The organism is Sphingopyxis sp. L1A2A (assembly GCF_005502465.1).
Taxonomy (GTDB): Bacteria; Pseudomonadota; Alphaproteobacteria; order Sphingomonadales; family Sphingomonadaceae; genus Sphingopyxis.
On record NZ_SCOT01000007.1, the window covers coordinates 1 to 111179 of the forward strand.

The following is a 111179-nucleotide window of genomic DNA, read 5'->3' on the forward strand; positions in this document are numbered from 1 at the left end:
GATCAACGCACGCATGGCGAAGCTCGCCAAGCGACGGGCACAGGGAAGAGCCGCCTACACCGACGCTAAATCCCGCGACAGCTAAGCGATGGCGGTTTCCTGACCACGCTTACTTTTTAGCCAAATTTCGAGAGTGCGATGCGCACCCTCGGGAGCGAGGCTATTTGGCTTTTGGGCGTCCGCGTGCGGCGGGCTTCCGTCCGCCGCCGCGACCCTTTGTTCCGAGCCCGATTTCCTTCGCAAGCACGCGCCGGCGTTCCGAATAATTCGGCGCGACCATCGGATAATCCTTCGGCAAGTTCCACTTGGCGCGATACTCGTCCGGCGTCATTTCGAAGTTGGTCATCAGATAGCGACGCATCATCGTGAGCTTCTTGCCGTCCTCAAGACAGACGATGTAATCCGGCCTAACCGACGCACGGATTGAAACTGCCGGTTCCTGTTTGACCTCGGGAGCAACGGTGGTGCCAAGGCCTGCCAGCGCATCGTGTACCGATCGAATGATCAGCGGGATATCCGATATGGCGACGCTGTTGTTACTGACATGGGAGGCGACGATGTCGGCGGTCAGCGTGACCAAGGTTTCAGAGTCTTCCATCGTCATGATCCTTCGGTGCCTAACCTATTTCATCTGCGCTCCTAGCAGGACAACGCGCTCTGAACAAACGGCATACCTGGCGCGACCGAGTTTCGACGGAGCAAGGCTCACCTCACGGCCCCGACAAGGCCAAAAAAGAGCGGCTGATCCGCCGCTCAGTTTTTCGGGTTCCCGCTGAACGAGCTGCCAATGCGCTGCCTCCAATTAGGGCAGAAAACCGCCATTTTTGGGGAGCGCAATCAAGGAGCTGCCGAATCGCTGCCTCGAAAAGTGGCGGAAAACCGCCATGCACCCGTGCGTGAGGTGTGTATTCAAATTATGGGTCCGATGCGGAGCATCGCGGCCCGGAAACGTGGCGGTCCGCGCAGGGGTTCAGGATGGGGCAACGTAGGGGGGCAGCCTCGCTCGCGCGTCGAGTTCGGCGATGCGTTCGGAGCAGATGGCGTGAACGGCGCGGCCTAGTTCCTCGACGCAACCACCCAGCCACAGAAGCTCTTCCTCGGTGATTCGGTAATGCTTCGAATAGCGAGCCTTCACATAAGCCTCTTTCAGCTTCTCGAACCGCGCCCGATCTTCGCGACGCTCACGCGGCCAAGCGTCAACTAGGCGCATGTCGATCCGCTCGGCCTGGGTGCGTAAGAAGGTGAGGTTATGGACGTGCGGCGTGTAGAAGGTGCAGACCAGCAGAACGCAATGGTACAGCCTTTCGGTCGCCTGATGCAGCTGAAACGCAGCGTTATTGTTTCGGCCCTGCTCACGATTGAACTTATAATTGTCGAAGAACTCTGCGCCACTCGGGTACCATTCGTCGAAATATTCCCGCGCCATTGCCAGTGCCTGTTCGGGCGTCTTCGGCTTCGGCGTGTGCAGAGGCTTCTCGTCAAACTCGTGGAGCGCAATCCCGTCCTTGGCTACGTCCATGAAGAAATAGCGCCCATGCGCCAGCCCGTCGTTTACCTCCTGCAATGTGTGGACGATGAAGTTGACCGGCGTGTGCAGCGTCTTGTCGATCGCCAGCTCACGAATGAGCCGGTCGTCCAGCTTGAGCCAGAAATCGACCTTCTCGGTCAGTCGCTTGTCGTTGACGATGATGAGCAAATCGAAGTCAGACCGATAGCCCTTGGCGGTGTGCGGCTCGTCCACCCAGCCGCCGCGCGCATAGCTGCCATAGAGGATCAGCTTGTCGATCCGGCCCTTCTTTTTCCAGCTCATCGTGCCGAGCGCGAGCGCATCCTCAAACTCTTCGAAGATGATCTGCTTCACGCGTTCAAGTTCGCGCTGCTTGTTCGCCGGAAGATGATCGAGGTCGGTTTTCATGGTAGCGGCACCCTGTCGAGACGGCGGCGGATTGGCAAGGTCGAAGCGCCGTCAGCGGCGCCAGAATTGCCACCACGGGCGGGTCTTTTTCGTGGAGTAATCGTCAACCTGCGCAAGCGCCCGCCACATATGGCATTCAACTTCAATGATGCTGATATCGTGTTTGTCGGCAAGTTCGGGGTATGTCAGATCCTCGACGACATGGCCGAGGAAGATCGCGCGCTGCATCGGCATCATGCGGTCAACCGCGCGTTCGTAACGACGCAGCCTGCGCCGCTCGTCGGCGCTCAACGTGCTTGTGCCGGACACCTTAGCCTCGCATCAAATCGAGCTGCACGACGTCGGCGCCGTCGCGAAGCTTGTCGAGATAGTCCGACCACCATTGCGCCATGCGAACGCGCTCGTCCCAGAAAGTGCCGCGATTATAAGCCGAGCGAACGCGGTCAGGATCGTGATGGGCGAGCGATTTCTCAATAGCGTCGGGATGCCAGCGACCGGACTCGTTGAGCAACGTGCTGGCGACCGCGCGGAACCCGTGCGCGGTCATTTCCTCATTGGTGTAGCCGATCCGGCGCAGCGCTTGGTTCAGCGTGTTCTCGCTCATCGTTTTCTTCGGCGTATGGAAGGCCGGGAAGAGGTAGGTGGAGGGATGCTGGAGCGATTGCAGTTCGCGTAGCAGTTCGACGCTCTGACGCGACAGGGGAGCGGTGTGGGGCCGCTTCATTTTCATCTTGGCGGCGGGAACGTGCCAAACCGCCTCGGCCAGATCGATGTCGTCCCATTCGGCGGTTCGGATTTCACCGGGACGCAGAAAGACGTGGGCAGCCAATTGCAGGCCGATCCGCGTTTCGACGCGACCGGAGTAATCGCCGATGGCGCGCAGCAGTTCGCCGACCTTCTTGGGTTCGAGGATCGCGGAGCGATGTTTGACCTTGGGAATGACCAGCGCGCCGCGCAGCACGTCGGCGTGATTATACTGGGCGCGAAGCGTCGCAATGGCATAGCGAAAGACGCGGCCAGCGAACGAGCGGGTCCGCAGCGCCGTTTCGTGATGTCCGCGCCGCTCGATCCGCTTAAGCGCCGCCAGCAACTCGTGCGGAGACACTTCTGCGACCGGGACGTGTCCGATGTAGGGATTGAGTAGATCGCTGAACCAGCGCAGCTTGCTGATCGTGGCGGGCGACTTCCCTTCCACCTTCATCTTTTCGATATATTCGTCGGCGACCAAGCGGAACGTATTGCGCGCCTCCGTCATCGCCTTGATCTTCGCCTCGCGCCGCTGCTTGCCCGGATCGACGCCCTCGGCGATCTTCTTCCGGGCCTCGTCGCGCTTCTCCCGCGCGGCTTTCAGACTGACCTGGGGGTATTTCCCAAGCGCCAGCTTCTTCTCCCGGCCATCTATCCGGTATTTAAGCCGCCACAGGAGCGAACCGTTGGGTTGAACGAGGATAAAAAGCCCGTCGGCATCGGACACCTTGAAAGGCTTTGCCTTGGGCTTGAGATTCTGGATTTGAATGACCGTGAGCATGGCAACTCCAATTCAGGACTCGAACTGGTCAATCGCCGAAAAAATGGCCCCCAAAGAGGGTCAGACAGCCACGGATTTGCGTGGACGCGCACAGACGATCAACGCCTTGCGTATAGCAGATGAGAGCTAATTTTTCAAGGTTTTCCGCCACTTATCGGGACGGGGACTGGTGCCGCTTACAGGACTCGAACCTGTGACCCCATCATTACGAATGATGTGCTCTACCAACTGAGCTAAAGCGGCAACGAGGCGCGCCTCTAACAGCGTGGCCCGGCGAAGACAAGCGCCGTGGCGATTCAATTTTCGTTGCCGGGCGGCGGCGGCCTAGCGGCGGTCGCGCAGCATGTCGAGCGCGACATCGGTGATCATATCTTCCTGGCCGCCGACCATTTTGCGGCGACCGAGTTCGACCAGGATCGCGCGGGTGTCGAGGCCGTGGTCGGCCGCGGCCTTTTCGGCATGGCGCAGGAAGCTGGAGTACACCCCGGCATAGCCGAGGGTGAGCGTTTCGCGATCGACGCGCACCGGGCGGTCCTGCAGCGGGCGCACCAGATCCTCGGCGGCGTCCATCAGTGCGAACAGGTCGCAGCCATGGTTCCAGCCAAGGACGTCGGCGGCGGCGATGAACACCTCGAGCGGCGCATTGCCCGCCCCTGCCCCCATGCCGGCCAGGCTGGCATCGACGCGGATCGCGCCATTCTGCGCCGCAACGATGCTGTTCGCGACCCCAAGGCTGAGGTTGTGATGCGCGTGGACGCCGCGCTGGGTCTCGGGCTTGAGGACGCGGTCGTAAGCCTGCAATCGCGCCGCATATTGGTCCATCGTCATCGCCCCGCCGCTGTCGGTGACATAGACGCAATGTGCGCCATAGCTTTCCATCAGCTTGGCCTGCTGCGCCAGCGGTTCGGGCGCCGACATATGGCTCATCATCAAAAAGCCCGACACGTCCATGCCGATGCCGCGCGCAACCTCGATATGTTGCTTCGCGACATCGGCCTCGGTGCAGTGGGTCGCAATCCGCACCGAGCGCACGCCCAGATCATAGGCGCGTTTGAGATCGTGGATCGTGCCGATGCCGGGCAGCAGCAATGTCGTGAGCACGCTATGTTCGAGCACCTCGGCGACAGCGCCGATCCACTCCCAGTCGGTGTGGGCGCCAAAGCCATAGTTGAAGCTGGACCCTTGCAGGCCATCGCCATGCGCGACCTCGATCGCATCGACCTTGGCGCGGTCGAGCGCCTTCGCGATCGCGCGCACATGATCGAGCCCGTACTGATGCCGGATCGCGTGCATCCCATCGCGCAGCGTCACGTCCTGGATGTAGAGCTTGGTGGTCGTGGGATCCAAGGTCATGCCGCCAGCCTTTGCGCGATCTTCTCGGCGGTCTTCAGCGCCGCCGAGGTCATGATGTCGAGATTGCCCGCATAAGCCGGCAGATAATGCGCCGCGCCCTCGACCTCGAGGAAGACGCTGACCTTCAGGCCCGTGAAGCTGCCACCCATTTCGGGGATATGCAGCGGCGCGTTGCTGCCGATACTTTCAAACTGCACCGCCTGTTTGAGGCGGTAGCCGGGGACATAGGTCTGGACCTCGGCCACCATCGCCTCGACGCTGGCGCGGATCGCCTCGCGGTCGCCGTCGTCGCACAGGCAATAAACGGTATCGCGCATGATCAGCGGCGGTTCGGCAGGGTTGAGGACGATGATCGCCTTGCCGCGCGTCGCGCCGCCGACGTCTACGATTGCCTGGCTCGTGGTCCCGGTGAATTCGTCGATGTTGGCGCGCGTGCCCGGCCCCGCACTTTTCGAGGCGATCGAGGCGACGATTTCGCCATAATACACCTTCGATACCCGATTCACCGCCGCAACGATCGGGATCGTCGCCTGCCCGCCGCACGTCACCATATTGACGTTGGCGCTATCGAGGTGCGCGTCGCCGTTCACCGGCGGGATCGTATAGGGACCGATCGCAGCGGGGGTTAGATCGACGACGCGCTTGCCATGGGCGATCAGCACCGCGCTGTGCCGCTGGTGCGCCCCCGCCGAGGTCGCATCGAAAACGATCGCGATGTCGGCAAAGCCGGGCAGCGCGACCAGCCCGTCGAGGCCGTCGGCGGTGATCGGCACGCCGAGCCGCGCGGCGCGTTTCAGCCCATCGGACTCGGGATCGATGCCGACAAACGCCGCCATCTCCAGCGTGCCGGACAGGCGCATGATCTTGATCATAAGGTCGGTGCCGATGTTGCCCGACCCGATGATCGCGACTTTGGTCTTCGCCATCGGGTCAGCCCTCGCCATAGGTGAAGCTGGCGCTGCCGATGCCCGCGATGCTGGCGACGACATGGTCGCCGGGCGTCAGCGCGACCATTGGGCCGAGCGCGCCCGCCAGCAGGATGTCGCCCGCCTTCAGCGGCTCGCCGCGCGCCGCCAGTGTCTGCGCCAGCCAAGCGGCGGCGTTGAGAGGATTGCCGAGCGCCGCGGCGCCGAACCCGGCCGAGGCCACGCTGCCGTTCACTATCATCTCCATCGCCGCGCCCTCCAAGTCGAGGCCGGTCAGCGCCAGTCCCGCATCGGCCAGCACAAAGAAAGCCGACGAGCCATTGTCCGCCACCGTATCGGCAAAGGTGATTTTCCATTCGGCGATGCGGCTGTCGACGATCTCGATCGCGGCATGGACGCGCGCGACTGCTGCCGCCACCTGCTCGACCGTCGTTGCCGGATCGGGCAGATCGGCGCCGAGCACAAACGCAATCTCCGCTTCGGCCTTCGGCTGGATCGTGCGCGCCGGATCGAGCGTGCCGCCATCGGCAATCTGCATATCGGCGAACAAGACGCCGAAATCGGGCTGATCGACGCCCAGCTGGACCTGCACCGCCTTTGCCGTCAGCCCCGCCTTGCGCCCGACGATCCGCCGCCCCTGCGCTTCCCAGAAGCGCGTGTTGATCGTCTGCACCGCATAGGCGCCGTCGGCGTCGGTCGGCGCCAGCACGTCGCGCAGCGGTTCGATGACCCCGCCCGAATAGGCATCGCGCAGCCGCCGTGCGGCATGGTTGTGCATATTGCTCATGCGGCGGCCTGCGGCCCATGTTTGCCGGGGTGCACCGCGCCGCAATGGCCGCAGGTGCGCAGCTCTTCGCTGGCATAAAAAGCGGCGAACAGCGGCGGCAGATCGCGGACGATGCTTTTCAGCTGCACTTCGACCCGGTGGACGATGTGACCGCAATCGTCGCAATACCATTGGAAGGCGTCGATCATCCCGTCGGGGCGCTTGCGTTCGATCACCAGCCCGACGCTGCCCGGCACCGGGCGCTGCGGCGAATGCGGCACGCCCGGCGGCAACAGAAAGATGTCGCCCTCGCGGATCGGCATGTCCTGGGGGCCGTCATCGGTCCACAGCCGCAGATTCATGTCGCCTTCCAGCTGAAAGAAAAATTCTTCCAGCGGGTCGACATGATAATCGGTGCGCTGGTTCGGGCCGCCGACGACGGTGACGATGAAATCGGCATCCTCCCAGATTTGCGCGTTGCCGACCGGCGGCTTCAGCACATCGCGGTGATCCTCGATCCACTGGCGGAAATTGAAGGGCAATCCATAGGTCAGCATGGGCGCTATCCTTTCGTGGGCGCGCGCGGGATGAAGGCAGTGGCCTTGATCTCGATCAGCAGGTGCGGGTGGGGAAGCTGGTGGACGGCGACCGTCGTGCGCGCCGGACCAGCTTCGTCGAAATATTCGGCGTAAACCGCGTTATAGCCGCCGAAATCATTCATGTTGACCAGAAAGCTGGTGACATCGACGACATCGGCGAGCGATCCGCCGGCATCGGCCAGGATCTCCGCGATATTGTCGATCACCGCGCGCGTCTGCTCGCGAATGTCGAGGCTGACCGTGCCATATTCGTCGGCCGATGCGCCCGCGAAACTATTGTCGGGGCGGCGCGAACTGGTGCCCGACACAAAGACGAAATCGCCCGCGCAGCGATAATGCGGAAAGCGGCCGCGCGGACGCGCCTTGCCGGGGATGACCCGGCCTTTGCCTTCGCCGCTCATGCGACGCCGCCTGTGATCGTGAAGCCGACGCGGCCCAGATGCGCGGCGTCGAGCGAGACCGCGCGCGCCGATCCGATCGCCGCCGCCGCGGTCGCGCCGCCCAGCATGATCGTCCAGCCGGGCTGCAACGTCAGCCCCGCTGCCCCCGCCAGCCGCGCCGCGGCGACGAGCGAGCGGATCGGGTCGCCCAGGATCGCCGCGCTCGACCCGGTCTCGACGACGACATCGTCGACCCGCATAGCCATCGCGACATCGGCGACGTCGGTGGTGGCGGGCAGCCACGGCCCCACGACAAAGGCCGATGACGAGGCATTGTCGGCGACCACATCGCCCAGCGCGAAGCGGAAATTTTCGTAGCGGCTGTCGATAATCTCCAGCGCCGCCGCGACCGCATCGACCGCCGCCAGCGCTTCCTCGCGCGTCACCTCGCCCGCCAGCGGCGCTTTCAGCCGCACCGCGACCTCGGGCTCGACACGCGGATGGATGAAGCGGTCGCGGTCGATCGACGCGCCATTCGCGACCACCATGTCCGACGTCAGCCGCCCCCAGATCTGGTCGGTCAGACCCATTTGTACCATCTTGGCCTCGCTGGTGAAGCCCATCTTCACCCCGACCAGCGTCGCGCCGCGCGCCAGCCGGTGGTCGATCGCGGCGCGCTGGATCGCATAGGCGTCGGCGAGCGATAATTCGCCCTCCTGCCCGGTGATTTGCGCGATCGCCCGCGCCCCGCGCGCCGCGTCGTCGAGCCTTGCGGCGATTGCAGCTATATCGGCCATGTCGTCCGGCTCCTTTCCCTACAGCTTCACACAGATATTGGTCGGCTCGGAATAAAAGCCCAGCGAATGTTCGCCGCCCTCGCGCCCGATGCCCGACAGCTTCATGCCGCCGAACGGGGTGCGCAGGTCGCGCAGGAACCATTCATTGACCCAGACGATGCCCGTTTCCATCTGGGCGGCGACGCGGTGCGCGCGCCCGACATCGCGGGTCCAGATCGCCGCCGCCAGACCATAAGCGCTGTCGTTCGCCAGCTCGATCGCCTCGTCCTCGCGGTCAAAGGGCGCGATATGGCAGACCGGGCCGAAAATCTCCTCGCGCACACAGCGCGCGTCGGGGCCGAGTCCGGTCAGGATCGTCGGCTGGACGAACGCCCCCTGATCGAGCGCGCTGCCGAACGCGGGCACCCCGCCGCCGGTCACCACCGTCGCCCCCTCGTCGCGCGCGAGCTGGTAATAGCCGAGCACCTTGTCGCGATGGCCGTGCGAGATCAGCGGCCCCATGTCGGCGCCCGACCAGGGATCGCCGATGGTCAGCTCCGCGGCGCGCTCGGCCAGCGCCTTGACGAAGCGGTCGAAAATCGGCCGCTCGACATAGACGCGCTCGGTGCACAGGCACACCTGCCCGCAGTTGGAAAACACCGACCGCACCGTCCCCGCCACCGCCTCGTCGAAATCGCAGTCGGCAAAGACCAGCGCGGCGTTCTTGCCGCCCAGTTCGAACGACACCGGCTTCACCCCAGCCGCCGCGACGCGCATGATCGCGCCGCCGGTCGCCGATTCACCGGTAAAGGTGATTGCGTCGATGTCGGGATGCGCGGTCAGCCATTCGCCGGTGGACGCGCCGCCAAAGCCATGGACCAGGTTGAACACCCCTGGCGGCACCCCGGCTTCGTCCATCACCTCGGCCAGCAGCGCCGCGGTCGATGGCGTTTCCTCGCTCGGCTTCACCACGACGACATTGCCGCAAGCGAGCGCCGGCGCGACCTTCCACGTCATCAGCAGCAGCGGCAGGTTCCACGGCGAAATGATCGCCACAACGCCCAATGGCCGCGCGATCGCATAGTTGATCGCGCTGCGCCCATCGGGCAGGTCGGTGCGGAAACTGGGCATCGCGCGCGCTTCAGCCAGCCCGGCAAAGGCACGGAAATTGGCAGCGCCGCGCGGAATGTCGATCGTGCGCGCCTGATGCAGCGACTTGCCGGTGTCGGCGATCTCGGCCGCGGCGAATTCGTCGAAGCGCGCCTCGATGCCTTCGGCGACGCGGACGAGCAACTTGCACCGCTCGCCCTGCGACATCTTGCCCCACGGCCCCTTGAGTGCCCCCCGCGCGGCGGCCACAGCGCGATCGACGAGCGGCTGGTCGGCCAGCGACACCCGCGCCGCGACCTCGCCCGTCACCGGGTTCACATTGTCGAAATGCTCGCCGGTCGCGACGAAAGCGCCGTCGACATAATTTTGAATTTCGCGCGCCGCGAAAGGATAGGCAGTCTTCGTCATGCCTCGTCCCCGACCCGCGCATATCCCGCGGTGTTGCTGTGCACCGCACCACCCTTGCCAACATGCCCCGCCATCTGGAGCAGCGAAAGCAGCGTATCGTTGAACTGAACCGGCGCCTCGATGAAGGCCGAATGGCCAACCTCATTCACCTCGACGAGGAAGGAGCCCGCGACCTCAGCCTGAACCAGCCGCACCGCCTCGATCGGGAAAATGACGTCCCCGACCCCGCAGAGGAAGAGGATCGGAAAGCCCTTGCCGCCAAGGTCGGCGGCAGGCCGTGCGTCGAAACGGCCCGTCAGGCTGCGGCGATCGACCGCATTGAAGCTCGCAATCTGGCGATAAAGCATCGCAAGTTCGCGCGGGGCACCGATGCCGAGCACACGGTCGATCTGTCCCATCGTTGCGGTTTTCGCCCTCGCCGCATCCATGATCGCCTTCACCGCGTCCGTCTCGGCAATGCCGTGCAGGCTGTCGCAGATCGCCAGCGCCGCGACCCGTTCGGGCGCGCGGTGCGCAAAACCGATACAGCTGCCCGCCCCCATCGACTGCCCGACCAGCGCCACCTTCGCCTCGCCCAGATGGTCGAGCAGTGCCGTCAGATCGTCGATAAAAGCGTCACGCCCGCGCCCGTCCAGATCGCGCGACAGGCCGAAACCGCGATGATCGAACAGGATGACGCGGTTCGACCGCGCCAGCGCATCGACCTGCGCATACCAGATCGCATGATTGCCGCCGATGCCATGCGCCAGCACGACCGCCGGTCCCTGACCATGCGCCTGCCAATAGATTTCGGCGCCCGCGGTCGCCAAGATCCCGCTCTCCATCACAAAACCCCCATCAATTTGCTCAGCCGCACGACATAGTCGCCGAAGGCCGGATCCTCGCGCGTGACGCTGGGGTCGCGCGGGCGCGGCAGGTCGATGCGGACATCCTCGATAATCGTCCCCGGCCGCTCCGACATCACCAGCACCCGGTCGGACAGCAATACCGCTTCGGAAATGCTGTGGGTGACCAGCACCACCGTCTTGCGATCGCGTTGCCAGATGCGGAGCAATTCCATGTTCAGCCGGTCGCGGGTCAGCGCGTCGAGCGCGCCGAAGGGTTCGTCCATCAGCAGCACCTGCGGATTACGCGCCAGCGCCTGCCCGATCGCGACGCGATGCCGCATCCCGCCCGACAGCTGGTGCGGATGGCTCGCCTCGAACCCGGTCAGGCCGAGGGTTTCGACCAGATCGGCGAACACCGCGTCGCTTGGCCGCTGCACCGCGGCGTCGAGATCGACGCCGAGCAACAGATTGTCGCGCACATTGAGCCAGGGCAGCAGGTTCGATGTCTGGAACACAAACCCCATCTCGGGTGCGGGCGCTGTTACCGCGGCGCCATTGAAGCTGATGCTGCCGTCCTCGAACGGGGTCAGCCCGGCGATCAGGCGCAGCAGCGTGCTCTTGCCGCAGCCCGACGGGCCGAGCACCGACACAAACTCTGCCGCGCCAATATCGGCGCTGACATCACCGAGCACCCGGAGGTCGCCGAACGCCTTGCCGACGCCCGAAATCGAAATCACCGCGCTCATGCCGCCCGCCACCAGATGAAGCGTTCCCAATAGGCCACGCCATAGAAAAGAATGAGCGACATCAAAGTCACCGCGATCAACGCCGCAAAGGTCAGCGTCGTATGTCCCGAACCCGACGCGGTCAGGATCAGATTGCCCAGCCCGTCGTTCGATCCGACAAATTCGCCGACCACCGCGCCGATCACCGCCAGCGGCATCGCAACCTTGCACCCGTCGAGAAAGCTCGGCAGCGCCGCGGGCACGCGCAGCCGCCAGAAGCTCTGCATCGGCGTTGCGCGCAGGGCGCGGAAATGTTCCTCCAGATGCGCCGGGGTGCTCGCCAGCCCACCGAGCGTCGAGATGATGATCGGGAAAAAGGCGAACAGGAACGCCATGATCAGTTTCGAGGTCAGCCCATAACCGAACCAGACGACGATCAGCGGTGCGAGCCCGATCTTGGGAATACTCTGCAGCGCAACGAACAGCGGATAGACGGTGCGTTTCGCGGTGCGCGAGAAAAAGATCAGCGCCGCGATCGGCACGCCGAGCGCCACCGCGATGATAAAGCCCCAGAACACCTCGGTCAGCGTGACCAAGCTTTGCGCCAAGATCGGCCCGCGCGACTGCCACAGTTCGGCGAGGATCGCGCTCGGCGGCGGCAACAGATAAGATTGCACCCCCGACCAGCGCACGCCAAATTCCCAAGCGAGGCCGAGGAACAGGAAAAAGCCCAGGCTGATCGCATGGTCGCGGGTGACGGCGGACGCGCTCATTGCCCGTCCTCCTTGTCGATCAGCGCGCTGATGCGTGCCGGTGGCGGCACCAGAAAATGCTCGAGGTGCCAGCGGTCGAATGTGTCGAGCTGTTGGCCGTCCCACACCGACGCGGTGTAGGGATGGTCGGCGTCGATCTGCGTCATGTCGGTGTAGAATTCGACATTGTTGCCGTCGGGATCGCGGAAAACGAGGAAGCTGTTGGCGCCTGGGCCATGTTTGCCGATGCCGCGGTCGATGGTGATGCCGCGTGCGATCAGCATCGCCGCCACCTTTTCCATCTCGTCCAGGCTTTCGAGGCGATAGGAGAAATGTTCGACCGCCGGATAATGCCCCGCGGGCGCCGCGCCATGGCCGGGCGGCAGCTGCAACAGCGCCAGATCATGATGATCCGCGCCCGCGCGCAGGAACACCATATGATGGTCGATCCAGTCGGACACCTCAAGGCCGACGACCTCGTTGTAAAAGGCGAGCGAACGGTCGATGTCGCGCACTTTCAGGACCAGATGGCCCAGCCGGGTCGGGCGCGGGCGATAGGCGGCGGGATCGGTCATCACGGCTTCCCCATCGGTACGAAGGCGTTGGTGAACAGCGCCGCGGTGGCATCGAAACCCTGCAGCTGGCCGCTCGCCTGCAGATAGGTGACGGTGCGCGCGACCTTTTCGGGCTTCAGGCGGTGCGACCCGCCCTCGGCCGCCATCAGGTCGGCGGTCTCGCGGATCTGCCGCTCGGTCACCGCTTCGTCGAGCAACGGATAATGTTTGCGCGTGATCGCCAGCGCCGCCTTGGGATCACGCGCCGCATCGGCATAGCCGCGATAGGCGGCCTTCAGGAACGCGCGCACCAGCTCGGGGTCTTTGTCGATCAGCGCGTCGCGCGTCGCAAAGCCGCTGCCGTACACGTCGAGCCCGAAATCGGCATAAGCGATGCGCCCGATCGTCACGCCCTTCGCCTTCGCCGCCTTGTCGAACAGCGCCATCGAATTGCCCAGCCAGCATTCGGCGGCGTCGATCCGCCCCTCGACCAGCGACGACACGACGATCGCGGGGTCGAGTTGAATCTGTTCGACGCGCGCCGGGTCGACGCCATTGCCCTTCAGCCACGCCGGCAGCAGCGCCTGAATCGCCGAGCTTTGCCCGGCGCCAAAGCGCAGACCGGCCAGGTCGGCGGGCTTGGTGATGGCGTGGCGTTCCTTGACGAAACAGGCGCCCGCGGGCAGCCGCATGTTGATGCCGCCGATCATGCGCGCCGCGCCGCCCTTCGACCGGTTCAGCGCGACCGACAGCGGGTCGATATAGGCAAATTCAAACATGCCCTGATCAAGTTCATTGGCGGTGCGGATGCCGCCAAAGCCGCGCACCGCTTCGACATTCAACCCGGCTTCGGCGAAATAGTCCTTGTCCATCGCGACAAAGATGCCGGCCATGCTGCCCTGCGGGAGCCACGCCATGTTAAAGCGCACGGTGCGCGCGTCGGCTTGCTGCACCATCTTGGGCGCGCTGCTGCCAAAGGCACTCCACAGGGTCAGCGCCGCGATGACGGCGACGACCAAGATCGGCGCGAACAGCGAACGGCGGGAAATAGTGGCCATGGTCATGCTCCTTTAGGCAGGTGCGGCGCCGACACGGGGTTGCGCAGTGAGCCGATGCCATCGACCCACGCGGTCATCACATCGCCGTCCTTTAGAAAGACGCCGCGCCCCATGCCGACCCCGGCTGGGGTGCCCGACGCGATCAGGTCGCCCGCGCGCAGTTCCAGGATCGTCGAAAGATAGGCGATCTGTTCATAGATGTTGAAGATCATCTCCGACGTGTTGCCGTCCTGCATGACGACGTCGTTGACCTTCAGCCCCAGGCGGATGTCGTGCGGATCACCCAGGCAATCGCGCGGCACAAACACGGGACCGAGCGGGGTAAAGCTGTCGAAGCTCTTGCCGCGGAACCAGTCGTGCGAGAAGGGAAAGTCGCTGCGCCGGGTCCGGTCGCGCGCCGACACATCGTTGACGATCGTATAGCCGGCGATCATCTCGTGCGCGTCGGCAACTGCGACACTCTTTCCCGCACGGCCGAGCACGACGCCCAGCTCGACCTCCCAATCGGGGCGCGAGACCTGCGGCGGGACGACGACCATGTCGTCCGGTCCGACGACACTTTCGATCGTCTTGAGGAAGATATAGGGTTCGCTGTCGGCCTTGGCCGCGAGCTTGGTCTGCATTTCCTCGGCATGTTCGATGAAGTTCGACGCGGCGGCAAAGATGCGGCGCGGCTCGAACGGGGCGGCAAGACGCGGCGCCTCCATCTCGCCCGATACACCTTCCAGCGCGCGGGCGAGCGCGAACAGCGGCTCGCGGCGGGCGTCCCAATCGCGAATGATGGCGGACACGTCGCCAGCGACGGCGGCAAAGCCATGCGCGGCGGCGGCATCGTGGAGGTCGTGAAAGGCGTCGCCGACCTGAATCACGGGGCGCGGGCCATCAGCGCCGCTGCGGGTGGCAAGGGCAAACCAGGTCATGGGTCGATCATCCTTTCGAAAATCATGGGCAAAGCCCGGAGCGGTGCAGCCGACCGCCAGTCCGGCGCCGAGCGCTGCCAACGCGGTACGGCGGTCGAGCGTCGCCGGTCGGCGGCTATCGGGCGAGGAGGACGCGGCGCTTGGCACGGCATCTCAACCAAAGGCCCGCAGCAACATGCGCACCGCCACCACGGTCAGGAACAGCCCGAACATCAGGCTCAGCTGGCGCTTCGACAGCGCGTGCGCGATGCGGGCGCCCCACGGAGCGGTCAGATAGGACACCGGGGCGATGATCGCGAAGCCGATCAGATTGACATAGCCAAGGCTCCCCGGCGGCAGGTCTTCGACATTCCACCCGGTGGCGATGAACGCCGCCGTCGCGGGGCCACTGATCAGCAGCCCGAACAGCGCCGCTGTGCCGACCGCGCGGTGGATCGGAACATTGAACAGCGTCATCACCGGCACGCTGAGCGTGCCGCCGCCGATCCCCATCATGCTGGAGATGCCGCCGATGCCAAAGGGGATGATCTGACCAACCGCCCCGCCGGGGACGGCATCGGCGATATGTTTGCCCTCCAGCGGCAACAGCATCTTGATCGCCACGATCAGCGCGACAATCCCGAACACCGCCGACAGCATGTCGCCGGTCACCCGCGACGCGAGCAGGACGCCGGCGATGGCGCCCAGAAAGATGGCGGCGCCCCAACGCTTCAGCTGATCGCGATCGACCGCGCCCTTGGCATGGTGGGCGCGCGATGACGAGATCGCGGTCGGGATGATCGTCGCGAGCGAGGTCGCGACCGCGACATGCATCCGCACCGAGCTGTCGACGTCGAGCGCCGCCAGCACCAGATCGAGCACCGGCACGATCACAATCCCGCCACCGACGCCCAGCATCCCGGCGATCACGCCGCCGACCGCTCCGGTCAGCAGCATCATCGCCGCCAGCGTCAGCAGATCAGGATTCAAAAGCGAATGCATCGGTTCCCCCGTAAGTTGGATCCTGCTTGTGCGGGTTGGTCGATATGCAGTCAAAGATAGAAACCGGGACTATCTATAACCAAAAATGCATATCGCCGATGGTCGCGCCTTCTATATCCTTTCCGAGATAGCGCGGCGGACAATGGATATTATCCTATATAGCAAAGACCTCGTAGCGCGGGGCCATGATCAAGATTGGCATTGCCGGGTTCGGCACCATCGGCCGCGTCGTCGCGCGCCATATCGAAGCAAGCGCGCTGCCGCTGGAACTCGCCGCGGTGTCGGCGGGTGACCGCACCCGCGCCGCCGCCGCGATGGCGCAGCTGCGTTCGCCGGTTCCCATCGTCGATACCGCCGAACTCGTCGCCCTGTCCGACGTCATCGTCGACAGCGCCCCGACCGCAGCCTTCCGCGACATCGCCGAAGCCACGCTGCGCGCCGGCAAGACGCTGGTGACGGTCAGCGGTGCGGCGCTGATGCAATGGCCCGAGGCGGCCGATCTGGCGCGCGCGCAGGGCGGGCGCATCATCCTGGCGACCGGCGCGCTGCTCGGTCTCGATGCTGTGCGCGCCGCAGCGATCGGCACCATCCACTCGGTGACGATGGTGACACGCAAGCCGGTGAAGTCGCTGGTCAAGGCCGAGCATGTCGTGCGCCACAACATCGACCTGTCGAACCTGACCGAGCCATTGAAGATCTTTGAGGGCAGCGCGCGCGAAGGCGCCCTCGCCTTTCCCGCCAACGTCAATGTCGCCGCTGCGCTGGGCATGGCCGGCGTCGGCCCCGACCGGACCCGGCTCGAAATCTGGGCCGACCCGGCGCTCGAGCGCAACACGCATCACATCGTCGTTGATTCCGACAGCGCGCGACTGGAACTCGCGATCCAGAATATTCCCACCGACGAGAACCCCGGCACCGGCCGGATCACCGCGCAAAGCATCGTCGCGGCGCTCAACGATCTCGTCAGCCCCATCCGTATCGGAACCTAGAAAGGCCCATTTATGACCACCCGCCTGCGCCATGTGGCGATCGCATCCGCCGACCCCGACAATTCGGTCGGCTTTTTCACCGACGTGCTCGGCTGGACGCTGGCCGGCAAGATCGATAGCCGCAACGCGCGGGGCTATTATGTCACCGACGGCCACATCAACATCGCGCTGCTATGCTTCAAGAACCGCCCTGCCGCGGGAATGGAATTTCCCGAAGGCTATACCGGGTTGCACCATATCGGGTTCCAGTGCGACGACATCGCCGCGGTCGTCGAGCGGTTTGAAAATTCGGGCTACGCGCCGCGCCACGACGTCAATCTGGCGCAGGGGCTGGGCAAGAACCCGGCCAAGGACAACGCCGAATACAAGATGACCGGCCCCGAAAATGTCATGGTCGATGTGTCTGAACGCGGCTGGGCCGGGACCGAAAGTTTTCAGGGCGCCCCCAAGGCACCCTGACCACGACGCGCTCCCCCACCAAAGAAAGGCGGCCGGAGGATCGCTCCGGCCGCCTTTTTATGTCCCTCATCGGCGGATGGGTTCGCGCTACAGACCCAGGAACGCTTTCGCATTGCCGCTCAGGATCTTCGCCTTCTGCGCGGCGCTCAGCCCGTCATGCCCCTGCACCAGCGAACCGATATCCTGTTCGCCGAGCGGGAACGGATGGTCCGACCCGAGCAGCACCCGGTCCTCGCCCATCACATCGACCAACAGGCTGAGCGCGCGCGGGTCGAACACCGCGGAATCGACGAAGAAGCGATCGACATAGCTCGACGGCGGATTGGGACAGTCGATGCGCACGATGTCGCGATGCTTCCACGCATTTTCGACGCGGCCGAGCAGAAACGCGAAACTGCCGCCGCCATGGCCGAAACAGATACGCAGGGTCCTGGGCAGGCGCTCGAACGCGCCCGACAGGATCAGTGACAGGATCGAAAGCTGTGTTTCGGCCGGCATCGCGACCAGCCACGGCAGCATATATTTTGGCATCCGCTCGCGCGCCATCATGTCCCAGGGATGGATCAGCACCGCGGCACCGACGTCGGCACAATGCGCCAGAAAGGTCAAAATGCCCGCGTCATCAAGGTTCCGCAGCCCCATATGGTTGCCGATCTGCACCCCCAGATGCCCCGCATCCATCGCGCGGCTGACTTCGGCGCACGACAGGTCGATGTCCTGCAACGGCACCTGCGCCAAGGCCTTCATCCGGCCAGGTGCATGGTCACAGAATGTCAGCGCCGCGTCGTTGAAACGCTGCGCGCACGCGAGCGCCTTGGCCGCCGGGCGGCTATAGCCGAACATGATCGGGGTGGCGCAGATGATCTGCAAGTCGATGCCCTGCGCATCGAGCGCCTCGACCCGCCGCGCCGGATCCCACAATATGTCGTCGACGGGACGAAATTCACTTGCGCCCTGCATGATGAACCCCGCCCCACCGCCGGCGTCGTGCAGCCATGGCAGGCCTTCGGTTTCGGCCCAGGTGCGGTACGCGGCGTCCATCAACGGAAAGAAATGGCTGTGCATGTCGATGACCGCCATTTTTTGTGAAGCCTCTATGGTCATGACTGTCGCCGCATCCCCGTTCGCCGTCGTGCCTGCTCGCCGATTTGGGCGCAGGCCATGACCGTGGGTAACGAGGCTTAGCTATCAACAATAATCCCGAGACTTGCCCTCGCTATTATAAAATGGCTATAACTAAGCCAAATCGGCGCCAGGGGGGCAAGATGCCAAAGTTCCACGAAAATTTTCTGCTGAGTCGGCTGAAATTGCGCCAGCTCCGCCTCCTGACCGCGATCGCTGACGAAGGCACGGTGCTGAAAGGATCGCAGGCGCTGAACATCGCCCAGCCCGCCGCGACCAAGAGCATCAAGGAGCTGGAGGACGCGCTGGGCGTCCAGCTGTTCGACCGGTCGTCGCGCGGGGTGACGCCGACCGATTTCGGCCGGGTGATGATCAAACATGCCAAGCTGATCCTGACCCAGCTGCGTCATGCGGGTGAAGAATTGCAATCGCTGGAGGAAGGCCTGTCGGGCCGCGTCCATGTCGGCACCTTGCTTGCCGCGTCGACCTCGCTGCTGCCGCGCGCCTTGGCGCGGCTGCGCGAACGGCGTCCCGGGATCGCGGTGACGGTCGACGAAGGCACGATCGATCGTCTGATGCCCGGGCTGCGCACCGGCGACATCGATGTCGTGCTGGGCCGCCTGCCCGAATATCGCGAGCGCGAGGGACTGCAACAGCAAGTGCTGTATCTCGATACCGTGTCGATCATGGTGCGCGAGGGACATCCGCTGACCCAGCGTAGCGGCCTGACGCTCGCCGACCTGATCGATCAGGCGTGGGTGATGCCGCCGCCGCAAACGTCGCTGCGCCGACAGGTCGATCATGCCTTTCGCCACGAGGGACTGGAACCGCCGAACGACGTCATCGAATCGGTGTCGATCCTGACCAACCATGCGCTGTTGATGAACACCGACATGCTGGCCACCATGCCGCATCAGGTCGGCATCGGTCAGGCGGGGCTGACCGCGCTGCCCGTCATCCTGGAGGGCGCGAATTCGCGCATCGGCGCGACCACCCATGCGCATGGCGAGCTATCGGCGGCGGCGAGTTATTTCATGGCCATCGTCCAGGAAATCGCCGCCGAAATCCGCGCCGAACTGGGGCAGGATCAGGATTTGGCCGACGATCCCGCGGCCACGCGCCGCCAGACGAAATAGGCCGCAGTTACCACGACCAGCCACGGCACCCCGGCGATCACCGCGGTCTGCCAAAAGTCCGCATCGAGCGCCATCGTCACCGCGATCGCGGCGAGCAGCGCCAGCCCCAATATCTGGGCATAGGGGAAGAACGGCATCTGTACCGGCAGGTCGGCGGCGCGATGCTGACGGCGGAAACGCAGGTGGCTGACCAGAATCGTGCTCCACACGAGCAGCCCACCGAACAACGTGATCCCGAACAGATAATTATACGCCAGCGGGGTCAGGATCGACACCGACGCCGCGGCGAGGATACAGACGCCGGTCAGCAATGTGGCGCGCATCGGCACCTTTTGCGCGTTCAACTGACCCAGCGCGCGCGGGGCATAGCCGCCGCGCGCCAGCGAAAACAGCATCCGCGACCCCATATAGATGCTGGTGTTCATCGCCGACAACGCCGCCGAGGCGACGACGAAGTTCATCACCCCCGCCGCATAGGGAATCCCGGCGCTCGCGAACATCTTCACGAACGGGCTCTCGGTGACAACTTTGGCGCCCGATTCAGTCCACGGCAGGAAGGCGACGATGATGAACAGCGCGAGGATGTAGAACAGGAACAATCGCGCCGCCATCGTGCGCAGCGCCGCGGGGATCGCGGTTTTCGGATCCTTCGCCTCGCTGGCGGTGCCGACGACAAACTCCAGCCCCATGAAGGAAAACAGCGCCATCAGCACCGCCATCCACACGCCTGAAAAGCCGTTGGGGAAAAAGCCGCCCGCGAGCCCGGTGACATTGTGCAGCCCGACCGGATCGCCGACGATGCCAAAGATGCGCGACAGGCCGACCATGATGAAACCGACGATCGCCGACACCTTGATCACGGTCAGCCAATATTCGACCGACCCGAAATTATGCACCGCGCGGGTGTTGACCCATACGACGACCGCGGCGCTGCCGATCGCCCACATCCACACCGGCGTATCGGGGTACCACCAGCTCATATAGATGCCGACCGCGACCGCCTCGCTGCCGATCAGCAGCACCTGCTGGATCCAGTAAGTATAGCGGACGATGAACCCCATCATCGGGCCAAGATAGATTTCGGCATAGGTACCGAACGACCCGGCGGTCGGGTGGACGACCGCCATTTCGGACAGGCTGAACACCATGATCACCGCGATCAACGCCGCGATCGCATAACTGACCAGCACCGCGGGACCGGCATAGCCGATCGCGATGCCCGACCCCATGAACAGCCCGGTGCCGATCGCGCCGCCCAGCCCGATCATGATGATCTGCGCCTTGGTCAAGCCGCGCTCAAGTCCGCCCTCGCGGTCCACAAAGGCCTGTTCGTCCATCGCCATTCCCCCTCGCCCTTCGGTCATGTGACGGCGTCGCGTGCCTGATGTTCGAGCTGTTTCCAGACGCCCCGATCCATGATCGTTACCAGCCGGTCGACGGCATCCCAGACGTCGGCATAGCCGACGTAGAGCGGGGTAAAGCCGAAGCGCACCGTGTCGGGGGCGCGGAAATCGCCGATCACCCCGGCGGCGATCAGCGCGCGCATGATCGGATAACCCTCGGCATGTGCAAACGACACCTGACTGCCGCGCGCCGCGGCCGCGCGCGGCGAAGCCAGGGTAAAGCCATGGGCGGAACACCGCTGTTCGACCAATCGAATGAACAGGTCGGTCAGCGCCATCGATTTGGCGCGGATCGCCGCCATGTCGGCCTGCAGATGAATATCGAGCCCGGTTTCGACGAGCGCCATCGACAGGATCGGCTGGGTGCCGATCAGAAACTGGCGCAGCCCCGGCTGCGGCCGATAGCCCGGTTCAAACGCAAAGGGTGCGGCATGGCCCCACCACCCGGTGACGGGTTGCAACGCCTGCCCCTGATGCCGCTTGGCCGCGAACAGGAAGGCGGGCGAACCGGGGCCGCCGTTCAGATATTTATAGGTGCAGCCGACCGCAAAATCGGCGCCCGCGCCATTCAGATCGACCGGCATCGCCCCGGCGCTGTGGCACAGATCCCAGACCGCGAGCGCCCCCGCGCCGTGAGCGCGCGCGGTGATCGCCGCCATGTCGTGGATATGGCCGCTCTTGTAATGGACATGGGTGATCGCGACGGCGACGGTGTTTTCGTCGATGGCGTCCGCAATCTCGTCCTTCTCGCACAATCGTACCGACACGCGCCCGCCGGTCGCCGCTGCGACGCCTTCGGCGATATAATTGTTGGTCGGGAAATTGCTGCCCTCGAGGATCAGCACGCCACGATCGGGCCGCATCGCGACCGCCGCCGACAAGACCTTGAACAGATTCTGGCTGGTCGAATCGCAAACGATAACCTCGCCCGCCGCGGCGCCAATCAACGGCGCCAGCTTGTCGCCCAGCCGCACCGGCAGATCGAACCAGCCGGCACTGTTCCAGCTTTTGATCAGGTCGGTGCCCCATTCGTGCGTCACGACACCTTGCGCCCGCGCGCTCGCCGCCTTCGGCATCGCGCCCAGCGAATTGCCGTCGAGATAGATCATCCCGTCGGGCAGCACGAACTGGTCGCGCATCGGCGCCAGCGCGTCGGCGCGATCCATCGCCTCGCACCAAGCGCGGTCGGGCGTTTCAGGAATTTTGATCGTGGCGGCTTGAAGCGTCATGGAAACATATCACCTTTGTCTGGGACATTTCGCGCATCGCAAAGCGCACGCCTTCACGCCCCATATTGCCCCGCCCCGCGCCGCCGAACGGCATGGCGTCGAGCCGGTAGTCGGTCGAATCGTTGATCATCACCCCGGCGACCCGCAAGCGCAGCGCCGCGTGGCGCGCGTGGCGGATCGATTCGGTAAAGATCGCTGCGTGGATGGCATAATCGGCGCGGTTGGCGGCGTCGATGGCCGCGTCGAGGTCGGTGAAACGAAACAGGCTGGCGACCGGGCCAAAGGCTTCGTGACAGGCAACGCGCGCATCGTCGGCGACGTTCGCCAGCAAGGTCGGCCGCACCAGCGTTCCCGCCCGCTCGCCGCCGGTCAGCAAGGTCGCGCCCTCGGCCACCGCCTCGGCCGTCCATGCGACGATCCGTTCGGCCTGATCGACCGAGATCATCGGCCCGATGTCGGTGGCGGGGTCGGTCGGATCGCCGACGCGCAAGTCTTTAACGCGCGCCACGAGCGCATCGCGAAAGGCGTCATGGACGGCTGCGTGAACATAGATGCGCTGCACCCCGATGCAATTCTGCCCCGCCGCGCCAAAGGCACCCGCCACGCAGGCATCGGCCGCCCTGGCGATGTCGGCATCGTCCATGATGATCACCGGACCATTGCCGCCAAGCTCCATCGCCAGCCGCTTGATCCCCGCCGCGCGGGCGATCGCCTGACCGACGCTGGCGCCGCCGGTAAAGCTGACCATCGCGACATCGGGGTGCCCGGTCAGCGCATCGCCGAAATCGCGCCCGCGCCCGGTCAGCAGCTGCAACGCCCCGTCGGGCAGCCCCGCCGCGAGCAACAGCCGCGCGAGCATGACTGCCACCAGCGGCGCCTGCTCGGCGGGTTTCAGCACCACCGCATTGCCAGCGCCCAGCGCCGGGCCAAGTTTGTGGCAAATCAGATTGAGCGGATCATTGAACGGTGTGATCGCAGCAATGACGCCCAGCGGTTCGTGGATATAATAGCCCGATCGCGCCTCGCCGCCCGGAACGCTGTCGAAGGCGATGGTTTCGCCCGCGAGCCGCGTCGCTTCTTCGGCCGACAGGCGCAGCGTGTTGACCGCCCGCGCGACTTCGCGCGCCGCGCTGCGGATCGGCTTGCCCGTCTCGGCGGTGATCGCGGCGGCGAAGCGGTCGGCATCGCTCGCCAGCACCGTCGCCGCATTGTGCAAGATACGCGCCCGCGCGCCGGTCGACAGCGCGCGCATCGCTTCCGCGCCCGCGACCGCGCTCGCCACCGCGCGATCGACATGACCCGCATCGGCGCAGGCCACGTCGCCCAGTGCTTCGCCCGACCAGGGGCTGATCACCGCCATCGTATCGCTCGCCGCTTCCCAGCGGCCGCCGATCAACAGCGATCGCCCGCCGTCGAACGCGACATGCATCATGGCTTGTCCTTGCGCAGGACCAGCCCGTCATATTCGCGGCTGTCGAGCAGGGCTTCGACGATCACCGGGCCGTTCGCGGCAAAACCCGCCTCCAGCGCGGCGCGGAATTCTGCCGGATCGCGCGCGACGGTCACCGGAACCCCGAACAGCGACGGCCCGCCGATCGTCCCCTCGGCGCGCACCGGTGTGCCGTAAATGGGGTTCTGCTTCTTTTCCTGCTTGATGCGGATCAACGCGAGGTCGTTGTCGGTAAAGATGACGATGACGAGCGGCAGCTTTTCGCGCACCGCGGTCGCCAGTTCGCCCGCCGTCATCAAAAATCCACCATCGCCCAGAACGCAGCAGACCGGCGTGTCGGGGCGGCAGAGCTTTGCGGCGATCGCCGACGGCAGGCCAAAGCCCATCGCCGACCAGCCGTTCGACATGATCTGGGTTCCCGGCGCCGGGGTGCGCCAATGCTGGCCGATCAGATGGGTATGCGCCCCAACGTCGCAGGTCATAATACCATCGTCGGGCAGCACGTCGCGCAGCACATCGAGCGCGGCGCATGGACTAAAGGCGCCTTCGCGCCCGACAAGCCGCGCAAACATTGCGTCCTTGCGCGCGCCAAGCGCCGCCAGATCCCAGTCCTTGGCGGCGGCAGGCAGTGCCAGCAGCGCATCGAGCGTCGGCGCAATCGTCCCCACTGCATCGGCGGCCAGCGGATGCACCGCGGTATCGATGTCGGCGGGCGCGATGTCGATGCTGGCGAGCGCCAGCCCGTCGCGCATCCAGTTTTCATAATTGAATTCGATCGGATCATAACCGACCGCGACGACCAGATCGGCCTCGGCATGGGTCACGCCCACCATGTCGGACAAGGCGTGGAACAGCACCCCGGCGTAATTCGGATGCGTTTCAGCCACCATGCCCTTGGCCATCGGCGTCAATAGTATCGGCAGGCCGAACCGTTCGGCCAGCGCCACGATGCGGTCCTGCACCCCCGCGTGAACTGCACCCAGCCCGATCGCCAGCACCGGCTTGCGGGCAGCGGTGAAAGCCGCGACGAGCGCGGCGACATCATCGGCGGCGGCGGCAGGCACCGGATCGGCGGCGACCGGCGGCATCTGCGCCTCATCGACCGCGACCGCGCTCATCCCCTGGGGCAGTCCGACATGCACCGCGCCGGGGCGGCCCGACAGCGCGATCCGCGCCGCTTCGGCCAGCGTCTCGACGGCGGTGTCGGGTTCAATACGCATCGTCGCCTTGGTCAGCGGCGCGAACAGCGCCTGATGGTCGATCCCCATCTGGATCGTGCGATTACGCCAGGGCGCGGGCATTTCGTCGGTCAGCGCGATCATCGGTGACCGGTCGAGCGTCGCGCCGCCGACGCCGGTGGCAAGGTTGGTCGCGCCGGGTCCAAAGGTGCCGAAACAGACGCCCGGCACCCCGGTCAGCCGGCCGCAAATATCGGCCATGAAGCCCGCGCCGCCTTCATGGCTGGCCAGCACGAAGTCGATGCCGTCAGTGGTACGGATCGCCTCCATATAATCGACCCAGCCGCCGCTCGGCACACCAAAGATATGGCGCACCCCCAGATCGCGGAGCGCCACAACGACATTGCGGGCCACATTGGTCGATTTCATGCGCGATCCTTCAAACAGAGCCAGTCTCGGCGACCGGCCTAGGCGCGTCGGTCATAAACAAATAATACCGAATGACCGCGTCGATATATTCCAGAGGTTATAGAGTGCCGGTCAGACGAAGCGGTTGGCGATCGCACCGATGCCGTCGATGCCGCCCGTCACCCGGTCGCCAGCGACGATCCGGCCGACCCCCGCCGGGGTACCGGTGTAGATCAGATCGCCTGCCTGCAGTTCGACATAGGTCGACAGTTCGGCGATGATGTCAGTCACCGGCCAGATCAGGTCGGCAATGTCGCCGTCCTGGCGCAGCTCGTCATTCACCGACAGCCAGATGCGCGCCGACGCGGGATGGCCGACCTCGGCCACCCGCCGGATCGGTGACAAGACTGCACTATGGTCGAAACCCTTGGCCATGTCCCACGGGCGCCCGCCCGCCTTGGCATCGGCTTGCAGGTCGCGGCGGGTCAGGTCGTTGCCGACCGCATAACCAAACACCGCCGCCCGCGCGTCATCCTCGCCGATATTCGCGCCGCCGCTGCCCAGTGCCACGACCAGCTCGATTTCGTGATGCAAGTTGGCGGTGCGCGGCGGCATCGCAATATCGGCGCTCCCCGTGATGACTGCATCGGCGGGTTTGGAAAAGAAAAAGGGCGGTTCGCGGTCGGGATCGCCGCCCATTTCGCGCGCATGATCGGCGTAATTCTTGCCGACGCAAAATATGCGCCGGATCGGAAACCGTTGATCGCTGCCGTCGATTTCGGCGGACGGGGTTGCGACCGGAAAAACGAGATTCATGATGCGCCCTCTTCTATTCAAGCCGGCGGATAAAGCACCGCACGGCACTGGCCCAGATCGGCGCCACCCAGGCCGCTTTGCTTGTCGGCGTTCCATGGGCTGCCCATCTTGTCCTCGGGCCGATACCAAAAGCCGTAGAGCTTGTCGTTCGCCGCCACCAGCGTCGCCGAACCGATGCTACCTTCCTCGTTCGAAAACCAGGCAAGCCGCATGATCCGGCCGAACATCGTGCCGCGCAAGGTGCCAAGGCCATCGTTGTAGCACCCCAATATCTCGTTGCCGCGCTGGCGCAGCATGATCGGGCCATATTCGTGCGAATAGACGCCGCTGATGTCGGCAACCGCCGCGGCGCCGCGTTGTTCGAGGTCGCCGATCACCGCGACGTCCGACAAGCGCGTTGCCCCGCGGCCCGCCCAATTGCTGTCGACGCGCAGCCGCAGCCAGCGCGCCAGGCTTTCCCTGGGCAGTTTGACGACGGTCTGCGCGTCAGCCTTCGCTTCGCCGTCAACCAGCACCGCGAACGGCCCCTCGGGTCCGGCGGTCGATCCGAGCAGCGCAAAGCGCCGCACCGGCGACCCTTCGGCGGTCTGCGACATCGACCCGTCCTCGCGGACCACGGGCTCGAACCGGCTGTCGATTGCGACCGCATCGATCTTGCCATGGCCCGCGAGTTCGAAATTCAGCGTGTGCGGAAAGCGGATCGTCTTTTCGGACAGCCAGCCATAGGCCGGTCCGCCATCGACCAGATTGATCGTGTAGGTCGACCAATGCCGCTTCGTTTCGCCCTGATCGGCTTCGGCGATGCCGCCCCAGCTGATGTGCAGGATGTTGTTTCCTTCCGGTTCGGCAGCCTTCTCTGCCGCCTTTTCTGCAGGCGCGCCCGAGCATCCGGCGAGGAGCAGCGCTCCCGCCAACCCAATCTTCCATTCGTGCATGATTTCGGTCCTTCAAGATCGACCTAGTGACGTTCGGGCCAGATTCGTTTCGGGGCGGCGAGACGCGGCTTGCCAAGCAGCGGACTCGACAGCGCATAAACGCCGTTGACCGAAAAGGCCCAGATGATGTTGCGATCATATTCGGTGAACACCGCGAAGGTCGAATTGCCGAACGTATAGTCGGGCACCTCCTCCTTGGTCGGGAAACGCGGGACGAAATAGCCCGCAATGCTCGGCTTCGCGGGGTCTTTCACATCGAAAATCTGGATCCCGGCGTTGTAGAAGGCATAGATGGCAAGACCCTGGCGTCCGCCCTCGGGCTGCCCCAATCCGCCCGACCGTTTCGGCCCGAAGCTGCCGCGCCGCTGACAGAAATCGGTGAAGGACGCACCCGGCGGCGGCACCGGCCGCGGGAATTTCGCCGCGACCTTCGGGTTGGCCGGATCTCGAACGTCGATTGAGAAAATGTCCTTGAACGGCTCGTAACAATTCTCGTTCATTGGATAGCCGTTCGAGAAGACAAAGCCGGTGCGGTCATATTGGCTGACATCGACATTGTCGAACTCGGTGCCGGCATAGCTTGGCGGCACGCTGAGGTGGCCGAGCGTCTTCGGCGCCGCCGGGTTAGCAAGGTCGAAGGTGTAGAAGCCCAGCCCGCCCATGCCGCCGAAACCGATCCGGCCGCCCGCCTCGATCGGCTTGGCCAGCACGATCGGGTTGCGCGATCCCATCCAGCTCGTCCGGTTGCCCGCGCGCGGGTTGGCGAGATAGGCGGCCTCGCTGTCCTTGTCGCCCAGCCGCTGCCCCGGCACGCTGATCTGCGACACGAATTTGGGGTTGGCGGGGTCCGCCATGTCCCAGACCTGATAACCGGGCGAATAGAGATAGTCGGGATATTCGGTCAGCGAATAGCTGTCGTCGGGCGCCGCCGACAACAGCATATATTTGCCGCCCCACCAGGTCGCCGCATCGAGCGCCCCCGATCCCTGCTGCTTGCCGATCGGCGCGTCGGGGTGCTGATAGTCGGTGGTGCGCGTCGCGATCATATCCCACGTATCGGGGGTCGGGCCGTTCATCACGAACACCTTGAAACCCTTGAGCGAATTGTAATTGCGCTGCGCCGCGACCTTGTCGGGCTGGCGCAGCTTGTCGTCCATCAGGCCAAAGCGCCCGATCTCGTAGGACGCGACCAGCACATTGCGCTGCAGTTTCTGGTTCCACGCGATGGTGACGCCGCCGAAATAGTCGGTGACGGCCGATGCATCCCAATCTTCGCTCGAACCCTTGGCATCCCAGACGCCGCCGCGCGACCACACGATTTTTGCCTTGGCCGGATCGGTGACGTCCATGATCCGCAGATAGTCGCGGTCGTGGGTGTAGAGGTATCTTTTGCCGCCGAAATCGACGACACTGGCCCACGCATGCCAGGGCGAGGTCACGCCGGGATAAAAACCGATCACCTCGACATTTTTGGCGTAACTGTTCTGGTCCCAATGATCGAGTTGGCCCGCAAAATTGGGCGCATTGGTGGTCAGCGGGGTCGCGACCGGGTGACGAAATGCGCCGGTCGCCGGGTTCATGCCATAATCGACATCGGGCACCGGCGGGCGCGGCGGGTTTTCGGGCGCCGCCTCGTGCCACGCCTTCAGATAGGGATCGACGATGTTGACCGGACCGGTGGCATGACCGCCTTCGCCGCTCGCCGCGGTCAGCACGGTGGCATAGAGCAGCCCGGCGATGACCGCCGCGCCGCTGCCGATGATCCTCACTCTGCGTTTCATCGGCATGTCCCCATTGTGTTGATCCAAGATAGCATGGCCCCGGCCCGCCCTAAAAGCGGAACCGCGCCGTCACGCCATAGGTGCGCGGCGGGATGTAGGTGCCATAGATGGTACCGAACAGTTCGAGCTTGCTGGTATAGTTCAGCTCGTTGGTCAGATTCTTGACCCAGGCGGTGACCTCCCACTTGCTGTCGGCATCGCGCACCCCGATCCGCGCGTTGAGCAAAATCTCGCTGTCGAATTTGAGGATGGGGGTGTTCGGATTGTCGAAGAAATTGGCACCGGTATATTGGAAATCGCTACCCGCGAGCAGGACGATCGTGTCGCTGATCGGCTGGTCGAGATTGGCCGAGATACCGAACGCATGTTTGGGGGTGCGGCGACAGCTGTTGCCGTCCAGGTCGGTGCCATCATCGTCGATGATCAGCTCGCCGGTAAAATTGCACCGCGAATAGGCATAGTTGCCCGACACGCTGAAACTGTCGGTCAACCGCGCCTGGACATCGAGCTCAAGGCCATAAGCGCGGGTGCCGTTGGCGGCGTTGAACACGAAATTGTCGGGCGGCAGCCCCGGACCGGGCGACAGGAACTGGTTGGTCTGGAGATTGTCGTAGAGCGTGTAGTAACCCGCCGCGTTGATGAACACGCGCCGGTCGGCGAGCGCCAGCTTGGCCCCCAGTTCAAAACTATCGGCGGTTTCGGGCTCGAATGACACCAAAGCCTCGGCGGGGGTGTTCGCATCTTCACCGGTCCAGCCGCCGGGCTTATAACCTTTGGCATAGCGCGCATAGAGCGTCACATCCCGGCTGGGTTCAAAGCGCAGCGTCGCGCTGGGCAGCCACGCGTCCCAGCTGCGCTTGTCGGTAACGGTGAAATTCACCGGTGCGCCTTCAAACGAGTCGCCCGACCGGTTGTTCGAATAGCTTTTGCGGTCATAGGCATAGCGCAGCCCGGCATCGAAGGTGAGCTGGTCGGACAGGCTGTAGCTGACTTCGCCAAACACCCCGATATTGTCGTTCTTCGACGTCGTGACCGTGTGGTTCGAGCCGGGAAAGGGCGACGCCGGAGTGCCGCCAAAGGCCATGGCGAAAGCGAATTCGGTGATCGCCTGGAAATCGGGGAACAGGAAGTTCACGTCCTCGCCGCGGCGGATATTTTCGCGCAGATAATAGACCCCGCCCTCCAGCCGCAGCGGGCCGCCATCATCCCATCGCAGCCGCAGTTCCTGCGAAAACTGCTTCACATCCTCGGCCTTGCCGCTGTCGAAATAGCTGTCGGGGACCGTCGCCAGATAGGTGCCCAGCCCCGCCACCATCGCCGGCGTGATGTCGGGCGCGTCGGTCGCCGGATCGACCGCAAAGTCAAAGAACAGCCCCGACCCATCCTCGCGCGCCGCGAGCGAGGAATCGCGATAGGCGGTCTGCGACGCGATGCTTAGATTGTCGCTCGCTTCCCAGTCGATCGATCCGCTGACCCCATACATGTCCGAATTTTGATAGCCGGTGAAATTATGCGCGCCCTTGCGGCGGTCGGCGCTCTGGAAGGGCGCGTTGCGGTTCGGCAGCACAAATCCGGGCAGGCTGGCGATCGGCGGGGCAAAGAAGCTGTTAAAAGTGACTTCGTTGCTGTCGCCGGGCACGATAACATCGACCCAGCGCGCGCCGTCGCGGTGGCGGGTGTAATCGGCCGACAGGTTGATATCGAGCGTCGCGCTCGGCTGCCAGCGCAGCTGGGCGCGAACCGATTGGACATTCTGGTCCTCTTCGTCGCCGCCGCGCGTGTTGATCGCATAGCCGTCATGTTTGCGCGAACTGACGACCAGCCCCAGCCCCAGCGTGTCCGACACCGGCCCGCGGACCGAGGCCGCGACGTCGAGCTTGTCGTAATTGCCATAGGTCGCCTCGAAACGGCCCTCGAAAGTGTCACCGGGTTTTTTGGTCACATAGTTGATTAGCCCGCCGACGACGCTCTTGCCAAAGCGCAGCGCCTGCGGCCCCTTGAGCACCTCGACGCGCTCAAGATCATAGAGGTCGAGCAACGATCCGGTGCCGCGCGACAGATAGGCGCCGTCGACGAAAATGCCGACCGCGCCGTCGGCACCGGCGCCCTGAATGTCCGACCCGATGCCGCGAATGAACAATTCGGTGTCGACCGCGCGCTCGGCGCTCAGCTTGAGGCCAGGAATGCGATAGGCGATTTCCGAAAAATCTTTGATCCCTGCTTGCTCCAGCGCGGCGCCGCTGAACGCCTGGACCGAAATCGGCACGTCCTGAAGGCTTTCTTCGCGCTTGCGGGCGGTCACGACAATCTCGTCGTTCGCCGATGCTGCGACGGCCGCGTCAGGCGCGGATTGCGCCAACGCCGCTCTCGGCGCGGCACAGGTGGCCACCGTTGCAAGCAGCGCCCAGCGCATCGTCCGACTTGATCCCATTATCCGTCTCCTCAGCGGCCGGTCGCGCTTTGCCTCCGATGGGCAAGCGTCTGTGTCGGCCTGTTGAAATTGCCGTCTGGACGTTACTGGCGTTTATATATCGATATAATAGATTTTATATTAGCTGATATTCATGTTTGGCCATATCTGTCGATCGCCATTTGGCCCGGTTGCGCGCTGTCGATATCCCCAACCCATTATAGCGGCCCGGCCATTCACGATTGGATCAATCGCGCCCCGCGGCCGACAAGCCTGTCTTAATCGCAATATGGGAGGCTGATATGCGGCGTATCGAACGTGGGTTTCCGGGCGTCGGCTGCGCTCTGGCGCTTTTGATGGCCAGCGTAGCCGCCCCCGCTCTGGCCAAGGACGACCCTGCGGAAGGCGCCCTGCCCCAGCCGCCGCTGACCGCGGCGCAAAGCGACATCCCTGATCCCGATATCCGCGCCTGGTGGAACCTCACCTATGACCGCAAGCCCCCGGCCCCGTTGCCGGGCCAAGACTATGGCATGGACGCCGCGACGGGGACGTTCCGGCATCCCAAAGCGACGCCGCTGGTCCGCACCGCGCCCAACTTCCCCGGCCAGCTCGATCATTGGGACCAGAAATCCTACCGGAAAAATGTCGAGGTGCTGGCCTTTTACGACTTCATTCCGTCGACCGGCCACACCTGGCAGACGATCGTCGATTTCGGCAAAAAACGGTACATGTATGTCTATTACCGCTCGGGCCTCGGCATCTTCGACATCACCGACCCGCGCCATGCCAAGCTGGTCTTTCGGCGCGGCCAGCGCGTCGTCGCGCATGGCAAGCGCGACATTGTGAACCCCTATGCCAAGACTGACGGGTTCGGCGCCGCGAATGTCCAGTGGCACCAGGGGCTGGGCAAATATGTGATGGTGCAGGCCTTTGAAGTGCCGCGCTATGGCGTCATGGACGAGAAGTACCGCGAGCCCAAAGGCGTCGATACGCTCAAACATTGGCAAGGGCTGAAGGGTTTTCGCGTCTATGCGATGGACGGGCCGCTGCCCGACCAGTGGCAATTGATCGCCGAACGCACCACCGACTATCGCCACCCCGATGCGCCCTATGGCGAGCAGCAGGGATCGGGGGCGCTCGACATTCCGGCGTGGACCGGCGGCAAATATATGTTCCTGTCGACTGCCCCCGACGACCGGTTCGTGCTGACCGAGTTCGCCGACTATATCTATACCCCCGGCTATCAGGTGTGGGACATGAGCGATCCCGCCAACCCCGCCTTTGTCAGCCAGTTTGCCGCGCCTGGGCAGATCCTCGGCGATCCCGACCATGAGGCGGCCTATCTGATGAACCCGCGCGCCGGCAACCGCACCTCGTGGTTCGGATCGCGGATGCCGCCGTTCATGACCAAGGCGCCCGATGCGGGCGGCAAGATCGCTTTCGGAGCGATGGCCGGGCTCGGGCTCTATGCGCTCGATGTCAGCAACCCCACCGAGATCAAGATCGTCGGCCATGTGAACCAGGTGCCGAAATTCGCCGGGACCGAGTTCGATAATGTCGACCTCAGCCAATATGAGCGGACCGGCTATATTTTCAGCAACGGCTATCCGATGAACGACGAATGTTATGAACCCTATAAGGACATCTTCGTCGTCGATGCGCGCGATCCGGCGCATCTGAAGATCGCGGCGAAATTCCCGCGGCCGACCCCGCCCGCCGACGCCGGCTTCACCGATTATTGCCAGCGCCGCGGCAGCTTTGGCCCCAAAAGGTCAGGCTATCTGACCCAGCCGGGCCGTTTCCGCGACGGCCTCGTCTCATATGCCTTCTACAACGCCGGGGTGCAGATCTTTGACGTCAAGGATCCGACCAAGCCGGTGATCGCCGGATATTTCGTACCGCGTTTTCCCACCGACGCGGAAACCGGCGGCGAATCGCAGGGCAATCTGACCTATGGCGTCTATGCCGAATATGACCGCAACATCCTGTGGGCGTTCACCAACCATGGCTTTTACGCGCTGTCGTCGCCGTTGCTCGGCAAGCCGGTGTTCAAGGCGCCCGAAAGGCCTTGGCCGCCGCGGCCCTAGCGCCGCGCAGGCATGTGCCGGTCGATCAGCATCGCTCCCGCCGCCAGCAATATCAGCGCGCCCGCGAGCATTGCGAAGAACAGCAGCATTCCGCCCGGCTGCGCCAGCAACATCCCGGCGCCGAACGCGCTGAGGATCGCGCCAACGCGGCCGAAGGTGATCGAATAGCCGATCCCCGCCGCGCGGCACTCGACCGGAAAGACATGCGCCGACAGGGTCAGCAGCAGCACTTGCAGCGACAAGACGGTCGCCCCCGTTGCCGCCAGACCGAGCAGGATGAGCCCCGGCGCGACGCCAGGCGTGTGCAACAGCGTTGCCCACAGCGCGAGCGCCGCCATCGCGGCGCAGGCGGTGCCGATCAGCGTCGCGCGCGACCCGATCCGCAGCATCAGCCAGGTCAGTGCGAAGGACGCCGCGACGCCCGAGAGATTGAGGATCATCGCACCGCGGATCGCACGCTCCATCGGAAAACCGGCGTTCGACAGCAGCACGGGCACCCAGCTGAGCAGCGCATAGACCCCCATCAACGCGGCAAAGAAAGCGATCGCCATGCCAAAGGTCGCGCGGCGTAGCGCCGGTCCGAAAACCTGACCGCTGGCCGCTACCACCGGCGGCGGTGCGAACGGCCCCCGTGCCGCGCCACCCGCCGCGGCGATCATCTGCGCGATCCGGTCATCCGCTCCCCCGCGGCGGGCGAGCAGGATCGGCGATTCGGGCAAGCCATGCAGCATGACGAGGCACAGCAGCAGCGGCAACGCGCCGCCGAGCAGAAACGCCGCGGGCCAGCCATAGGCCGGGATCAGCCATGATGCGATGCCCGCGCCGATGATCCCGCCGCACGGCACCCCGACCGAGATCACCGTGACCGCATAGTGGCGCGCGCGCGTCGGCATCCATTCGGCGACCAGCGCGGTGGCGTTGGGCACCGCGGCGCCCAGCCCCAGCCCGGTAACAAAGCGCAGGATCGAAAAACTCGTTACGCCCGTGCACAGCGCGGTCAGCATCGCGGTGGCCCCGAACCACAGCACCGCGCCGATCAGCGCCGGCCGCCGTCCGAACCGGTCGCCGATGCGTCCGCCGATGCTGGTGCCGAACGCCATGCCGACCAGCGACGCCGCCATCACCGGCGCCAGCGCCGCCGAGCCGATCTGCCAGTCGGCGAGGATTGCCGGGGCGGCGAACGCCGCGAGCTGGATGTCGAAGCCGTCGAGCAGGATGATCGCGGCGACCAGCGCCAGCACCCGGGCATGGAACGGCCCGAACGCCAGCTCGTCGATCGTCGTCTGAATTGGCACAGTCGTCATGGTCGCGCTGCCCCCTGCATCCATTGGCAAACGGCCCACCGCCCGCACCGCGTCAGGGTCGCCGGTCATAGGAATTCGACCGGACCGCTTATGCCGCCCGTGCGCAGGATCGATCGATAGGCGGCGGCCGCCATTTCGCTGCCCGATACCCCCATCGCTGGCTGGCGGCGCTGAATCGACAGCTGCGAACCGTCGCGGCCGCGCGCTTCGACCGTCAGTTCAAGATGATCGATCGCGGGGTCGGCAATCAGCCGCGCGCGGCAGCGGTCGAGCCCGGTGGTCGCCAGCGCGCAGGCAACCATCGCGTTGACATTGTGCGGATAGCGCGCTGCCGCGTCGCGGACACTGCCGTCAAACAACAGGCTCTCGCGATCCGGCCGCGCCTCGCCAGCGCCCAAACTCGCGGGCGGCTTGCGAAAGGTGATCGTGACACCCTCCCACATCTCGCGCCATTCGATCAGACTGTCGAGCCCGACGAGCGCACCATGCGCGATCAGCAGCGATTGCCCCGATTGCGCCGCCGCATCGCAAAGCCGCTCGCGCAGCGCATCATCGGCAAGCGCGGTGAGCGACAGCGGCAGATAGTCGGCAAAGGCCAGAAACGTGGCGCCATGATCACGGGTCACATCAGGACCAGCCGCTTCGACGATCAGATCGGGGGCGAAGTCCGCCGCCCCGGCCAGGTCGTGCAAAATCAGCTCGGGCGGGATCGCGGTCAGGCGAGACGGCGTTCGATTGTGGACGAACACCACCTCCCCCGACCCCGGGTCCGCGGCGATGCGCTGATAGAGTTCGGCCCCGATAAAACCAAAACCGATCAAACCGATGCGCATCGCCGCGGCCTTGCTAGCGGATCAATATTTCCACCGCAGCGTCGCGCCATAGGTGCGCGGCGGATTGTAGGACACGAGCACCGATCCGATCACGTCGGATTTGCCCGATTCATACAGTTCGTTGGTCAGGTTCTTGGCCCAGAGGCGCAGTTCCCATTTATCGTCTTCGGTCGCGACCCCGATCGAGCCGTTGAGGACGCCGACCGAATCCTGCGCCGTACGCAAACCATTTTCATTGTCGAAGAAGAAATCGTCGGTCCAATTATAGTCGGCGCGCACAAAGCCGTTGAGGCGGCTGCTGAGCGGCACCGTCACATCGCCGCCGACGCTGAACGAATTTTCGGGCGAGCGGCGCAGAACATTGCCCTTGAGGTTGGTCGGCACGGCAACGTTGCAGAAACAGCTGAAGTCGAAGCGCAGTTCGGTGCTGATCAGGTCGCCGGTAATCTTGGCGTCCATATAGGTGTAGTTGGCGAACAGCGTCAGCCCCTCAACCGGCACCAAAGCGGTTTCCAGCTCGATCCCCTTCACCCGCGCCTTGCCCGCATTGGCGATGACATTGTCGGCGGGCAGATTGGGGTCAAAGATCACGAACTGCTGCGTCTGGAGATTCTTATACTCGGTCCAGAAACCGGTGACGTTGAAACGCAGCCGGTTGTCGAGCCAGGTCGTCTTCGCCCCGATTTCGTAATTCCAGGCATATTCGGGGTTATAGGACACGCGCGCTTCGCCGGGGTTGGTGGCATTTTCGCCGTTCCAGCCGCCCGATTTATAGCCCTTGGACACCAGCGCATAAAGATAGGCATCTTCGCCCGCCTGCCAGTGCAGGTTGATGCTGGGCGTCCAGGCGTCCCAGCTCTGTTTGTCCGACGCCGAGAAGCTGCGCGTGAAATTGCCGTTCTCATCCTCGAAATCGGCGCCCAGAAAATCGCCGATCGTCTCGCGATAGACCGTGAAACGCTTGCTGTCCTTGGTGTAGCGGATGCCCGCGGTCACCCCCAGCCTGTCGGTGAAATCATAGGTGCCTTCGAGGAACGCGGCATAGGTGTCCGACTTCAGGCCAGTTTCGGCAATCTCGCGGCCCTGCGCGAAAAAGCGGACGAAGATGTAATCGGCATCCTCGACGCGGTCGACCTGCTCATGCTGGTAATAAACCCCGGCAAGCAGGTTGAACGCCCCGTCCCAGTCCGAGCGGAACCGCAATTCCTGCGAGAAGCTCTTTACCTTTTCATCTTTGTTGTTGATGAAATAATCGTCGTTGAACCGGGTACGGTCGAACCCGAAGAAATCGATGCGGCCATCGGGACCATAAGCGAGCCGGGTAAAATCGATAAAGCTGCCGGCGTCATTATTGACGACCTTGAAGCTGCCCTCGCGATAGGCGCTGATCGCGGTCAGCGTGCCGGCGCCGCTGTCCCAATTGACGCTGAGATGCACGCCGCCCAGATCGGCGTCCTGCTTGCCGTCGATGTTGTTCGGACCGCGGCGCCGATCGGGATTCACGAACGGGATATTGTGGGTCGACGGGGTCTGGATATCGACCCATTTTCCGCGCGCCCGCCGCCGCGTCAGATCGCCGGTCAGCAGGATGTCGAGGCTGTCGTTGGGCTGATAACGCAGCTGAGCCAGCGCGCCGAACGCCGTCAGATCCTCGACGTCGTTGCCCGTGAAGCTGTTGAAGGCATAACCGTCGTGCCGCCGCGCCGTGGCGGCGATGCTGCCCGACAATCCCTCGGCCAGCCCGCCCGCCACATTCGCCTTGACGTCAAAGCCGCCATAATTGCCGATCCCCGCTTCGGCGCCGGCGCGAAATTCGTCGGTCGGTTTGCGGGTGATGTAGTTGATCGCGCCGCCCACGACATTCTTGCCATAAAGCGTGCCCTGCGGCCCGCGGACGATTTCGACGCGCTCCAGATCGAACAGTTCGATCGCCGTGCCCTGCGCGCGCGGCAGATAGACGTCGTTCAGAAAAAAACCGATCGCCGCGCTCGACGCGGCGCTCTCGATGTCGGTGCCAATCCCGCGCAGAAAGATATTGGGTTCGGACACATTGTCCGGGTTAAAGGTAAAGCCGGGGACACGATTGGCGATCTCGGAAAATTCGTCGATGCCGGCCTTGGCCAGCGCATCGCCGCTGAGCGCCGCCACCGACACCGGCGCCGACTGCAGATTTTCCTCGCGCTTGCGCGCGGTGACGACGATTTCTTCCAGCCCGACGCTGCTCGCGCCCGCCGCATCCTGCGCGATCGCGACCTGCGGGCTGGTCATCGCGGTCGCCATTCCCAGCATCAACGCCGCGCGGCCCTTGGTCATTTTCTTGTTCATTGCGTCCCCCTTTTGCCCAAGACAAACCGCCGACCAGCCTGTGCGCCGCGTCTTCCCGGCACGTGACAGAGGGGTGAATGTCTCAGTTCAGACACAAGAAGGTTATCGGGCCGGGTCTATATGAATAATAATAATGCAGCCCATTACTATAGGATTTGATTATATCACGACCGAGTGCTCCCAGCCGCCCAAACACGCCGCCGCACGACCTCAAGGCCTTTTCAAGCGCTTGGGCTTCACCCATCCCGGCAAAGGCTGATCGCCGGTCCCGGCCAAAAGCGACCGTGATGATTTTGGGTGCTGATGATTTCATGCTGTTGGTAGCGGAGGAGGGACTCGAACCCCCGACACGCGGATTATGATTCCGCTGCTCTAACCAGCTGAGCTACTCCGCCCCGAAAGGCCGCCGCATCGGGCGAGCAGCGCCTATAGGCAGGGCTTTGCCCGCGGTCAATATCATGTGCGCGGGCCGCGAAAATTCCGTGCGAACGCCGCTTCCCATGGGCCGCCGCGATAATGATGCGCGGCCAGGCCGGTGATCGCCAGCGGCCGCGGCACGAAATCGGCGGCGAGTTCGGCCAGCAGCGCGCGGGCTTCGCTGGCAGTCACCTTGTTCTGGACGGTGATGTGGAGCCGCGGTGTCCCCTGGTCCTGCGCGGTCAGCATGCCGGTGAAATGCTCGGCGATCCGCTCGCGGATCGCCAGCAGCCCGGGGCTGTCGATGCGATAGGCCACCCCTTTGCCGAGCGAATAGAGCTCGCGCAGCCGCGCGGTCGGCGGCGGCGTGTCGGCGGCGATACGGCGGATCAGCCCGTCGAGTTCGCCCAGCGCCGACGGCGGCAGCTGGTGAAACAGCGTGATATGCGCCGTCAGATGATTGCGCTCGGGCGGGAAATGCGCCGCGCGCAGATTGTCGAAAAAGCGCTGGTCCGCCGCACCCATCGTCGCGGTCACGATGATGGGTGCGGCGCCAGCGGCCCGATCGGGAGGGGGGATGGCCGGGCCGCCTGAGGTCATATCAGCGTCAGTTTACGCCGCCTGCGACAGCTTGCCGCGATACGGGTTCGCCTTCACCCAATCGAGCGCCTTTTCGGGGGTCGATTCGACATAGGGGTCGGCGTCGGTGCCGACGTCGTTGATGCCGGGTTCGACGAACATCTGGACCACGACGCCGTCGTCGACGATCGCGGTGTAGCGCCAGCTGCGCATGCCGAAACCGACATGATCCTTGTTGATCAGCATGCCCATGCGGCGCGTGAAGGCGCCCGAGCCGTCGGGGACCATCTTGACGTTCTGGATGCCCAGGCTCTTGCCCCAATTATACATCACGAACGCGTCGTTGACGCTGATGCAATGGATGTCGGCGACGCCTTCGGCGGCGAAATCGGCATAGAGACGCTCGAAGCCGGGGCACTGCTCGTTCGAGCAGGTCGGGGTGTAGGCGCCCGGCAGGCCGAACAGGATGTGACGGCCGGTGCCAAAGGCTTCGCCGGTGTCGACGTCCTGCCAGCGGAATGGGTTCGGGCCGTCGACAGCCTCGTCGCGGACGCGCGTCTTGAGGGTCACGGCGGGAACGGGTTGATTGATCATGGGAGAGAATCCTTTCTGTGGGATTTTTGTGCAGCGCACCAAAAGCAGACCGGCGGACGCGGGTCAAATCGAGTGGGCCGCTTATATTGATTGGGTCAGACGATCAGAGCGCGGACCAAAAGCGATGCAGTGCCGCCGCGACCTCTGCGGGTCGCTCGGCGATCGCCCAATGCCCTGCCCCGTCGATGACGGTGAGCGGGATGCCGGTGTTCGCGCTGAAGCGCTGCGCGACCGACAGTTGCACATATGGGTCGTCGGCGCCCCAGATCAACGCCCCCCGCGCGGGCAATTTGTCGATATCGCGCGCCCAGTCATGCTCGAAACTGAGCCCCTTCGCCGATCGATAGAGTTTCAGGATCGCGCGGCGCTTGTCCTTGTTCTGCCACTGCTCGGCCTCTTCGGCGGCGATGTCGGCGGGCATGCCCTGCGCCGCCAATCCCTCCGCCAGTTTTGCGGGTTTGCTGAGCGCCATGAAGATTTCGCCCAGGATCGGGGTGTTCCAGATCCGCGCGACGCGGTGGCCGCGATAGTCGGGATCGATCACCGCGTTCGAGATGGCCCAACTGCGCAGCAGATCGGGGCGCAACATCGCGACGCGCTGCGCGATCAGCGCGCCCCAGTCATGGCCGATAACGTCGATCGGGCCGTGCGCGACGAACAACGCTTCGGCTTGTCCGATTGCCCAGTCGGCATAGGCTTCCTTGGTGGCCGGGAATCCCCCGGGCAGCGGCGCGGTGAAGCCGGGGAGCGCGGGAACCGCGACGGGCGTGTCGCCCAAATCAAGCGCGGCGAGCAGCGGGCGCCAGATCGCCGGGCTGTCGGGGACGCCGTGGAGGAAGAGTTTGGCGGTGGTCATATCAACCCTTCGGCAAATGGATGATCCAGCTTTGGTCGGTCGGTTCGATCCGCCCTTCGCGGTAACCTCCCGCGAGCAGCGCGGTACGCGCGTCCGCGCGAACGAGCGTCATGTAATTCCACTGACCGCCGAGGTCGTAATCGAGTCGCGCGCCGGTGCCGCTGGCGACGTCGAAGATTTCTGGCGCAGTGTCACCTGCTGCCACCAGCACCTTGTTTCCCGGCAGCAACAGCAACCCGTCGGCGATCTTGAACCTGGGATCGGCGAGATTGCCGGCCGGGACAAAGCGGCCCGCCGCGACGTCGAAGCGCTCGACCGAGCGCAGCTTGCCGTCATAGTCGCGCGCGTCGGATCCGCCGACAATCAACACGTCGCCGTTTGCCAGACGCAGCGCGCCATGTTTGTAACGGCCCTGCGCCAATTGCCCGGCGGGACTGAAGCGCCCGGTAGTTGGATCGAAAATTTCTGCGCTCGCCAGAGCGCGAGTCGGCGCACGATCGGGCCGTCCGCCCCCGACCATCAACACGCGCCCGTCGGTCAGCAAGGTCGCAGTCGCGCCGCTACGGGCGGTGGCTAGCTGACCAGTGGCCGTCAGGCGGCCCGTGGTCGGATCAAAGATTTCAGCGTCAGAGCGCACATCGCTGCCGTCATAGCCACCGGCGATCAGGATGCGGTCATCGGCAAGGCGAACGACCGCGGGTGCATTTCGCGGCGCTGCCATCACCGGTCCCGCCAGCGACTTTCCCGTCGCAGGGTCGAAGATTTCAGTCGTCGTCGATACGCGCCCGTCGACCCAGCCACCAAAAATGAGGACGCGCCCATCGGGCAGCGCGGCCGCCGAGGGCTGGATACGCTGTACGAGGAGGCTGCCGCCGCCGACCATTTCCATGCTTTGCGCATCGATGACGTCGACCGTTGCGCTCGCGGGACCGGCCTCGCAGCCCGAACGAACACATCCGCCGATCGCGAGCAAGCGCCCTTCCCCTGCGGCAATCAGCTGGTGCGTGGCGCGCGGGGCGCTGAGACGCGGCCCGATCTCGATCCGGATGTCGCTACCGGTTTGTTCCGCCGCGCTGCCGCCGCCCGCCATGCAGGCGGTGAGCAACAGCGAAAAGACAATCAGGCCCGAAACATGTCGCATCACCATTCTCCTTGCATCGCGAATTGACGCTACTCCATCTCCCCGCGATCCCGCCGCAGCTGATACCATTTCTGCACATTGGCATTATGTTCGGACAGCGTCCGCGCGAAGATGTGGCCGCCGTCGCCTTTCGCGACGAAGAACAGATAATCGGTCGGCTCGGGATCGAGCACCGCGGCGATCGAGGCTTTGCCGGGGTTGGCGATCGGTCCCTTGGGCAGGCCAATCATGCTGTAGGTGTTGTAATCATTCACCGCCTGGATTTCGGAGCGCAGGATGCGGCGGCCGAGCGGTTTGCCCTTGGTGAGCGGGTAGATGATCGTCGGGTCAGCTTGCAGTTTCATCCCGACCGCGAGCCGGTTGGTATAGACCCCGGCGACGGTACGGCGTTCGGCGGGAACGCCAGTTTCTTTCTCGACGATCGAGGCGAGCGTGATCGCTTCGTTGCGATCCTTGGCGGCGGTGCGCGGGGTGCGTTTGGCCCAGAGTTCGTTGAACGCCTTGTCCATCGCCGCCTGCATGCGTTTGACGACCGCGGCACGGCTTTCGCCGGTGGTGAAGGCGTAGCTGTCGGGCAGGATGCTGCCTTCGGCCGGCACAGGGATTGTACCGGTCAGGCGCTTTTCGGCCATCAGCCGCTCCCACACCATGATCGACGGCATGCCTTCGGGAATCATGACGAGGCGCTGGATCGTTTTGCCCGACTGGAACAGTTCGAGGATGTCGCCCGCGTCCATCCCCTTTTCGATCTTGTACTCGCCGGGTTTGATCGGATCGTCGGAGGCAAAGAAGCGCGCTTCGTTGCGGAAGCTGGAGGCGGAAACCACACCGACGTCCTCCAGTATCTGGCCTGCTTTCGCGATACTCGCGCCCTGCGGAATCACGATTTCCGCATCCTGCGGCGCACCGGGCGAACAGGCGGCAAGCAGGAGGGCAAGGAAAGACGCCAGCAGCAGCCGTGTCATTGTCATCGGATTTCAATCCCAAACCGTTCGTGCTGAGCTTCTCGAAGCACTGTTCTTCTCTCTGGCCCAGCCTGAAGGAAAAGCAGCCCTTCGACAAGCTCAGGGCGAACGGATTTGGGAGCGCGAGGCTTAATCGATCGCCTTCACGATCACACTTGCATTGGTGCCGCCAAAGCCGAAGCTGTTGTTCAGAGCCGCCTTCACCGGGCGCTTTTTCGCGACGTGCGGAACCAGGTCGACACCGTCCGTCCCCTCGTCGGGATTGTCGAGGTTGAGCGTCGGCGGGACGATCTGGTCGCGGATCGCGAGGATGCAGAAGATCGTCTCGACCGCCCCGGCGCCGCCGAGCAGATGGCCGATCGCCGATTTGGTCGAGCTCATCGACACATCGCCGATCGCATTGCCGAACAGGCGCTTGACCGCGCCGAGCTCGATCGTGTCGGCCATCGTCGAGGTGCCATGGGCATTGATATAATCGATGTCCGACGGGGTCATCCCGGCCTTTTTCAGCGCCATTTCCATCGAGCGATAGGCGCCCGAACCTTCGGGATGCGGCGCGGTGACATGATAGGCGTCGCCCGACAGCCCGTAACCGACGACCTCGGCATAGATTTTGGCGCCGCGCGCCTTGGCATGTTCATATTCTTCGAGCACGACGACGCCCGCGCCCTCGCCCATCACAAAACCGTCGCGGTCCTTGTCATAGGGGCGGCTGGCCGCTTCGGGGCGGTCGTTGTAGGTCATGTTGAGCGCCCGCGCCTGCGCGAAGCCGGCGATACCGATCGGGCAGATCGTCGCCTCGGCGCCGCCCGCCAGCATGATGTCGGCGTCGTCGTCGCGGATCATCCGCGCCGCGTCGCCGATCGAATGGGCGCCGGTCGAGCAAGCCGTGACGACGGCATGATTGGGGCCTTGCAGGCCATATTTGATGCTGACCTGCCCCGAAATCAGGTTGATCAGGCGGCCGTGGACGAAGTGCGGCGACACCCGGCCCGGACCTTTTTCGGCGAGCAGCAGGCTTTCACTTTCGATCCCCGGCAGGCCGCCGATGCCCGACCCGATCGAGCAACCGGCGCGCAGTTTCTGCGCTTCGGTCATGTCCTCGAGGCCCGCGTCCTCGATCGCCTGCCCCGCGGCGTCGATGCCAAAGATGATGAACGGATCGACCTGGCGCTGCACCTTGTGATCGACGCGCTTGCCGGGGTCGAAACCATATTCATGGTCCGGCCCCTTGACCTCGCACGCGATCGTGCATTTCTGGTCCGAGGCGTCGAAATGGGTGATCGTCCCGGCGCCCGATTTACCGGCGAGCAGATTGGCCCAAACGGTTTCCACGTCGGCGCCCAGCGGCGTCACCAAACCCAATCCCGTCACCACAACCCGGCGCATAGTCATTCCTTTCGTCGGCCCCGTCTCTGCAGGTGCCCGCTTTATCTAGACCGGCGCGCGCCCAATAAAAAGGCTTCCCGGTCACAGCGCGCGGGGCGACAGGACCGGGAAGCCGGAAACGCTGGGCAGCGCAGCCGCCGCGTCCGGCCAGGCCGGACCGGGCCGCTTTAGCCCTTGTTCGCTTCGATATAGTCGATCGCATCCTTGACGGTGGCGATCTTTTCCGCCGCGTCGTCAGGGATTTCGACGCCGAATTCTTCTTCAAACGCCATCACCAGCTCGACGATGTCGAGGCTGTCGGCGCCCAGATCATCGATGAAGCTCGCTTCCTCGGTAACCTTGTCGGCTTCGACGCCCAGATGTTCGACGACGATCTTCTTAACCTTTTCGGCCGAATCGCTCATGCGCTATTCCTTTTCTGACTAAGCCGTGAATGTTGGAAATTGCCCTAGTGTCCGTGGGCGGGGCTGGCAAGAGGGCTGACAGCGGTCGGCGCGGCAACCGCCGCATCGACCAGTTCTTCCTCCGCCGCGCTATAGGCTGACCGCTTCCCCTTCTGCCCGTCTGGCACCTGCGTCACGAAATAGGCAGTGCCCTCCCCGGCTTCAAGGTCGAACCACAACCCCGACCGCAATCCATAAGCGTCACCCGAGTGGCCGACCCGGCGGCGCCCGTCGCCGAACAGGTCGTCGCGGCACCCCGGCCCGGAGGACGCCCCGCTACCCGAACTATGCATCGCCAGGCCATATTCGCAGAAAAATCCTTCGGTCCCCTCGCCCGTGGTGGGGCGCACCGGCGCCATGGCGTCCAGTCGCGCCAGGCTGTCGGGCCGCAGGAAGCCGTCGCCGCGGCGCAGCAGCATGACGCCGATCCGCGCCAGCCCGTTGGCCGAGATACGCAGCCCGCCCTGCGGGCTGAACCCGGCGCCGTGGCGCGCGAGGCGATAGGTGCCAAGGTCGCAGCCGCCGTCAGCGGCGGGCACCACCGGGCATTCGGGGCGAATGCCCTTCATGTCGTCGCGAACGACCGAGCCGTCGGCGTCATAAAGCACCACCGCCCGCGCGACCGCCGCGTCGCTACAGGTCGGCCAGTTGAAGCAGGCGTCGACCCCCAGCGGGCGAAAGACCAGCCGGGCCATCGCCTGATCGAACCGCTCGTCGGTCGCGCCCTCGATCGTCGCCGCGACGATGGGGTAATTCAGATTGGCGTAGGTAAAATCGCCCCCCGGCGGGCGCGCCTTGTCCCATGCGGCCGGATTCTGGAGCGCCGTCTCCAGATCGGCGCCGAGCGGCAGCGCATAGTCGATATCGTCGGTCAGCCCCGCTCGGTGGCCCAGCAGCTGCGCCAGCGTTACGGCGCGGTCAGGATAGGCCGGATGGCGCAACCGCCAGCCGAGATAGTCGGATACGTCGCGGTCGAGATCGAGCCGCCCCGCCTCGACCAGCCGCATCACGCCAAGCGCGACGACCAGCTTTGATACCGACGCGATGCGCACCGGATCGTCGGGGCTGAGCGGGCGCCCGCTCTGCCGATCCGCCATTCCCACCACGACCCGTGTTTCCACACCGCCATCGCGATCGAAATGCACCGCGACCGCGGCCGGCGGCGACGACGCCGCAACAGTCAGCAGGGCAAGCGCAGATAACATGGCATCGTTCTGCGCAGACTGGGACCGACCGTCAAGCCGCGGGCTTCGCCGGCACGACCCCCGAATCGCGCAGCGCCGCCGACGCCCGCTGGATCACCACCGGGGTGATCATGAACCGGCCGAGTACCGTTTCGGGGGCGGCGTTCGGTGGCTGGCGCGTATATTCGAGCAGGCGGCGCCATTGCGCCTGCCCCGCCGCGACATTGCCCTGCCGCGCCAGGACAATCGCGCGCACCATCATATATTGCGGCTCCATATTGCTGGGCGACGGCATTTTATCGAGGATCAAGCCCGCTTCGGCTTGGTCGCCGCGCTGCGACAGGATGAACGCCAGGGTGACCGCCGGTACCCCGGGATAGCTGTCGTCGAGCACCAACGAGCGGCGCAGCAGCGCCTCCCCCTCGACCGCCTGGCCGCAGGTGATCTTGAACAGCCCCAGAAAGCCCGACATGTCGGCGTCATAGGGATTGAGGCGCAGCGCCGCATCGCCCATCGTGTTGCCGCCCGAACAATTGGCGACATAGAAATTCGCGCGCGCCATCGCGAACAGACCCGCGGCAGAATTGGGGCTGCTTTCATAGGCTTGCAGCGCCACCGCGCGGGCTTCGCCAAAGGCTTCATGGCCCGCCGGGGTCATCCGCTGCGGCTGCCAGTCGCCAAAACGCAGCAACGACAGCGCGGCGAGCGCCACCGGATCGCGGCGGTCGCGCTTCAGCGTCGCGCGCAGGCAGGCGGCGACCTGCGTGGCGATCGGCGTGCTGCGCATCTGGCGCATCCGGTTGAACTGTGCGAGGCAGGGAAAGCCGGGCGAAAAATTATCGGGCTGGCGCTGGATCTGATCGCGCACGATGACCCCATAGTCGCCCGCGACCTGGGCAATGGCCGGCTCGATTGCGGAAAATTCTGGCGTTTCCTGATCGGTCACCCTGATCTGCTGCGACCAGATCGCACGCTGATCGGCGACGCGGTTGAGCACCAGTGTGACCTCGGCATCGCCCGCCAGATTGCGGACCAGCGATGCGTCGAGCCGATAGTCGGCGATGCGCGGCGTCGCCGCACCGGGCGTCTTGGCACTGAGCAGATCGACCAGGTCGAACCGGCGCAGCCCGTCGCGCAACTTGCCGTCGAGCGCCCGCGCGAGCGCCCGCGACGGCGGCGTGCTGCCCGCGACCGGGGCGCTCACCTCGAGCAACGGCACCGGCACCGGATCGCTGACGAACAAGCGGTCCGGACCACTGCGCAGCGTCCACAGCGTAAACAGTGCGAGCACCAGCAGGACGAGGGCAACGACCCAGCGGCCATAGCGCGGCCCCGTCGCCGCGCGGCGACCCGCGGCCCCCGGAACGCGCGGCGCCCCGGCGCCGTCCGCGCCCGCTGCTGCCTTGACGTCATCCTGCGTTTCGGCCTCGTCCGCCGATCGCGCCGGCGGTGCAACGCGGTGCTGGACGACCACCTCGTAGCTGCCCTGCGGCACCCGCAACCGGTGGATCCAGGGGGTATCGGCATAGTAACGATCGAGCAACGTCCGCAGCCGTCCGACCATCACCCGCGGATAACTGTCGACCGCCGGATCGAAATCTTCGCTGCGCCCCAGCGCCTCGGTCGCGATCGCATAGGCCTTGGGCGAGCTGCGCCCGCCCCGCAACCGATGCTCGACCAGAAATTGCAGCAAGCGCGACAAAACCGGCGACCGAACGAACAGCGGAGATTCGAGCAGGCGCTCCTGCTCCTCCGCGATAATCCGGTCGGTCTCGCCGGGATTTTGAGTTTCGTTCGCTTTCGCGTGGTCCATGCTACCCTCAAATGCCCCTGACAGGCGGTGCGGGTGATACGCCAATCAATCAACGCGACCAGCCATTGTTACTTCCACGTAACGGTAACAGGAACGCGCTTCGCCATATCAGAAGAACCGCGACCCGCCAATCTGCAACGACAAAGCCCGAAACCAAGTTAAGAATTGGTTATCAATCGGCGACATCATCGCATGTGACCCCTTGTAACTGCCCCATTTTTGGAAACGTGCCATTCTGGAGAGGTCGCGACAGTCCTACGATGCCGCGGCATTGAGGCCGACAGGAGAAGGGTGCGAGCTGGTCCCTGGCATTCTTCAGACCCCCTCCGGCCTCATTCCAAGACTTCGCCGGGCGGACTGACAGCCCCACCTGTCACCCGCCCGGCAAGTCGATCCGCCTGACCGCGATGCCGGATTCAAGCCGGACCAATCCGAAACGCGCACAGCTTGTTGCCGTCGAGGTCGCGAAAATAGGCGCCGTAAAACGCCTGCTCGCCCTCGTCGCCGCGCACGCCCGGCGGCCCTTCGCAGGCACCGCCCAGTTCGAGCGCCCTGGCGTGCAGCGCATCGACCTTGGCCCGCTCGTCGACGACGATCGCCGCCATATGCCCGTTGCCGGCGTGCATCGGCTGACCATCATAGGGCCGCGTCACCGCGATGCCGGGCTGACCCCAGCTGGTCGCGTACAGGGTAAAGCCATTATCCTCATCCGACATCCGCATCAATTCGCTGGCGCCGATCGTGGCGAGCAGCGCGGCATAGAAGTCGCGCGCGCGGCCCAGATCGTCGGTTCCCATCGTCACATACCCAAGCATCGTCTCTCTCCTTCGCTGCGGTCACGAAAAGGGCGCCAGTTTTTGGCTGGCGCCCCGGTCGATTGCCGTGGAACCGCGACCGCGGCTCAGGTCGTGGCCGGCGCCTTGCACGGTCCGGTGTGGCTGCTGGTCATCTGCATGACCATTTCCATCTCGCCGCCGGTCGGCACCTTGCCCTTGGTGGTGATAGTCACGTCGGTTTTCTTGGCCGCCATCGTGCCGTTCATCGCCATATCGACCGTCTGGCCGTTGGCGGTGCAGGTGCCGGCGATGTCGATCTTGCCGCCCGCGATGTCCTTCTTCGACCATTTGCACTCGCCGCCATTGCCCGGGCCCTTGGCGAGTTCGGCCGCGATGTCTTCCTTGTCGACCTGCTCCTGGGTGAAGCACTGGTCCATGCCGCTGGCGCCTTCCATCATCTTTGCCATGCCGTCCTTCATTTCGGGCGGCATTCCGGGGACTTCAAACTTCACCAGCTTGACGTCGGTTTTCCAGTTGCCGGCCTCACGCTTCACCGGGCCGCTCGCATTTTCGGCCTTGCCGCAGCCCGCGACCGCCAAGAGCGTGCCGACGGCTGCAATCGTCAAAATCTTTTTCATACCCTGTCTCCTGTGACTTGCCGCTGCCTGCTCTGTGGCGGACTCATTGCGATTGTGGACCCGCCTCATCGATACCATATTGGCAGCGATGGCAATCCAGATTCGCACCTCGCTCGACGAAATCGACACCGCCGAAGGCTATGTCCCGCACCGTCCCACCCGCCCCGACAAAGTCGAAGGCGGCAAGCGATTTGAACTGGTTAGCGACTATGAACCGGCGGGCGACCAGCCGACGGCGATCCGCGAGCTGGTCGATACCGCACTCGATGGCGAACGCGATCAGGTGCTGCTGGGGGTCACCGGTTCGGGCAAGACCTTCACGATGGCGAAGGTGATCGACGAATTGCAGCGCCCGGCGCTGATCCTCGCTCCCAATAAGATCCTCGCGGCGCAGCTTTACGGCGAGTTCAAGAGCTTCTTCCCGAACAATGCGGTCGAATATTTCGTCAGCTACTACGACTATTACCAGCCCGAGGCCTATGTGCCGCGGTCCGACACCTACATCGAGAAGGAAAGCTCGGTAAACGAGGCGATCGACCGCATGCGCCACTCGGCGACGCGCGCGCTGCTCGAACGCGACGACGTCATCATCGTCGCGTCGGTGTCGTGCCTCTACGGTATCGGATCGGTCGAAACCTATTCGGCGATGATCTTCGACCTCAAAAAAGGCCAGGTTGCAGACAATCGCGAGATCATCCGCAAGCTCGTCGCGCTGCAATACAAGCGCAACGACCAGGCGTTCGCGCGCGGCAATTTCCGTGTCCGCGGCGACAATCTCGAAATCTTCCCGTCGCACTATGAAGATATGGCGTGGCGGATCAGCTTCTTCGGCGACGAGATCGAAGAGATCACCGAATTCGACCCGCTGACCGGTAAAAAGATCGCGACGCTCGACCATGTCCGCATCTATGCCAACTCGCACTATGTGACGCCGGGTCCGACGCTCAAGCAGGCGTCGGAGGCGATCAAGCACGAGCTGACCGAGCGGCTGAAGGAACTCGAAGCCGAAGGCCGCCTGCTCGAAGCCCAGCGGCTAGAGCAGCGCACCAATTTCGATCTCGAAATGATCGCCGCGACGGGCAGCTGCGCGGGGATCGAGAATTACAGCCGCTTCCTGACCGGCCGCCTGCCCGGCGAGCCCCCGCCGACCCTGTTCGAATATCTGCCCGACAATGCGCTGCTCTTCGTCGACGAAAGCCACCAGACGATCCCGCAGATCGGCGCGATGTCAAAGGGCGATCACCGCCGCAAGATCACGCTGGCCGAATATGGCTTTCGCTTGCCCAGCTGCATCGACAACCGGCCGCTGCGCTTTGCCGAATGGGACATGATGCGCCCGCAGACGGTCAGCGTGTCGGCGACCCCCGGCACCTGGGAGATGGACCGCACCCAGGGCGTATTCGCCGAACAGGTGATCCGCCCCACCGGGCTGATCGATCCGCCGGTCGAGATCAAGCCGGTCGAGGAGCAGGTCGACGACCTGATCGTCGAGGCGAAAAAGACCGCCGCGGCGGGGTATCGCACGCTGGTGACGACGCTGACCAAGCGGATGGCCGAGGATCTCACCGAATTCCTGCACGAAGCGGGGATGAAGGTCCGCTATATGCACAGCGACATCGAGACGCTGGAGCGTATCGAGATCATCCGCGACCTGCGGCTCGGGGTGTTCGACGTGCTGATCGGCATCAACCTGCTCCGCGAAGGGCTCGACATTCCCGAATGCGGGCTGGTCGCGATCCTCGACGCCGACAAGGAGGGTTTTCTGCGCAGCGAAACGTCGCTGGTGCAAACGATCGGCCGCGCCGCGCGCAACGTCGACGGCCGCGTCATCCTCTACGCCGACCGCATCACCGGCAGCATGGAACGCGCAATGCGCGAAACCGACCGCCGCCGCGAAAAGCAGCACGCCTTCAATCTGGAACATGGCATCACCCCGACGACGATCAAGCGCAACATCGGCGACATCATCGCGCATGTCGCGTCGAAGGACGGCGTCGTCATCGACATCGGCGAAGACAAGCCCGCGCACATGGTGGGGCATAATCTGCGGGCGTACATCCAGGATCTGGAAAAGCGGATGCGCGACGCGGCGGCGGACCTGGAGTTCGAGGAAGCCGGCCGACTGCGCGACGAAATCCGCAAGCTGGAGGCCGACGAGCTGGGGTTGCCTGCGGGCGAGCAGGTGGCGCCGCGGGTCGGGCGGAGCAACGAGGGCAAGCCGGGGACGCGCAAGGGGCGGTTCGGGAAGCAGAGCAAGACAAAGTGGGGGCGGTAGGATCCGATTGACATACTATTTTTTCTCCCATAGATTTTGGAGAAAGGATAGGCAATGCAGATCGAGATCGACTTCGACGTTTTCAAAGCGCTTACTCTTTTGCGTCAAAGCGAAGACGACACCTATAACGACGTCCTCCGACGGCTGCTTTCGATCGCTGACAGCTTTCCAGCGACTGAAGACCTGCAAGACCTCTTGAAACCCGCTGCCCAAAGCGTTGTCTCTGCCTTGTTGGGCGAACCTTTCCATTCGGGTGTTTGGATGGGCAATGTGTTCTTCCCCAATGGAACCAAGTTTCGGGCGACTTACAAAGGAAAGACTTATCGCGCTGAGATAAGAGATGACACTTGGATCGACGAGCACGGCTTCCTCCGGCAGAGTCCTTCCGACGCCGCCGGCGCAGTTTCGGGCACAAAGGTGAATGGGTGGAAGTTTTGGTACGCAAAACGCCCCGCCGATGATGATTGGCATCGACTGGACGAACTTCGTAAATGACCCGCTCACTCGCCAATAGGAAGACCTCCTGCATGTCACTTAGCCATGGCCGATTTGTGTCGCGGAAGGTCGACTGATATATGGTCAAACCGGCAAAACTTTACGCCCTGCTGCTCCAGTCGTCGCATCGCACAGTAAGTTTCCGCGATTTCGAGCGACTTCTGCGCGCCTTCGGCTTCGAGTGGGCGCGCACGACAGGCAGCCATCGGCAATATGTTCACCCGAAAGTGCCGCGCTCATTTCCGGTCCAGCCGGAAGCAAAAGATGCCAAGCGCTACCAAGTTCGCGAACTGCTTGAACTCATCGAGACCTATGGCCTATATATCGACGAGTGAACGAGCCCCATTATCACATCAACCTGTTCTGGTCCGGCGAGGATAAATGCTGGATCGCCGATGTTCCCGACCTGCGCCCTTGTTCGGCGCACGGCGATACGCGCGAGCAAGCCGTCTCCAATATACGGGATGCTATCGAAGGCTGGCTCGAAGTTGCCCGAGAGAAGGGTTTTTCTATCCCCGAACCGCGCTATCGCCCTGCCATATACGCAGCGCGATAAAAAGTGCGACGCCTGAAACCCGCTTCGACCAAAGCCCCGTTGTAACCGACAAGTAGCCTTGCCGCCTCCCCGCGCGCTGCATAGGGTCCGCCCCTAACCGGGGAGAAATCAATATGAAATCGGGTCTGTCGCTTATCGCTTTGGCGCTTGCTTTCACCGCGCCTGCCGCGCTCCATGCACAGGACAAACCTGTCGATAAGCCCAAGGCTGAAAAACCCGCCGATTACGAACCGCAGGTTCGCACGACCAAGCTGTCGGGCACCTTTGGCGGCCAGCGGATCAACTATGCCGCGACGATTGGCGAGACGATCATCAAGAACAAGGACGGCATTGCCGAGGTTGCGGTCGTCACGACGTCGTACGTCAAGGAACCGCGCGACCCGGGCCGGCCGATCACCTTCCTGTTCAACGGCGGCCCCGGGTCGGGCACCGTGTGGCTGATGATGGGGGCGTTCGGGCCGAAGCGCGTCGCGATCCCCGGCACCGGCATCGACGACGGCGCCCCGCCCTATCCGATCGTCGACAATCCCGACGCGTTGATGGACGTCACCGATGTCGTGTTCATCGACCCGCCGGGCACCGGGTTTTCGCACCTGATCGGCAAAGCCGACCCCAAGGATTATTACGGGGTGACGCAGGACGCCAAGCTGGTCGCCGAGGTGATCCGCCGCTGGCTGGGCGACAATGGCCGCTGGAACAGCCCCAAATATCTGGGCGGCGAAAGCTATGGCACGACGCGATCGGCCGCGGTCGCGAACCAGTTGATGAACGCGACGTACAACGACGTTGCGCTGAACGGCATCATTCTGATTTCGACCGTGCTCGATTTTGCGGCGGGGTCGGACACCGCGGGCAATGAATTGTCCTTCATCACCAACCTGCCCTCGATGGCGGTCACCGCGCTCTATCATGGCAAGGCCACCGGCGCCTCGCCCGAGGCCTTTGCCGAAGAAGCACGGCAATGGGCGATCGGCCCCTATGCGTCAGCGCTGCTGAAAGGGCAGAAATTGCAGGGCGAGGAGCGCGCCGCGATCCGCCGCGATCTGGCGCGCTTTACCGGCCTGTCCGAAACCTATCTCGACAGCGCCGACCTCCGCGTCACCCCCAGCCGCTTCTACAAGGAGCTGCTCCGCGATCGCGGGCTGACCGTCGGCCGCCTCGACAGCCGTTATACGGGCAAGGATTATGACAGCGCCGGCGAGGAGCCCGACAACGACCCCAGCTTTTACGGCATCGACGCCAGCTATACCGCCGCGATCAACAGCTGGAGCCGCGACGGGCTCGGCTTCAAGACCGACCGCGAATATCAGTCGATCGGCGGCATCGGCGGCCAATGGGACTGGCGCATCGGCGGCCGCGACACCAACGCCTATCTGAACGTCGCGCCCTATATCGGGCAGGCGCTGCGCGAAAATTCGGGGCTGAAGGTGCTGGTCGCACAGGGCTATTATGATTTCGCGACGCCGTTCTTTGCTGCCGAATATGCGCTGTCGCGCACCGGCATGCCGCAGGACCGGATCAGCTACACCTATTATGGCGCGGGCCATATGATGTATATCCGCGACGAGGACCGCAGCAAATTGTCGGCCGATATTCGCGCCTTCATTCGGGCGCGGTGACGATCAGGGGCGCCATCGCGGCGCCCCTTTTCCGGATCAGCGCAGCACGCCCGCGGCGGCTTGTCGGCGCGCATAGAAGAACAGCGCGATCAGGATGACCCAGATGACGATGTTGAAATACATCGGCCCGGCCCCGAACAGGCTGATAAACTCGTCCTTCTTCATGACGAATTGATAAACGGTCATCGCCGCCAGTCCCGCTGCCGAAATGATGAAAGCCGTCACCGCGTGGCGGCTGCGCGCGAGCAGCAGCAGCGACCCGGCAAAGCTGCCCCACACCCCGAGCGCCCAGCCGATATTGGCCCAGAGCGGAAAGCTGTACAGCCATTCGATCTGTTCCGGTTTGAAGCCGCTGACTTCGCTCATATACCAATCGCTCTTCATCTTCGCGAAGGTGTAGTCGGTCACCGCGATGAGATTCCACAGCACCGCCAGGATTCCCACCAGCCAAAGATGCCACGGCGTTTTTCCAGCTTCGGTCATAATCATCTCCCTCCCCAGAAAGACTGCAATCGACGAACCGCCATTGCCCCTCTGCAATCACGGTGCGCTAACGACATAACACACTGGGGCCCCAACCGAAACAAAGATGTCGCCGCAGCATGCCATGGGCTTGGCAAGCCGCTCGCAGATCGCGATAGGCCCAATATGTGCGTCGTCGCCCTTGCCTGGCAGGTTCATGCCGACTGGCCGCTGATCCTGGTCGGCAACCGCGACGAACTTCACGCGCGCCCCGCCGCGGCGCTGGCCGCGTGGGACGATGGCAGCGGCATCGTTGCCGGCCGCGATTTGCAGGCCGGCGGCACCTGGCTCGGCGCGCATCCGGCCAGCGGACGCATCGTGGTGGTGACCAATGTCCGCGGCGCCATGCCCGATCCGGCCAAGGAATCGCGCGGCGCGCTGGTCGTCGACATGCTGCGCGGCGTCGGGCGTTTCGCCGATCCAGGCGCGGCCGATTTGGACCGCTTCAATGCCTTCAACCTGTTCGCGGTCGGCGGTGGCACAGCGCGGCTGTTAACCAATCGGCCGCGGCTCGGGATCGCGGCGCTGGGCACCGGGGTCCACGCGCTCGCCAACGAACCGATCGATCAGCCCTGCCCGCGCGCCGAGCGCCTGCGCGCGGCGCTGGCGGCGGTGGTCGATGCGCGCACCGATCCCGAAGGCCTGCTCGACACGCTGACCGCCGAGGGTGACCCGGCGTTGTTCCTGCGCGGCGATATTTATGGCACGCGCGCCTCGACGCTGGTCGCGGTCGCCGCCGACGGACGCGCGCGGATGATCGAGCGCCGATACGAAGCGGGCGGCCGTCCCATTGGAACGACCGCCCTGCAATTTTCGATCGGCTAAGCCGGACGCGCCTTATTTCGGCGCGATGACCATCAGCATCTGACGACCTTCGGTGCGCGGATGCGCTTCGACCTTTGCGATTTCGGACGTCAGTTCGGCGACGCGCTGCAGCACGTTCAGGCCGAGCTGGGTGTGGCTCATTTCGCGGCCGCGGAAACGCATGGTCATCTTGACCTTGTCGCCTTCCTCGAGGAAGTCGAACACCTTGCGCATTTTCACATCGAAATCATGATCGTCGATGTTCGGACGCATCTTGATCTCTTTGATTTCCTGCGTTTTCTGGCTCTTGCGCGCCAGGTTCGCCTTTTTCTGGGCTTCGTATTTGAACTTGCCCACATCGAGGAATTTGCACACCGGCGGATCGGCGTTGGGGGACACTTCAACCAGGTCCAGCCCGACGGAGGCTGCCTGCTCGATCGCTTCGGCGGTCAGCATCACGCCCAGATTTTCGCCTTCCTCGTCGATCACGCGGACCTTGGGCGAGGCGATGAATTCATTGTATCGCGGGCCGTTTTTCGGCGGCATCGGCGCCATCGGGCGGCGAGTCATGGGCGGTGGTATAGCTGTATCTCCTGGTCGTTGACGGATGGCGCGCGGAATCGGCACGATACGCGCGCACCCTGCTCATATAGTGAACGCGAGCGCGCCGTAAAGGCCGTGCGTGGTATAGCGGTGACGCTTTTCGACCGACTGTGGCGGCTAAGCCACGACTTTCGGCGTCACCATTTGGTCGGCGCGGCATCGACAACGCGGAAACCGCCGGCGCCGATCTCGCTGACTTCGAGCGCGCGCTGGGCGATGCCGCGGTTGTTGAAGCGGAAAATGCCGTCGATCCCGCCGAAACCGTCCGCCGCCAGCAGCTTGTTCACCGGAAAGCTGGTGCCGGGTTTCCAGTCGCGGGCGATGCGCACCGTCAGCAATACCGAGTCATAGCCCAGGCTGGCAAGGCGGTATGGCGCTTTGCCGAAACGGGTGCGATATTTGCCCGCAAGCTGGCCGTACAGGCCGTCGGACACGCTGGCGAACCACGACCCGCGCATCACCGCGCTGCTGCCCAGCGAGGCGTCGGTGTTCCACAGTTCGGTGCCCAGGATCTGGCGCTGCCCGGCGCCCTTGATGACGGGCACGGCGCGGATCGCATTGCCGCCGCTGTCGGCGATCAGCACCGCATCGATCGCGCCCGCATTGGCGATCCGCCGCGCCGCGCCGGTCAGCGCGGTCGCGCTGCGGTCATAGCTTTCGACCGCGACCAGCGTCCCGCCCGCCGCGGCCACCGCGCTGCGGAACGCCGCGACCGACCGGTCGCCATAGACATTTTTCGGGACCAGCGCGCCAAAGCGCTGATGCCCCTTGCCGCGCGCAAAGGCGACGACACGCTCGACCGACTGGCCGGGGACAAAGCCCATGATGAAGACGCCGTTGCCCGCGACGCTGCTGTCGTTCGAGAAACTGAGCACCGGCACCTTTGCGTCGCGCGCGATCGGCGCCACCGCGGCGACATCTTCGCTGAGCAGCGGGCCGAGGATCAGCCGGTTGCCATCGGCGACCGCCTGCCGCGCCGCCGCCGCCGCGCCGAGCGCGGTGTCATAGGTGGTGATGCGGACGCGCTCGGTGCGCGAATCGAGCAGCGCCAGCGTCGTCGCGTTGGCGATCGCCATGCCGACATCGGCGTTGGCGCCGGTCTGCGGCACCAGCAGCGCGACGCGGTGACGATCGGTGTCGGTGGGCAGGCCGGGGCCGACATTGTCGGTCGGTGCCTCGGGCGGCGGCGGCGCAACGGGACCATTGCCTTTCGGGACGACCTGACACGCTGCGAGCAGCCCCGCCATCGCCACCGCGCCGAGACCGCGCAGCAGGTGCCGCCGCGGCGATACATATCCCTGGCCCGCGCCTGTCTGGCAGTTAGCAGCAGTTTCTGCCATTTTCAGCATCATGCCAGATTCGACCATCTCAAATTCTCCCTTGCCCGGTCTCTATATCGTCGCGACCCCCATCGGCAACCTCGGCGACATCACCGCCCGCGCCGGGGCGACGCTGGCGCGCGCCGACGTGATCGCGGCGGAGGATACCCGCGTCACGGCGAAGCTGCTTTCACATCTTGGATTGCGTGTGCCGATGACCCCCTATCACGATCATAGCGACGAACGCACCCGCGCCGCGCTGGTTGCGCGGATGGCGGACGACGTGGTGGTTTTGGTGTCGGACGCGGGAACGCCGCTGATTTCCGACCCCGGGTACAAGCTGGTCCGCGATGCGCGCGCCGCCGGGCGGCATGTCACCACCCTGCCCGGCCCGTGCGCCGCCATCGCCGCGATCACCCTGTCGGGGCTGCCCAGCGACCGCTTCCTGTTTGCCGGATTCCTGCCGTCAAAGGCCAAGGCGCGCGCCGACACGCTCGCCGAATTTGCAGGGCTGCGCGCCACGCTGGTGTTTTACGAAAGCGGGCCGCGCCTCGCCTCCGCGCTGACCGCGCTCGCCGCCGGGCTGGGCGACCGCGACGCCGCGGTCGCGCGCGAGATCAGCAAGCTGTTCGAGGAATGTGTCACCGGCACCCTGACCGAGCTCGCCGCACGCTACACCGACGCGCCACCAAAAGGCGAGATCGTCATCGTCGTCGGCCCGCCCGGCGAAGCGGTGCCCGAGCAAGCCGACGACGCGGCGCTCGACGCCGCGCTGCGCGCGGCGATGGCCGACAAGCCGGTCGCGCAGGCGGCGAAGGCGGTCGCCAAACGCTTCGGGCTCGATCGCCACGACATTTATGCCCGCGCCCTGACGCTGAAAGACGCCGGTTGAAGCGCGCCGCGGCCGAAGCGCGCGGTCGCAAGGCCGAGCGCCGCGCCGCATGGTGGCTGCGCCTCCACGGCTGGCGCATCTTGGGCGAGCGGCTGCGCGTTGCGGCGGGCGAGGTCGACCTGGTCGCGCGGCGTGGCCGCATCATTGCCTTCATCGAGGTGAAATGGCGCGAACGCCCCGAGGATCTCGACCTCGCCATCGACCAATATCGCCTGCGCCGGGTCGCTGCGGCGGCGGAAATGCTCAGCCCCCGCTTCGCCCGGCCGCAGGACGACATCCGCATCGACGTGATGCTCCTTGCGCCCGGGCGCCTGCCACGCCATCTGGTCCATGTCTGGCAACCCTGAGGAATATGGAATGACCCTGCGCGCCGCGGTGCAAATGGACCCGATGGACGGCATCAACATCGGGGGCGACAGCAGCTTTGCCCTGATGCTCAAGGCGCTCGAACGCGGTTACACCCTCTATCATTACGACGTCCGCGGGCTGACGTGGGAGGCCGGGCGGCTGACGACAAAGGCGCATCGTGTACTCGACGTGCAGCGCGAGGCCGGGGCGCATTATCGCTTCGGCGATCAGCTCACCCTCGACCTCGGCCGCGACATCGATGTCGTGCTGATGCGGCAGGATCCGCCTTTCGACCTCGGTTACCTCACCGGCACCTGGCTGCTCGAACGGATCGCGGGCGAGACATTGGTGGTCAACGACCCCGTCTCGGTGCGCAACGCGCCCGAAAAGGTGTTTGTGCTCGACTTCCCCGAATATATGCCGCCGACGATGGTCACCCGCGATCTCGACGCGGTGAAGGATTTTCAGGCGCGTTATGGCGCGGTTGTCATCAAGCCGCTGCACGGCAATGGCGGCAAGGCGGTGTTCCGCATCGACGCCGACGGCAGCAATTTGGGCGCGCTGGTCGAACTGTTCGGACAGGTGTGGCCCGAACCCTTCATGGTCCAGCAATTCCTGCCCAGCGTGTCGCAGGGCGACAAACGCATCGTACTGATCGACGGCGAAGTCGCGGGCGCGATCAACCGCAAGCCCGGCGAAGGCGAATTCCGCTCGAACCTCGCGGTCGGGGGTTTCGCCGAAGCCACTGTGCTGACGCCGCGCGAACAGGAAATCTGCGCCGTGCTCGGCCCACAGCTGCGCGAGCGCGGCTTGGTCTTTGTCGGCATCGACGTGATCGGCGGCGAATGGCTGACCGAAATCAACGTCACCTCGCCCACCGGGATCGTCGCGATCGACCGGTTCAACAACAGCGATACGGCGGGGATGATCTGGGACGCGATCGTCCGGCGGATCGGCTGATAGCGATGTTTTCGTCATTGCGAGCGAAGCGAAGCAATCTCCAGCCATCGACCCCAAGTAACCTCGATAGCTGGAGATTGCTTCGTCGCTCCGCTCCTCGCAATGACGGGTTTGGATCGGTTTGCCGACCCAGCGCGTTACGCACCGCATGACCGATTTCATCCTGAATCTGATCCAGAGTTGGGGCTATATGGGGATATTCATCCTCATGGTCCTGGAAAATGTCTTTCCGCCGATCCCGTCCGAAGTCATCATGGGCCTCGGCGGCATCGCGGTGGCCAAAGGCCATTTCGATTTCTGGACCCTCGTCGCGGTCGCGGTCGCCGGAACGACCGTGGGCAATTGGGTGTGGTACGGCATCGGCCGCTGGATCGGCTATGAACGGCTCAAGCCCTTTATCGATCGCCGCGGCCGCTGGCTGACGCTGGATTGGGCGGAGGTCGAGCGGCTGCACATATTCTTCCTGAAACACGGCCCCGGCATCGTGTTTGTCGCGCGCTTCCTGCCCGTCGCGCGCACGATGGTGTCGCTGCCCGCGGGCATGGTGAAGATGAACCAGGCGAAATTCCTGGCTTGGACCGCGGCGGGATCGACGATCTGGATCACCGCGCTGGCGGGGGCGGGCAATTGGTTCGGCGGCAAATTCGCCAATATGGATGCGTTCGTCGGCCCGGTGGCGCTCGTCGCAATCGGGTCGCTGGTGCTGCTGTATTTCTATCGGGTGATTACGTGGACGCCGAAGCCGCGCGAACACTGACCATCTCACCGTAGCCCTGAGCTTGTCGAAGGGCGCCTCACTGAGAAGCGCCCTTCGACAAGCTCAGGGCTACGGTTTGCGACTAACCCGCCCGCGGATGCGCGCTGCGATAAATATCGAGCAGATGCGCGGCGTCGACCGCGGTATAGACCTGTGTCGATGCCAGGCTGGCATGACCGAGCAATTCCTGCAAACTGCGTAAATCGGCCCCGCCCGCCAGCAAATGCGTCGCGAAACTGTGGCGCAGCGCGTGCGGCGTCGTGCGTTCGGACAGCCCCAGCGCGCGCCGCGCCGTCCGCACGCTGGCGCGCACCACCCCGGGCGCCAGCGGCCCGCCGCGCGCGCCAAGGAACAGCGGCGCGTCCTTCGCGATCGGATAGGGGCAGGCCTCGACATAGCGCGTCACGGCGTTGGCGACGGCGGGCAGGATCGGCACGACCCGTGTCTTGGCCCGCTTGCCGGTAACGCGCAGCGTCTCACCCAGCGGTAGCGCGGCGCCGGTCAGCCCCAGCGCCTCGCCGATCCGCAGCCCGGCGCCGTAAAGCAGCAGCAGCAACGCGAAATCGCGCGCGCCAGTCCAGCCCTGCCGCGCATTGTCCTCGACATCCTGCGCCAGCGCGAGCGCCTCGGTGGGCGAAACCGGGCGCGGCAGCCCCTTCTTGACCCGCGGCCCGCGCAGCGGCGGCACGCTGGCCCCCGAACCGCCGACAAAGCGCAAGAAACCGCGCAGCGCCGAAAGCTCGCGCGCCGCCGATGCATTGCCCAGCCCTTCGGCGCGGCGATCGGCGAGATAGGCGCGCAGGTCATTGGGGGTCAGTTTGGTAAGCATCGGGCCATCGACGGCGCCGCCGCGATGTTCGGACAGAAAGGCGCAGAAGCGTTCGGCCGTCGCCATATAGGCGCGGCGCGTATGCTCCGACCGGCGCTTTTCGTGCGCCAGATGGGCATCCCAGTCGCGGATAATATCTGAAGCCAAAAGCCGCCCTTCAAATCCGTTCGTGTCGAGCGAAGTCGAGACACGTTGGCGCCGCGTTGCGCGTCCCTCGACTTCGCTCGGGACGAACGGTGCGGGGAGACTAGTGCGTTTTGACCACCTCGGAAAGGATGCTGTCGAGCAGGAGAATACCGCTGTCGGTGACCGCCAGCCGGTCACCCTCCCCTTCCATCAGTCCCTGATCGACCAACCGCACCACCGCATCGGCATCGACAAACGCCTCGCGCCCCAGCCCGCTTCGCATCTCGATCCGCGCCAGGTCGATGCCCTCGGTCAACCGCAACCCCATCAGCATCGCCTCGGTCGCGCGTTCGTGCGCGGGCAGATCGTTCTCGACCTTTAACCCATGCCCGTTGCGCTCGACCGCCGCGATGAAATTTTCGGGCTTCTTGTGCCGTTCGGTCGCCTGTCCCAACCGCCGCCCATGCGCGCCGGGACCGACGCCGGCATAATCGGCGTAGCGCCAGTAGGCGAGGTTGTGGCGGCTCTCCTGGCCGACCCGGGCATGGTTCGACACCTCGTAGCGCGGCAGGCCCGCGGCGCTTGTCGTCGCCTGCGTGGCGTCGAACAGATCGGCGGCGGCATCGCCGTCCGGGATGGTGAGGTCACCCTTCGCCGCCAGCGTGGCAAAGCGCGTGCCGGGCTCGATCGTCAGCTGGTAGAGCGAGAGATGATCGGTGCCGAGCGCCAGCGCGCCCGCCAGCTCGTTTTCCCATGCCGCCATCGTCTGGCCGGGGCGCGCATAGATCAGGTCGAAGCTGACGCGCGCGAAATGCTCCTGCGCCGTCGCAATCGCGCGCCGCGCCTCGCCTTCGCTGTGCGCGCGACCCAAAAATTCAAGCACTTCGGTATCGAAGCTCTGAACCCCGATCGACACACGGTTGACCCCGGCGGCGGCCAGATCGGCAAAATTGGCAACCTCGACCGAGTTCGGGTTTGCTTCCAGCGTGATCTCGACGTCATCGGTCAAACCCCACTCCGCCTCAGCCGCTGCAATCACCGCCGCAACGGTCGCGGGCGGCATCAGGCTGGGCGTCCCCCCACCGAAAAAGATCGACCCGACACGGCGATCGGGCAGCAACGCCGCCTCATGCCGCAGATCGGCGAGCAGCGCATCGCGCCACACAGCCTGATCGACACGATCGCGGACATGGCTGTTGAAGTCGCAATAGGGGCATTTCGACACGCAAAATGGCCAATGGACATAAAGGGCGAGCGGTTCGGGCATGGGCGAGGGTATAAGCTCAACTCGATAAGATATCACGTCGCCCCCGCGCAGGCGGGGGCCGCTATCGGTTTAAACGGCTACGAAGGGCAAAACCTCCAGCGGCCCCCGCCTGCGCGGGGGCGACTGATTCAAAACATCCCCGCCACCAGCTTCGCAAACGCGTCGGCGCGGTGACTTATCGCATGTTTTTCCGCCGGATCGATTTCGGCGTAAGTCAGTAACTTGCTAGCCGGAACGAACACCGGATCGTAACCGAACCCCAGCAGCCCGCGCGGCGGCCACGTCAGGCTGCCTTGCGCTCGCCCCTCGAACACCTCGGCATGGCCGTCGGGCCAGGCGAGCGCGAGGGTACAGACGAAACAGGCGCTGCGGTCGACGTCCGGCCCCTGCTCGGCGAGCAGGCCTTCTACCTTGCCCATCGCCATATACCAGTCGCGGCCCGGCGGACCTTCAAACGCCTGCCGTTCGGCCCAGTCGGCGGTGTAAACGCCCGGGCGCCCGCCCAGCGCCGCGACTTCGAGTCCGCTGTCGTCGGCCAGCGCGGGCAGCCCCGCCGCCGACGCACTCGCATGCGCTTTGAGCAGCGCATTGTCGCGGAACGTCGTGCCCGTCTCATCAGGCTCGGGCAGGCCTAGGTCGCCCGCCGACACCGGGTCGATGCCGAAGGGTTCGAGCAGCGCGCGAATTTCGCGCACCTTGCCCGCATTGTGGCTGGCGATGACAAGACGGCCGGGGGTGAGTTTGCGGGTCATAAAGCCCTCTCCCCTTGGGAGAGGGTTGGGTGAGGGGTTCCGCCGTCGGCGATCGTGGCCAAATGTCCGCGCAAATCCTCCAACACGCCCTCCAGATTGCCCATGATGTCGTTGTTCCAGTATCGAATGACGTGATAGCCGGCTGCTTGCAAACTAGCTGTGCGGCTCGCATCCGCAGCGCTGTCTGCATGCTGCCCACCGTCAGCTTCGACGATGATCCGCAACTCTTCGCAGAGGAAATCGGCAATGAACCCGGCAACCGGTGACTGTCGGCGAAATTTGAGGCCGAGAAACTGACGCGCGCGCAATACTTGCCAGAGCTTCTTCTCGGCATCGGTTTCGTGGCGCCGCAATTTGCGGGCAATACCCGTTGACGGCTTGTGCTGCTTTGGCGTCACATCCCCTCACCTGCTGCGACTAGCCAGCAAGCTGCCAAGTCTCGCTTCCTCTCCCGCCGGGAGAGGAAATTATTACCGCCCCGTCGCCTTGTCCTGCGCCGCGAAAATTTCGGTGCAGCCGATGCGCGCCAGGCGCAGCAGGCGAAGCAGGCCTTCTTCGTCATAGGTCGCGCCCTCGGCGCTCGCTTGCACTTCGACGATCTGGCCGCGGCCGGTCAGCACGAAATTGCCGTCGGCCTCGGCCACCGAATCCTCGTCATAATCCAGGTCGAGCACCGGCGTGCCGTTGTAGATGCCGCACGAAATCGCACCGACCTTGTCCTCGATCGGATCCTCGGCAATCGCCTGGGTTTCGAGCAGCTTGTCGACCGCGATCCGCAGCGCGACCCACGCGCCCGAAATCGACGCGGTGCGGGTGCCGCCATCGGCCTGAATCACGTCGCAATCGATGATGATCTGCCGCTCGCCCAGCTTCTTCATATCGACCACGGCGCGCAAGCTGCGTCCGATAAGCCGCTGAATTTCCTGGGTCCGTCCCGACTGCTTGCCCTTCGCCGCTTCGCGGCTGCCGCGGGTGTGCGTCGCGCGGGGCAGCATGCCATATTCGGCGGTGACCCACCCCTGCCCCTTGCCGCGCAGGAACGGCGGCACCTTTTCATCGACGCTGGCGGTCACCAGCACCTTGGTATTGCCAAAGCTGACCAGCACGCTGCCCTCGGCATGGATGGTAAAGGCGGTTTCGATGGCGATGGGGCGCATCTGATCGGGGGCGCGGCCGGATGGGCGCATGGGGGATTCTCCTGTGATGGTGTGCGGCGCGCTTAGCGGGGTTGGCCCGTCTCCGCCACCCGTCATTGCGAGGAGCGCAGCGACGAAGCAATCTCCAGCCATCGATGTCATCTTACGCCGATGGCTGGAGATTGCTTCGCTTCGCTCGCAACGACGGCAAAGGCGAATGCTTGCCCCCACGCCCGCGCGTCCCTAAATCCTCCCCATGACCACCGCGCCGATCACCGAACTCACCACGCGCGCCCGCGACGTGTTCCGGCTGGTCGTCGACGCCTATCTCGAGACCGGCCAGCCCGTCGGGTCGCGGACCTTGTCGAAGCTCGCCGCGCTCAACCTCTCTCCCGCGTCGATCCGCAACGTCATGCAGGATCTGGAAGAATTCGGCCTCCTCGCCAGCCCGCACACCAGCGCGGGGCGCCTGCCGACCGAACAGGGGCTGCGCCTGTTCGTCGATGGCATGATGCAGGTTGCGGAACCCAGCGCCGAGGATCGCGCCCAGATTGAGGCCTCCCTCTCCGACGCCGGTCCGATCGAAAGCGCGCTGGCGCAGGCGACCTCCGCGCTCTCCGGCCTGTCGGCGTGCGCCGGCCTGGTACTCGTCCCCAAGCATGAGCGTATCCTGAAACAGGTCGCGTTCGTGCCGCTGTCCGACGCGCAGGCGCTTGTCGTGCTCGTCGCGGGCGACGGCGCGGTCGAGAACCGCGTCATCGACACCCCGCCCGGGCTCGACCCGTCGGCGCTGGTCGAGGCGGGCAATTATATCAGCGCAATGCTCGCGGGCCTGACGCTGACCGAAGCGATGGCGCGGGTGCGCCATGAAATCGAGGCCGAGCGCATCGCGATCGACCGCGCCGCGCAGGATCTGGTCAGCCGCGGGCTCGCCATCTGGTCGTCCGACGGCGCCGACCGCCCGGTGCTGATCGTGCGCGGTCAGGCGAACCTGCTCGACGACAGCGCGGTCGGCGACCTCGACCGCGTCCGCCAATTGCTCGACGAACTCGAAACCAAGCAGGACATTGCGCAATTGCTCGACAGCGCCCGCGACGGCAGCGCGACCCGCATTTTCATCGGGTCGGAAAATAAATTATTCTCGCTTTCGGGCTCTTCCGTGATAGCGGCGCCCTATCGCGGATCGGACGGGCGCGTGGTTGGCGTGGTCGGGGTTATCGGCCCCACCCGCTTGAACTATGCCCGCATCGTTCCCATGGTGGATTTCACCGCACAATCGCTCTCCAGACTGATACGATAAGGCTTATGACGAACATCGAAAATGACACCCCGGTCGACGACAGCGCGACCCCAGAAACCGCAACCTCAATCGACGCCCCCGAAGCGGCAGCGCCCGAGAATGACGAAATCGCCCAGTTGCACGAACAGCTGGCTGCGGTGCAGCAAGACCTGCTCTATGCGCGCGCCGAGACGCAAAATCTGGGCCGCCGCAAGGAAAAGGAAATTGCCGACGCGCATGCCTATGCCGCGACCAAATTTGCGCGCGACATATTGTCGGTCGCCGACAATCTGGGCCGCGCGCTTGCCGCGCTCAGCGACGAACAGCGCGCGTCGGACGCGATCAAGCCGCTGATCACCGGGCTTGAGGCGACCGAGCGCGAATTGCTCAGCGTCTTTGAACGCAACGGCATCACCCGCATCGCCGCGATCGGCCTGCCGCTCGACCCCAACCAGCATCAGGCGATGCTGGAGATTCCGAGCGAGCAGACGCCGGGCACGATCGTGCAGGAAATGCAGGCGGGCTATATGATGAAAGACCGGCTGCTGCGTCCCGCGATGGTGGCGGTGGCAAAGGCGGGGTGATAAATCGTCATTGCGAGGAGCCGGAGGCGACGCGGCAATCTCCAGCTATCGGAACGCGCGACCGATAGCTGGAGATTGCCGCGTCGCTACGCTCCTCGCAATGACGGGCTAACCTCGCAATGACGGGCTAAGCCGCTTTCCGCATCTTCATCAGCTTCTTCAACACCATCTCGCGCTTCAGCCGCGACAGATGGTCGATGAACAAAATGCCTTCCAGATGGTCATGCTCGTGCTGGATGCACGTCGCCATCAGCCCGGTCATGCGTTCCTGATGATGCTTGCCGTCTTCGTCCTGCCAGTCGACGGTGACCTCGGCGGGGCGCGTCACATCGGCATATTGTTCGGGGACCGACAGGCACCCTTCCGAATAGACGCTATGCTCCTCGCTCTCGTCGGAAAAGACGGGGTTGATGAACACGCGCGGCTCGCGGATCACCTTCTTGCCCTCTTCATCCTCGGGATCGGGTTCCTGCAGGTCGATCACCAGAATGCGCTTCGCCACCCCGACCTGAATCGCCGCCAGCCCGATGCCGGGGGCGTCGTACATCGTCTCGAACATGTCGGCGACGAGCTGCTTCAGCTCGGCATCGAAGGTCTCGACGGGCTTGGAAATGACGCGCAGCCGGGGATCCGGGGTCTCTATGATGGGGAGTAAGGCCATGGGGTGCAGGTATGAACTCGAACGCCCGCCGTCAACCCACCGGCCGCCTTGCCCGAAGCGCCTGCGCCAGTGTCCCCTCGTCGAGGTAATCGAGTTCGCCCCCCACCGGCAAACCGTGCGCCAGCTGCGTCAACCGCACCGGATAGCCCTCCAGCCGCTCGGCGAGATAATGCGCCGTCGTCTGGCCCTCCAGCGTCGCGTTCATCGCCAGCACGACCTCGTCGATGCCGCCCGCCGCGACGCGCGCGACCAGGGCGTCGATCGCCAGATCCTGCGGGCGGATACCCTCCAGCGCCGACAATCGCCCGCCCAGCACATGATATTTGCCGGGGAACAGCCGCGACTTGTCGAGCGCCCACAGGTCCGACACCTCCTCGACCACGCACAGCGACCGCGCATCGCGGCGCGGATCGGCGCAGATCGCGCAGGGATCGTGGGTATCGACATTGCCGCAGATCGTGCAGGTGACGAGCCGTTCGGACACGGTCTGAAGCGCCGCAAGCAGCGGCACGAACGCGGACTCGCGTTTCTTCATCAAATGCAGCACCGCGCGCCGCGCCGACCGCGGGCCGAGGCCGGGGAGACGGGCGAGTTGCTGGACGAGGGCTTCGATTTCGGTGGAGGCCATGGTGGGTGTTTGGCGTAGCGCGCAAGGTCACGCAAGGGCGATAGCTGGCGATTGCCGCGTCGCCTGCGGCTCCTCGCAATGACGTTCTCAACTTCGTCATTGCGAGGAGCGAAGCGACGAAGCAATCTCCAGCCATGCGTCAAGAGAAACAGCCCGCAGTCTACATCATGACCAATCGGAAAGATGGGGTGCTTTACACCGGCGTCACGTCCGATCTGATCGCGCGGGCGTGGCAGCACCGGCAAAAACAGAGCGGGTTTTCGGCTCGCTATCGCTGCGACAAATTGGTGTGGTTTGAACTGCACGGCGACATGTATGCGGCGATCACGCGCGAGAAGCAGATCAAGGCGGGGTCGCGCGCGAAAAAAGTGGCGCTGATCGAGGTGGAAAATCCCGAATGGCGTGACCTGTTTCCGGAGTTAACGGGCGGATAGGCTGATAGCCGGAGATTGCTTCGCTTCGCTCGCAATGACGAGTTTTGGCGTCATTGCGAGGAGCGTAGCGACGCGGCAATCTCCAGCTATCGATCTTGCACAACCCCTCAACCTCCGCCAAAGCCCGCACCCATGCGTATCGCTTTCATGGGAACGCCGCCCTTTGCGGTGCCGACGCTCGCTGCGCTGCATGCGGCGGGGCATGACATTGCGGCGGTCTATACCCAGCCGCCGCGCCCGGCGCAGCGCGGCAAGAAATTTCAGAAAAGCCCGGTGCAGGTCTGGGCCGAAGAACACGCCCTGCCCGCCCGCACCCCGAAAAGCCTGAAGGGTGCCGACGAACAGGCCGCGTTCGCCGCGCTGAACCTCGATATTGCGGTCGTCGCGGCTTACGGCCTGATCCTGCCGCCCGCGATCCTCGATGCCCCGCGCCAAGGGTCCCTCAACGTCCATGGCTCGATCCTGCCGCGTTGGCGCGGCGCGGCGCCGGTGCAGCGCGCCATATTGGCGGGCGATGCCGAAACCGGTGTGACGATCATGCAGATGGACGTCGGGCTCGACACCGGCGCGATGCGGCTGGTCGAACCGACCCCGATCGGCCGCAAGACCGCGGGGGTGCTGACCCACGAACTCGCCGAAATGGGCGCACTGATGATGCGGCTGGTGCTGAGCGAGCTTCACGCCTTTCCGCCGGTGCCGCAGCCCGACGACGGCGTCACCTACGCCGCCAAGATCGACAAGAGCGAAGCGCGGCTCGATTTTCTGGTGAGCGCGGTGCAGGTCGAACGCCAAGTGCGCGCATTTAACCCGGTGCCGGGGGCGTTTTTTGAGCTGGACGGTGAGCGGTACAAGCTGCTCGCCGCCGAGGTGATCCATCCGGGCGAGACGGTCGCGGGCGCGGCCCCCGGCGTCACGCTCGACGACGCGCTGACCATAGCCTGCAACCCCGGCGCGATCCGCGCGACGCGGGTGCAGCGGGCGGGCAAGCCCGCGATGGCGGCGGGCGAATTGCTGCGCGGGCGGGCGATTCCGGCGGGGACGCGGCTGACATGAACCAGCCATTTCTTCCTCGTCACCCCGGACTTGATCCGGGGTCCAAGCCTTCGGCGCCGGAATGGACCCCGGATCAAGTCCGGGGTGACGAAAATGGGGAATATCTCCGCCCATGACCCGCTTTGCCCTCACCATCGAATATGACGGCCGCCCTTACATGGGCTGGCAGCGGCAGGCGCATGGTCCCAGCGTCCAGCAGGCGATCGAGGAGGCGATCCACCGCTTCACCGGTGAGACGGTGCAGGTGTTCAGCGCCGGCCGCACCGACGCCGGGGTCCATGCGATCGCGATGCGCGCGCATGTCGACATCGCCAAGCCGCTGACCCCGTTCAAGCTGACCGAGGCGCTCAACGCCCAGTTGCGCCCCGCCCCGATCGCGATGCTCGCGGCGGAGGTCGTCCCCGACGACTGGCACGCACGCTTTGCCTGCACGGGGCGCAGTTACGAATATCGCATCGTCAACCGCCGAGCGCCGCTGACGTGGGACAAGGGGCTGTCGTGGCAAGTCGCGCGGCCGCTCGATGCCGACGCGATGCACGCCGCGGCGCAGGCGCTGGTCGGCCTCCACGATTTCACCACCTTCCGATCGGCGCATTGCCAGTCGCAAAGCCCGGTCAAGACACTCGATAAACTGACCGTCAGCCGCCACGGCGACGAGCTGATCATCGAGGCCGCGGCGCGCAGTTTCCTGCACCATCAGGTCCGATCGATGGTCGGGTGCCTGTCGCTGATCGGGCATGGGCGGTGGACGGCGGGGGATTTGAAGGATGCGCTGGCGGCGGCGGATCGCAACGCACTGGGGCTGAATGCGCCGCCCGACGGGCTGTATTTTGTGAGCGCCACTTACCCGTAGTTCGTCATTGCGAGGAGCGTAGCGACGCGGCAATCTCCAGCTGGCGTCCGAGCAAAACGATAGCTGGAGATTGCTTCGCGACGCTCGCAATCACGGCAACGAAAAAGGGCGGCCCTCGCAGACCGCCCCTTCCCTAAATCACCACCCCGCGCGCTTACACCTTTTCGGCGTAATACAGCGGCGCGTGTTCATTCAAAATCTGCAGGATCTTCGCCTGCGCTGTCTTTTCGTCACTTTCTTCCATCGCGCCCAATTCGCGCGCGAGGCGGCTCGACGCCGCTTCAAAGATCTGGCGTTCCGAATAGCTCTGCTCGGGCTGGTCGTCGGCGCGGAACAGGTCGCGGGTCACTTCGGCGATCGACACCAGGTCGCCCGAATTGATCTTCGCTTCATATTCCTGCGCGCGGCGCGACCACATGGTGCGCTTGACCTTCGGCTTGGTGGTCAGCACCTGCAACGCTTCCTTCAGCGTCTTGTCCGACGACAGCTTGCGCATCCCGACGCCTTCGGCCTTGTTCGTCGGCACGCGAAGGGTCATTTTTTCCTTTTCGAAGCGCAGGACATAGAGTTCGAGCTGCATCCCGGCGATCTCCGACCGCTGCAACTCGATGACGCGCCCCACGCCATGTTTGGGATAAACAACATAATCACCGACTTCGAACAAGAGCGTGCTTACGGACATGCAAATTCCTTTTGTTGTGCCTTGACCCTGATCTGAAAGTGCGACAACAGCGGCGCATCCCACCCTCTAGCCAAGGGGGATCTACAATCGCTCGGCGCTAGCCAGTCAGAGTGACAAGGGATATGGCTCCATCGGAACGCCGTGACATACCCCAGCCCGCGACGGGCAGAGGCAGAATGTCGGCGCGTTGATATTTATTATAACAGATTCGCAACAAAATTGCCACCCCTGCGCGGCGGGGCGCCTTGACGCCATCCGGTCGTCGTTTCACCTTGGCACGAAATCACAAACGGGAATGCCGATATGGATGGTCAATGCTGGTGGGTGACAGGCGCTTCGTCGGGGATCGGTGCGGCGCTGGCGCGGGGGCTGGCGGCGCGCGGCGCAAAGCTGATCCTGTCGGGGCGCAACGTCGCGGCACTCGACGCCGTCGCCGCCGATTGCAGGGCCGAGACGCTGGTGCTGCCGTTCGAGGCGACCGACTATGCCGCCCTTCCCGCGATCGCCGAACAGGCGTGGGGCTGGCAGGGCCGCGTCGACGGGCTGGTCAACAACGCCGGCATTTCACAGCGCAGCCTGGCGATCGACACCGATTTTGCCGTCTATCAACAGATTGTCGCGGTCGACCTGCTCGCCCCGATCGCGCTGACGCAGCAACTGCTGCCGCACATGGTCGGCGCGGGCGGCGGCCAGATCGTCGCGATCTCCAGCGTCGCGGGGATCGCCGGGGTGCCGCTGCGCAGCGCCTATTGCGCGGCGAAGCACGGCCTGATCGGCTATCACGACAGCGTGCGGGCCGAAAATGAGCATCTGGGGTTGCGGGTGCTGGTCGTCGCGCCCGGATCGGTCCAGACCAACGTCAGCCGCAACGCGCTCAACGCCGACGGCAGCGTCCGCGGGGAAAGCGACGCCGCGATCGACAACGGCCTGTCGCCCGATTTCGCCGCCGCGCAGATATTGGCGGCGGTCGACGCCGGGACGCGCGAGCTGGTGGTCGCCGAGGGCGCCGAGGCGGCGATCGCGGCGCTGCGCCGCAGCGACCCCGACGCGCTGTTCGACCGCATGAGCGCGATGGTCCAGGCAGGTTATGCGGCGCAGATGAAAGCGACAACGGCAACCTGAATGGCGGCTAACGACCGGAAGCCGCCATCCACAACCTCGTCATCAAGGCGAAGGCCGGGATCTCGTCGGTGCGTTAATCCGAGAGGTTGAGATCCCGGCTCTCGCCGGGATGACGAAATGGGAAATGGCTGCTACCCACCCCAAAGCGACGTACCGCAAGACTAAAGCCGCGCCTCTAGCTGCGCCAGCAGCCTTTGCACCGGGGTCATCGCCTGCGGCGCATTCCACCCCGCCTCCAGCGCCGCGATGCGTTCAAACAATCGCTCGCTTGCGGCGATGATGCGGCAGATCGACGCCTCAAACCCCGCGCAAATATCCCAGTCGGCGGCAACCGGTTCGCCGATCCTGGCCGCGCTGTCGTGCGGCCCGGCCCCCGGATCGCCGGCGATCATCGCGCGGCGATGGAGCAGCCAGGCGATGACGTGCATCAGCCGCGTCGTGGTCTTGAGCGATTCGCACGCGAGGCTGATCTGCATCAGCCCGTCGCGCCGGACGTCGCCCAGGTCGCGCTGCGCGGCAAAGGCGGCGTGCGCTTCGTCGGCGAGCACCATCGCCTCGACATAAAGATTCTCGATCTGCGCGCGCTGCACCGGCGCTGCGATTGCCATCATGTCTGGATGCCGGGCGACCATGTGCCAAGGGATGCCACGCCCGCGCCGCAATGCAATGCCGGTAACCATGAAAATGCGGCGCCGCGGCGTCCCGTTTTGATTCAGGCGGTCGTCCTGCGGGGCGGGAGCGGGCCGGTGCCGCACTTTAAAAGGCAATCAGGCAATAATGTCGGGAACCAGCTGATCCTCGCACCAGGCGATCTCGTCGCGCAGCCGCAGCTTGCGTTTCTTCAGCCGGGCCAGTTGCAACTGGTCGGGAATCGCCGCGGTGCCAAGCGCAATGATCGCGGCATCGAGGTCGCGATGCTCGATCCGTAACAATTCCAGGCGCTGGGTAATTTCGTCGGGGCTCACCATCGCTTCCCTGCCACGTTCACCACTGGGCCGCAACGGGGACCGGCTGGCCGAATCGCGACGACAATCGCTCCGATTCGTGATTTACTCGGTCCTGCCAATCGAGTCGAAAAGGAGAATGGCCCATGAGCACGTCGCATCTTTCCGCCCTGAAGTCGCGCCACGCGAACCTCGACGAGAAAATTGCGAATGAAGAGCGGCGTCCGGCGCCCGACATGGCGGCGCTGGCGCAACTGAAGAAACAGAAACTGAAACTCAAGGAAGAGATGCTCGCGATCGCCTGACGATCGCCTGCCGCTACCGCCCCCGCTGGTGCCGCCCTATGGCAGGACGCATCAGCGTCGGCGGTACAGCGGCCCCCGCTCCAGCCCCGAGCGCCGCAGATGCGGTGGCAAATCGGACTGCGATACCACCTGACGACGCACCGCCTGCGGATCGATCGGATGATCGAACGCGATGCCGAACTTGCCCTCGCCCGCCCACACGACGCGGCCCGGGATCGGGCCGACATTTTTCAGGTCGACCTCGATCGTCGCGCCCTGTTCGACGCGCACCTGGCCCTCGACCAGCATGCCGCCCGGCGACAGGTTGCGCACCCGGACGACCACCGGATCGGGACGCCCCGGCAGGACCAGGCTGGCCTGCAGGAACAAGCTGTCCCGATCGGCACCGCGCGACAGCGCCGCCACTTCTTCATCCGTCGTTATTGGTCCGCGCGATTCCATTGCGACCTGTTCCCCGCGTTAGGTGTCAGGGTCGCGAATCTAGAGCGCAGCCATTGCCGAAATGTAAACTGCCGATGGGGAAATCGGACATTAGCCCCAAAGTGGGTCAATCTTCGCGCGAAATCCGCTCGTTGCGCTCGTGGCGCTCCTGCGCCTCCAGCGTCATCGTGGCGATCGGGCGTGCTTGCAACCGCGCCAGCGAGATCGGTTCGCCGGTCACCGCGCAATAGCCATATTCGCCCTCGTCGATGCGGCGGATGGCCGAATCGATCTTGGCGATCAGCTTGCGCTGACGGTCGCGGGTGCGCAGTTCGATCGCCCAGTCGGTTTCGCTCGACGCGCGGTCGGCCAGGTCGGGTTCGCGCAGCGGGCCGTCCTGCAAATGGGCCAGGGTCGATTCGGATTCGGACAGGATCGACTTTTTCCAGGCGAGCAGCAGGCCGCGGAAATATTCCTGCTGCCGCTCGTTCATGAACGCTTCGTCGTCGCCAGGAACATAGTCCGTATCGAGATTGGATTTCGCTGCGCGAAGCGCGTCAGCGCCAACGTCGGCAATCTTGGTCGGCATGAGGGGCTCTCGCGTCCTTTCCTGTCACCCCGTTGGCCGTCTCATGCGGTTCGGGGAGTGGCGCGCCTATAACCAGCCGCCGGTTGCGATACAAGCGCCTAAGCAGCTGATAGCGACGGGGCGTGAAGCGCGGCTGAACGGAGAGCGGGCTCCGGGTGATTCCCATCGGTTGCGCGCGACCCGCGACGCGCCCTTGACGAAGCCGATTTAGGGCCGAAGATTAACCAATTGCATAGAATCATTGCAGTTTCCGTGCTATTTTGGGACAATAACCGCCATTGGGGTTGATTCCGGCGCCCTTTTCCCGCTGTCGGACAGGCAAACGCGGTTAACGCAATTGCCGCGTTCGCAAACCTTTGACCTTTTGGGGTATAGCGAAGGTGAGATTGGGTGTTGGTCGGTGATGCTTCGCACCTGCAACGGGAAAGAAAGAGAAACCTATGTCTGTCCGAATGGCCCTCGCCAAGCTCTGCGCCTGCACCTGCGGCGGCGCGATCATCGGTAGCGGCGCGATGCAGATTGCGGATGTGCCGAAGGCGCGCGCCCAGACGGTCAAATCCTGCTCGCCCTGCGTCGGCAAAAAGGTGGTGCGCAAGCGCCACGCCGCGCGCAAGCCGGTGAAGCGGATCCGCCGCGTCGTCACGACCAAACGCATCATCCGCACCGCGACCCCGCAGATGCAGGTGGTGACGCAGACGATCCCGCTGCCTCCCATCCCCTACGCCCCCTTCCCGCAGCGCGGCGGTTTTGAAGGCGGCGGCAGCGGCGGCGGTGTCACCGTGATCGGTGGCGGCTTTGGCGGCGGTTTCGGCGGCGGCTTTTTCGGAGGCTTCTTTGGCGGCAGCAGCGGCGGCGGCAGCAGCGGCAGCATCGTCGTCACCTCGACGACGACCGGCGGCCTCAGCACGACGTCCAGCAGCACCTCGGGCGGTGTTTCGACGTCGACCGGCGGGGTCAGCACCTCGACGTCGACCGGCGGCGTGTCGACCTCGACCGGCAGCGTCAGCACCTCGAGCGGCGTGTCGACCTCCACCGGCGGCGTGTCGACGTCGACGGGGGGCGTTTCGACCTCGACCGGTGGGGTCAGCACTTCGACCGGCGGCGTTTCGACCTCGTCGGGTAACGTCAGCACTTCGTCGGGCAACGTCTCGACGTCATCGGGCAATGTCTCAACCTCATCGGGCAACGTCAGCACGTCGTCGTCGAGCAGCAGCTCGTCGTCTAGCTCGTCCTCGTCTTCCTCCTCGTCCAGCTCGTCGTCGTCGGGCGGCAGCTCGTCAAAGGGCGGTTCGTCGCACGGCAGCTCGGGTTGGGGCAGCTCGTCGCACGGCAGTTCGGGCGGCTCGAACGGGTCCAGCGGCAGCTCGGGCGGCTCCAGCAGCAGCTCGGGCGGGTCGAGCAGCTCGTCGTCGAGCTCCTCGTCATCGAGCAGCAGCAGTACGTCCAGCGGCGCGACCTCGTCGGGCGCGACCGGCGGCAGCAGCAGCTGGGGCTCGACCGGCAGCACCAGCACGGGCAGCACCGGTTCGTCCTCGTCGTCGAGCAGCAGCTCGTCATCCTCTTCGTCGTCTTCCAGCTCGGGCGGCAGCACCAGCAGCTCGTCGGGCAACCCGCCGACCCCGGTTCCGGCACCGCCGATGATGCTATTGTTCGGCGCCGCCGCTGCCGCGCTCGTCGCGCGCCGCCGCGCCGCCAACCGCAACGACAAAAACGCCGACGCGGCGTAAGCGATCCACTGGAGGTCGGGGGGGCTAACCCGGACCACCATACTGAAGGGCCGCCTTGCGAGGCGGCCCTTTTTTCATGGGCGCGTCGGGTTTGCGCAGCGCCGTTAGCTAACAATCCTCCCTGTCGCGCAGCGATGGGGAGGTGGCAGCGCGAAGCGCTGACGGAGGGGCAATGGCGCACCGTCGCTGCCCCTCCACCACCGCCTGCGGCGGCGGTCCCCCTCCCCATGGCTGCGCCACAGGGAGGATCGAGCAAGGACAGGCTTGCACCCCTCGCCCGGCAACGCCATAGCGCGCCCATGCACGATATCCGCCTGATCCGGGATGACCCGCAAGCCTTCGACGCCGGCCTCGCGCGCCGCGGTCTCGAACCCCTGTCCGCTGCGATCCTGACCGCCGACGCGTCGGTGCGCGCGCTGCAGACCGAAGTTCAGGCGGCGCTGGCACGCCGCAACGAAGCGTCGAAGCTGATCGGCCAGGCAATGGCGCAGGGCGACAAGGACAAGGCCGAAGCGTTGAAGGCCGAGGTCGCGACGCTCAAAACCTCGCTGCCCGAAAAGGAAAATGCCGAACGCGAACGGCTTGCCGCGCTGCAAGACACCCTCGCCGCGCTCCCCAACCTGCCCGCCGCCGACGTCCCCGAAGGCGAAGACGAGGACAGCAATGTCGAAATCGCGCGCTGGGGCACTCCGCGGACGTTCGACTTTGCGCCGCAGGAGCACGCCGACTTTGCCCCCGCGCTCGGGCTCGATTTCGAAACCGCCGCGAAGATGTCGGGCGCGCGCTTTGCGTTTCTTCGCGGCCAGATGGCGCGTCTCGAACGCGCGCTTGGCCAGTATATGATCGATCGGCAGACGATCGACGCGGGCTACACCGAATGCGCCACCCCGCTCATGGTCCGCGACGAAGCCGCGTTCGGCACCACCCAGCTGCCCAAATTCCGCGAGGATCTGTTCCAGACGACTGACGGCCGCTGGCTGATCTCGACGTCGGAGATGAGCCTGACCAACGCGGTGCGCGAGGATATCCTGCCCGAGGCCGACCTGCCGATCCGCATGACCGCGCTGACCCCCTGCTTCCGCTCCGAAGCCGGATCGGCGGGGCGCGACACGCGCGGCTATATCCGCCAGCATCAATTCTGGAAGGTCGAGCTGGTGTCGATCACCCGCCCCGAGGACAGCGACGCCGAGCTGGAGCGCAAGACCCGCGCCGCCGAGGCGATCCTCGAGGCGCTCGAACTGCCCTATCGCAAGATGCTGCTATGCGCCGGCGACATGGGTTTTGCGGCGCGCCAGACCTATGATCTTGAGGTGTGGCTGCCCGGCCAGAACGCCTATCGCGAGATTTCGAGCTGCTCAAACTGCGGCGATTTCCAGGCGCGGCGCATGAACACCCGCTTCCGGCGCGAGGGCGGCAAGAGCAATGAATTCGTCCACACGCTGAACGGTTCGGGGCTGGCAGTCGGGCGGACGCTGGTCGCGATTCTTGAGAACTACCAGCAGGCCGACGGCAGTGTTGATATTCCGCAGGCGTTGCTTCCCTACATGGGCGGGATCACGAAAATGACGCCCGCCGCCTAATGCTCGTCACCCCGGACTTGATCCGGGGTCCACGACGCCATCGCCGAATGGATGCCGGATCAAGTCCGGCATGACGAAGAGAGAAAGACCAAAACCTTGCGCATCCTCCTCACCAACGACGACGGCTATCACGCCCCCGGGCTCGCCGTACTCGAAGCGATCGCGCGCCAGCTGTCCGACGACATCTGGGTCTGTGCGCCCGCCGAGGAACAGTCGGGCGCCGGCCATTCGCTCACCCTGTCGCGCCCGGTGCGGATTCGCGATCATGGGCCGCAACGCTGGTCGTGCAGCGGCACCCCGACCGATTCGGTGATGATGGCGATCAGCAAGCTGATGCCCGAAAAACCCGACCTGATCCTCTCCGGCGTCAACCGCGGTGCCAATCTGGGCGACGATGTCACTTATTCGGGCACCGTCTCGGCGGCGATCGAGGGCGCGCTGGCGGGCATCCGCTCGATCGCACTCAGCCAGGTGTATGCGCGCGAAGGCATGGGCGACACCGTGCCGTTCGAGGCCGCCGAGGTGTGGGGCGCGAAAGTGCTGCGGCCGCTGCTTGCGATGGACATGGCGCCGCGCACGCTGATCAACGTCAACTTCCCCGCGATCCCCGCCGCCGACGTGCGGGGCATCCGCGTCACCCGCCAGGGCTTCCACGATTATGGCCGCGGCTCGATCGTCGAGGGCACCGACCCGCGCGGCTATCGCTATTACTGGTTCGGGCTGCACGGGATCGAACATTCGCCGGGGCACGACAGCGATCTGGAGGCGATCGACGATCGCTATATCTCGGTCACCCCGCTCCAGCTCGACCTGACCCACGAAGCGTCGCTGGCGGCGCTGCGCGGGGCCTACGCAACCTGACAAGATCCTCCCTGTGGCGAAGCCATGGGGAGGATCGACCCAATGAAATCGGCTAGCCACCGCCCACTTCCTTTGGCAAAAGCGGGCGCGTGGGGGTAATAAGACATCATGGTTGGGTGTTGCTGGGTGCCGTGCTGCTTGCCGGTTGCATCCCCGCGGCCCCTGCCCCGCCGCCACGGCCCATCGCGTCGATGCCGGTACCGTCGTCCACCCCCGACAGCTTCGACTTCGAACGCCAATCGGCCAGCGATGTCGTCGGCGGCGATGCCCGGCCGACCTGGACGCTGAAACCCGTCGCCACCAACGCCGTGCGCGTGACTGCGGGCGCTTACACCGTCCGCCCCGGCGACACGCTGCGCGCGATCGGCGAGATGAGCGGTGCCGGGTCCGAAGCGCTCGCGCTGGAAAACGACCTCACGCCGCCCTTCACCCTGCGCGCCGGACAGATGCTGCATATCCCCGCCGGTCTCTATCACCGCGTCGGCACCGGCGAGACCGGGATCGGCATCGCGGCCGCCTATCGCGCCGACTGGGGTGAGATCATCACGATCAACGCGCTCGCCGAACCCTATATCCTGCGCGTCGGCCAGCGGCTGCGCCTGCCCTCCGACGCGCGCCCTGCCCCTCCCGGCCCGGTCAATGTCGGCGCCCGCGCTGCTGCCTTCACCCTCGACATCGACGACATCGTCACCGGCAGCCAGCCCGCGCTCACCGAAAGCAGCCGTCCGACCGCAGGCAACGCCGCGCCGCGCCAGCCGGTGACCACCGCCATCGCCGCCCCGGCGCGGTTTGCGGGCCGCTTTGAATGGCCGCTCTACGGTCCGATCCTCGCCCGCTTCGGCCCGCTCGCGCCGGGCAAGGTCAGCGACGGGATCAACATCGCGGCCGCCACCGGCACCCCGATCCGCGCCACCGCCGATGGCGTCGTCGCTTATGCCGGCGACCAGATCGGCGTTTATGGCGGGCTGATCCTGATCAACCATGGCGGCGGCTGGGTCAGCGCCTATGGTCATGCCGCCCGCATCGACGTCCAGCGCGGTCAGGCGGTGCGGATCGGCGACGTTATCGGCCGCGCCGGGGCAACCGGCCAGGTCCAGACGTCGCAACTCCATTTCCAGCTGCGCAAAAATCGCATACCCGTTGATCCGATGAAACAATTGCCGCCCCGATGAGCAAACGCCCCGCGCAAAAGCTCAAGCTCCAGCACCGCTTTCAACCGCTGCGCCGCGCCAGCAAATGGCCGGTTTGGGCGGACGTTAGCGCCCGGCTCAGCCTCGCCTTTTTCCTGATCGGCATCGTCGTGCTGGTCCACTGGATCGATCGCGAAGGATTGATCGACCATCACGACGGCCACATCAGCTTTCTTGACGTCGTCTATTTCACGATGATCTCGGTGACGACCACGGGGTTCGGCGACATTGCGCCGATATCCGACCGCTCGCGCCTGATCGAAGCGGTGATCGTCACCCCGATCCGCATCGCGGTGTTGTTTATCTTTGTCGGCACCGCCTATAATTTCGTCCTCAAACGCACATGGGAAAAATGGCGCATGGCCCGCATCCAGGCACAGCTCACTGACCATATCGTCGTCCTCGGCTTCGGCATCAGCGGCAGCGAAGCGGTCCGCGAACTGATCGCGCGCGGCACCGATCCGACGTGCATCGTCGTCATCGACCAGTCGGCGTCGCGCATCGAAGAGGCCGAGGCGATGGGCTGCAACGTGCTCCAGGCCGACGCATCGAACGATGACACGTTGATCGACGTCCATATCGCGCGGGCACAGGCGGTGCTGGTATCGGCGGGGCGCGACGACAGCTCGATCCTGATGGTGCTGACCGTCCGCCACCTGTCGCCCAAGGTCCCGATCAGCGTGGTGATCCGCGCGCACGACAACGAGCTGCTGGCGCGGCAGGCGGGCGCCAACAATGTCATCAACCCGGTCAGCTTCACTGGCCTGCTGCTCGCGGGGTCGGCGCAGGGTGCGCATGTCGCCGACTATATGGCCGACCTCGCCAGCATCGGCGGCCGCGTCCAGCTGCGCGAACGCCCGGTCGCCGCCGCAGAGGTCGGGCGCAGCATCGATCAGCTCGCCAGCGAAGGCCGCGGACTGCGTATCTATCGCGGCGGCAAGCCCTTCGGCTTTTGGGAGGCCGAAGCCCAAAGCCTCGCCCCCGGCGACATGATCGTCGAGGTCATCCGCTGCGAAGAGTGCGAAGCGAGCGTGCCCGGCGGCTAGCCGAGAAACACAAACACCGCACCCATCGCGGCATAGAACGCAATCCAATATCCGGCGTCGATCCCGAACAATTTCAAACTCGCGCGGCTGAACAGATAATTGGTGCCGATCGCCGGAACGATAAAGCCCAGCGCAATCCCGACCGAAATCATCATCGTCGACCGCGCGCTCATGTCGCCAAAATGCGCGAGCAAATGGCCCAGGAAAATCGCCGACACGATGCTGAGCAGCAAGGTGGTGCCATAGATCAGCACCATATTGCCCTGTTGCAATTCGGCTTCGGTCAGCCCGCGTTCCTTCATCCACGCCTTGCCCAGCAGCGGCCCGTACCACAGCCCGCCGACGACAAAGCCCGCGAGCGCCGCGACCAGAATCGCGATCCAGTTCATATTCGCCATCGTCCCCTCCCCTTATCGGCTTGCAATGCCGTGCCGAGGCGACAAACTATAGCGATGTGAAAGGGAGAAGGCGATGCCCCGCGACGTTCCGCTGCCCACCGGATTAAAGCCCCCGACCCGGCTCGCGCAGCTCGGCGAGCTTGCGCTGCCGCTCGACCTGCTGCGCTACGGGCTTGGCGGCTATCACCTGATCGGCGCCCCGCGCGGCGACGGTCGCCCGGTCGCGCTGCTTCCCGGCTATGGCGCCAGCGAGCTGTCGATGCGGCCGCTCGAAGCCTGGCTGCGTCATCTCGGCTATCATGTCCGCGACTGGGGGATGGGCCGCAACCAGGGCCGCGTCGCCGCCGACGTCGATCGCTTTGCGGCGCAGGCAGCCTTGTGGGTCAAGGCCGACGGCGCCCCGCTCACCCTCATCGGCTGGAGCCTCGGCGGCGTCATCGCCCGCGAAACCGCGCGCGCCCACCCGCACCTCGTCCGCGAGATCATTACGATGGGCACCCCAATCATCGGCGGCCCCAAATATACCGCACTTGCACAGCGCTTTGCCGACCGCGATTTCGATACGATCGAGCGCGAAATCCACGCCCGCAACCTGAAAGGTCTCACCCAGCCGCTGACCGTCATCTACTCCGATCGCGACGGCATCGTCGGCCCCGACATCGCGGTCGACATCTACAACGACCAGGCACGCAACATCAAAGTCGACAGCACGCATCTGGGGCTGGGGATCAATCCGAAGGTGTGGCGGATTGTGGCGGATACGCTGGCGGGCAAATAGCCGACGTCATTGCGAGGAGCCGAAGGCGACGAAGCAATCCCCAGCCATCGTCCGGTCATTTCGACGGCTGGGGATTGCCGCGTCGCTTCGCTCCTCGCAATGACCTGAGAAGCACCCTCGTGACAAACCCAAAAAAATCGCCTATGCGCGCGGCCAATCATGACAGTCAAAACCCTCCCCACCCAGCCGAAGGTCGGCATGGTTTCGCTCGGCTGCCCCAAGGCACTGGTCGATAGCGAACGGATTCTCACCAAGCTGCGCGCCGACGGCTACGGCCTGTCGCCCGATTATGCCGGCGCCGACGTCGTGCTCGTCAACACCTGCGGCTTTCTCGACTCGGCGAAGGAAGAAAGCCTTGAGGCGATCGGCGAAGCGATGGCCGAAAATGGCCGCGTCATCGTCACCGGCTGCATGGGCAATGAGGCCGACGTCATCCGCGCGCGCTTCCCCAACGTCCTCGCGGTCACCGGCGCGCATCAATATGAACAGGTCGTCGATGCCGTCCATGACGCCGCGCCGCCGACCCAAGGGCCGTTCGTCGACCTCGTCCCCGAAGGCGGGCTGAAACTGACGCCGCGCCACTATAGCTATCTCAAGATTTCCGAAGGCTGCAACCACAGCTGCTCCTTCTGCATCATCCCTGACCTGCGCGGCAAACTCGTCAGCCGCCGCATCGACGCGGTGCTGCGCGAGGCCGAAAAGCTCGTCGCCGCGGGGACCAGGGAACTGCTGGTGATCAGCCAGGACACCTCGGCTTACGGCGTCGATACCCGCCACGACCCGCGCCAGTGGAAGGGCCGCGAAGTCCGCGCCCATATGACCGACCTCGCGCGCGAACTCGGCCAGCTGCAGACCAGCGAAGGCCGCGCCCCATGGGTGCGCCTCCACTATGTCTACCCCTACCCCCACGTCGACGCGGTCATCCCGCTGATGGCCGAAGGGCTGCTCACGCCCTATCTGGACATCCCCTTCCAGCATGCGAGCCCCAGCGTCCTCAAGCGCATGAAGCGCCCCGCGAATGAGGCCAAGGTGCTCGAACGCTTGAAAAACTGGCGCGCCATCGCCCCCGACATCGCGATCCGCTCCAGCTTCGTCGTCGGCTTCCCCGGCGAGACCGAGGCCGATTTCCAATATCTGCTCGATTGGCTCGACGAAGCGCAGCTCGACCGCGTCGGCGCCTTTCGCTTTGAACCCGTCGCGGGGGCGCAAGCCAACGCGCTCGACGATCAGGTGCCCGAAGCGGTCAAGGAAGAACGCTACCAGCGGATCATGGAAAAAACCGCCGCGATCAGCGCCGCGAAACTCGAAGCCAAGATCGGCCGCACGCTGCCGGTGATCATCGACGAAGTTGGCGAAGCCGATGAGGACGGCAGCATCGGCGCCACCGGCCGCTCACAGGCCGACGCGCCCGAAATCGACGGTCATGTCTATCTGCGCGACGTCGCGGCGACGCTGAAGGCCGGCGATATTGTCGATGTCGCGATCGAGGACGCTGACGAGCATGATCTGTTCGGGGTGGTCGTCTAAAACCCTCTCCGAAAAATCGCTGTCCTACATTCTGCGAGCCGCATAGCCTTGCGGGATGACGCCTGCCTACCCCTGCAAACCGCGAATCCCGAGTGAAGTTGCGCAGTTTTCCGTCGTTTCGACGCTCGCCTCTTTCGTCACCCCGGACCTGATCCGGGGTCCCGCTTTGCGACGCTGCTTAGCGGGACCCCGGATCGCGTTCGGGGTGACAAGGAATGGCGCCTACGAAACGCGAATCCCGAGTGAAGTTGCGCAGTTTTCCGTGCTTTTTTGTACCGCACCGCGCGGCAAGGAACGCCTTCACGCCTGCGCTGTTATAAACAGCAAATTCCGCATCAGGGGCACCACATGCGACTAACCCGACTGGCCACCACGACCTTTCTGGTCGCTGCCACGCTCACCGCCTGCGACCGCAAGGTCGACATCGAACCGCCGCCGCGCGCCACCGACAAGGCGCCTTCGCCGACGCAGACATCGCTGATCGCGGTGCCGATCAATGCCGATACGACAGCGCTCAAGCAGGCGCTCGAACGTGCGGTGCCAAAGACATTGTGGACGATCAACCGGCGCGAGCGCGCGTGCGTCAAACCGCAGCAGGTCAAGGTCTTTGGCAAGAAGGTCGAAGTCACGCCGCCCATCCCCTGCACCATCGTCGGGCGCGTGACACGCGGGCCGCTGCGGCTGCGCGGCGAAGGCGACGAGATCATCGTCGATATGCCGCTGAGCGCGACGATCGCCGCGCGCGACGTCGGCGGGGTGCTGAAGGGCGAGACCGCGACCGGCGCCGCAATGGCGCATGCACGGGTCAAGATCGACATCACCCCCGACTGGCGCACCCGCGGCACGGCGCGGATCAGCTATGGTTGGACCAAGGCGCCGGGGATCGATTTCCTGGGCAAACGCATCACCTTTACCGACGAGGCCGATGCCAAGCTGAAACCCGTCGTGCGCGACGTCGAGCGCGAAGTGAACCAAGAGATCGCCCGGATCGACATCCGCAAACAGGCATCCGACATCTGGCGGCAGAGCTTCACCGCGCTCGAACTCAATCGCGACAAACCGCCGGTATGGATGCGCGTGACGCCGCAGCGTATCCTCTATGGCGGGTACCGGATGGAGGGACAGCAGATGCGGTTGAACCTGGGGCTCGAGGCGATCACCGAAACCTTTGTTTCGGGCCGCCCGGCCGATCCGTCGCCGACCCCGCTGCCAAACATGGTCCGCGCCGCGCCCAAGCCGCACCTCGACGTGCGGGTGCCGGTGCTGGCCGACTATGCCCAGCTCGAACCCGTCGTCGATCGCGCGCTGCTGAAGCGGTCGGTACGGCCGTTCGACCTGCCAAAGGTCGGCGCGATGACGGTCAAATTCGGCAAATCGACGATCTATGGCGCGCCCGATGGGCGCATCGCGGTCGGCGTCGATGTCGATATGCGGCTCGCCAATCGCACCGGCGAGCCCACCCACGGCCGCATCTGGATGACCGCGGTGCCGGTCAATAAACCGGGTTCGGCCGAGGTGCATTTCAGCGACCTGGTGATCAACGGCGACACCAACGGGGTCGGCGGCGACTTGCTGCTGGTGCTCGGCCGCAGCGATGGTTTTGCCCCGTTGATCGCCAGCGCCCTGACCCAGAATTTCGCGCGCGACCTTGCCGAGCTGCAAGGCAAGATCAAGCGCGCGGTCGACCAGCGCCGCGAGGGGGCGTTCGTCATCCGCACCCACGTGGATGGCTTTGCGATCGGTCAGATCAAGGCCTATGGCAACGGCCTGTATCTGCCGGTGCGGATGGTCGGCGGGGCCAGCGTCGATTATCGCCCGGCAAAATGATCAGAACAGGCGGGTCAGTCCGTAAAACGCCGCCGCGACGATCGCGCTTGCGGGAATGGTGATGAACCACGCCGCAACGACATTGCTCGCCACGCCCCAGCGCACCGCGCTGGCGCGGCGCGCGACGCCGGCGCCGATGATGCTGCCGGTGATCGTGTGCGTCGTCGACACCGGGATGCCGAGCAGGCTGGCAGTGAACACCATGATCGACCCGCCGGTCGAGGCGGCAAAACCCTGATGATGCGACAGCTTGGTGATCCGCCCGCCCATCGTCTCGATGATCTTCCACCCGCCCGACAGCGTGCCGAGCGCGATGGCGACATAGCAGCTGAAGGCCACCCAATGCGGGACGTGAAACTCGCCCTCCAGATAGCCCGTGGAGTAGAGCAGCACCGCGATGATCCCCATCGTCTTTTGCGCATCGTTCAGTCCGTGGCTGATCGAATAGGCGGCCGACGAAAACAGATGGAGGTGGCGAAAGGTCTTTTCGGCGAAATTCGCGGTTGCCCGGCGCAGCGCCCAGCTGCTGAGCAGCATCACCAGCATCGCCAGCAACATGCCGAGCATGGGCGACAGGAAAATCGCGATCACCGTTTTGTTCAGCCCGGTCCACTCGATCCCCTCGAACCCGGCATGGGCGACCCCGGCGCCGACGATGCCGCCGACCAGCGCATGGCTCGACGACGACGGAATGCCCTTCAGCCAGGTGACGACGTTCCAGAACATCGCGCCGACCAGCGCCCCGAACACCACCGCCGGGGTCACCAGATCCTTGTCGATGATCCCCTTGCCGATCGTCTCCGCGACCTTGTGCAGCTCGGGAAAGATCACCGACAGGAAGTAAGCCGCGAAGTTGAAGAAGGCGGCAAAGATCACAGCCTGTACCGGGCGCAGCAACCGCGTCGCGACAACCGTCGCGATGCTGTTCGCGGCGTCGTGCAGACCGTTCAGAAAATCGAACGCCAGCGCCAGGATGACCAGGCCGACGAGGAGGGGGAAAGCGAGTTCGTGCATCGTGAGCGCCCCCGCTTAAGCGTGGTCGATGACCAGGCCGTCGATCTCGTTCGCGACATCCTCGAAGCGGTCGACGACACGTTCGAGGTGGCTGTACAGCTCGCGCCGGATGATGAACTGCGTGGTGTGCGCCTCGCCCATTTCGCGGAACAAGCGCTTCAGCCCGGCGGCGTGGATTTCGTCGGCATGGCCCTCCATCCGGACCAGCCGTTCGGTGAGCTCGTGCAGCCGCGGACCGTTGGCGCCGATGTTGCGGAGCAACGGCAGCGCCTCGGCGGTGAGCCGCGCCGCATCGACGATGATCCCGGCGATATCGCGCATTTCGGGCTCGAAATCGGTGACGTCATACAGATCGACCGCGCCCGCCGTCTTCTGCATCTCGTCGATCGCATCATCCATCGACGCGATCAGGTCGGTAATTGCGCTGCGATCAAAGGGGGTCAGGAACGTGCGGCGGACCGTTTGCAACACTTCGCGGGTGATCGCATCGGCATCATGTTCGCGCTCGACAATTTCCTGGATATGGTCGGCCATGCCCTCACCGCCCTGCAGCATCCGCGACAGCGCATTGGCGCCGGCGACAAGGGTCGCGGCGTGGCTTTCAAACAATTCAAAGAAATTTCCCTGTCGCGGCAGCAAACGCTGAAACCATGCGAACATTCGGCTTACCCCTGTTTTTTCAGCAACATTCTGGACAACTCCCGTCGGACGCGCGGCGGCACGAAAGCCGCTGTCGCCGAACGAGCGGATCAGCGCCTGCAGGTCGGGTTCCTCGACCACCGCTGCGGCGGCGTCGAACGGAAACCAGCGGCGGTCGCGTTCGTCCATTTCCTTCCAGTCGGCGAGTTCGTTGGTGACCGCCAGCGGAAAGACTTCGACGTCGAGCAGCACCGCGGCGCCATTGGCGCGGCGCTTGCGATATTGATAGCTGCCGATCGGGGTCGGACAGACCGCGCCGATGACGCCGGCCTCTTCCTCGGCCTCAATCGCCGCCGCGGCGTGGCGGGTCATACCGGTCAGCGGATTGCCTTTGGGGATGACCCAGCGTTTCGTCTCGCGCGACGTGATCAGCAGGACTTCGGTGGCTCCGTCCTGACCCGGTCCGCCGAATCGATAGGGAAGGACGGCGATCTGACGCATAGACTTCATCCTTTCCTGAAATGGCGGCCAGACTGGCCAAGGTGACAAAAGCGTTACGCCTCTATGACAATATTGTGACAGCGACAAGCAGGCTTCATCCCGGCGCGGCTTTCCGTAAACGTCAATTCGATTGCAAAATGCAACGTGGTGCGTAAGCTGCGGCCAAACATAGTCGGGAGACAGGATGATGGCAGGCACCACGACGATGGAACGCCCCGCAAACGCAAACGCTGCGCCGGTGGATCAGGATGTGCTGATCGTCGGCGCCGGCATTTCGGGCATCGGCATGGCCGTGCACCTGCAACAATATAGCCCCGACCGCAGCTTCGCCCTTGTCGAGCGCCGCGCCAACCTGGGCGGCACCTGGGACTTGTTCCGTTATCCGGGCATCCGGTCGGACAGCGACATGCACACGTTGGGGTTCGTCTTTGAGCCGTGGAAGCATGAAAAGACGATCGCCGACGGCCCCGCGATCCTCGAATATCTCAATCGCATCGTCGACGAACGCCATATCCGCGAGCGCATCCGCTTTGACCGCAAGGTGGTCGGGGCCGACTGGGACAGCGCCGCGGCGCGCTGGACTGTCACGCTGGAGGACGCCGCGGGCGCCACGTCGACGACGACGGCGCGCTGGCTTTATCTTGGCGCCGGCTATTATGACTATGACGCACCGTTCGACGCCAATTTTACCGGGCGCGAGGATTTTCAGGGCCAGATCGTCCATCCGCAATTCTGGCCCAAGGATCTCGACTATACGGACAAGAAGGTCGTGGTGATCGGATCGGGCGCGACCGCGGTGACGATCGTTCCGGCGATGGCGGACAAGGCGGCGCATGTCACGATGCTGCAACGCACCCCGACCTGGTTCGCGATCCGCCCGGCAAAAGACGCGATCGCCAATTTCCTGCGAAAGATCCTGCCCGAGGAACTGGCGTACAGGATTACCCGCTACAAGAATGTGAAGATGCAGGACGTCGTTTTCCGCAAGGCGCGTGACAAGCCGGAAAAGGTGAAGGAATATCTGTCCAAACAGATCCAGAAGAGCCTAGGCGACAAATATGACGCGGCGACCTTTACCCCGCCCTACAATCCCTGGGAGCAGCGGCTGTGCCTGATCCCCGATGCCGATTTTTTCGAGGCGATGAAGGCCGACAAGGCATCGGTCGTCACCGACCATATCGAAAGGTTCGACGCGACCGGCATCCAGCTCAAGTCAGGCAACCATCTGGATGCCGACATTATCATCACCGCGACCGGCCTCAGCCTGGCCGTCGCGGGCAAAATCCCGGTGCGCGTCGACGGCGACCTCGTCGATTGGAGCGAGCATTATTACTATAAGGCGTGCATGTTCTCGAACGTCCCGAATTTTTCGGCGGTATTCGGATATCTCAACGCCAGCTGGACGCTGCGCGCCGACATCGTCGCCGAATATGTCTGCCGCGTGCTCAACCATATGCAAGCAACGGGCACCCAGGTCGCGACCCCTGCCCTCGCCGACCCGGCGACGCTGACGGAAGAGAATATCTTCGATTTTTCGTCGGGCTATATCCAGCGTTCGCTGCACATCATGCCGAAAAATGCCGACAAGCTGCCGTGGCGGCTCAACCAGAATTATATCCAGGACCGCGTCGACATGAAGACCGGCGCGATCGACGATGGCGTGCTCATGTTCGGCCATGTCCGCGCGGTGGCTTCGGCTCCCGCCCAACTGGAAGCTGCCGAATAGTCAGCCGACGCGTTCGGGTTTGCCGTTGGTCGAGCCTGACGCGAGCTCTTCCAGCTCGGCCTCGCTCATGCTGGCGGCCATCTCTTTCGATGCGCCCTTGAGTTTCGATTTCGGCGTATCGCCGCGTTTGGCGCTGAGCGCGGCGCCGGCGGCCTTTTGCTGCGCCTTGGATTTGGCTGGCATGGGTTTTTCTCCTTTGCCGCCCCGCTACCCATTAACGACCGTTCCGCCGTTGGGATGCAACACTTGGCCCGACATATAGCTGCTGTCGTCGCAGGCGAGGAACAGGAAACAGGGCGCGACTTCGTTCGGTTCGCCGGGACGCTTCATCGGCGTACCCTCACCGAAGGTCGCGACCTTCTCCGCGGGCGCGCCGCCGCGCGGATTGAGCGGGGTCCAGATCGGCCCCGGCGCGACGGCGTTCACGCGGATGCCCTTTTCAACCAGATTCTCGCTAAGCGACCGGGTAAAAGCGGTGATCGCGCCCTTGGTGGCGCTGTAATCGAGCAAGCCGCCCGACCCCTGATACATGGTAATGCTGGTGCAATTGACGATCGCCGCGCCCTTTTCAAGATGGGACAGCGCCGCCTGCACCAGATAGAACATCCCGAAAATATTGGTAGCGAAACTCTGTTGTAACTGCTCGGGACTGATTTCTCGAATATCGTCGGCGGGGTGCTGCTCACCGGCATTGTTGACGAGGATGTCGAGGCGGCCGAGCTTCTCGATCGTCTGCGCGACAATCTTTTCGCCCGACCTGAGCTTGCCGACGTCAGCCTTGATGGCAATCGCGCGGCGGCCCTCGCCTTCGACAATCGCCGCTGTTTCGACCGCATCGGAGCGGTTGTCGAGATACACGATCGCAACATCGGCGCCTTCTCGCGCGAACAACGCGCAGACCGCACGACCAATGCCGCTGTCCCCGCCGGTGACGATGGCGACCTTGCCCTTCAGCCGTTCCGATCCCGGATAGCGCGGTTGCCATTTGGGCGCGCGATCGAGATCGGCTTCGCGATCCGACGGCGGCTTCGCGATCGTTTTGCCGCTGCCGACCTCGCGCCGCAGTTTGGTGGCGGCTTTCTTTTTGCCCTTCTGTTCTTGCGGGCTTTCACCGACCTTGCCGGCCTTGGGCTGCTTCGCCATGTCCTTGTCCTTCGATCTCAATTGATGGGGAGGAAGTCGCGCTTGAACTCGTCTTTCACCGCGCCGACCAGCGCGCCGGTCACCGGCACATTGATCCGGTAACTGCCCTCGGCAAAAGGGCCGATCTCATAGGGCGCGATCGCGATGGTCATGCGGTCGAGATAGCGCCCGTCCGACGAACCGAGCCACACCGTCTGCGCCGACGCGGGCGGGCATCGAGCGAACGGACTGTCGGGCGCTTCTTCGCGCAGGATGCCCTTCGCCGCCTTGGCGCGCCTGATGCCAGCGCAGAACCGGTCGCGGATCGCCGCGTCGAATGCCTCGCCGCTGGTGAACAGGTCGAGCGGTTTCAGCCGCTTCGCGCGGTTGCGGTCCCACAGCAGCGTTTCAAATCCGGTCATGCCGTGCGCGCCGCCGGTGTAGGTTTGGATTTCGGCCGACAGGCTGAGGAACCGCGGCGTGCTCGTCACCCGCTGCCATGTCTGCAAATGGCTGTGCGCATGATACGGGAAACCCGCCTTTTCCGCCGCCGCCTTGTCGCGCCGCGCCGCGGCAATCAGCGCGTCCCGCTTGGTCGCACGGTCGCTGGCAAGCCATGCCGCAAGGTCGGGAATCGCTGCCGCTTCGCGCGGATAGGCATAGCCGAATTCGATCAGGTCATTGCTTTCCTTGACGTTCGATGCCGTGGCATTGCTGGCTGTAACGTCGGCCGCGCCGCCGGGCGGGGCCCCGGGAACCGCGGCAGCAGCAGTCTTTTCGGCCTGGGTTGGCGGATCGTCGGAACAGCCGACAAGAAGCACGGGGCCGGTCAGGATCAGCAGGGTCGAGCGAAGCGATGTTGCAGTCGTCATGCCAGCATAACGCCGGGAATCGACAAAATATCCACGGCGGCCTAGCACCAGCCGCATGACCGACTATTCCAACCTGATCCAGCCCGACAAGGGGCAGGACGCCCGCACGATCCATCTTGTCGACAAAAAGAGCTATGCCGAATGGCTCAAGGGCCGCAGCGTGCGCGAACGCGCGCACCTCGCCGCGGTGGGTTTCAAGCCCGATGCTTATGTTCACGCGATCCTGCCCGGTGACGACCCCGACAAATGGGCGGTCGTGACGACCGTCGCCAGCACCGATAGCCTGTCTGCCTGGTGCCTCGCCAAGCTCGGGCAGATCCTGCCCGAGGGGCGTTATCGGGTGGAGGGCCGACAACCGGGCAAGGCGTTGTTCGGCTGGATGAGCGCGCAATATCGGTTCGACACCTATCGGGCGAAGGTCGAGTCCAAAGGACCGCGCGTACTGCTGACCACCGATGTCGGCGCGATCGCGCCGCTCGTCGCCGAAATGCGCGCGACCGCATTGGTCCGCGACATGGTCAACACCCCCGCCGCCGACATGGGACCGGCGGCGATCGAAAAGGCGGCCGAGCGCATCGCCAAGGCGCATGGCGGCAAGCTGACCGTGACCAAGGGCGAGGCGCTGGAACAGGGTTACCCGATGATCCACGCGGTCGGCCGCGCCGCGGCCAAGCATCACGCGCCGCGCCTGATCGAGATCGAGTGGGGCAAGGACGGCGATCCGCGTATCGCGCTGGTCGGCAAGGGGGTCAGTTTCGACAGCGGCGGGCTGGATATCAAGCCAGCATCGGGCATGCGGTTGATGAAAAAGGACATGGGCGGCGCCGCGCATGTGCTGGCGCTCGCCGAACTGGTGATGGCGAGCGGGCTGCCGGTGCGGCTGCACTGCCTGGTCGCGGCGGCCGAGAATGCGATCTCGGCCGATGCATTTCGCCCCGGCGACGTGCTGAAAAGTCGGCTTGGACTGACCGTCGAGATCGGCAACACCGACGCCGAGGGACGGCTGGTGCTGGGCGATGCGCTGGCCAGAGCGGGCGAAGACAAGCCCGAACTGATCGTCGATTTCGCGACGCTGACCGGCGCCGCGCGCGTCGCGCTTGGCCCCGACCTCCCGCCGCTGTTCGCCAATGACGACGCGCTGGCTGATGCGATACTGGCCGCCGGGATCGACCGCGACGACCCGCTGTGGCGGATGCCGCTGTGGGACGGCTATGCCGATCTGCTCGAAACCGACATCGCCGACCTGGGCAACGCGGGCAGCTCGGCCTTTGCCGGGACGATCACCGCGGCGCTGTTTCTCAAGCGCTTCGTGCCCGACGGCGCCCTATGGGCGCATCTCGACACCTTTGCCTGGCGCCCGTCGGCGAAGCCCGGTCGCCCCAAGGGCGGCGCCGCGCTGGGGTTGCGCGCCGCGTGGGCGATGCTGCAGGCGCGCTACGACCGGCGCGGCAAAGCCTGAACATTCTTGATAAAGCGGGTCCGGCTGGTCTAATGGCGCGCGATTGTCCGCCGGGGGCGCGGAACAGCTATTTACGGGACGGCACGTGACAGGTCAAAGCGGCGATAATTCAGCGGCACATCGCGTTCGCATGGGGCGCCCCGGCGCCGCGGGCGCGGGCCGCGATCGCTTTGGCCTGACCGGTACGTCGCAGGCCTATGACCCGCGCATCGTCGCCATCCGTCCCGACCTGGCCGACATCGCCGTCGCCGGACAGCATTTCGCCCCGCATTATGCCGCGCCGATGATGCGCAGCGGCGTGTTGCCCGCCGCGGTGCTGCGCGGATCGCCGTCGCTGGACGCCGACCAGACGAGCGAATTGCTGTTCGGCGAAGGCTTTGCCCTGCTCGACCTCACCGGCGGCTGGGCCTGGGGATATTGCCTCGCCGACCATTATGTCGGCTATCTGTCCGCCGACGCGCTGGCCGCGCCGATTGCACCGACCCATCGCGTCGAGATGATCGAAGCCATCCTGCACAGCGCCCCCGACGCGGCGAGCGGCGGGCCCGCCGTCCTGCCGCGCGGCGCGCTGGTGATGGGCGAGGTCGAGGGCGAGTGGCTGGTCACGGCGCACGGCTATCTGCCGTTGGCGGCGCTGGTCGAGGTTGGCGCCGAAGATGCCGACCCCGCCGGACGCGCCGAGGAACTGATCGGCACCCCCTATCTGTGGGGCGGCCGCACGTCGAAGGGCATCGATTGTTCGGGGCTGGCCCAACTGAGCTGGGCCGCCGCGGGGGTGCAATTGCCGCGCGACAGCGATTTGCAGCTGGCAGCACTGGGCGCGGACAAAGACGTCGATCCGGCGGCGCTGGCGCGCGGCGATCTGGTATTCTTTCCTGGCCATGTCGGGATCATGGCCGACGAGCGCAATATCATCCACGCCAGCCGACGATGGATGGCGGTGAAAACAGAACCGCTGGCCGACGTCGTCGCACGTTCGGCCGCCAAGGATCATAATCCGCCGGTGAGCGGATATAAACGACTGCGATAAACCATGACACAGACGGTCTTCATCGACGGCGCGGCGGGAACGACGGGCCTGGAAATTGCCGAGCGGCTGGCGGGGCGGAGCGAGTTTTCGCTGCTCGCGATCGATGACGCGCGGCGCAAGGACGCCGGCGCGCGGCGCGAGGCGCTGAACGACGCCGATTTCGTCATCCTCTGCCTGCCCGACGATGCGGCGCGCGAGGCGGCGGCGATGATTGCCAATGATCGCACCCGCGTCATCGACGCATCGACCGCGCACCGCGTCGCGCCGGGCTGGGTCTATGGCTTTCCCGAGGTGAGCGGGCACGACGCGGTCGCCGGTGCGGCACGGGTCAGCAATCCCGGCTGCTATTCGACCGGCTTTATCGCGCTGATTGCACCGCTCGTCCGCGCCGGGCTGCTGCCCGACGACTGGCCTTATGCCTGCAACGCCGTCAGCGGCTATTCGGGCGGCGGCAAGGCGCTGATCGAGCGGTTCGAGCAGGATCGCGACATCGCGTGGCGGGGCTATGCGCTGGGGCTTGGCCACAAGCATGTGCCGGAAATGCAGGCGCGCTGCGGCCTGTCGATCGCACCGCTGTTTTCGCCCTCGGTCATCCCCGCGCATCGCGGCATGGTGGTCGATGTCCAGCTGCCGCTTAGCGCAATGCCCAAGGCGGGTGCGCCGGATGCGTTGCGCGCTGCGCTGACGGATTTCTATGCCACCAGCCCGATCGTGGTGATGGGCGAAGCGCCGACCGATGGCGAAATGCTGCTTCGCGCGTCGGATGCGGGCGACGACCGGATCGAGCTGTTCGTTTTCGCCAATGCCGACGCCAGTCAGGCGCGCCTGATCGCGCGGCTCGACAATCTGGGCAAGGGCGCCAGCGGCGCGTGCGTCCAGAATCTCAACATCATGGCAGGATTGCCGGAGACGGCGGGGCTGCGGCTTTAGCTCTCCGTCGTCATTGCGAGGAGCGAAGCGACGCGGCAATCCAGCGTAGCGTAACCCGCCCTGGATTGCTTCGCTTCGCTTCGCTCGCAATGACAAAATGCTGTGGCGCTGACCCTCAGTGTACCGTGTCGAGAATATCCTCGACCGCCAGATAGGTGATCAGCCGTTCGATCTGGCGCCAGCGCGCAAAATGGACGTGATTGCCCAGCACACGATATTGTTCGGCGCGCGCGGCGGCGGCGAAACCGGCTTCTTCGCCATGCACGCGGATCAGCGCATGGGCATCGTCGACCGCAGCGCGATCGGTCAGAAATGGTGCAGGCAGATGCATGGAGTCCCCGTCCGTTGCCTTGGAGCCGTTCTCCTAAAGCGCGCGCCTCACCGCGCCGTTCCCAACCGTGATGAAGATTGGGGTAAGGTTAATCGAAGTGCGCGTGCGGTTAACCCTTTGCTGGGCCGTACCGGGCGCGTTTCGCCTCTTTGCCGCCGCGCTTGGTCCGTGTAGGTAAGAGCTATGCGCAAGATCCTGAAATATGTCGCCCTCGCCCTGTTGCTGCTGATTATCGTCGGCGGCGTGACGCTGTACATCATGTCGCGGCCCGACGTCGCCCGCTTCTCGACCGCCGAACTCAGCGGCCGGGTGCCGGTGATGGCGTCGCAGAAGACCGAAACCTTCCCGACCGTCAACGTCCCCGAAGCGACGAGTTGGCCCGCGGGTCAGGCGCCGCGCGCGGCGCAGGGACTGGTGGCCCAGCGCTTTGCCGAAGGGCTCGACCATCCGCGCACCATGCTCGTGCTGCCCAATGGCGACGTGCTGGTCGCAGAATCGCAGAGTCCGCCGCGCGACACCTCGGGTGTCGAGGGCAAGATCATGAGCAATCTGATGACCAAGGGCGGCACCGGTCGCCGCCCCTCGGCGAACCGCATCACCCTGCTTCGCGATGCCGACGGCGACGGCAGGGCCGAGGTCAAGACCGCTTATCTGACGGGCCTCAACTCGCCCTATGGCATGGCGCTGGTCGGTGACACGCTGTACGTCGCCAACACCGATGCGCTGCTCGCCTTCCCCTATGTGGCGGGAGAGACGAAGATGAGCGGCAAGCCCACCAAGATCGTCGACCTGCCCGCCAAGGGCACCAATCGCCACTGGACCAAAAGCCTTGTCGCTGCGCCCAACGGTTGGCTCTATATCGGCGTGGGCGCCGACAGCAATATCGGCGAAAAGGGCATGAACCGCGAGTTTCGCCGCGCCAGCGTGCTCGAAGTGCGTCCCGATCAGAAATATATCCGCACCTTTGCCGCGGGCATCCGTAACCCCGTCGGGCTGGGCTTCTATCCCGGCAGCGAGCGGCTGTGGACCGTGGTCAACGAACGCGACATGCTGGGCAGCGACCTTGTCCCCGACTATCTGACCGACGTCACCGAGGGCGATTTTTATGGCTGGCCCTGGTATTATTGGGGCGGCTTCGTCGACCCGCGGGTCGAGCCCGAGGCCGAAGATCGCCGCCAATATGTCAAGCGCCCCGAATATGGCCTGGGCGCGCACACCGCGCCGCTGGGCATGACCTTTACCCAGGGGCTCGATCTGGGCGACCGCTGGGCGAACGGCGCGCTGGTCGCGCTGCACGGGTCGTGGAACCGCGAACCGGTGTCGGGTTACAGCGTCGTATTCGTCAAGTTCGGTGCGAACGGCAAGCCGGTCGACGCGCTGCCCGTCACCCTGCTCGACCAGTTTCTGGGCAAGGACGGCAAGACGACGCGCGGCCGCCCGGCCGATGTGAAGGTCGCGAAGGATGGGAGCGCGCTGGTTGCCGACGACACCGGCGGGGTGATCTGGCGGGTCGCGAAAGCGGGGTAGCTTAGAGCCCCTCCCCTTCAGGGGAGGGGTTTTCTACACCCGCATCGGCATCAGCACGTACAGCGCGGGGCTTTTTTCGCTTTCGCGGATCAGTGTCGGGGCGTTGGCGTCGGCGAGGTGGAGTTCGACGGTGTCGCCATCGACCTGGCCCAGGATGTCACTGAGATAGCGGGCGTTGAAGCCGATTTCGATCGCGTCGCTGTCATAACCCGCAGCGATTTCTTCGGCCGCCGTGCCATTTTCGGGGCTGGTCACCGACAGGGTGATGCGGTCCTTGTCGAGGCTGACTTTCACCGCGCGGGTTTTTTCGCTGGCGATCGTCGAGACGCGATCGACGCCCTGATAGAGGCTTTTCGGATCGACCTTGAGCAGCTTGTCGTTCGCGGTCGGGATGACCCGGCTGTAATCGGGAAAGGTGCCGTCGATCAGCTTCGAGGTCAGGATGGCGTTGCCGAGCTGGAAACGGATCTTGCTCGCCGACAGGCTGATTTCGACATTGCCCTCGGCCTCGTCAAGGAGCTTGCGGATTTCGGTGACGCATTTGCGCGGTACGATGACGTCGGGCATCGACGACGCGCCTTCGGGACGGGTGACGGTATAGCGCGCGAGGCGGTGACCGTCGGTCGCCGCGGCCTTCAGCACCGGACCCGACGCGTCTTCGGCGACGTGCAGAAAAATGCCGTTCAGATAATAGCGCGTTTCTTCGGTCGAAATCGCAAAGCGCGTCTTGTCGATGATCTGGATCAACTCGGCCACCGGCAGTTCAAAATTGGTCGGCAGATCACCCTCGGCGATCACCGGAAAATCGTCGCGCGGCAGCGTCGGCAGGTTGAAGTTCGAGCGGCCCGCCTTGACCTGCATCTTGCCCTCGGCGGCGGCGAGGCTGACCTCGGCACCCTCGGGCAGCTTGCGCGCGATTTCGAACAGGGTGTGCGCCGACACGGTGGTAGTGCCCGCGGTTTCGACCTTGGCCGCGATCGTTTCGACGACCTGCAGATCGAGGTCGGTCGCCATCAGCTTCAGCTGGCCCGACGCATCGGCTTCGATCAGGACGTTCGACAGGATGGGAATGGTATTGCGCCGCTCGACCACCGACTGGACGTGGCCAAGGCTCTTCAACAACACTGCGCGTTCGATCGTCGCTTTCATTCTAAATCCGCCATCCCTGTGTTCCGCGGGAGAAGTCCCTGAAAGGGCCGCCATCGGAGGCGATTCGTTGCCCCGATTCCCGGCCCCTGAAAATGCTCACCTTCCTTAACGCACGCGTCGGCACGTGCAAGCCATGCTTGCAAAGCATCCCCAATCGCGCGAACGAGGGCCGATGCGGCGCCGGGTCTCCCTTTTCCTGATGTTGGCGGCAATGCCCGCCGTGGCGCTCGCCGCCGTTCCGACGGCATTGGGCATTTTCGACGGCTGGGGCGCGTTCCGCGATCCCGCCACGCCGCGCTGCTACGCCCTCGCCGCCCCCTCGGCAACGATCGGCACCCCGCAGGTCAAAGCCTATGCCAGCGTCGGATATTGGCCGAAATCGCGGATCCGCGGGCAATTCTATGTCCGCCTGTCGAAGGCGCGCGCGCCAGGGCGCGACCTGCGCCTGACCATCGGCAGCCGCCGCTTCATCCTGACCGGCAATGGCGCGCATGGCTGGGCCAGCGACCCCCGGATGGACGCCGCGATCGTCGCCGCGATGCGATCGGCCCCCAGCATGAGCATTGCAAGCAGCACCGCGTCGGGCGGTGCGATCGCCGATACATACCGGTTGCGCGGCGCCGCCACGGCGATCGACGCGGCGGCGCTGGGATGCGCGAAGCTGCGGTAGGGCGATTTGGGAAAGTGACGAAAAACTGCGCAACTTCACGCGCAAATCGCGTTTCGTCGCACGCGTTGCGCGGCGCCGAAGGGCGGCTGTAGCGGTCAGGAGGAAAGCTGTGTCGCGCATCATCGCCCCGCAGGCTAAATCGGCGGAATATTGTAGGACAGCGATTTCGGAATGGAATTGACGCGATGAAGACACTCGGCCTGATCGGCGGTTTGAGCTGGGAAAGCTCGGCCGAATATTACCGGCAGATCAACCGGCAGGTGCGCGAGCGGCTGGGCGGTCTCCATGCCGCGAACATCATGATGCACTCGCTTGATTTCGCGCCGGTCGCCGCGTTGCAGGCGCAGGGCGACTGGGCGGCGCTCGACCGCGCGATGGTCGAGGCGGCCGACATGCTTGCGCGCGGCGGCGCCGACATTCTCCTGATCTGCTCGAACACGATGCACCGCTGCGCCGATGCGGTCGAGGCCGCCTCGCCCATCCCGCTGATCCATATCGCCGACCCCGTCGCGGCGGCGATCAACGCCGCCGGGCTCAGCCGCGTCGGCCTGCTCGGCACCGCCTTTACGATGGAGCAGGATTTCCTGAAGGGCCGGTTGGCGAAGGCGGGGCTGGAGGTGATCGTTCCCGACGACGCGGGGCGTGAGGCGATCCACCGCATCATTTACGACGAACTGGTTCAGGGCGTCGTCAACGACGTGTCGCGCGACCGGTGCCGCAGCGTGATCGCCGCGCTGATCGATCGGGGGGCGCGGGCGATCATCCTCGGCTGCACCGAAATCATGCTGCTGGTCGGCGAAGAAGACAGCCCGGTGCCGCTGTTCGACACGCTGGCGCTGCACGTTGATGCCGCGGTCGAGGCGGCGCTGACAAGCTAGCTGCGCGCGAGTTTGGTCAGTTCGACCGCCAGGAAATCGAGCACCAGCCGCACCCGCGGCACATGGCGCAACCGTTCATGGGTCAGCAGCCATAGTCCCGTCGTGTCTTCCTTTTTGGGCGGGATGCAGCGGATCAGGTCGGGTTCGCGGTCAGCGATGAAGGCGGGCAATATGGTCAGCCCCATGCCCGATCGCACCCCGGCAAGCAGGCCGGTGCCGGTGTCATATTTCATCACCACCGATGTTTCGAGCCCATATTGCCGCAGCCACGCCTGATAGGGTTCCCACACCCCGCCGCCGCCGCCGATGAACGGATGCGCGGCCAGTTGTTCGCGGCTGTGCGGGATGCCGTGGCGATCGGCATAATCGCGGCTGCAATAGACCGTCCATGGATTGTCGGCGATGCGCCGCCCGACCAGCCCGGCGCCGGTCGGCTGCTTGCTGCTGCGGATCGCGATGTCGGCGGCGCCGCTCGCCAGATCGCGCTGCTCGTCCGACGTGTCGAGCTGGATGTGGATGCCGGGATGGACGGCGCGCAGGTCGCGCAGGATCGGCGGCAGGATCGTCACCGCAAAAATTTCCATCGTCGTCAGACTGACCGTGCCGCCGGCATCGCGCGACCGTGCCCCCGCCGCCGCGCCGAAGCGATCGGCCGCGTCACGCACCGCGACGGCGCTCGCCAGCATCGCGTCGCCCACCGGGGTCAGCGCATATCCCACCTGCCGCCGCTCGAACAGATTGAGGCCGGTCGCCTCCTCGAGCGCCGCGATCCGCCGCGCGACGGTCGTCTGACTGACCCGCAGCGCCTGCGCCGCGGATAGCGTGCTGCCGGTCTCGGCCACCGCGAGAAAGGCTTTAAGGTCGTTCCAATCGTACATGGCGTCTTGTGCGTCATAAGCGGCTTCGCGGCATTCTGCAATTTTGCAGAATAGCCCTGCAACATCGTTGCTCCTCGCGCGCCCGGCGAACGCCTATCTCGCTGCTACCGGCTTCCTCCCCTCCTCCACAAGCCGGCCGATGGAGACATAAGATGAAAAAACTTTTGATCCTCGCCGCGCTGGCCGCCACGTCGGTTGGCCAGCCCGTGTTCGCCCAGTCGGCGCCCGCCAACCCCAGCGTCGCCGTCCAGCATCGCGACCTTGACCTGCGGACCGAGGCCGGTGCCAAAAGCCTGGACCGCCGCATCTGGCGGGCCGTCGTCGAGGTGTGCGGCACCGCGTCGGATTTCGATCTGAAAGGCAAGAACGACGTTCGGCAATGCCGCGCCGACACGCGGGCGACGGCGACGGCGCAGGCCGAGGTGGCGATCGCCGACGCGGCGCGCCATCAGGTCATTCGCGTCAGTTCGATCCGGAAATGATCCGTAGGTGCGGGCTTGACCCGATGACGTGAGAGCCGGGCGGCGCACGGCGCCCCGTGGCGGCATCGCCCGGGGCGCGATGGGCGCTGGCCTATTTCACCAATCCCTGTCCCGGCACCCAGCGCAAATCACAGCCGCCGGTCTGCCCGAGCAGCACCCTGTTCCATACCGCCTTGTCGGTGTCGGTTCCGGTGATCCTGGGTTTGGCCAGCGGTCGCCGGTCGAGGTACAGGCCGCTGACAAAGGCGGTGAGCTGCTTGCCCTCGATCAGCCGCGATGCCTTGGAATAGAGGACATAGATTTGCGGCAACTGGCCGCGGCGGACGATGGTCTGGGTTTTGTTCGACGCTACCTGGACATCGCCCGCACCGGGGGCCGACAGCCCATTATAATCGGCGAAAATCCATTGTCCTGCGGGGCCTGAAATCAGCAATTCGACCCCGCTCGACCCGGCGCCGTTGACCTCGGCCTTTTCACCCTGCTCCAGCAGGATGGTCGAATGGCGGGTGCAGATTTTCTGCCCCGGCGCCGCCGATGCGGTTTGCGTAACGGTCATGGCCAGACCGATTGCGGCCAGCGAAATGATACGGTGCATGTGGATGACCCTTCAGGCGTCTGTCGATAGTTTAGGGCGCGCGGCAACCCCTGCCAGCCGTGATAATGTACTGGTTCAAGGGGGCCAATTGGCTAGCCGCGCCCGTCAAAGGCTGCCCGAGCACTTTCGACATCGGCCAGATTCGCCTCGGCCCATTGCCAAACCCCGCAGAAAGCCTCGCCCAGGCTGTGGCCCAGCGCGGTCAGGCCATATTCCACCTTGGGCGGGACGACGGGATAGACCGTGCGATGTACTAGCCCATCGCGCTCCATCGCGCGCAGCGTCTGGGTCAGCATCTTCTGGCTGATCCCGGGAACGAGCTTTGAAAGCCGCGTGAAGCGGCAGGTGCCATGATCCTCCAGCTCTTCGAGCACGAGCAAGGTCCATTTGTCGGCGACGCGGCCGATCAGCTCGTTGACCAGTATCTCGACGCGGGGATCGACCGGCATATTCGGGTCATAGGCAAAATTTTCGGCGGTCGACATGGCGCAAAATCCAATTCTCTCTTTTGGGTAACTATAGCACTTTGAGGTGCCTACTTTCTTTTGGAGAGTGTAGGTCTATTTGGGTCTTCTCACCATCCCCCAAGGAGGAAGATCATGAACACGACAGGCAACACCATCCTCGTCAGCGGCGGCGGTTCGGGGATCGGGCTGGCGCTCGCACAGCGCTGGCACGACGCGGGCAACATTGTAATCATTACCGGGCGCAACGCCGCGAAGCTCGACGCCGCGATTACCGGACGACCGAATATGTCGGCGATGACGCTCGACGTGACGGACGCCGATGCGATCGCGACCTTCGCCAAAGACATCGTCGCGAAGCATCCCGGGCTCAATGTGCTGGTCAATAATGCCGGGATTATGAGCAGCGAGGATGCGAGCGCGAAGCGCGATCTGGCCGACGCCGAAGCGACCGTTTTGACGAATGTCCTTGGCCCGATCCGGCTGACCGACGCGCTGATCGACCATCTGGCGACGCAGAACGACGCGGCGATCGTCAATGTCACGTCGGGGCTGGCGTTTGTGCCCTTGCCCAAGGCGCCAACCTATTCGGCGACGAAAGCCGCGATGCACAGCTATTCGGTCGCGCTGCGCATCCAGCTGGCGGGCGAGGTCGAGGTGATCGAGCTGGCGCCGCCCGCGGTGCGCACCGACCTGACACCGGGACAATCGACGCGCGAGAACTATATGCCGCTCGACGACTTCGCCGACGAGGTGATGGCGCTGTTTGCGCAGGCGCCGACTCCAGAGGAAATTCTGGTGCAGAATGTCCTGCCGCTGCGCCATGCCGAGGCCAACGGGACGGTACCGCAGGTGTTGGGGATGCTGGCTTCGTTGTGAGTTGTTCCTCCCGCTGAAAGGGAGGGGATGGCGGCAGATTGCACAATCCGCCCTTCCCCCCTATATGCGCGCCCATCATGCAGATTCCCGGCCATATCGACCCCGTCACCACGGGCACCGTTCCCTTGCGCGGCGGCAACCGCATCGACCTGGTCGGGCTGACCCGCGACGCGATCGGCGGGGTGCTGGTCGAGGCGGGTCTGGACGCGAAGGGCGCCAAGCTGCGCGCCAAGCAGATCTGGCACTGGATGTACCATCGCGGGGTCACCGATTTCGAGGCGATGACCGACATCGCCAAGACGATGCGCCCGTGGCTGACCGACCGCTTCATCATCGGCCGCCCGACGGTGCGCGAAGCGCAGGTGTCGAGCGACGGGACACGCAAATGGCTGCTCGCCGCCGCCGACGGCCAGGAATATGAGATGGTGTTCATCCCCGACGCCGATCGGGGAACCTTGTGCGTGTCGAGCCAGGTCGGCTGCACGCTCAATTGCCGCTTCTGCCACACCGGGACGATGCGCCTGGTCCGCAACCTTGCCGCGGGCGAGATCGTCGGACAGGTGATGCTGGCGCGCGACGAGCTGGGCGAATGGCCCAAGGGGACGATGGCCGGCTTCGGCCCCGATCCCGAGGATGAGGACGACGAGGAAGGCGGCCACTATACCGCCGACGGCCGCATCCTGACCAACATCGTGATGATGGGCATGGGCGAGCCGCTGTATAATTTCGACGAGGTCAAGGGAGCGCTGAAGATCGTCATGGACGGCGACGGCCTGGCATTGTCGCGCCGCCGGATCACCCTGTCGACCAGCGGCGTGGTGCCGATGATGGCGCGCGCAGGCGAGGAAATCGGCGTCAACCTGGCGGTGTCGCTGCATGCGGTGTCGAAGGAAATCCGCGACGAGATCGTGCCGCTCAACCGCAAATATGGCATCGACGAATTGCTGAAGGCGTGCGCCGACTATCCGGGCGCGGGCAATTCGCGGCGGATCACCTTTGAATATGTGATGCTGAAGGACAAAAACGACAGCGACGACGACGCGCGCGAGCTGGTGCGGCTGATCAAGCAATATGGCCTGCACGCCAAGGTCAATCTGATCCCGTTCAACCCCTGGCCCGGCGCGATGTATGAATGTTCGTCGCCCGAGCGGGTGCGCGCGTTCAGCAACCTGATTTTCAAGGCCGGGATTTCGGCGCCGGTGCGCACCCCGCGCGGGCGCGACATCATGGCGGCGTGCGGGCAGCTGAAAAGCGCCGCGACCAAGCCAAGCCGCGCCGAACTCGACCGCATTGCGGACGAAAAACAGGCAGCACTGGGCTAAACGACGCCCGATCCGGTCCCGCAGGATCGCATTCGCCTCACCTCACATCCGCAGGAAAGCGCCAGATTCCGCACGCCGCGGCTGCATAGCTATTCTATACTGTGTGGTAAAAATAACACAGGTAAGAAAATTGTCACATAAAGACACTTCCGTTCATTGAAGCGACAGCTGCGAACGCCATTTACGGCGTGGACCACGACCCAAAGGGCGTGGCCGCACAAATGTAGAAGGAACGATAAATGAAGAAATTCGCAGTTGCAGCCGCTCTCCTGACGGCCATCGTTGCAACCCCCGCCATGGCGGCCGAAGGCGGCGAAGGCCGCGTCGAAGTGCGCGGCGGCCTGATCACCGGCAACGGCATCGACGAAGCGACGGCAGGCCTCGCTGCCGGTTATGACTTCGACCTGGGCAGCGCGGCATTTGTCGGCGCCGAAGTCGCGGGCGACAAGGTGCTCGTCGACGGTGCGGACGTTCAGTTCTCGGCCGGCGGCCGTGTCGGCGCCAAGGTTGGCGCGGCTGGCAAGGCCTATGTCACCGGCGGCTACACCTTCAGCGACGTCAAGGACCCGTATGTCGGTGCCGGTTACCAGCACAAGCTGGGCCAGAACCTGTATGCCAAGGCCGAATATCGTCACCAGTTCATCGAGAACTTCGGCGACTTCGACACCTTCGTCGCGGGCGTCGGCTTCGCGTTCTGATCCTTCGGAACAGCAAGCCAGATCAGGAAGGGGCGGCCCGCGGGTCGCCCCTTTTCTTTTGACCGCCAGCTGCCGCTATCCCCTTGTTCAGTCGATTTTTACCGCTCTGACCTAGGGTGGTCGCCAACGGAGGGTGGGCGATGAAAAATCTTGTTTTCGGTCTGATTGCGGGCGCAGTACTCGGGAGCTGTTCGGCGGGCGGCGTGGCAGAAAAAACCTATGCGATGCCCGCCGAGGACGCGCGGCGCATTTTGCTGTCGGCCGATTTCGATCGCGGCGTTCTTCCCGGATCGTCGTCGCTGAAGCCGCAGGTCAAGGTGAACTACGAACAAACGCTGGAGTGGCAGGTTCTCGACGACAGCCAGAACGGCAGCGGCTGGTGGTGCCCGCTTGCGATCGAACCGGTGGGCGAAGACGGCAAGACCATCCGCGTCGTCAACCAATGCGCCGGAATGATGTCGGCAGAGCGGAACCGGCATCTGGACGAGCTGGTCGATGCCGCGCTGGCCGACCGCGAACCGAAGTTCGAGCAAGCGGCGGGATAACGCCCTTCCCTTTCGGGCGGCGCGGCGCCACGATCGGCGCATGACCGCTCTTGCCTATATCGCCGCCGCGCTGGCTGAAATCGCGGGCTGCTTCGCCTTTTGGGCGTGGCTGCGGCTGGACAAGTCGGTGTGGTGGCTCGCCCCCGGCATGGCGTCGCTGGCGCTGTTCGCTTATTTGCTCACGCTAGTCGATGCCGATCATGCCGGGCGCACCTATGCCGCTTATGGCGGGGTCTATATTGCCGCGGCGCTGCTGTGGCTGTGGGCGGTCGAGGGCGCCAAGCCCGACCGCTGGGATCTGATCGGCGCCGCGGTGTGCCTGGGCGGCGCGGCGATCATATTATTTGGGCCGCGGGGGAGTTGACCTTCTCAATCCTCCCTGTGGCGTAGCCATGGGGAGGTGGCAGCGCGAAGCGCTGACGGAGGGGCCATGGCGCCAACGCCGCCGCCCCTCCACGACTCATCTGCGATGAGCGGTCCCCCTCCCCATGGCTTCGCCACAGGGAGGATTGCGCTACCCCGCGTCCGGCAACGCCTGTTCGACCAGCGGCGCCAGCCCCTCGGCGACCACCGCCACCCCTTTCGCATTGGGATGCATATTGTCGCCGAGCATCAGCGCCTTGTCGGTCACGACATTGTCGAGAATGAACGGGTAGAAACTCACATCATATTTGGCGGCTAGCTCCGAATAGATCGGGTTGAATTTCTTCGCATAATCGCTGCCCAGGTTCGGCGCCGCCATCATGCCGGTCAGCAGTACCGGAATCTCGCGCTTTTTCAGCTCGGCCAGCATGGCGTCGAGATTGGCGCGCGTCTGGTCGGGGCCGATGCCGCGCAGCATGTCGTTACCGCCCAGCCCCAGGATCACCAGCGCGGGTTTGGCTTTTGCATTGTCGAGGACATAGGTCAGCCGCTGGCGCCCCGCCGCGGTCGTATCGCCCGACACCCCGGCGTTCTGCACCCGCGCGATCACGCTGTCCGCAGCCAGTGCGGCCTGTAATTGCGGCGCCAAGCCCTCTTTCGGCCCCAGCTGGTACCCAGCATACAGACTGTCACCGAAAGCGATGACCAGCGGTGCGTCAGCGGGAATCGCGGGCGCAGCTTTGGCGGCAACCTTGTCGTTGGTCGAAGCCGCCGGGGCTTCCGCCGATCCGCATGCGGCGAGCGGTTGGCAAAGCGCGATGGCGCAACCATATAAAGCGTAAGAGCGCCATCCGGCCGTTCGTTTTTCCAAAGGTTTCTCTCCTTGCCCGACACTCGACCCCAACCGGTCCTGGCGCCCGAGATGGCGATCGCCGCTCATAATGTGACGCTGACACTCGGCAGCGACAAGGCCCCCGTCGAAATTTTGCGCGGCGTCGATCTGGAGGTTCCCGCGGGTGCGTCGGTCGCGCTGCTGGGGCCGTCGGGGTCGGGCAAAAGCTCGCTAATGGCGGTGCTCGCGGGGCTGGAGCGCGCCAATGGCGGCAGCATCCGCGTCGCGGGGCTCGATTTCACGAAGATGGACGAGGACGAACTGGCGCGCGCGCGCCGCGGGCGCATCGGCATCGTGCTCCAGGCCTTTCACCTGCTGCCGACGATGACCGCGCTGGAAAATGTCGCGGTGCCGCTGGAACTGGCGGGGATCGCCGACCCGTTCGGGCGCGCCGCCGCCGAACTCGAAGCCGTCGGGCTCGGCCACCGCCTGACCCATTATCCGGCGCAGCTGTCGGGCGGCGAACAGCAACGCGTCGCGATTGCGCGCGCGATGGCGAGCGAACCCGCGATCATCTTTGCCGACGAGCCGACCGGTAACCTCGACACTGCGACCGGCCATGCGATCATCGACCTGATCTTTGCGCGCCGCGCGGCGCTGGGCGCGACGTTGCTCATCATCACCCACGATCCCGAACTGGCCGAGCATTGCGACCGGGTGGTTGTGATGCATGACGGGCGGATTGAGGAACGGGCGGCGTGAACTCCCTCCCGTTCCGTTCGCATCGAGCGAAGTCGAGATGCCCCTCGACCTTGCTCTACTCCGATGGGTGTCTCGACTTCGCTCGACACGAACGGATGTCGGAGGTTTTGCTCTGATGCTCCCCCTAGCTTCCCTGTGGCGGATCGCGCGCCGTGATCTGGCGACGCGCATCCGCGGCCTGCGCCTGCTCGCCGTCTGCCTGTTCCTGGGCGTCGCGACGCTCGCCGCGATCGGCAGCCTGACCAGCGGCATCACGTCGGAGCTCGAGGTGCGCGGGCAGACGATCTTGGGCGGCGACATCGAATTCGGCATCCCGCAGCGGCAGGCGACGGCCGAAGAAATGGCCGGGTTCCGCCGCGTCGGCACGCCGTCGGCCACCGTGCGGATGCGCGCGATGGCCAATGCGCCGGGCGGCGATGCCTTGCTGTCCGAGTTGAAGGCCGTCGATGGCACCTATCCGCTCTATGGCACGATGCGGCTCGACAGCGGCGTGCGCCGTGGCCCGCCGCCCGCGGGCAGCATCTGGATCGGCAAGGATCTTGCCTCGCGGCTCGACCTGAAAGTCGGCGGCGGGGTCAAATTCGGCGAAACGACGTTCCGGATCGACGGTATCATCACCGAAGAACCCGACCGGCTGGGCGAAGGTTTCACGCTTGGCCCCGTTGCGATCATCGGGCTGCCCGATCTGCCCGCCACGCAACTGATCCAGCCGGGCAGCCTGTACGAAAGCAAATATCGCGTCCGCCTGCCCGCCAGCGCCAATCCGGAAGCGGTCGGCAAGGCGCTGACCGCCGAATTCCCCGAAGCCGGCTGGGACATCACCGACAGCAGCAACGGCGCGCCGGGGACGCGGCGCTTCATCGAACGCATGGGGCAATTTCTGTCGCTCGTCGGTCTTGCCGCGCTGGTGATCGCCGGGATCGGCGTCGGCAATGGCGTCGCCAGTTACCTCGCGGGCAAGCGCCCCGGCCTTGCGACGCTTAAGGTGCTCGGCGCCGACAGTGCGACCGTTTTGCGCATCTATGGTTTGCAAATATTGGCGGTCGCTGCGGTTTCGATCCTCGCCGGGTTGATCGTCGGCGCGCTGGCGCCGGTCGCGATCGGCGCGATTGCCGGTGACGTATTGCCGGTGCGGCCGGGCTTTGCGCTTTATCCGCTGCCGCTTGGCGTCAGCGCCGCTTATGGTCTGCTCATCGCCATTGCCTTTGCGCTACCGCCGCTCGCGGCGACGAAACATATCCCTGCGGCAGGATTATATCGCGCCACCGTCGACAAGGGGGGGCGGATCGACCGGTCCGCGCTGATCGCGGTTGCCGTTGCATTAAGCGCCATCGTCGCACTGGCGGTCGGCACCGCGCGCGAGCCGCTGTTCGCGCTGGGCTTTATCGGGGCGGCGATCGGCCTGCTGCTGATTCTCGTCGGGCTCGGCTGGCTGGTGCGCCGCACCGCGAGCCGCCTGCCCCGCCCGCGCCGTCCGCTGCTACGACTCGCGCTCGCCAATCTGCACCGGCCTGGGGCATCGACCGGCGCGCTGGTCGTGGCGCTCGGGCTGGGGCTGACGCTGTTCGTCACCCTGGCGGCGATCCAGACCAGCATCACCAACGAGATTTCGCGCACCGTACCCCAGCGCGCGCCGAGCTTTTTCGTGCTCGATGTGCCGCGCGACGGCGCCGGGCAGTTCCGGTCGATGGTGACCGGCGCGGCACCCGATGCTCAGATCAACATGATCCCGGCGCTGCGCGGCAGCGTCACCGAATTTCGCGGCCAGCGCGTCGACGAGCTCGCCGAATTGCCCGAGGGCGCGTGGGTGCTGCGCGGCGACCGCGGGCTGACGTACAGCGCGGTGCCGCCGAGCGGCAGCGAGCTGGTCGGCGGCCGTTGGTGGGCGGCCGATTACAAGGGACCGCCGCTGGTCAGCGTCGAGCAGGAGGTCGCAACCTCGCTGGGCCTCAAGATCGGCGATACGCTGAGCGTCAATGTGCTGGGGGTCGAGGTGCAGGCAAAGGTCGCATCCTTCCGCACCGTGCAATGGGACAATTTCGGGCTGAATTATGTGCTCGTCTTTTCGCCCGGCACCTTCGACGCCGCGCCGCACAATATGGTTGCGACCGTCGCGGTCGACCCGGCCGCCGAGACGGTGCTGGCGCGCAGCATCCCGCGCGCCTTTCCCTCCGCATCGCTGATCGCGGTGCGCGATGTGGTGTCGCAGGTCACGACTTTGCTGACCCAGATGAGCCAGGCGATCGCGGCGGCGGCGAGCATCGCGATCCTCGCCGGCATCGCGGTGCTGATCGGCGCGATCGCCGCCAGCCGCGAGCGGCGGGTGTATGACAGCGTGATCCTGAAGCTGCTCGGCGCGTCGCGCGGCCAGATTTTGGGCGCGCAGGCGATGGAATATGCGGTATTGGCCGCCGTGCTGGCGGTGCTGGCGCTCGGGCTGGTCCTGATCGCGGCGCGCTATGTCGTGGTCAGCCTGTTCGATTTCACCTTTGCCCCCGATCCGCTGATCGTCGGTGCGACCTTGGTCGGCGGCGCTGGCCTGTCGTTCCTGATCGGCATCGCGGGCAGCTGGCCTCTGTTGTCGGCCAAACCGGCGCAGGCGCTGCGGAGTCTGTAGCCACCCTCAAGTCCGTTCGTGTCGAGCGAAGTCGAGACACCGCGAGGTCGGGCGCCGCCGATGGGTGTCTCGACTTCGCTCGACACGGACGGGTTAGGTGAGGATTCGCACCACTGCCGACACCGCGGCCAGCCCCAGCACGACCGCGACCATCGCCTGCCACACATGCGGCGCGACGCGGCCGAAGTGGCGACCGCCGATCCGGTTGCCGACCCACATCGGCGCGAAGAGCAATAGGGCGAGGATGAGCAGCCGCCACGTCGCGATCCCTACCCATAGCGCGGCGAGGGTGCCGGCGATCGCGGTCGCGAAAAAGATCAGCATCATCGACGCGCGCGCCACGCTGGGCGGCAGCGAGCGGCGCAGATAAAAGGGGACGACCGGCGGCCCGGGCATCGCGGCAAAGCCGGTCAGGATGCCCGACGCGATCCCGGTGCCGCCGATCGCGGCGCGGCCGGGCCGGTGCCCCTCGGGCTGTTTGGGCAGCAGCACCGCGACAAAGGCGCCGACCGCGATCAGGGTGATCAGCAGCCGCGCCGCGTCGGGGGTCGTCGCGTCGAGCGCGACCATACCGATCGGGGTTGTCGCCATCGCGATCAGCGCGATCGGCACCGCGGTCGACCGGTCGGCATCGGCGAGGATGACCTTCAGCCCAACCGGCCCGATCAGCAGCTGTAGCAGGATGCCCAGCACCACCGCCTCGCCGGGGGTGATGATCAGGCCGAGCAAGGGCACGAGGATGATCGCCATGCCGAACCCGGTGAGCCCGCGCACATAAGCCGCGCCAAAAGTCATGGCCGCGGCCCCCGCGAGCGTCAGCGGCGCGATGCCGACCAGGCTTTGCAGGTCGGTCATTTGGCCGGTGCCTGTGGTCCCAGCGTCACCAGCCACGCGTCGGGCGGGGTGTTGTAGCGCAGGGCCAGCAGGCTGGTCCCCAACCCCGCGCCGACGAACACACGCTGACCGCCATCGGTCATGTCTCCGCACGCGAAGCGGTCGCCATAGCGCGAGACATAGGTCAGCGCGCCGACGAAGGGGAAGCGGATCTGGCCGCAATGGGTGTGGCCGGCGAAGATCGCGGCGACGGTGCGCTGCACGTCGGGGACGATATCGGGGCTGTGTGACAGGATCAGCGGCACGCCGGGGCCGAGCCGGTCCATGGCCGCCAGCGTTGCCGGAACATCGTCGTGCCCCGAATAATCGTCATCGACCCCGCCGACGATCAGCGGGCCAAGCTGCACCGCCTCATTCTGTAGAACGCGGAGCCCGCGCCGTTCCAGTTCGCCGCGCAGCGCGTCGGGTTTGAACCAATGATCGTGATTGCCCGGCGCCACGACCACGCCCAGCGGCGCGCGCAGCTTGCCGAGCGGCGCGACGACTTCGGCGGCGGTGTAGATATGCGTCGCGCTGCGCTTTTCGCTGACGAGATCGCCCGCGATCAGCACAAGGTCGGGGCGCAGCCGGTTGAGCTGCGCGACGATCCTGGCGAGCCGTTCGGGCGGCATGTCGGGGCCGGCGACATGGATGTCCGACAGCAACAGCAGCTTCAGCGGCGGCTGCCCCGCCGGCCAGTCGGCGACCGCGACCGTCGTGGTGCGGACCACCGGATCGCGCGTCGCGTTCCAATAGCCCTTGGCAAGAAGCGCCGCGCCGAGCAGCGCCAGCAGCAACAGCCAGCGCAGCCACCGGCGCGGGCGACGTTCGGGCGCGGCGATCAACGGCGCAGGTCGGGGGGCGTCGCTTCACCCTGAAGCAGCGCGATCGCCTCGGCGAGCGGCAAGATGCGCTGGCCTTCCTGCCCAAGGGTGCGGATCGCGACCGTGCCTTCGTCGGCCTCGCGCTTGCCGACGACGAGCAGGTGCGGAACCTTGGCGAGGCTGTGTTCGCGGACCTTGTAGTTGATCTTTTCGTTGCGCAGGTCGGTTTCGACGCGCACCCCCGCCGCCGCCAGCTGCGCCGTGACGTCCTTCGCATAGTCATCGGCGTCGGACACGATCGTCGCGACCACCGCCTGCACCGGCGCGAGCCACACCGGCAGCTTGCCCGCGAAATGCTCGATCAAAATGCCTATGAAGCGTTCGTAGCTGCCAAAGATCGCGCGGTGCAGCATCACCGGGCGGTGGCGCTCGCCATCCTCGGCGATGTACGATGCGTCGAGGCGGTCGGGGAGGACGCGGTCGGACTGGATCGTCCCGACCTGCCAGGTCCGCCCGATCGCATCGGTCAGATGCCATTCGAGCTTGGGCGCATAAAAAGCGCCCTCGCCCGGCAGTTCTTCCCAGCCATAGTCCGGGGTGTTCAGTCCGGCGGCGGCCACCGCGGCGCGCAGCTCGGTCTCCGCCATGTCCCACATCGCTTCGGTCCCGAACCGCTTTTCGGGGCGGAGCGCGAGCTTGATCGAATAGGTGAAGCCGAATTCCTTGTAGATGCGGTCGGCGAGCGCGCAGAAATCCTGCACTTCGCTGACGATCTGGTCCTCGCGGCAGAAAATATGCGCATCGTCCTGGGTAAATTGGCGCACCCGCATCAGCCCGTGCAGCGCGCCATGCGGTTCGTTGCGGTGGCAGCAGCCATTTTCATAGAGACGCAGCGGCAGGTCGCGGTACGACTTCATCCCCTGGCGGAAAATCAGCACATGCGCCGGGCAGTTCATCGGCTTCAATGCCATCCACTCGGCATCGTCCGAAACGATCGGGCCTTCATCCTCGACGTTGGGCACCTCGTCGGGGATCACGAACATATTTTCGCGATACTTGCCCCAATGGCCCGATTGTTCCCACTGGCGCGCGTCCATCACCTGCGGGGTCTTGACCTCGCGGTAGCCCGCACCGTCGATGGCGCGGCGCATATAGGCCTCGAGCTCGCGCCAGATCATATAGCCCTTCGGGTGCCAGAACACCGAACCATG

General features: G+C 64.9%; 116 protein-coding genes and 2 tRNA genes (1 of these 118 running past the window's edge). 43 read left to right on the forward strand and 75 right to left on the reverse strand.

From position 1 onward, the window contains the following. Positions 1-160: 160 nt before the first annotated feature. The 19 genes from FFS68_RS06330 to FFS68_RS06420 form a co-directional block, all read right to left on the reverse strand. Positions 161-598, reverse strand: a complete 438-nt coding sequence (locus tag FFS68_RS06330; RefSeq protein WP_137752352.1) for a MucR family transcriptional regulator — start codon at positions 596-598, stop codon at positions 161-163. Between the two features lie 372 nt (positions 599-970). After that, complete coding sequence (locus FFS68_RS06335) at positions 971-1915, reverse strand: HEPN domain-containing protein (RefSeq protein ID WP_137752353.1); 945 nt, start codon at positions 1913-1915, stop codon at positions 971-973. Between the two features lie 51 nt (positions 1916-1966). After that, positions 1967-2206 (reverse strand): sigma factor-like helix-turn-helix DNA-binding protein, encoded by a 240-nt coding sequence (locus FFS68_RS06340; RefSeq protein WP_137752354.1) that lies wholly within the window; start codon positions 2204-2206, stop codon positions 1967-1969. A gap of 19 nt (positions 2207-2225) precedes the next feature. Next, complete coding sequence (locus FFS68_RS06345) at positions 2226-3443, reverse strand: integrase arm-type DNA-binding domain-containing protein (protein ID WP_137752355.1); 1218 nt, start codon at positions 3441-3443, stop codon at positions 2226-2228. Between the two features lie 167 nt (positions 3444-3610). Further along, positions 3611-3686: transfer RNA gene (locus FFS68_RS06350), tRNA-Thr, on the reverse strand. A gap of 81 nt (positions 3687-3767) precedes the next feature. Beyond that, the gene (dmpG, locus tag FFS68_RS06355) at positions 3768-4796 is read right to left on the reverse strand and encodes a 4-hydroxy-2-oxovalerate aldolase (RefSeq protein WP_137752356.1); all 1029 of its coding nucleotides are present in this window, start codon (positions 4794-4796) and stop codon (positions 3768-3770) included. Next, complete coding sequence (locus tag FFS68_RS06360) at positions 4793-5722, reverse strand: acetaldehyde dehydrogenase (acetylating) (protein WP_137752357.1); 930 nt, start codon at positions 5720-5722, stop codon at positions 4793-4795. The genes dmpG and FFS68_RS06360 overlap by 4 nt, the downstream gene beginning before the upstream one ends. 4 nt (positions 5723-5726) lie before the next feature. Beyond that, positions 5727-6509 (reverse strand): fumarylacetoacetate hydrolase family protein, encoded by a 783-nt coding sequence (locus FFS68_RS06365; RefSeq protein WP_137752358.1) that lies wholly within the window; start codon positions 6507-6509, stop codon positions 5727-5729. Then, the gene (locus FFS68_RS06370; protein WP_137752359.1) at positions 6506-7045 is read right to left on the reverse strand and encodes a 3-hydroxyanthranilate 3,4-dioxygenase; all 540 of its coding nucleotides are present in this window, start codon (positions 7043-7045) and stop codon (positions 6506-6508) included. The genes FFS68_RS06365 and FFS68_RS06370 overlap by 4 nt, the downstream gene beginning before the upstream one ends. Positions 7046-7050: 5 nt before the next feature. Further along, positions 7051-7488 (reverse strand): RidA family protein, encoded by a 438-nt coding sequence (locus FFS68_RS06375; RefSeq protein WP_137752360.1) that lies wholly within the window; start codon positions 7486-7488, stop codon positions 7051-7053. After that, entirely contained in the window at positions 7485-8264 is a 780-nt protein-coding gene (locus FFS68_RS06380; protein WP_137752361.1) for a fumarylacetoacetate hydrolase family protein, read from the reverse strand. The genes FFS68_RS06375 and FFS68_RS06380 overlap by 4 nt, the downstream gene beginning before the upstream one ends. Positions 8265-8282: 18 nt before the next feature. Further along, positions 8283-9761: a 2-hydroxymuconic semialdehyde dehydrogenase gene (locus FFS68_RS06385; RefSeq protein ID WP_137752362.1), complete on the reverse strand. Its 1479-nt coding sequence runs from the start codon at positions 9759-9761 to the stop codon at positions 8283-8285. Beyond that, positions 9758-10585: an alpha/beta hydrolase gene (locus FFS68_RS06390; RefSeq protein ID WP_137752363.1), complete on the reverse strand. Its 828-nt coding sequence runs from the start codon at positions 10583-10585 to the stop codon at positions 9758-9760. Before FFS68_RS06390 ends, FFS68_RS06385 begins: the two co-directional genes overlap by 4 nt. Next, on the reverse strand, positions 10585-11334 hold the full coding sequence (locus FFS68_RS06395) for an ABC transporter ATP-binding protein (RefSeq protein WP_171003764.1): 750 nt from the start codon (positions 11332-11334) through the stop codon (positions 10585-10587). The genes FFS68_RS06390 and FFS68_RS06395 overlap by 1 nt, the downstream gene beginning before the upstream one ends. Continuing rightward, a complete protein-coding gene (locus FFS68_RS06400) occupies positions 11331-12086 on the reverse strand; it encodes an ABC transporter permease (RefSeq protein WP_137752364.1) in 756 nt (251 codons plus the stop codon). The genes FFS68_RS06395 and FFS68_RS06400 overlap by 4 nt, the downstream gene beginning before the upstream one ends. Then, positions 12083-12640, reverse strand: a complete 558-nt coding sequence (locus tag FFS68_RS06405; protein WP_137752365.1) for a VOC family protein — start codon at positions 12638-12640, stop codon at positions 12083-12085. The genes FFS68_RS06400 and FFS68_RS06405 overlap by 4 nt, the downstream gene beginning before the upstream one ends. Next, on the reverse strand, positions 12640-13677 hold the full coding sequence (locus FFS68_RS06410) for an ABC transporter substrate-binding protein (protein WP_249340047.1): 1038 nt from the start codon (positions 13675-13677) through the stop codon (positions 12640-12642). Before FFS68_RS06410 ends, FFS68_RS06405 begins: the two co-directional genes overlap by 1 nt. A 2-nt stretch (positions 13678-13679) precedes the next feature. Continuing rightward, positions 13680-14597: a fumarylacetoacetate hydrolase family protein gene (locus FFS68_RS06415; RefSeq protein ID WP_249340048.1), complete on the reverse strand. Its 918-nt coding sequence runs from the start codon at positions 14595-14597 to the stop codon at positions 13680-13682. Positions 14598-14750: 153 nt separating this feature from the next. Further along, positions 14751-15578, reverse strand: a complete 828-nt coding sequence (locus FFS68_RS06420; RefSeq protein WP_137752368.1) for a sulfite exporter TauE/SafE family protein — start codon at positions 15576-15578, stop codon at positions 14751-14753. Positions 15579-15763: 185 nt separating this feature from the next. On the opposite strand from FFS68_RS06420, the gene FFS68_RS06425 reads away from it, so the two are divergent. Beyond that, positions 15764-16567 carry an aspartate dehydrogenase gene (locus FFS68_RS06425; protein WP_137752369.1) on the forward strand — a complete coding sequence of 268 codons (804 nt, stop codon included), beginning with the start codon at positions 15764-15766 and terminating at the stop codon, positions 16565-16567. A 12-nt stretch (positions 16568-16579) separates the two neighbouring features. Beyond that, the gene (locus FFS68_RS06430) at positions 16580-17026 is read left to right on the forward strand and encodes a VOC family protein (RefSeq protein WP_137752370.1); all 447 of its coding nucleotides are present in this window, start codon (positions 16580-16582) and stop codon (positions 17024-17026) included. A gap of 87 nt (positions 17027-17113) precedes the next feature. Here the strand turns inward: FFS68_RS06430 and FFS68_RS06435 are convergent, their stop codons facing one another. Next, on the reverse strand, positions 17114-18106 hold the full coding sequence (locus FFS68_RS06435) for an amidohydrolase family protein (protein ID WP_137752371.1): 993 nt from the start codon (positions 18104-18106) through the stop codon (positions 17114-17116). Between the two features lie 185 nt (positions 18107-18291). On the opposite strand from FFS68_RS06435, the gene FFS68_RS06440 reads away from it, so the two are divergent. Continuing rightward, a complete protein-coding gene (locus FFS68_RS06440; RefSeq protein ID WP_137752372.1) occupies positions 18292-19284 on the forward strand; it encodes a LysR family transcriptional regulator in 993 nt (330 codons plus the stop codon). Here FFS68_RS06440 and FFS68_RS06445 read toward each other — a convergent pair. From FFS68_RS06445 to FFS68_RS06480, 8 genes are all read right to left on the reverse strand, one after another. Continuing rightward, positions 19236-20627, reverse strand: a complete 1392-nt coding sequence (locus FFS68_RS06445; RefSeq protein WP_137752373.1) for an amino acid permease — start codon at positions 20625-20627, stop codon at positions 19236-19238. The two genes, FFS68_RS06440 and FFS68_RS06445, sit on opposite strands and share 49 nt — an antisense overlap. A gap of 17 nt (positions 20628-20644) precedes the next feature. Beyond that, a complete protein-coding gene (gene kynU / locus FFS68_RS06450) occupies positions 20645-21916 on the reverse strand; it encodes a kynureninase (protein ID WP_137752374.1) in 1272 nt (423 codons plus the stop codon). Next, positions 21882-23348, reverse strand: a complete 1467-nt coding sequence (locus FFS68_RS06455; RefSeq protein ID WP_249340049.1) for an aldehyde dehydrogenase family protein — start codon at positions 23346-23348, stop codon at positions 21882-21884. Before FFS68_RS06455 ends, kynU begins: the two co-directional genes overlap by 35 nt. Further along, positions 23345-24973, reverse strand: a complete 1629-nt coding sequence (locus tag FFS68_RS06460; protein ID WP_137752375.1) for a thiamine pyrophosphate-binding protein — start codon at positions 24971-24973, stop codon at positions 23345-23347. The genes FFS68_RS06455 and FFS68_RS06460 overlap by 4 nt, the downstream gene beginning before the upstream one ends. A gap of 111 nt (positions 24974-25084) precedes the next feature. Continuing rightward, positions 25085-25768 (reverse strand): fumarylacetoacetate hydrolase family protein, encoded by a 684-nt coding sequence (locus tag FFS68_RS06465; protein ID WP_137752376.1) that lies wholly within the window; start codon positions 25766-25768, stop codon positions 25085-25087. A gap of 17 nt (positions 25769-25785) precedes the next feature. Further along, positions 25786-26703 carry a hypothetical protein gene (locus FFS68_RS06470; protein ID WP_137752377.1) on the reverse strand — a complete coding sequence of 306 codons (918 nt, stop codon included), beginning with the start codon at positions 26701-26703 and terminating at the stop codon, positions 25786-25788. Positions 26704-26726: 23 nt separating this feature from the next. Then, entirely contained in the window at positions 26727-28484 is a 1758-nt protein-coding gene (locus FFS68_RS06475; RefSeq protein WP_137752378.1) for a hypothetical protein, read from the reverse strand. A 49-nt stretch (positions 28485-28533) separates the two neighbouring features. Next, complete coding sequence (locus FFS68_RS06480) at positions 28534-30915, reverse strand: TonB-dependent receptor (RefSeq protein WP_137752379.1); 2382 nt, start codon at positions 30913-30915, stop codon at positions 28534-28536. Positions 30916-31196: 281 nt separating this feature from the next. Here FFS68_RS06480 and FFS68_RS06485 point away from each other — a divergent pair, with 281 nt between their 5' ends. Beyond that, entirely contained in the window at positions 31197-32981 is a 1785-nt protein-coding gene (locus FFS68_RS06485) for a hypothetical protein (RefSeq protein WP_137752380.1), read from the forward strand. On the opposite strand, the gene FFS68_RS06490 is transcribed toward FFS68_RS06485, so the two are convergent. The 15 genes from FFS68_RS06490 to FFS68_RS06560 form a co-directional block, all read right to left on the reverse strand. After that, positions 32978-34285: an MFS transporter gene (locus FFS68_RS06490; protein ID WP_171003765.1), complete on the reverse strand. Its 1308-nt coding sequence runs from the start codon at positions 34283-34285 to the stop codon at positions 32978-32980. The genes FFS68_RS06485 and FFS68_RS06490 overlap by 4 nt on opposite strands. A 65-nt stretch (positions 34286-34350) precedes the next feature. Beyond that, complete coding sequence (locus FFS68_RS06495) at positions 34351-35118, reverse strand: aspartate dehydrogenase domain-containing protein (RefSeq protein ID WP_137752382.1); 768 nt, start codon at positions 35116-35118, stop codon at positions 34351-34353. Between the two features lie 21 nt (positions 35119-35139). After that, on the reverse strand, positions 35140-37443 hold the full coding sequence (locus FFS68_RS06500) for a TonB-dependent receptor (RefSeq protein WP_137752383.1): 2304 nt from the start codon (positions 37441-37443) through the stop codon (positions 35140-35142). Positions 37444-37761: 318 nt separating this feature from the next. Then, positions 37762-37838 (reverse strand) — tRNA-Met (locus FFS68_RS06505). Between the two features lie 61 nt (positions 37839-37899). After that, the gene (locus FFS68_RS06510) at positions 37900-38385 is read right to left on the reverse strand and encodes a 2'-5' RNA ligase family protein (protein WP_137752480.1); all 486 of its coding nucleotides are present in this window, start codon (positions 38383-38385) and stop codon (positions 37900-37902) included. Positions 38386-38472: 87 nt separating this feature from the next. Continuing rightward, positions 38473-39033: a peroxiredoxin gene (locus FFS68_RS06515; protein ID WP_137752384.1), complete on the reverse strand. Its 561-nt coding sequence runs from the start codon at positions 39031-39033 to the stop codon at positions 38473-38475. A gap of 103 nt (positions 39034-39136) precedes the next feature. Further along, positions 39137-39889 (reverse strand): alpha/beta hydrolase, encoded by a 753-nt coding sequence (locus FFS68_RS06520; RefSeq protein WP_137752385.1) that lies wholly within the window; start codon positions 39887-39889, stop codon positions 39137-39139. A gap of 1 nt (position 39890) precedes the next feature. Beyond that, positions 39891-41030, reverse strand: a complete 1140-nt coding sequence (locus FFS68_RS06525) for a hypothetical protein (protein ID WP_137752386.1) — start codon at positions 41028-41030, stop codon at positions 39891-39893. Positions 41031-41059: 29 nt separating this feature from the next. Continuing rightward, positions 41060-41995: an endolytic transglycosylase MltG gene (mltG, locus tag FFS68_RS06530; protein WP_137752481.1), complete on the reverse strand. Its 936-nt coding sequence runs from the start codon at positions 41993-41995 to the stop codon at positions 41060-41062. A 129-nt stretch (positions 41996-42124) separates the two neighbouring features. Next, a complete protein-coding gene (fabF, locus tag FFS68_RS06535; protein WP_137752387.1) occupies positions 42125-43384 on the reverse strand; it encodes a beta-ketoacyl-ACP synthase II in 1260 nt (419 codons plus the stop codon). A gap of 167 nt (positions 43385-43551) precedes the next feature. Continuing rightward, positions 43552-43788: an acyl carrier protein gene (locus FFS68_RS06540; protein WP_003039428.1), complete on the reverse strand. Its 237-nt coding sequence runs from the start codon at positions 43786-43788 to the stop codon at positions 43552-43554. Between the two features lie 44 nt (positions 43789-43832). After that, on the reverse strand, positions 43833-45032 hold the full coding sequence (locus FFS68_RS06545; RefSeq protein WP_137752388.1) for a serine hydrolase domain-containing protein: 1200 nt from the start codon (positions 45030-45032) through the stop codon (positions 43833-43835). 31 nt (positions 45033-45063) lie between these two features. Beyond that, entirely contained in the window at positions 45064-46824 is a 1761-nt protein-coding gene (locus FFS68_RS06550) for a tetratricopeptide repeat protein (RefSeq protein WP_137752389.1), read from the reverse strand. Positions 46825-47240: 416 nt separating this feature from the next. Next, positions 47241-47639, reverse strand: a complete 399-nt coding sequence (locus FFS68_RS06555) for a VOC family protein (RefSeq protein WP_137752390.1) — start codon at positions 47637-47639, stop codon at positions 47241-47243. Between the two features lie 86 nt (positions 47640-47725). Next, on the reverse strand, positions 47726-48238 hold the full coding sequence (locus FFS68_RS06560; RefSeq protein ID WP_171003766.1) for a DUF3617 domain-containing protein: 513 nt from the start codon (positions 48236-48238) through the stop codon (positions 47726-47728). A gap of 88 nt (positions 48239-48326) precedes the next feature. Here FFS68_RS06560 and uvrB point away from each other — a divergent pair, with 88 nt between their 5' ends. From uvrB to FFS68_RS06585, 5 genes are all read left to right on the forward strand, one after another. Beyond that, positions 48327-50513: an excinuclease ABC subunit UvrB gene (uvrB, locus tag FFS68_RS06565; protein ID WP_137752392.1), complete on the forward strand. Its 2187-nt coding sequence runs from the start codon at positions 48327-48329 to the stop codon at positions 50511-50513. Between the two features lie 54 nt (positions 50514-50567). Beyond that, the gene (locus tag FFS68_RS06570; RefSeq protein ID WP_137752393.1) at positions 50568-51008 is read left to right on the forward strand and encodes a hypothetical protein; all 441 of its coding nucleotides are present in this window, start codon (positions 50568-50570) and stop codon (positions 51006-51008) included. 80 nt (positions 51009-51088) lie between these two features. Next, positions 51089-51343, forward strand: a complete 255-nt coding sequence (locus FFS68_RS06575) for a type II toxin-antitoxin system HicA family toxin (RefSeq protein ID WP_137752394.1) — start codon at positions 51089-51091, stop codon at positions 51341-51343. Then, positions 51340-51564: a type II toxin-antitoxin system HicB family antitoxin gene (locus FFS68_RS06580; RefSeq protein WP_137752395.1), complete on the forward strand. Its 225-nt coding sequence runs from the start codon at positions 51340-51342 to the stop codon at positions 51562-51564. The genes FFS68_RS06575 and FFS68_RS06580 overlap by 4 nt, the downstream gene beginning before the upstream one ends. 113 nt (positions 51565-51677) lie before the next feature. After that, the gene (locus tag FFS68_RS06585; protein ID WP_137752396.1) at positions 51678-53183 is read left to right on the forward strand and encodes a peptidase S10; all 1506 of its coding nucleotides are present in this window, start codon (positions 51678-51680) and stop codon (positions 53181-53183) included. Positions 53184-53219: 36 nt separating this feature from the next. On the opposite strand, the gene FFS68_RS06590 is transcribed toward FFS68_RS06585, so the two are convergent. Continuing rightward, the gene (locus tag FFS68_RS06590) at positions 53220-53666 is read right to left on the reverse strand and encodes a hypothetical protein (RefSeq protein ID WP_137752397.1); all 447 of its coding nucleotides are present in this window, start codon (positions 53664-53666) and stop codon (positions 53220-53222) included. Between the two features lie 165 nt (positions 53667-53831). Here FFS68_RS06590 and FFS68_RS06595 point away from each other — a divergent pair, with 165 nt between their 5' ends. Next, the gene (locus FFS68_RS06595; RefSeq protein WP_137752398.1) at positions 53832-54530 is read left to right on the forward strand and encodes an NRDE family protein; all 699 of its coding nucleotides are present in this window, start codon (positions 53832-53834) and stop codon (positions 54528-54530) included. Between the two features lie 12 nt (positions 54531-54542). Here FFS68_RS06595 and infC read toward each other — a convergent pair whose 3' ends face one another. Together infC and FFS68_RS06605 are read right to left on the reverse strand one after the other, a co-directional pair. Then, the gene (gene infC, locus FFS68_RS06600; RefSeq protein ID WP_039572576.1) at positions 54543-55079 is read right to left on the reverse strand and encodes a translation initiation factor IF-3; all 537 of its coding nucleotides are present in this window, start codon (positions 55077-55079) and stop codon (positions 54543-54545) included. Positions 55080-55249: 170 nt separating this feature from the next. Continuing rightward, on the reverse strand, positions 55250-56359 hold the full coding sequence (locus tag FFS68_RS06605; RefSeq protein WP_249340056.1) for a penicillin-binding protein activator: 1110 nt from the start codon (positions 56357-56359) through the stop codon (positions 55250-55252). 103 nt (positions 56360-56462) lie between these two features. Here FFS68_RS06605 and rsmI point away from each other — a divergent pair, with 103 nt between their 5' ends. The 4 genes from rsmI to FFS68_RS06625 all read left to right on the forward strand — a co-directional run bounded on the left by rsmI (position 56463) and on the right by FFS68_RS06625 (position 59388). Beyond that, a complete protein-coding gene (rsmI, locus tag FFS68_RS06610) occupies positions 56463-57323 on the forward strand; it encodes a 16S rRNA (cytidine(1402)-2'-O)-methyltransferase (protein ID WP_137752399.1) in 861 nt (286 codons plus the stop codon). Beyond that, complete coding sequence (locus tag FFS68_RS06615) at positions 57320-57670, forward strand: YraN family protein (RefSeq protein WP_137752400.1); 351 nt, start codon at positions 57320-57322, stop codon at positions 57668-57670. The genes rsmI and FFS68_RS06615 overlap by 4 nt, the downstream gene beginning before the upstream one ends. A gap of 10 nt (positions 57671-57680) precedes the next feature. Then, entirely contained in the window at positions 57681-58631 is a 951-nt protein-coding gene (gene gshB / locus FFS68_RS06620; RefSeq protein ID WP_137752401.1) for a glutathione synthase, read from the forward strand. A gap of 148 nt (positions 58632-58779) precedes the next feature. Beyond that, complete coding sequence (locus FFS68_RS06625; protein WP_137752402.1) at positions 58780-59388, forward strand: DedA family protein; 609 nt, start codon at positions 58780-58782, stop codon at positions 59386-59388. 82 nt (positions 59389-59470) lie between these two features. Here FFS68_RS06625 and FFS68_RS06630 read toward each other — a convergent pair whose 3' ends face one another. The 5 genes from FFS68_RS06630 to rph form a co-directional block, all read right to left on the reverse strand. Beyond that, positions 59471-60364: a tyrosine recombinase XerC gene (locus FFS68_RS06630; RefSeq protein ID WP_137752403.1), complete on the reverse strand. Its 894-nt coding sequence runs from the start codon at positions 60362-60364 to the stop codon at positions 59471-59473. A gap of 100 nt (positions 60365-60464) precedes the next feature. Next, entirely contained in the window at positions 60465-61610 is a 1146-nt protein-coding gene (hemW, locus tag FFS68_RS06635; RefSeq protein WP_171003767.1) for a radical SAM family heme chaperone HemW, read from the reverse strand. A gap of 128 nt (positions 61611-61738) precedes the next feature. Further along, positions 61739-62362: an RdgB/HAM1 family non-canonical purine NTP pyrophosphatase gene (gene rdgB / locus FFS68_RS06640; RefSeq protein WP_137752404.1), complete on the reverse strand. Its 624-nt coding sequence runs from the start codon at positions 62360-62362 to the stop codon at positions 61739-61741. After that, positions 62359-62760 (reverse strand): endonuclease domain-containing protein, encoded by a 402-nt coding sequence (locus tag FFS68_RS06645; RefSeq protein WP_137752405.1) that lies wholly within the window; start codon positions 62758-62760, stop codon positions 62359-62361. The genes rdgB and FFS68_RS06645 overlap by 4 nt, the downstream gene beginning before the upstream one ends. Before the next feature lie 72 nt (positions 62761-62832). Further along, positions 62833-63549 (reverse strand): ribonuclease PH, encoded by a 717-nt coding sequence (gene rph / locus FFS68_RS06650; protein ID WP_137752406.1) that lies wholly within the window; start codon positions 63547-63549, stop codon positions 62833-62835. A 205-nt stretch (positions 63550-63754) separates the two neighbouring features. Here rph and hrcA point away from each other — a divergent pair, with 205 nt between their 5' ends. Both hrcA and grpE read left to right on the forward strand, forming a co-directional pair. Next, the gene (gene hrcA / locus FFS68_RS06655) at positions 63755-64798 is read left to right on the forward strand and encodes a heat-inducible transcriptional repressor HrcA (RefSeq protein WP_137752407.1); all 1044 of its coding nucleotides are present in this window, start codon (positions 63755-63757) and stop codon (positions 64796-64798) included. Between the two features lie 5 nt (positions 64799-64803). After that, on the forward strand, positions 64804-65361 hold the full coding sequence (gene grpE / locus FFS68_RS06660; protein WP_137752408.1) for a nucleotide exchange factor GrpE: 558 nt from the start codon (positions 64804-64806) through the stop codon (positions 65359-65361). A 127-nt stretch (positions 65362-65488) separates the two neighbouring features. On the opposite strand, the gene def is transcribed toward grpE, so the two are convergent. Together def and recR are read right to left on the reverse strand one after the other, a co-directional pair. Next, positions 65489-66022: a peptide deformylase gene (gene def / locus FFS68_RS06665; RefSeq protein WP_137752409.1), complete on the reverse strand. Its 534-nt coding sequence runs from the start codon at positions 66020-66022 to the stop codon at positions 65489-65491. A gap of 31 nt (positions 66023-66053) precedes the next feature. After that, on the reverse strand, positions 66054-66650 hold the full coding sequence (gene recR / locus FFS68_RS06670) for a recombination mediator RecR (protein WP_039579914.1): 597 nt from the start codon (positions 66648-66650) through the stop codon (positions 66054-66056). A gap of 134 nt (positions 66651-66784) precedes the next feature. Between recR and FFS68_RS06675 the strand changes: the two genes are divergently transcribed. The 3 genes from FFS68_RS06675 to truA all read left to right on the forward strand — a co-directional run bounded on the left by FFS68_RS06675 (position 66785) and on the right by truA (position 68990). Continuing rightward, positions 66785-67084, forward strand: coding sequence for a GIY-YIG nuclease family protein (locus tag FFS68_RS06675; RefSeq protein WP_137752410.1), 300 nt, complete (start codon positions 66785-66787; stop codon positions 67082-67084). A 132-nt stretch (positions 67085-67216) separates the two neighbouring features. Continuing rightward, on the forward strand, positions 67217-68137 hold the full coding sequence (gene fmt / locus FFS68_RS06680) for a methionyl-tRNA formyltransferase (RefSeq protein WP_137752411.1): 921 nt from the start codon (positions 67217-67219) through the stop codon (positions 68135-68137). Between the two features lie 112 nt (positions 68138-68249). Then, positions 68250-68990 (forward strand): tRNA pseudouridine(38-40) synthase TruA, encoded by a 741-nt coding sequence (gene truA / locus FFS68_RS06685; RefSeq protein WP_137752412.1) that lies wholly within the window; start codon positions 68250-68252, stop codon positions 68988-68990. Between the two features lie 154 nt (positions 68991-69144). Here truA and FFS68_RS06690 read toward each other — a convergent pair whose 3' ends face one another. Continuing rightward, positions 69145-69672 (reverse strand): CarD family transcriptional regulator, encoded by a 528-nt coding sequence (locus FFS68_RS06690; protein ID WP_120215896.1) that lies wholly within the window; start codon positions 69670-69672, stop codon positions 69145-69147. Between the two features lie 303 nt (positions 69673-69975). On the opposite strand from FFS68_RS06690, the gene FFS68_RS06695 reads away from it, so the two are divergent. After that, positions 69976-70794, forward strand: a complete 819-nt coding sequence (locus FFS68_RS06695; RefSeq protein WP_137752413.1) for an SDR family NAD(P)-dependent oxidoreductase — start codon at positions 69976-69978, stop codon at positions 70792-70794. A 161-nt stretch (positions 70795-70955) separates the two neighbouring features. Here the strand turns inward: FFS68_RS06695 and FFS68_RS06700 are convergent, their stop codons facing one another. Together FFS68_RS06700 and FFS68_RS06705 are read right to left on the reverse strand one after the other, a co-directional pair. Next, the gene (locus tag FFS68_RS06700; protein WP_249340050.1) at positions 70956-71405 is read right to left on the reverse strand and encodes a DUF1465 family protein; all 450 of its coding nucleotides are present in this window, start codon (positions 71403-71405) and stop codon (positions 70956-70958) included. 156 nt (positions 71406-71561) lie between these two features. Then, positions 71562-71759, reverse strand: coding sequence for a DUF465 domain-containing protein (locus tag FFS68_RS06705; protein WP_137752414.1), 198 nt, complete (start codon positions 71757-71759; stop codon positions 71562-71564). Between the two features lie 125 nt (positions 71760-71884). On the opposite strand from FFS68_RS06705, the gene FFS68_RS06710 reads away from it, so the two are divergent. After that, complete coding sequence (locus FFS68_RS06710; RefSeq protein WP_137752415.1) at positions 71885-72043, forward strand: DUF465 domain-containing protein; 159 nt, start codon at positions 71885-71887, stop codon at positions 72041-72043. Positions 72044-72094: 51 nt separating this feature from the next. On the opposite strand, the gene FFS68_RS06715 is transcribed toward FFS68_RS06710, so the two are convergent. The 4 genes from FFS68_RS06715 to FFS68_RS18055 form a co-directional block, all read right to left on the reverse strand. Further along, positions 72095-72448 carry a PilZ domain-containing protein gene (locus tag FFS68_RS06715; RefSeq protein ID WP_249340051.1) on the reverse strand — a complete coding sequence of 118 codons (354 nt, stop codon included), beginning with the start codon at positions 72446-72448 and terminating at the stop codon, positions 72095-72097. 142 nt (positions 72449-72590) lie between these two features. Continuing rightward, a complete protein-coding gene (dksA, locus tag FFS68_RS06720; RefSeq protein WP_137752417.1) occupies positions 72591-73052 on the reverse strand; it encodes an RNA polymerase-binding protein DksA in 462 nt (153 codons plus the stop codon). A gap of 328 nt (positions 73053-73380) precedes the next feature. Continuing rightward, on the reverse strand, positions 73381-73767 hold the full coding sequence (locus FFS68_RS06725; RefSeq protein ID WP_137752418.1) for a hypothetical protein: 387 nt from the start codon (positions 73765-73767) through the stop codon (positions 73381-73383). Between the two features lie 3 nt (positions 73768-73770). After that, positions 73771-74820 carry a hypothetical protein gene (locus tag FFS68_RS18055; protein WP_212742321.1) on the reverse strand — a complete coding sequence of 350 codons (1050 nt, stop codon included), beginning with the start codon at positions 74818-74820 and terminating at the stop codon, positions 73771-73773. Positions 74821-75078: 258 nt separating this feature from the next. Between FFS68_RS18055 and serS the strand changes: the two genes are divergently transcribed. The 4 genes from serS to FFS68_RS06755 all read left to right on the forward strand — a co-directional run bounded on the left by serS (position 75079) and on the right by FFS68_RS06755 (position 79456). After that, entirely contained in the window at positions 75079-76359 is a 1281-nt protein-coding gene (serS, locus tag FFS68_RS06740; protein WP_137752419.1) for a serine--tRNA ligase, read from the forward strand. 96 nt (positions 76360-76455) lie between these two features. After that, positions 76456-77220: a 5'/3'-nucleotidase SurE gene (surE, locus tag FFS68_RS06745; protein WP_137752420.1), complete on the forward strand. Its 765-nt coding sequence runs from the start codon at positions 76456-76458 to the stop codon at positions 77218-77220. A gap of 116 nt (positions 77221-77336) precedes the next feature. Then, positions 77337-78392, forward strand: coding sequence for a M23 family metallopeptidase (locus tag FFS68_RS06750; protein ID WP_249340052.1), 1056 nt, complete (start codon positions 77337-77339; stop codon positions 78390-78392). Next, a complete protein-coding gene (locus tag FFS68_RS06755; RefSeq protein ID WP_137752421.1) occupies positions 78389-79456 on the forward strand; it encodes a potassium channel family protein in 1068 nt (355 codons plus the stop codon). The genes FFS68_RS06750 and FFS68_RS06755 overlap by 4 nt, the downstream gene beginning before the upstream one ends. On the opposite strand, the gene FFS68_RS06760 is transcribed toward FFS68_RS06755, so the two are convergent. Further along, positions 79453-79854: a DUF1761 domain-containing protein gene (locus FFS68_RS06760; protein WP_137752422.1), complete on the reverse strand. Its 402-nt coding sequence runs from the start codon at positions 79852-79854 to the stop codon at positions 79453-79455. The genes FFS68_RS06755 and FFS68_RS06760 overlap by 4 nt on opposite strands. A 73-nt stretch (positions 79855-79927) precedes the next feature. On the opposite strand from FFS68_RS06760, the gene FFS68_RS06765 reads away from it, so the two are divergent. The 3 genes from FFS68_RS06765 to FFS68_RS06775 all read left to right on the forward strand — a co-directional run bounded on the left by FFS68_RS06765 (position 79928) and on the right by FFS68_RS06775 (position 83986). Then, a complete protein-coding gene (locus tag FFS68_RS06765; RefSeq protein WP_137752423.1) occupies positions 79928-80632 on the forward strand; it encodes an alpha/beta hydrolase in 705 nt (234 codons plus the stop codon). A gap of 159 nt (positions 80633-80791) precedes the next feature. Beyond that, the gene (gene rimO / locus FFS68_RS06770; RefSeq protein WP_137752424.1) at positions 80792-82159 is read left to right on the forward strand and encodes a 30S ribosomal protein S12 methylthiotransferase RimO; all 1368 of its coding nucleotides are present in this window, start codon (positions 80792-80794) and stop codon (positions 82157-82159) included. A 348-nt stretch (positions 82160-82507) separates the two neighbouring features. Then, positions 82508-83986 (forward strand): DUF4403 family protein, encoded by a 1479-nt coding sequence (locus FFS68_RS06775; RefSeq protein ID WP_137752425.1) that lies wholly within the window; start codon positions 82508-82510, stop codon positions 83984-83986. On the opposite strand, the gene FFS68_RS06780 is transcribed toward FFS68_RS06775, so the two are convergent. Both FFS68_RS06780 and FFS68_RS06785 read right to left on the reverse strand, forming a co-directional pair. Then, positions 83987-85000: an inorganic phosphate transporter gene (locus tag FFS68_RS06780; RefSeq protein WP_137752426.1), complete on the reverse strand. Its 1014-nt coding sequence runs from the start codon at positions 84998-85000 to the stop codon at positions 83987-83989. It abuts the gene before it with no gap. A gap of 15 nt (positions 85001-85015) precedes the next feature. Beyond that, a complete protein-coding gene (locus FFS68_RS06785; RefSeq protein ID WP_137752427.1) occupies positions 85016-86140 on the reverse strand; it encodes a DUF47 family protein in 1125 nt (374 codons plus the stop codon). Between the two features lie 187 nt (positions 86141-86327). Between FFS68_RS06785 and FFS68_RS06790 the strand changes: the two genes are divergently transcribed. Next, the gene (locus FFS68_RS06790; RefSeq protein WP_249340057.1) at positions 86328-87866 is read left to right on the forward strand and encodes an NAD(P)/FAD-dependent oxidoreductase; all 1539 of its coding nucleotides are present in this window, start codon (positions 86328-86330) and stop codon (positions 87864-87866) included. On the opposite strand, the gene FFS68_RS06795 is transcribed toward FFS68_RS06790, so the two are convergent. The 3 genes from FFS68_RS06795 to FFS68_RS06805 are packed head-to-tail and all read right to left on the reverse strand — an operon-like array spanning position 87867 to position 89860. Continuing rightward, entirely contained in the window at positions 87867-88049 is a 183-nt protein-coding gene (locus tag FFS68_RS06795) for a DUF3008 family protein (protein WP_137752428.1), read from the reverse strand. 24 nt (positions 88050-88073) lie between these two features. Beyond that, positions 88074-89009 carry an SDR family oxidoreductase gene (locus tag FFS68_RS06800; RefSeq protein ID WP_137752429.1) on the reverse strand — a complete coding sequence of 312 codons (936 nt, stop codon included), beginning with the start codon at positions 89007-89009 and terminating at the stop codon, positions 88074-88076. A 17-nt stretch (positions 89010-89026) separates the two neighbouring features. Then, on the reverse strand, positions 89027-89860 hold the full coding sequence (locus tag FFS68_RS06805; RefSeq protein ID WP_137752430.1) for a DUF4163 domain-containing protein: 834 nt from the start codon (positions 89858-89860) through the stop codon (positions 89027-89029). A gap of 55 nt (positions 89861-89915) precedes the next feature. On the opposite strand from FFS68_RS06805, the gene FFS68_RS06810 reads away from it, so the two are divergent. From FFS68_RS06810 to argC, 3 genes are all read left to right on the forward strand, one after another. Further along, positions 89916-91319, forward strand: a complete 1404-nt coding sequence (locus tag FFS68_RS06810; RefSeq protein WP_137752431.1) for a leucyl aminopeptidase family protein — start codon at positions 89916-89918, stop codon at positions 91317-91319. Between the two features lie 130 nt (positions 91320-91449). Then, positions 91450-92349, forward strand: a complete 900-nt coding sequence (locus FFS68_RS06815) for a C40 family peptidase (protein ID WP_137752432.1) — start codon at positions 91450-91452, stop codon at positions 92347-92349. 3 nt (positions 92350-92352) lie between these two features. After that, entirely contained in the window at positions 92353-93279 is a 927-nt protein-coding gene (gene argC, locus FFS68_RS06820) for an N-acetyl-gamma-glutamyl-phosphate reductase (RefSeq protein WP_137752433.1), read from the forward strand. 115 nt (positions 93280-93394) lie between these two features. Here argC and FFS68_RS06825 read toward each other — a convergent pair whose 3' ends face one another. After that, positions 93395-93610 carry a hypothetical protein gene (locus tag FFS68_RS06825; RefSeq protein WP_137752434.1) on the reverse strand — a complete coding sequence of 72 codons (216 nt, stop codon included), beginning with the start codon at positions 93608-93610 and terminating at the stop codon, positions 93395-93397. Positions 93611-93793: 183 nt separating this feature from the next. Between FFS68_RS06825 and FFS68_RS06830 the strand changes: the two genes are divergently transcribed. Further along, entirely contained in the window at positions 93794-95137 is a 1344-nt protein-coding gene (locus FFS68_RS06830; RefSeq protein ID WP_137752435.1) for a sorbosone dehydrogenase family protein, read from the forward strand. A gap of 33 nt (positions 95138-95170) precedes the next feature. On the opposite strand, the gene dnaN is transcribed toward FFS68_RS06830, so the two are convergent. Beyond that, positions 95171-96286 carry a DNA polymerase III subunit beta gene (dnaN, locus tag FFS68_RS06835; RefSeq protein WP_137752436.1) on the reverse strand — a complete coding sequence of 372 codons (1116 nt, stop codon included), beginning with the start codon at positions 96284-96286 and terminating at the stop codon, positions 95171-95173. Between the two features lie 172 nt (positions 96287-96458). Between dnaN and FFS68_RS06840 the strand changes: the two genes are divergently transcribed. Next, complete coding sequence (locus tag FFS68_RS06840) at positions 96459-96956, forward strand: hypothetical protein (protein ID WP_137752437.1); 498 nt, start codon at positions 96459-96461, stop codon at positions 96954-96956. Between the two features lie 185 nt (positions 96957-97141). Then, the gene (locus tag FFS68_RS06845) at positions 97142-97834 is read left to right on the forward strand and encodes an aspartate/glutamate racemase family protein (RefSeq protein WP_171003769.1); all 693 of its coding nucleotides are present in this window, start codon (positions 97142-97144) and stop codon (positions 97832-97834) included. Here FFS68_RS06845 and FFS68_RS06850 read toward each other — a convergent pair. Continuing rightward, positions 97831-98712 carry a LysR family transcriptional regulator gene (locus FFS68_RS06850; protein WP_137752439.1) on the reverse strand — a complete coding sequence of 294 codons (882 nt, stop codon included), beginning with the start codon at positions 98710-98712 and terminating at the stop codon, positions 97831-97833. The two genes, FFS68_RS06845 and FFS68_RS06850, sit on opposite strands and share 4 nt — an antisense overlap. 152 nt (positions 98713-98864) lie before the next feature. On the opposite strand from FFS68_RS06850, the gene FFS68_RS06855 reads away from it, so the two are divergent. Beyond that, a complete protein-coding gene (locus FFS68_RS06855) occupies positions 98865-99194 on the forward strand; it encodes a UrcA family protein (RefSeq protein WP_137752440.1) in 330 nt (109 codons plus the stop codon). Between the two features lie 91 nt (positions 99195-99285). Here the strand turns inward: FFS68_RS06855 and FFS68_RS06860 are convergent, their stop codons facing one another. Both FFS68_RS06860 and FFS68_RS06865 read right to left on the reverse strand, forming a co-directional pair. Continuing rightward, complete coding sequence (locus FFS68_RS06860; protein WP_137752441.1) at positions 99286-99789, reverse strand: hypothetical protein; 504 nt, start codon at positions 99787-99789, stop codon at positions 99286-99288. Between the two features lie 92 nt (positions 99790-99881). Further along, positions 99882-100274 carry a helix-turn-helix domain-containing protein gene (locus FFS68_RS06865; protein WP_137752442.1) on the reverse strand — a complete coding sequence of 131 codons (393 nt, stop codon included), beginning with the start codon at positions 100272-100274 and terminating at the stop codon, positions 99882-99884. A gap of 114 nt (positions 100275-100388) precedes the next feature. Here FFS68_RS06865 and FFS68_RS06870 point away from each other — a divergent pair, with 114 nt between their 5' ends. The 5 genes from FFS68_RS06870 to FFS68_RS06890 all read left to right on the forward strand — a co-directional run bounded on the left by FFS68_RS06870 (position 100389) and on the right by FFS68_RS06890 (position 104061). Then, positions 100389-101132 (forward strand): SDR family oxidoreductase, encoded by a 744-nt coding sequence (locus tag FFS68_RS06870; RefSeq protein ID WP_137752443.1) that lies wholly within the window; start codon positions 100389-100391, stop codon positions 101130-101132. Positions 101133-101209: 77 nt separating this feature from the next. After that, entirely contained in the window at positions 101210-102454 is a 1245-nt protein-coding gene (gene rlmN, locus FFS68_RS06875; protein ID WP_137752444.1) for a 23S rRNA (adenine(2503)-C(2))-methyltransferase RlmN, read from the forward strand. 239 nt (positions 102455-102693) lie between these two features. After that, on the forward strand, positions 102694-103152 hold the full coding sequence (locus tag FFS68_RS06880) for an outer membrane beta-barrel protein (protein ID WP_137752445.1): 459 nt from the start codon (positions 102694-102696) through the stop codon (positions 103150-103152). A gap of 140 nt (positions 103153-103292) precedes the next feature. Continuing rightward, a complete protein-coding gene (locus FFS68_RS06885) occupies positions 103293-103697 on the forward strand; it encodes a hypothetical protein (RefSeq protein ID WP_137752446.1) in 405 nt (134 codons plus the stop codon). A 40-nt stretch (positions 103698-103737) separates the two neighbouring features. Next, on the forward strand, positions 103738-104061 hold the full coding sequence (locus tag FFS68_RS06890) for a YnfA family protein (protein ID WP_137752447.1): 324 nt from the start codon (positions 103738-103740) through the stop codon (positions 104059-104061). A 150-nt stretch (positions 104062-104211) separates the two neighbouring features. Here FFS68_RS06890 and FFS68_RS06895 read toward each other — a convergent pair whose 3' ends face one another. Beyond that, the gene (locus FFS68_RS06895; RefSeq protein WP_137752448.1) at positions 104212-104931 is read right to left on the reverse strand and encodes an arylesterase; all 720 of its coding nucleotides are present in this window, start codon (positions 104929-104931) and stop codon (positions 104212-104214) included. A 51-nt stretch (positions 104932-104982) separates the two neighbouring features. Here FFS68_RS06895 and FFS68_RS06900 point away from each other — a divergent pair, with 51 nt between their 5' ends. Continuing rightward, positions 104983-105654 (forward strand): ATP-binding cassette domain-containing protein, encoded by a 672-nt coding sequence (locus tag FFS68_RS06900; RefSeq protein ID WP_137752449.1) that lies wholly within the window; start codon positions 104983-104985, stop codon positions 105652-105654. Between the two features lie 115 nt (positions 105655-105769). Next, entirely contained in the window at positions 105770-108271 is a 2502-nt protein-coding gene (locus tag FFS68_RS06905) for an FtsX-like permease family protein (protein WP_137752450.1), read from the forward strand. A gap of 93 nt (positions 108272-108364) precedes the next feature. Here FFS68_RS06905 and FFS68_RS06910 read toward each other — a convergent pair whose 3' ends face one another. The 3 genes in view from FFS68_RS06910 to thrS are tightly spaced (each overlapping or abutting the next) and all read right to left on the reverse strand, a layout consistent with a single transcriptional unit that may run on beyond the window. Continuing rightward, the gene (locus FFS68_RS06910; RefSeq protein WP_137752451.1) at positions 108365-109126 is read right to left on the reverse strand and encodes a sulfite exporter TauE/SafE family protein; all 762 of its coding nucleotides are present in this window, start codon (positions 109124-109126) and stop codon (positions 108365-108367) included. Next, complete coding sequence (locus FFS68_RS06915; RefSeq protein ID WP_249340053.1) at positions 109123-109989, reverse strand: metallophosphoesterase; 867 nt, start codon at positions 109987-109989, stop codon at positions 109123-109125. Before FFS68_RS06915 ends, FFS68_RS06910 begins: the two co-directional genes overlap by 4 nt. After that, a protein-coding gene (gene thrS, locus FFS68_RS06920) for a threonine--tRNA ligase (RefSeq protein ID WP_137752452.1) crosses the window boundary here: on the reverse strand, positions 109986-111179 show its 3' portion. Its footprint extends 807 nt past the window's final position; 1194 of the gene's 2001 nt are visible here — the last part of the coding sequence; its start codon lies beyond the right edge, outside the window; the stop codon is at positions 109986-109988. Before thrS ends, FFS68_RS06915 begins: the two co-directional genes overlap by 4 nt.

Bases quoted from the DNA above. Each gene is read 5' to 3' on its own strand.
- FFS68_RS06330 (WP_137752352.1), bottom strand. From the start codon at position 598: ATGGAAGACTCTGAAACCTTGGTCACGCTGACCGCCGACATCGTCGCC.
- FFS68_RS06335 (WP_137752353.1), bottom strand. From the start codon at position 1,915: ATGAAAACCGACCTCGATCATCTTCCGGCGAACAAGCAGCGCGAACTT.
- FFS68_RS06345 (WP_137752355.1), bottom strand. From the start codon at position 3,443: ATGCTCACGGTCATTCAAATCCAGAATCTCAAGCCCAAGGCAAAGCCT.
- dmpG (WP_137752356.1), bottom strand. From the start codon at position 4,796: ATGACCTTGGATCCCACGACCACCAAGCTCTACATCCAGGACGTGACG.
- FFS68_RS06360 (WP_137752357.1), bottom strand. From the start codon at position 5,722: ATGGCGAAGACCAAAGTCGCGATCATCGGGTCGGGCAACATCGGCACC.
- FFS68_RS06365 (WP_137752358.1), bottom strand. From the start codon at position 6,509: ATGAGCAATATGCACAACCATGCCGCACGGCGGCTGCGCGATGCCTAT.
- FFS68_RS06370 (WP_137752359.1), bottom strand. From the start codon at position 7,045: ATGCTGACCTATGGATTGCCCTTCAATTTCCGCCAGTGGATCGAGGAT.
- FFS68_RS06375 (WP_137752360.1), bottom strand. From the start codon at position 7,488: ATGAGCGGCGAAGGCAAAGGCCGGGTCATCCCCGGCAAGGCGCGTCCG.
- FFS68_RS06380 (WP_137752361.1), bottom strand. From the start codon at position 8,264: ATGGCCGATATAGCTGCAATCGCCGCAAGGCTCGACGACGCGGCGCGC.
- FFS68_RS06385 (WP_137752362.1), bottom strand. From the start codon at position 9,761: ATGACGAAGACTGCCTATCCTTTCGCGGCGCGCGAAATTCAAAATTAT.
- FFS68_RS06390 (WP_137752363.1), bottom strand. From the start codon at position 10,585: ATGGAGAGCGGGATCTTGGCGACCGCGGGCGCCGAAATCTATTGGCAG.
- FFS68_RS06395 (WP_171003764.1), bottom strand. From the start codon at position 11,334: ATGAGCGCGGTGATTTCGATTTCGGGCGTCGGCAAGGCGTTCGGCGAC.
- FFS68_RS06400 (WP_137752364.1), bottom strand. From the start codon at position 12,086: ATGAGCGCGTCCGCCGTCACCCGCGACCATGCGATCAGCCTGGGCTTT.
- FFS68_RS06405 (WP_137752365.1), bottom strand. From the start codon at position 12,640: ATGACCGATCCCGCCGCCTATCGCCCGCGCCCGACCCGGCTGGGCCAT.
- FFS68_RS06410 (WP_249340047.1), bottom strand. From the start codon at position 13,677: ATGGCCACTATTTCCCGCCGTTCGCTGTTCGCGCCGATCTTGGTCGTC.
- FFS68_RS06415 (WP_249340048.1), bottom strand. From the start codon at position 14,597: ATGACCTGGTTTGCCCTTGCCACCCGCAGCGGCGCTGATGGCCCGCGC.
- FFS68_RS06420 (WP_137752368.1), bottom strand. From the start codon at position 15,578: ATGCATTCGCTTTTGAATCCTGATCTGCTGACGCTGGCGGCGATGATG.
- FFS68_RS06425 (WP_137752369.1), top strand. From the start codon at position 15,764: ATGATCAAGATTGGCATTGCCGGGTTCGGCACCATCGGCCGCGTCGTC.
- FFS68_RS06430 (WP_137752370.1), top strand. From the start codon at position 16,580: ATGACCACCCGCCTGCGCCATGTGGCGATCGCATCCGCCGACCCCGAC.
- FFS68_RS06435 (WP_137752371.1), bottom strand. From the start codon at position 18,106: ATGGCGGTCATCGACATGCACAGCCATTTCTTTCCGTTGATGGACGCC.
- FFS68_RS06440 (WP_137752372.1), top strand. From the start codon at position 18,292: ATGCCAAAGTTCCACGAAAATTTTCTGCTGAGTCGGCTGAAATTGCGC.
- FFS68_RS06445 (WP_137752373.1), bottom strand. From the start codon at position 20,627: ATGGCGATGGACGAACAGGCCTTTGTGGACCGCGAGGGCGGACTTGAG.
- kynU (WP_137752374.1), bottom strand. From the start codon at position 21,916: ATGACGCTTCAAGCCGCCACGATCAAAATTCCTGAAACGCCCGACCGC.
- FFS68_RS06455 (WP_249340049.1), bottom strand. From the start codon at position 23,348: ATGATGCATGTCGCGTTCGACGGCGGGCGATCGCTGTTGATCGGCGGC.
- FFS68_RS06460 (WP_137752375.1), bottom strand. From the start codon at position 24,973: ATGAAATCGACCAATGTGGCCCGCAATGTCGTTGTGGCGCTCCGCGAT.
- FFS68_RS06465 (WP_137752376.1), bottom strand. From the start codon at position 25,768: ATGAATCTCGTTTTTCCGGTCGCAACCCCGTCCGCCGAAATCGACGGC.
- FFS68_RS06470 (WP_137752377.1), bottom strand. From the start codon at position 26,703: ATGCACGAATGGAAGATTGGGTTGGCGGGAGCGCTGCTCCTCGCCGGA.
- FFS68_RS06475 (WP_137752378.1), bottom strand. From the start codon at position 28,484: ATGAAACGCAGAGTGAGGATCATCGGCAGCGGCGCGGCGGTCATCGCC.
- FFS68_RS06480 (WP_137752379.1), bottom strand. From the start codon at position 30,915: ATGGGATCAAGTCGGACGATGCGCTGGGCGCTGCTTGCAACGGTGGCC.
- FFS68_RS06485 (WP_137752380.1), top strand. From the start codon at position 31,197: ATGCGGCGTATCGAACGTGGGTTTCCGGGCGTCGGCTGCGCTCTGGCG.
- FFS68_RS06490 (WP_171003765.1), bottom strand. From the start codon at position 34,285: ATGACGACTGTGCCAATTCAGACGACGATCGACGAGCTGGCGTTCGGG.
- FFS68_RS06495 (WP_137752382.1), bottom strand. From the start codon at position 35,118: ATGCGCATCGGTTTGATCGGTTTTGGTTTTATCGGGGCCGAACTCTAT.
- FFS68_RS06500 (WP_137752383.1), bottom strand. From the start codon at position 37,443: ATGAACAAGAAAATGACCAAGGGCCGCGCGGCGTTGATGCTGGGAATG.
- FFS68_RS06510 (WP_137752480.1), bottom strand. From the start codon at position 38,385: ATGGGTGCGGCGGACCAGCGCTTTTTCGACAATCTGCGCGCGGCGCAT.
- FFS68_RS06515 (WP_137752384.1), bottom strand. From the start codon at position 39,033: ATGATCAATCAACCCGTTCCCGCCGTGACCCTCAAGACGCGCGTCCGC.
- FFS68_RS06520 (WP_137752385.1), bottom strand. From the start codon at position 39,889: ATGACCACCGCCAAACTCTTCCTCCACGGCGTCCCCGACAGCCCGGCG.
- FFS68_RS06525 (WP_137752386.1), bottom strand. From the start codon at position 41,030: ATGCGACATGTTTCGGGCCTGATTGTCTTTTCGCTGTTGCTCACCGCC.
- mltG (WP_137752481.1), bottom strand. From the start codon at position 41,995: ATGACACGGCTGCTGCTGGCGTCTTTCCTTGCCCTCCTGCTTGCCGCC.
- fabF (WP_137752387.1), bottom strand. From the start codon at position 43,384: ATGCGCCGGGTTGTGGTGACGGGATTGGGTTTGGTGACGCCGCTGGGC.
- FFS68_RS06540 (WP_003039428.1), bottom strand. From the start codon at position 43,788: ATGAGCGATTCGGCCGAAAAGGTTAAGAAGATCGTCGTCGAACATCTG.
- FFS68_RS06545 (WP_137752388.1), bottom strand. From the start codon at position 45,032: ATGTTATCTGCGCTTGCCCTGCTGACTGTTGCGGCGTCGTCGCCGCCG.
- FFS68_RS06550 (WP_137752389.1), bottom strand. From the start codon at position 46,824: ATGGACCACGCGAAAGCGAACGAAACTCAAAATCCCGGCGAGACCGAC.
- FFS68_RS06555 (WP_137752390.1), bottom strand. From the start codon at position 47,639: ATGCTTGGGTATGTGACGATGGGAACCGACGATCTGGGCCGCGCGCGC.
- FFS68_RS06560 (WP_171003766.1), bottom strand. From the start codon at position 48,238: ATGAAAAAGATTTTGACGATTGCAGCCGTCGGCACGCTCTTGGCGGTC.
- uvrB (WP_137752392.1), top strand. From the start codon at position 48,327: ATGGCAATCCAGATTCGCACCTCGCTCGACGAAATCGACACCGCCGAA.
- FFS68_RS06570 (WP_137752393.1), top strand. From the start codon at position 50,568: ATGCAGATCGAGATCGACTTCGACGTTTTCAAAGCGCTTACTCTTTTG.
- FFS68_RS06575 (WP_137752394.1), top strand. From the start codon at position 51,089: ATGGTCAAACCGGCAAAACTTTACGCCCTGCTGCTCCAGTCGTCGCAT.
- FFS68_RS06585 (WP_137752396.1), top strand. From the start codon at position 51,678: ATGAAATCGGGTCTGTCGCTTATCGCTTTGGCGCTTGCTTTCACCGCG.
- FFS68_RS06590 (WP_137752397.1), bottom strand. From the start codon at position 53,666: ATGACCGAAGCTGGAAAAACGCCGTGGCATCTTTGGCTGGTGGGAATC.
- FFS68_RS06595 (WP_137752398.1), top strand. From the start codon at position 53,832: ATGTGCGTCGTCGCCCTTGCCTGGCAGGTTCATGCCGACTGGCCGCTG.
- infC (WP_039572576.1), bottom strand. From the start codon at position 55,079: ATGACTCGCCGCCCGATGGCGCCGATGCCGCCGAAAAACGGCCCGCGA.
- FFS68_RS06605 (WP_249340056.1), bottom strand. From the start codon at position 56,359: ATGGCGGGGCTGCTCGCAGCGTGTCAGGTCGTCCCGAAAGGCAATGGT.
- rsmI (WP_137752399.1), top strand. From the start codon at position 56,463: ATGCCAGATTCGACCATCTCAAATTCTCCCTTGCCCGGTCTCTATATC.
- gshB (WP_137752401.1), top strand. From the start codon at position 57,681: ATGACCCTGCGCGCCGCGGTGCAAATGGACCCGATGGACGGCATCAAC.
- FFS68_RS06625 (WP_137752402.1), top strand. From the start codon at position 58,780: ATGACCGATTTCATCCTGAATCTGATCCAGAGTTGGGGCTATATGGGG.
- hemW (WP_171003767.1), bottom strand. From the start codon at position 61,610: ATGCCCGAACCGCTCGCCCTTTATGTCCATTGGCCATTTTGCGTGTCG.
- rdgB (WP_137752404.1), bottom strand. From the start codon at position 62,362: ATGACCCGCAAACTCACCCCCGGCCGTCTTGTCATCGCCAGCCACAAT.
- rph (WP_137752406.1), bottom strand. From the start codon at position 63,549: ATGCGCCCATCCGGCCGCGCCCCCGATCAGATGCGCCCCATCGCCATC.
- hrcA (WP_137752407.1), top strand. From the start codon at position 63,755: ATGACCACCGCGCCGATCACCGAACTCACCACGCGCGCCCGCGACGTG.
- grpE (WP_137752408.1), top strand. From the start codon at position 64,804: ATGACGAACATCGAAAATGACACCCCGGTCGACGACAGCGCGACCCCA.
- def (WP_137752409.1), bottom strand. From the start codon at position 66,022: ATGGCCTTACTCCCCATCATAGAGACCCCGGATCCCCGGCTGCGCGTC.
- recR (WP_039579914.1), bottom strand. From the start codon at position 66,650: ATGGCCTCCACCGAAATCGAAGCCCTCGTCCAGCAACTCGCCCGTCTC.
- FFS68_RS06675 (WP_137752410.1), top strand. From the start codon at position 66,785: ATGCGTCAAGAGAAACAGCCCGCAGTCTACATCATGACCAATCGGAAA.
- fmt (WP_137752411.1), top strand. From the start codon at position 67,217: ATGCGTATCGCTTTCATGGGAACGCCGCCCTTTGCGGTGCCGACGCTC.
- truA (WP_137752412.1), top strand. From the start codon at position 68,250: ATGACCCGCTTTGCCCTCACCATCGAATATGACGGCCGCCCTTACATG.
- FFS68_RS06690 (WP_120215896.1), bottom strand. From the start codon at position 69,672: ATGTCCGTAAGCACGCTCTTGTTCGAAGTCGGTGATTATGTTGTTTAT.
- FFS68_RS06695 (WP_137752413.1), top strand. From the start codon at position 69,976: ATGGATGGTCAATGCTGGTGGGTGACAGGCGCTTCGTCGGGGATCGGT.
- FFS68_RS06700 (WP_249340050.1), bottom strand. From the start codon at position 71,405: ATGATGGCAATCGCAGCGCCGGTGCAGCGCGCGCAGATCGAGAATCTT.
- FFS68_RS06710 (WP_137752415.1), top strand. From the start codon at position 71,885: ATGAGCACGTCGCATCTTTCCGCCCTGAAGTCGCGCCACGCGAACCTC.
- dksA (WP_137752417.1), bottom strand. From the start codon at position 73,052: ATGCCGACCAAGATTGCCGACGTTGGCGCTGACGCGCTTCGCGCAGCG.
- FFS68_RS06725 (WP_137752418.1), bottom strand. From the start codon at position 73,767: ATGGGAGGCAGCGGGATCGTCTGCGTCACCACCTGCATCTGCGGGGTC.
- FFS68_RS18055 (WP_212742321.1), bottom strand. From the start codon at position 74,820: ATGGTGGTCCGGGTTAGCCCCCCCGACCTCCAGTGGATCGCTTACGCC.
- serS (WP_137752419.1), top strand. From the start codon at position 75,079: ATGCACGATATCCGCCTGATCCGGGATGACCCGCAAGCCTTCGACGCC.
- FFS68_RS06755 (WP_137752421.1), top strand. From the start codon at position 78,389: ATGAGCAAACGCCCCGCGCAAAAGCTCAAGCTCCAGCACCGCTTTCAA.
- FFS68_RS06760 (WP_137752422.1), bottom strand. From the start codon at position 79,854: ATGGCGAATATGAACTGGATCGCGATTCTGGTCGCGGCGCTCGCGGGC.
- FFS68_RS06765 (WP_137752423.1), top strand. From the start codon at position 79,928: ATGCCCCGCGACGTTCCGCTGCCCACCGGATTAAAGCCCCCGACCCGG.
- rimO (WP_137752424.1), top strand. From the start codon at position 80,792: ATGACAGTCAAAACCCTCCCCACCCAGCCGAAGGTCGGCATGGTTTCG.
- FFS68_RS06775 (WP_137752425.1), top strand. From the start codon at position 82,508: ATGCGACTAACCCGACTGGCCACCACGACCTTTCTGGTCGCTGCCACG.
- FFS68_RS06780 (WP_137752426.1), bottom strand. From the start codon at position 85,000: ATGCACGAACTCGCTTTCCCCCTCCTCGTCGGCCTGGTCATCCTGGCG.
- FFS68_RS06785 (WP_137752427.1), bottom strand. From the start codon at position 86,140: ATGCGTCAGATCGCCGTCCTTCCCTATCGATTCGGCGGACCGGGTCAG.
- FFS68_RS06790 (WP_249340057.1), top strand. From the start codon at position 86,328: ATGGCAGGCACCACGACGATGGAACGCCCCGCAAACGCAAACGCTGCG.
- FFS68_RS06795 (WP_137752428.1), bottom strand. From the start codon at position 88,049: ATGCCAGCCAAATCCAAGGCGCAGCAAAAGGCCGCCGGCGCCGCGCTC.
- FFS68_RS06800 (WP_137752429.1), bottom strand. From the start codon at position 89,009: ATGGCGAAGCAGCCCAAGGCCGGCAAGGTCGGTGAAAGCCCGCAAGAA.
- FFS68_RS06805 (WP_137752430.1), bottom strand. From the start codon at position 89,860: ATGACGACTGCAACATCGCTTCGCTCGACCCTGCTGATCCTGACCGGC.
- FFS68_RS06810 (WP_137752431.1), top strand. From the start codon at position 89,916: ATGACCGACTATTCCAACCTGATCCAGCCCGACAAGGGGCAGGACGCC.
- FFS68_RS06815 (WP_137752432.1), top strand. From the start codon at position 91,450: ATGGGGCGCCCCGGCGCCGCGGGCGCGGGCCGCGATCGCTTTGGCCTG.
- argC (WP_137752433.1), top strand. From the start codon at position 92,353: ATGACACAGACGGTCTTCATCGACGGCGCGGCGGGAACGACGGGCCTG.
- FFS68_RS06825 (WP_137752434.1), bottom strand. From the start codon at position 93,610: ATGCATCTGCCTGCACCATTTCTGACCGATCGCGCTGCGGTCGACGAT.
- FFS68_RS06830 (WP_137752435.1), top strand. From the start codon at position 93,794: ATGCGCAAGATCCTGAAATATGTCGCCCTCGCCCTGTTGCTGCTGATT.
- dnaN (WP_137752436.1), bottom strand. From the start codon at position 96,286: ATGAAAGCGACGATCGAACGCGCAGTGTTGTTGAAGAGCCTTGGCCAC.
- FFS68_RS06840 (WP_137752437.1), top strand. From the start codon at position 96,459: ATGCGGCGCCGGGTCTCCCTTTTCCTGATGTTGGCGGCAATGCCCGCC.
- FFS68_RS06845 (WP_171003769.1), top strand. From the start codon at position 97,142: ATGAAGACACTCGGCCTGATCGGCGGTTTGAGCTGGGAAAGCTCGGCC.
- FFS68_RS06850 (WP_137752439.1), bottom strand. From the start codon at position 98,712: ATGTACGATTGGAACGACCTTAAAGCCTTTCTCGCGGTGGCCGAGACC.
- FFS68_RS06855 (WP_137752440.1), top strand. From the start codon at position 98,865: ATGAAAAAACTTTTGATCCTCGCCGCGCTGGCCGCCACGTCGGTTGGC.
- FFS68_RS06860 (WP_137752441.1), bottom strand. From the start codon at position 99,789: ATGCACCGTATCATTTCGCTGGCCGCAATCGGTCTGGCCATGACCGTT.
- FFS68_RS06865 (WP_137752442.1), bottom strand. From the start codon at position 100,274: ATGTCGACCGCCGAAAATTTTGCCTATGACCCGAATATGCCGGTCGAT.
- FFS68_RS06870 (WP_137752443.1), top strand. From the start codon at position 100,389: ATGAACACGACAGGCAACACCATCCTCGTCAGCGGCGGCGGTTCGGGG.
- rlmN (WP_137752444.1), top strand. From the start codon at position 101,210: ATGCAGATTCCCGGCCATATCGACCCCGTCACCACGGGCACCGTTCCC.
- FFS68_RS06880 (WP_137752445.1), top strand. From the start codon at position 102,694: ATGAAGAAATTCGCAGTTGCAGCCGCTCTCCTGACGGCCATCGTTGCA.
- FFS68_RS06885 (WP_137752446.1), top strand. From the start codon at position 103,293: ATGAAAAATCTTGTTTTCGGTCTGATTGCGGGCGCAGTACTCGGGAGC.
- FFS68_RS06890 (WP_137752447.1), top strand. From the start codon at position 103,738: ATGACCGCTCTTGCCTATATCGCCGCCGCGCTGGCTGAAATCGCGGGC.
- FFS68_RS06900 (WP_137752449.1), top strand. From the start codon at position 104,983: ATGGCGATCGCCGCTCATAATGTGACGCTGACACTCGGCAGCGACAAG.
- FFS68_RS06905 (WP_137752450.1), top strand. From the start codon at position 105,770: ATGCTCCCCCTAGCTTCCCTGTGGCGGATCGCGCGCCGTGATCTGGCG.
- FFS68_RS06910 (WP_137752451.1), bottom strand. From the start codon at position 109,126: ATGACCGACCTGCAAAGCCTGGTCGGCATCGCGCCGCTGACGCTCGCG.